102 protein-coding genes, 2 rRNA genes and 6 pseudogenes (2 of these 110 cut by a window edge) are annotated in these 112497 nt (G+C 68.6%); 42 read left to right on the top strand and 68 right to left on the bottom strand.

Annotated elements, in window-relative coordinates:
* The 3 genes from AB8P05_RS24645 to AB8P05_RS24655 all read left to right on the top strand — a co-directional run.
* Nucleotides 1-60: the end of a sodium:proton antiporter gene (locus AB8P05_RS24645; protein ID WP_455174953.1), read on the top strand. It extends 1419 nt beyond the left edge of the window; the window shows 60 of its 1479 coding nt (coding positions 1420-1479); its start codon lies off the left edge, out of view; the stop codon is at nucleotides 58-60.
* 242 nt (nucleotides 61-302) lie between these two features.
* On the top strand, nucleotides 303-1457 hold the full coding sequence (locus AB8P05_RS24650) for an acyltransferase family protein (RefSeq protein ID WP_472760803.1): 1155 nt from the start codon (nucleotides 303-305) through the stop codon (nucleotides 1455-1457).
* Between the two features lie 230 nt (nucleotides 1458-1687).
* The gene (locus tag AB8P05_RS24655; RefSeq protein WP_472760804.1) at nucleotides 1688-2074 is read left to right on the top strand and encodes a helix-turn-helix domain-containing protein; all 387 of its coding nucleotides are present in this window, start codon (nucleotides 1688-1690) and stop codon (nucleotides 2072-2074) included.
* Nucleotides 2075-2108: 34 nt separating this feature from the next.
* Here the strand turns inward: AB8P05_RS24655 and AB8P05_RS24660 are convergent.
* Nucleotides 2109-5230, bottom strand: a pseudogene (locus AB8P05_RS24660) (efflux RND transporter permease subunit).
* Nucleotides 5227-6309 carry an efflux RND transporter periplasmic adaptor subunit gene (locus AB8P05_RS24665; RefSeq protein ID WP_472760805.1) on the bottom strand — a complete coding sequence of 361 codons (1083 nt, stop codon included), beginning with the start codon at nucleotides 6307-6309 and terminating at the stop codon, nucleotides 5227-5229. The pseudogene AB8P05_RS24660 and the gene AB8P05_RS24665 overlap by 4 nt, the downstream one beginning before the upstream one ends.
* 126 nt (nucleotides 6310-6435) lie before the next feature.
* Here AB8P05_RS24665 and AB8P05_RS24670 point away from each other — a divergent pair, with 126 nt between their 5' ends.
* Nucleotides 6436-7077, top strand: coding sequence for a TetR/AcrR family transcriptional regulator (locus tag AB8P05_RS24670; RefSeq protein ID WP_472760806.1), 642 nt, complete (start codon nucleotides 6436-6438; stop codon nucleotides 7075-7077).
* A 34-nt stretch (nucleotides 7078-7111) separates the two neighbouring features.
* The gene (locus tag AB8P05_RS24675) at nucleotides 7112-7585 is read left to right on the top strand and encodes a YchJ family protein (RefSeq protein ID WP_472760807.1); all 474 of its coding nucleotides are present in this window, start codon (nucleotides 7112-7114) and stop codon (nucleotides 7583-7585) included.
* 22 nt (nucleotides 7586-7607) lie between these two features.
* On the opposite strand, the gene AB8P05_RS24680 is transcribed toward AB8P05_RS24675, so the two are convergent.
* From AB8P05_RS24680 to AB8P05_RS24700, 5 genes are all read right to left on the bottom strand, one after another.
* Nucleotides 7608-8237: a YitT family protein gene (locus AB8P05_RS24680; protein ID WP_455174959.1), complete on the bottom strand. Its 630-nt coding sequence runs from the start codon at nucleotides 8235-8237 to the stop codon at nucleotides 7608-7610.
* Between the two features lie 17 nt (nucleotides 8238-8254).
* Complete coding sequence (locus AB8P05_RS24685) at nucleotides 8255-9427, bottom strand: amino acid aminotransferase (RefSeq protein ID WP_472760808.1); 1173 nt, start codon at nucleotides 9425-9427, stop codon at nucleotides 8255-8257.
* A 164-nt stretch (nucleotides 9428-9591) separates the two neighbouring features.
* On the bottom strand, nucleotides 9592-9747 hold the full coding sequence (locus AB8P05_RS24690) for a hypothetical protein (RefSeq protein ID WP_455174961.1): 156 nt from the start codon (nucleotides 9745-9747) through the stop codon (nucleotides 9592-9594).
* Nucleotides 9748-9769: 22 nt separating this feature from the next.
* The gene (locus AB8P05_RS24695) at nucleotides 9770-10072 is read right to left on the bottom strand and encodes a cytochrome C oxidase subunit IV family protein (protein ID WP_455174962.1); all 303 of its coding nucleotides are present in this window, start codon (nucleotides 10070-10072) and stop codon (nucleotides 9770-9772) included.
* A gap of 11 nt (nucleotides 10073-10083) precedes the next feature.
* Nucleotides 10084-10698: a cytochrome c oxidase subunit 3 gene (locus AB8P05_RS24700; RefSeq protein ID WP_472760809.1), complete on the bottom strand. Its 615-nt coding sequence runs from the start codon at nucleotides 10696-10698 to the stop codon at nucleotides 10084-10086.
* A 220-nt stretch (nucleotides 10699-10918) separates the two neighbouring features.
* On the opposite strand from AB8P05_RS24700, the gene AB8P05_RS24705 reads away from it, so the two are divergent.
* The 6 genes from AB8P05_RS24705 to nirK all read left to right on the top strand — a co-directional run bounded on the left by AB8P05_RS24705 (nucleotide 10919) and on the right by nirK (nucleotide 17555).
* Entirely contained in the window at nucleotides 10919-11371 is a 453-nt protein-coding gene (locus AB8P05_RS24705) for a c-type cytochrome (RefSeq protein WP_455174964.1), read from the top strand.
* 13 nt (nucleotides 11372-11384) lie between these two features.
* Entirely contained in the window at nucleotides 11385-12734 is a 1350-nt protein-coding gene (locus tag AB8P05_RS24710) for a cbb3-type cytochrome c oxidase subunit I (protein ID WP_455174965.1), read from the top strand.
* Nucleotides 12735-12807: 73 nt separating this feature from the next.
* Complete coding sequence (locus AB8P05_RS24715; protein WP_472760810.1) at nucleotides 12808-13617, top strand: AAA family ATPase; 810 nt, start codon at nucleotides 12808-12810, stop codon at nucleotides 13615-13617.
* Between the two features lie 218 nt (nucleotides 13618-13835).
* Entirely contained in the window at nucleotides 13836-15752 is a 1917-nt protein-coding gene (locus AB8P05_RS24720; protein WP_472760811.1) for a nitric oxide reductase activation protein NorD, read from the top strand.
* A gap of 20 nt (nucleotides 15753-15772) precedes the next feature.
* Nucleotides 15773-16342, top strand: a complete 570-nt coding sequence (gene mog / locus AB8P05_RS24725; RefSeq protein WP_472760812.1) for a molybdopterin adenylyltransferase — start codon at nucleotides 15773-15775, stop codon at nucleotides 16340-16342.
* A 145-nt stretch (nucleotides 16343-16487) separates the two neighbouring features.
* Nucleotides 16488-17555, top strand: a complete 1068-nt coding sequence (nirK, locus tag AB8P05_RS24730) for a copper-containing nitrite reductase (protein ID WP_472760813.1) — start codon at nucleotides 16488-16490, stop codon at nucleotides 17553-17555.
* A gap of 51 nt (nucleotides 17556-17606) precedes the next feature.
* On the opposite strand, the gene AB8P05_RS24735 is transcribed toward nirK, so the two are convergent.
* From AB8P05_RS24735 to AB8P05_RS24770, 8 genes are all read right to left on the bottom strand, one after another.
* The gene (locus tag AB8P05_RS24735; protein ID WP_472760814.1) at nucleotides 17607-17906 is read right to left on the bottom strand and encodes an endonuclease domain-containing protein; all 300 of its coding nucleotides are present in this window, start codon (nucleotides 17904-17906) and stop codon (nucleotides 17607-17609) included.
* A gap of 479 nt (nucleotides 17907-18385) precedes the next feature.
* Complete coding sequence (locus tag AB8P05_RS24740) at nucleotides 18386-19663, bottom strand: TRAP transporter large permease (protein ID WP_472760815.1); 1278 nt, start codon at nucleotides 19661-19663, stop codon at nucleotides 18386-18388.
* Nucleotides 19660-20178, bottom strand: coding sequence for a TRAP transporter small permease (locus tag AB8P05_RS24745; protein ID WP_455174970.1), 519 nt, complete (start codon nucleotides 20176-20178; stop codon nucleotides 19660-19662). The genes AB8P05_RS24740 and AB8P05_RS24745 overlap by 4 nt, the downstream gene beginning before the upstream one ends.
* A gap of 138 nt (nucleotides 20179-20316) precedes the next feature.
* Nucleotides 20317-21291 carry a C4-dicarboxylate TRAP transporter substrate-binding protein gene (locus AB8P05_RS24750; RefSeq protein WP_472760816.1) on the bottom strand — a complete coding sequence of 325 codons (975 nt, stop codon included), beginning with the start codon at nucleotides 21289-21291 and terminating at the stop codon, nucleotides 20317-20319.
* 321 nt (nucleotides 21292-21612) lie between these two features.
* Nucleotides 21613-22626, bottom strand: coding sequence for an SDR family oxidoreductase (locus AB8P05_RS24755; RefSeq protein ID WP_472760817.1), 1014 nt, complete (start codon nucleotides 22624-22626; stop codon nucleotides 21613-21615).
* Between the two features lie 25 nt (nucleotides 22627-22651).
* Complete coding sequence (locus tag AB8P05_RS24760) at nucleotides 22652-23215, bottom strand: isoprenylcysteine carboxyl methyltransferase family protein (RefSeq protein WP_472760818.1); 564 nt, start codon at nucleotides 23213-23215, stop codon at nucleotides 22652-22654.
* 2 nt (nucleotides 23216-23217) lie between these two features.
* On the bottom strand, nucleotides 23218-24276 hold the full coding sequence (locus AB8P05_RS24765) for a type III polyketide synthase (RefSeq protein WP_472760819.1): 1059 nt from the start codon (nucleotides 24274-24276) through the stop codon (nucleotides 23218-23220).
* Between the two features lie 197 nt (nucleotides 24277-24473).
* A complete protein-coding gene (locus tag AB8P05_RS24770; protein WP_472760820.1) occupies nucleotides 24474-24707 on the bottom strand; it encodes a hypothetical protein in 234 nt (77 codons plus the stop codon).
* Nucleotides 24708-24880: 173 nt separating this feature from the next.
* Between AB8P05_RS24770 and hypF the strand changes: the two are divergent.
* A pseudogene (gene hypF, locus AB8P05_RS24775) lies at nucleotides 24881-27119 on the top strand (carbamoyltransferase HypF).
* Here the strand turns inward: hypF and AB8P05_RS24780 are convergent.
* The 21 genes and pseudogenes from AB8P05_RS24780 to AB8P05_RS24880 all read right to left on the bottom strand — a co-directional run bounded on the left by AB8P05_RS24780 (nucleotide 27089) and on the right by AB8P05_RS24880 (nucleotide 47407).
* Nucleotides 27089-27451: a hypothetical protein gene (locus AB8P05_RS24780; protein ID WP_472760821.1), complete on the bottom strand. Its 363-nt coding sequence runs from the start codon at nucleotides 27449-27451 to the stop codon at nucleotides 27089-27091. The pseudogene hypF and the gene AB8P05_RS24780 overlap by 31 nt on opposite strands.
* 268 nt (nucleotides 27452-27719) lie before the next feature.
* Complete coding sequence (gene cybH, locus AB8P05_RS24785; protein ID WP_472760822.1) at nucleotides 27720-28514, bottom strand: Ni/Fe-hydrogenase, b-type cytochrome subunit; 795 nt, start codon at nucleotides 28512-28514, stop codon at nucleotides 27720-27722.
* Between the two features lie 24 nt (nucleotides 28515-28538).
* Nucleotides 28539-30353 carry a nickel-dependent hydrogenase large subunit gene (locus tag AB8P05_RS24790; RefSeq protein ID WP_472760823.1) on the bottom strand — a complete coding sequence of 605 codons (1815 nt, stop codon included), beginning with the start codon at nucleotides 30351-30353 and terminating at the stop codon, nucleotides 28539-28541.
* Between the two features lie 2 nt (nucleotides 30354-30355).
* On the bottom strand, nucleotides 30356-31429 hold the full coding sequence (locus AB8P05_RS24795) for a hydrogenase small subunit (protein WP_472760824.1): 1074 nt from the start codon (nucleotides 31427-31429) through the stop codon (nucleotides 30356-30358).
* A gap of 193 nt (nucleotides 31430-31622) precedes the next feature.
* Entirely contained in the window at nucleotides 31623-32171 is a 549-nt protein-coding gene (locus AB8P05_RS24800) for a HupE/UreJ family protein (protein ID WP_472760825.1), read from the bottom strand.
* A gap of 76 nt (nucleotides 32172-32247) precedes the next feature.
* Entirely contained in the window at nucleotides 32248-33735 is a 1488-nt protein-coding gene (locus AB8P05_RS24805) for a sigma-54-dependent transcriptional regulator (protein ID WP_472760826.1), read from the bottom strand.
* Between the two features lie 30 nt (nucleotides 33736-33765).
* Nucleotides 33766-34107, bottom strand: coding sequence for a hydrogenase maturation nickel metallochaperone HypA (gene hypA / locus AB8P05_RS24810; protein WP_014249361.1), 342 nt, complete (start codon nucleotides 34105-34107; stop codon nucleotides 33766-33768).
* Nucleotides 34100-34945, bottom strand: coding sequence for a [NiFe]-hydrogenase assembly chaperone HybE (locus tag AB8P05_RS24815; RefSeq protein ID WP_472760827.1), 846 nt, complete (start codon nucleotides 34943-34945; stop codon nucleotides 34100-34102). The genes hypA and AB8P05_RS24815 overlap by 8 nt, the downstream gene beginning before the upstream one ends.
* Complete coding sequence (locus AB8P05_RS24820; RefSeq protein ID WP_472760828.1) at nucleotides 34942-35811, bottom strand: hydrogenase expression/formation protein; 870 nt, start codon at nucleotides 35809-35811, stop codon at nucleotides 34942-34944. Before AB8P05_RS24820 ends, AB8P05_RS24815 begins: the two co-directional genes overlap by 4 nt.
* On the bottom strand, nucleotides 35808-36242 hold the full coding sequence (locus AB8P05_RS24825; RefSeq protein ID WP_472760829.1) for a thioredoxin domain-containing protein: 435 nt from the start codon (nucleotides 36240-36242) through the stop codon (nucleotides 35808-35810). The genes AB8P05_RS24820 and AB8P05_RS24825 overlap by 4 nt, the downstream gene beginning before the upstream one ends.
* Before the next feature lie 15 nt (nucleotides 36243-36257).
* Entirely contained in the window at nucleotides 36258-36557 is a 300-nt protein-coding gene (locus tag AB8P05_RS24830) for a HypC/HybG/HupF family hydrogenase formation chaperone (protein WP_472760830.1), read from the bottom strand.
* A gap of 14 nt (nucleotides 36558-36571) precedes the next feature.
* Nucleotides 36572-37186 (bottom strand): HyaD/HybD family hydrogenase maturation endopeptidase, encoded by a 615-nt coding sequence (locus AB8P05_RS24835; protein ID WP_472760831.1) that lies wholly within the window; start codon nucleotides 37184-37186, stop codon nucleotides 36572-36574.
* Between the two features lie 261 nt (nucleotides 37187-37447).
* Entirely contained in the window at nucleotides 37448-38740 is a 1293-nt protein-coding gene (locus AB8P05_RS24840) for a hypothetical protein (RefSeq protein ID WP_472760832.1), read from the bottom strand.
* 636 nt (nucleotides 38741-39376) lie between these two features.
* Entirely contained in the window at nucleotides 39377-39535 is a 159-nt protein-coding gene (locus tag AB8P05_RS24845; RefSeq protein WP_472760833.1) for a hypothetical protein, read from the bottom strand.
* Between the two features lie 174 nt (nucleotides 39536-39709).
* Nucleotides 39710-41172, bottom strand: a pseudogene (locus AB8P05_RS24850) (nickel-dependent hydrogenase large subunit).
* Between the two features lie 4 nt (nucleotides 41173-41176).
* Complete coding sequence (locus AB8P05_RS24855) at nucleotides 41177-42202, bottom strand: NADH-quinone oxidoreductase subunit B family protein (protein ID WP_472760834.1); 1026 nt, start codon at nucleotides 42200-42202, stop codon at nucleotides 41177-41179.
* The gene (locus AB8P05_RS24860; RefSeq protein ID WP_472760835.1) at nucleotides 42199-43554 is read right to left on the bottom strand and encodes a sensor histidine kinase; all 1356 of its coding nucleotides are present in this window, start codon (nucleotides 43552-43554) and stop codon (nucleotides 42199-42201) included. Before AB8P05_RS24860 ends, AB8P05_RS24855 begins: the two co-directional genes overlap by 4 nt.
* A gap of 54 nt (nucleotides 43555-43608) precedes the next feature.
* Nucleotides 43609-43818: a DUF1656 domain-containing protein gene (locus AB8P05_RS24865; RefSeq protein ID WP_455174991.1), complete on the bottom strand. Its 210-nt coding sequence runs from the start codon at nucleotides 43816-43818 to the stop codon at nucleotides 43609-43611.
* Nucleotides 43815-45926, bottom strand: a complete 2112-nt coding sequence (locus AB8P05_RS24870; RefSeq protein WP_472760836.1) for an FUSC family protein — start codon at nucleotides 45924-45926, stop codon at nucleotides 43815-43817. The genes AB8P05_RS24865 and AB8P05_RS24870 overlap by 4 nt, the downstream gene beginning before the upstream one ends.
* 10 nt (nucleotides 45927-45936) lie before the next feature.
* Nucleotides 45937-46866: an efflux RND transporter periplasmic adaptor subunit gene (locus AB8P05_RS24875; RefSeq protein WP_472760837.1), complete on the bottom strand. Its 930-nt coding sequence runs from the start codon at nucleotides 46864-46866 to the stop codon at nucleotides 45937-45939.
* Between the two features lie 88 nt (nucleotides 46867-46954).
* Nucleotides 46955-47407: a MarR family winged helix-turn-helix transcriptional regulator gene (locus AB8P05_RS24880; RefSeq protein ID WP_455174994.1), complete on the bottom strand. Its 453-nt coding sequence runs from the start codon at nucleotides 47405-47407 to the stop codon at nucleotides 46955-46957.
* A 240-nt stretch (nucleotides 47408-47647) separates the two neighbouring features.
* Here AB8P05_RS24880 and mazG point away from each other — a divergent pair, with 240 nt between their 5' ends.
* Nucleotides 47648-48457 carry a nucleoside triphosphate pyrophosphohydrolase gene (mazG, locus tag AB8P05_RS24885; RefSeq protein WP_452005815.1) on the top strand — a complete coding sequence of 270 codons (810 nt, stop codon included), beginning with the start codon at nucleotides 47648-47650 and terminating at the stop codon, nucleotides 48455-48457.
* A gap of 4 nt (nucleotides 48458-48461) precedes the next feature.
* Here mazG and AB8P05_RS24890 read toward each other — a convergent pair whose 3' ends face one another.
* The 5 genes and pseudogenes from AB8P05_RS24890 to crtI all read right to left on the bottom strand — a co-directional run.
* Entirely contained in the window at nucleotides 48462-49595 is a 1134-nt protein-coding gene (locus tag AB8P05_RS24890) for a sulfotransferase family protein (RefSeq protein ID WP_472760838.1), read from the bottom strand.
* Entirely contained in the window at nucleotides 49592-50734 is a 1143-nt protein-coding gene (locus tag AB8P05_RS24895; RefSeq protein WP_472760839.1) for a glycosyltransferase family 2 protein, read from the bottom strand. Before AB8P05_RS24895 ends, AB8P05_RS24890 begins: the two co-directional genes overlap by 4 nt.
* Entirely contained in the window at nucleotides 50731-51552 is an 822-nt protein-coding gene (locus tag AB8P05_RS24900; protein WP_472760840.1) for a lysophospholipid acyltransferase family protein, read from the bottom strand. Before AB8P05_RS24900 ends, AB8P05_RS24895 begins: the two co-directional genes overlap by 4 nt.
* A gap of 16 nt (nucleotides 51553-51568) precedes the next feature.
* Nucleotides 51569-53120: pseudogene (locus AB8P05_RS24905) on the bottom strand (phytoene desaturase family protein).
* A 133-nt stretch (nucleotides 53121-53253) separates the two neighbouring features.
* Nucleotides 53254-54669 (bottom strand): annotated as a pseudogene (gene crtI, locus AB8P05_RS24910) (phytoene desaturase family protein); the annotation flags it as partial.
* Between the two features lie 63 nt (nucleotides 54670-54732).
* Here crtI and AB8P05_RS24915 point away from each other — a divergent pair.
* Nucleotides 54733-56205, top strand: coding sequence for an aldehyde dehydrogenase family protein (locus AB8P05_RS24915; protein WP_472760841.1), 1473 nt, complete (start codon nucleotides 54733-54735; stop codon nucleotides 56203-56205).
* Between the two features lie 26 nt (nucleotides 56206-56231).
* Nucleotides 56232-56693 carry a DUF4126 domain-containing protein gene (locus tag AB8P05_RS24920; protein ID WP_472760842.1) on the top strand — a complete coding sequence of 154 codons (462 nt, stop codon included), beginning with the start codon at nucleotides 56232-56234 and terminating at the stop codon, nucleotides 56691-56693.
* Between the two features lie 224 nt (nucleotides 56694-56917).
* Here AB8P05_RS24920 and AB8P05_RS24925 read toward each other — a convergent pair whose 3' ends face one another.
* Together AB8P05_RS24925 and AB8P05_RS24930 are read right to left on the bottom strand one after the other, a co-directional pair.
* Nucleotides 56918-58099 (bottom strand): acetyl-CoA C-acyltransferase family protein, encoded by a 1182-nt coding sequence (locus tag AB8P05_RS24925; RefSeq protein ID WP_472760843.1) that lies wholly within the window; start codon nucleotides 58097-58099, stop codon nucleotides 56918-56920.
* A 32-nt stretch (nucleotides 58100-58131) separates the two neighbouring features.
* The gene (locus AB8P05_RS24930) at nucleotides 58132-58935 is read right to left on the bottom strand and encodes an enoyl-CoA hydratase/isomerase family protein (RefSeq protein ID WP_472760844.1); all 804 of its coding nucleotides are present in this window, start codon (nucleotides 58933-58935) and stop codon (nucleotides 58132-58134) included.
* A gap of 265 nt (nucleotides 58936-59200) precedes the next feature.
* Here AB8P05_RS24930 and AB8P05_RS24935 point away from each other — a divergent pair, with 265 nt between their 5' ends.
* From AB8P05_RS24935 to AB8P05_RS24945, 3 genes are all read left to right on the top strand, one after another.
* A complete protein-coding gene (locus AB8P05_RS24935; RefSeq protein ID WP_472760845.1) occupies nucleotides 59201-60448 on the top strand; it encodes an MFS transporter in 1248 nt (415 codons plus the stop codon).
* A gap of 148 nt (nucleotides 60449-60596) precedes the next feature.
* Nucleotides 60597-61157 carry a sigma-70 family RNA polymerase sigma factor gene (locus AB8P05_RS24940; protein ID WP_472760846.1) on the top strand — a complete coding sequence of 187 codons (561 nt, stop codon included), beginning with the start codon at nucleotides 60597-60599 and terminating at the stop codon, nucleotides 61155-61157.
* A 24-nt stretch (nucleotides 61158-61181) separates the two neighbouring features.
* Nucleotides 61182-61862 (top strand): ChrR family anti-sigma-E factor, encoded by a 681-nt coding sequence (locus AB8P05_RS24945; protein ID WP_472760847.1) that lies wholly within the window; start codon nucleotides 61182-61184, stop codon nucleotides 61860-61862.
* A 24-nt stretch (nucleotides 61863-61886) separates the two neighbouring features.
* On the opposite strand, the gene AB8P05_RS24950 is transcribed toward AB8P05_RS24945, so the two are convergent.
* The 3 genes from AB8P05_RS24950 to AB8P05_RS24960 all read right to left on the bottom strand — a co-directional run bounded on the left by AB8P05_RS24950 (nucleotide 61887) and on the right by AB8P05_RS24960 (nucleotide 64038).
* Complete coding sequence (locus AB8P05_RS24950; RefSeq protein ID WP_455175008.1) at nucleotides 61887-62168, bottom strand: GNAT family N-acetyltransferase; 282 nt, start codon at nucleotides 62166-62168, stop codon at nucleotides 61887-61889.
* Between the two features lie 54 nt (nucleotides 62169-62222).
* Nucleotides 62223-63008 carry an SDR family oxidoreductase gene (locus AB8P05_RS24955; RefSeq protein WP_472760848.1) on the bottom strand — a complete coding sequence of 262 codons (786 nt, stop codon included), beginning with the start codon at nucleotides 63006-63008 and terminating at the stop codon, nucleotides 62223-62225.
* A 109-nt stretch (nucleotides 63009-63117) separates the two neighbouring features.
* Complete coding sequence (locus tag AB8P05_RS24960; RefSeq protein ID WP_472760849.1) at nucleotides 63118-64038, bottom strand: LysR family transcriptional regulator; 921 nt, start codon at nucleotides 64036-64038, stop codon at nucleotides 63118-63120.
* Nucleotides 64039-64266: 228 nt separating this feature from the next.
* Between AB8P05_RS24960 and aptA the strand changes: the two genes are divergently transcribed.
* The 4 genes from aptA (at nucleotide 64267) to AB8P05_RS24980 (ending at nucleotide 68163) form a co-directional block, all read left to right on the top strand.
* Nucleotides 64267-65547: an omega-aminotransferase AptA gene (gene aptA / locus AB8P05_RS24965; protein ID WP_472761185.1), complete on the top strand. Its 1281-nt coding sequence runs from the start codon at nucleotides 64267-64269 to the stop codon at nucleotides 65545-65547.
* Between the two features lie 156 nt (nucleotides 65548-65703).
* Entirely contained in the window at nucleotides 65704-67203 is a 1500-nt protein-coding gene (locus AB8P05_RS24970) for a CoA-acylating methylmalonate-semialdehyde dehydrogenase (protein ID WP_472760850.1), read from the top strand.
* 231 nt (nucleotides 67204-67434) lie between these two features.
* Nucleotides 67435-67629, top strand: a complete 195-nt coding sequence (locus AB8P05_RS24975; protein ID WP_455175012.1) for a hypothetical protein — start codon at nucleotides 67435-67437, stop codon at nucleotides 67627-67629.
* Between the two features lie 189 nt (nucleotides 67630-67818).
* Entirely contained in the window at nucleotides 67819-68163 is a 345-nt protein-coding gene (locus AB8P05_RS24980; protein WP_472760851.1) for a hypothetical protein, read from the top strand.
* A 24-nt stretch (nucleotides 68164-68187) separates the two neighbouring features.
* On the opposite strand, the gene AB8P05_RS24985 is transcribed toward AB8P05_RS24980, so the two are convergent.
* The 6 genes and pseudogenes from AB8P05_RS24985 to AB8P05_RS25010 all read right to left on the bottom strand — a co-directional run bounded on the left by AB8P05_RS24985 (nucleotide 68188) and on the right by AB8P05_RS25010 (nucleotide 73760).
* Complete coding sequence (locus AB8P05_RS24985) at nucleotides 68188-68997, bottom strand: quinoprotein dehydrogenase-associated SoxYZ-like carrier (protein ID WP_472760852.1); 810 nt, start codon at nucleotides 68995-68997, stop codon at nucleotides 68188-68190.
* A gap of 26 nt (nucleotides 68998-69023) precedes the next feature.
* Nucleotides 69024-69989, bottom strand: coding sequence for a quinoprotein relay system zinc metallohydrolase 2 (locus tag AB8P05_RS24990; RefSeq protein WP_472760853.1), 966 nt, complete (start codon nucleotides 69987-69989; stop codon nucleotides 69024-69026).
* Complete coding sequence (locus AB8P05_RS24995) at nucleotides 69967-70839, bottom strand: triphosphoribosyl-dephospho-CoA synthase (RefSeq protein ID WP_472760854.1); 873 nt, start codon at nucleotides 70837-70839, stop codon at nucleotides 69967-69969. Before AB8P05_RS24995 ends, AB8P05_RS24990 begins: the two co-directional genes overlap by 23 nt.
* A gap of 5 nt (nucleotides 70840-70844) precedes the next feature.
* A complete protein-coding gene (mch, locus tag AB8P05_RS25000) occupies nucleotides 70845-71810 on the bottom strand; it encodes a methenyltetrahydromethanopterin cyclohydrolase (protein ID WP_472761186.1) in 966 nt (321 codons plus the stop codon).
* Entirely contained in the window at nucleotides 71810-72715 is a 906-nt protein-coding gene (locus tag AB8P05_RS25005) for an NAD(P)-dependent methylenetetrahydromethanopterin dehydrogenase (RefSeq protein WP_472760855.1), read from the bottom strand. The genes mch and AB8P05_RS25005 overlap by 1 nt, the downstream gene beginning before the upstream one ends.
* 29 nt (nucleotides 72716-72744) lie before the next feature.
* Nucleotides 72745-73760: pseudogene (locus AB8P05_RS25010) on the bottom strand (beta-ribofuranosylaminobenzene 5'-phosphate synthase family protein).
* 327 nt (nucleotides 73761-74087) lie between these two features.
* On the opposite strand from AB8P05_RS25010, the gene AB8P05_RS25015 reads away from it, so the two are divergent.
* The 9 genes from AB8P05_RS25015 (at nucleotide 74088) to pqqA (ending at nucleotide 82784) form a co-directional block, all read left to right on the top strand.
* Nucleotides 74088-75356: a formylmethanofuran dehydrogenase gene (locus tag AB8P05_RS25015; RefSeq protein WP_472760856.1), complete on the top strand. Its 1269-nt coding sequence runs from the start codon at nucleotides 74088-74090 to the stop codon at nucleotides 75354-75356.
* Nucleotides 75350-77017 (top strand): formylmethanofuran dehydrogenase subunit A, encoded by a 1668-nt coding sequence (locus AB8P05_RS25020; protein WP_472760857.1) that lies wholly within the window; start codon nucleotides 75350-75352, stop codon nucleotides 77015-77017. Before AB8P05_RS25015 ends, AB8P05_RS25020 begins: the two co-directional genes overlap by 7 nt.
* Entirely contained in the window at nucleotides 77017-77928 is a 912-nt protein-coding gene (fhcD, locus tag AB8P05_RS25025; protein ID WP_472760858.1) for a formylmethanofuran--tetrahydromethanopterin N-formyltransferase, read from the top strand. Before AB8P05_RS25020 ends, fhcD begins: the two co-directional genes overlap by 1 nt.
* The gene (locus AB8P05_RS25030; protein WP_472760859.1) at nucleotides 77925-78680 is read left to right on the top strand and encodes a formylmethanofuran dehydrogenase subunit C; all 756 of its coding nucleotides are present in this window, start codon (nucleotides 77925-77927) and stop codon (nucleotides 78678-78680) included. Before fhcD ends, AB8P05_RS25030 begins: the two co-directional genes overlap by 4 nt.
* A 91-nt stretch (nucleotides 78681-78771) precedes the next feature.
* Nucleotides 78772-79917 (top strand): ABC transporter substrate-binding protein, encoded by a 1146-nt coding sequence (locus tag AB8P05_RS25035; RefSeq protein WP_472760860.1) that lies wholly within the window; start codon nucleotides 78772-78774, stop codon nucleotides 79915-79917.
* A 16-nt stretch (nucleotides 79918-79933) separates the two neighbouring features.
* Entirely contained in the window at nucleotides 79934-80911 is a 978-nt protein-coding gene (locus AB8P05_RS25040) for a PQQ-dependent catabolism-associated beta-propeller protein (RefSeq protein WP_472760861.1), read from the top strand.
* Between the two features lie 99 nt (nucleotides 80912-81010).
* Nucleotides 81011-81433 (top strand): hypothetical protein, encoded by a 423-nt coding sequence (locus tag AB8P05_RS25045; protein WP_472760862.1) that lies wholly within the window; start codon nucleotides 81011-81013, stop codon nucleotides 81431-81433.
* 307 nt (nucleotides 81434-81740) lie between these two features.
* Nucleotides 81741-82268: a formaldehyde-activating enzyme gene (gene fae, locus AB8P05_RS25050; protein WP_472760863.1), complete on the top strand. Its 528-nt coding sequence runs from the start codon at nucleotides 81741-81743 to the stop codon at nucleotides 82266-82268.
* A 435-nt stretch (nucleotides 82269-82703) separates the two neighbouring features.
* Entirely contained in the window at nucleotides 82704-82784 is an 81-nt protein-coding gene (gene pqqA, locus AB8P05_RS25055) for a pyrroloquinoline quinone precursor peptide PqqA (RefSeq protein ID WP_014188379.1), read from the top strand.
* A gap of 46 nt (nucleotides 82785-82830) precedes the next feature.
* Here pqqA and AB8P05_RS25060 read toward each other — a convergent pair whose 3' ends face one another.
* Genes AB8P05_RS25060 through AB8P05_RS25070 form a run of 3 tightly spaced genes read right to left on the bottom strand, consistent with a single transcriptional unit; the run spans nucleotide 82831 to nucleotide 85702 of the window.
* Entirely contained in the window at nucleotides 82831-83667 is an 837-nt protein-coding gene (locus AB8P05_RS25060) for a RibD family protein (RefSeq protein WP_472760864.1), read from the bottom strand.
* On the bottom strand, nucleotides 83664-84572 hold the full coding sequence (locus AB8P05_RS25065) for a RimK family alpha-L-glutamate ligase (RefSeq protein ID WP_472760865.1): 909 nt from the start codon (nucleotides 84570-84572) through the stop codon (nucleotides 83664-83666). The genes AB8P05_RS25060 and AB8P05_RS25065 overlap by 4 nt, the downstream gene beginning before the upstream one ends.
* Nucleotides 84569-85702 (bottom strand): ATP-grasp domain-containing protein, encoded by a 1134-nt coding sequence (locus AB8P05_RS25070; protein ID WP_472760866.1) that lies wholly within the window; start codon nucleotides 85700-85702, stop codon nucleotides 84569-84571. Before AB8P05_RS25070 ends, AB8P05_RS25065 begins: the two co-directional genes overlap by 4 nt.
* A gap of 158 nt (nucleotides 85703-85860) precedes the next feature.
* Here AB8P05_RS25070 and AB8P05_RS25075 point away from each other — a divergent pair, with 158 nt between their 5' ends.
* From AB8P05_RS25075 to AB8P05_RS25095, 5 genes are all read left to right on the top strand, one after another.
* Entirely contained in the window at nucleotides 85861-86664 is an 804-nt protein-coding gene (locus tag AB8P05_RS25075; RefSeq protein WP_472760867.1) for an ABC transporter ATP-binding protein, read from the top strand.
* Nucleotides 86661-87476, top strand: a complete 816-nt coding sequence (locus AB8P05_RS25080; RefSeq protein ID WP_472760868.1) for an ABC transporter permease — start codon at nucleotides 86661-86663, stop codon at nucleotides 87474-87476. The genes AB8P05_RS25075 and AB8P05_RS25080 overlap by 4 nt, the downstream gene beginning before the upstream one ends.
* Nucleotides 87477-87899: 423 nt before the next feature.
* Nucleotides 87900-89726 (top strand): methanol/ethanol family PQQ-dependent dehydrogenase, encoded by a 1827-nt coding sequence (locus tag AB8P05_RS25085; protein ID WP_472760869.1) that lies wholly within the window; start codon nucleotides 87900-87902, stop codon nucleotides 89724-89726.
* A gap of 100 nt (nucleotides 89727-89826) precedes the next feature.
* The gene (locus AB8P05_RS25090; RefSeq protein ID WP_472760870.1) at nucleotides 89827-90378 is read left to right on the top strand and encodes a c-type cytochrome; all 552 of its coding nucleotides are present in this window, start codon (nucleotides 89827-89829) and stop codon (nucleotides 90376-90378) included.
* 7 nt (nucleotides 90379-90385) lie between these two features.
* Nucleotides 90386-91705, top strand: a complete 1320-nt coding sequence (locus AB8P05_RS25095) for a quinoprotein dehydrogenase-associated putative ABC transporter substrate-binding protein (protein ID WP_472760871.1) — start codon at nucleotides 90386-90388, stop codon at nucleotides 91703-91705.
* A 9-nt stretch (nucleotides 91706-91714) separates the two neighbouring features.
* Here AB8P05_RS25095 and AB8P05_RS25100 read toward each other — a convergent pair whose 3' ends face one another.
* Entirely contained in the window at nucleotides 91715-92341 is a 627-nt protein-coding gene (locus AB8P05_RS25100) for a hypothetical protein (RefSeq protein ID WP_472760872.1), read from the bottom strand.
* A 99-nt stretch (nucleotides 92342-92440) separates the two neighbouring features.
* Between AB8P05_RS25100 and AB8P05_RS25105 the strand changes: the two genes are divergently transcribed.
* The 5 genes from AB8P05_RS25105 to AB8P05_RS25125 are packed head-to-tail and all read left to right on the top strand — an operon-like array spanning nucleotide 92441 to nucleotide 96129.
* Nucleotides 92441-92923: a DUF3280 domain-containing protein gene (locus tag AB8P05_RS25105; protein ID WP_472760873.1), complete on the top strand. Its 483-nt coding sequence runs from the start codon at nucleotides 92441-92443 to the stop codon at nucleotides 92921-92923.
* Nucleotides 92924-92968: 45 nt separating this feature from the next.
* The gene (locus tag AB8P05_RS25110; RefSeq protein WP_472760874.1) at nucleotides 92969-93406 is read left to right on the top strand and encodes a dihydroneopterin aldolase; all 438 of its coding nucleotides are present in this window, start codon (nucleotides 92969-92971) and stop codon (nucleotides 93404-93406) included.
* 15 nt (nucleotides 93407-93421) lie between these two features.
* On the top strand, nucleotides 93422-94807 hold the full coding sequence (locus tag AB8P05_RS25115) for a DUF6513 domain-containing protein (RefSeq protein WP_472760875.1): 1386 nt from the start codon (nucleotides 93422-93424) through the stop codon (nucleotides 94805-94807).
* A 3-nt stretch (nucleotides 94808-94810) separates the two neighbouring features.
* On the top strand, nucleotides 94811-95395 hold the full coding sequence (locus tag AB8P05_RS25120) for a DUF447 domain-containing protein (RefSeq protein WP_472760876.1): 585 nt from the start codon (nucleotides 94811-94813) through the stop codon (nucleotides 95393-95395).
* Nucleotides 95392-96129: a (5-formylfuran-3-yl)methyl phosphate synthase gene (locus AB8P05_RS25125; protein ID WP_472760877.1), complete on the top strand. Its 738-nt coding sequence runs from the start codon at nucleotides 95392-95394 to the stop codon at nucleotides 96127-96129. The genes AB8P05_RS25120 and AB8P05_RS25125 overlap by 4 nt, the downstream gene beginning before the upstream one ends.
* Here AB8P05_RS25125 and fdhF read toward each other — a convergent pair.
* The 10 genes from fdhF to AB8P05_RS25175 all read right to left on the bottom strand — a co-directional run bounded on the left by fdhF (nucleotide 96089) and on the right by AB8P05_RS25175 (nucleotide 109646).
* Nucleotides 96089-98860 carry a formate dehydrogenase subunit alpha gene (gene fdhF / locus AB8P05_RS25130; RefSeq protein WP_472760878.1) on the bottom strand — a complete coding sequence of 924 codons (2772 nt, stop codon included), beginning with the start codon at nucleotides 98858-98860 and terminating at the stop codon, nucleotides 96089-96091. The two genes, AB8P05_RS25125 and fdhF, sit on opposite strands and share 41 nt — an antisense overlap.
* A gap of 10 nt (nucleotides 98861-98870) precedes the next feature.
* On the bottom strand, nucleotides 98871-100625 hold the full coding sequence (locus AB8P05_RS25135) for an NAD(P)H-dependent oxidoreductase subunit E (protein WP_472761187.1): 1755 nt from the start codon (nucleotides 100623-100625) through the stop codon (nucleotides 98871-98873).
* A 196-nt stretch (nucleotides 100626-100821) separates the two neighbouring features.
* On the bottom strand, nucleotides 100822-101859 hold the full coding sequence (gene fba, locus AB8P05_RS25140; protein WP_472760879.1) for a class II fructose-bisphosphate aldolase: 1038 nt from the start codon (nucleotides 101857-101859) through the stop codon (nucleotides 100822-100824).
* A gap of 17 nt (nucleotides 101860-101876) precedes the next feature.
* Complete coding sequence (gene tkt / locus AB8P05_RS25145) at nucleotides 101877-103919, bottom strand: transketolase (RefSeq protein WP_472761188.1); 2043 nt, start codon at nucleotides 103917-103919, stop codon at nucleotides 101877-101879.
* Nucleotides 103920-104018: 99 nt separating this feature from the next.
* The gene (locus AB8P05_RS25150; protein ID WP_472760880.1) at nucleotides 104019-104894 is read right to left on the bottom strand and encodes a phosphoribulokinase; all 876 of its coding nucleotides are present in this window, start codon (nucleotides 104892-104894) and stop codon (nucleotides 104019-104021) included.
* A 14-nt stretch (nucleotides 104895-104908) separates the two neighbouring features.
* Entirely contained in the window at nucleotides 104909-106021 is a 1113-nt protein-coding gene (locus AB8P05_RS25155; RefSeq protein WP_472760881.1) for a class 1 fructose-bisphosphatase, read from the bottom strand.
* A 45-nt stretch (nucleotides 106022-106066) separates the two neighbouring features.
* Nucleotides 106067-106987 (bottom strand): CbbX protein, encoded by a 921-nt coding sequence (cbbX, locus tag AB8P05_RS25160; RefSeq protein ID WP_472760882.1) that lies wholly within the window; start codon nucleotides 106985-106987, stop codon nucleotides 106067-106069.
* Nucleotides 106984-107706, bottom strand: coding sequence for a ribulose-phosphate 3-epimerase (gene rpe / locus AB8P05_RS25165; protein WP_472760883.1), 723 nt, complete (start codon nucleotides 107704-107706; stop codon nucleotides 106984-106986). Before rpe ends, cbbX begins: the two co-directional genes overlap by 4 nt.
* Nucleotides 107696-108136 (bottom strand): ribulose bisphosphate carboxylase small subunit, encoded by a 441-nt coding sequence (locus AB8P05_RS25170; RefSeq protein ID WP_472760884.1) that lies wholly within the window; start codon nucleotides 108134-108136, stop codon nucleotides 107696-107698. Before AB8P05_RS25170 ends, rpe begins: the two co-directional genes overlap by 11 nt.
* A gap of 13 nt (nucleotides 108137-108149) precedes the next feature.
* Nucleotides 108150-109646 (bottom strand): form I ribulose bisphosphate carboxylase large subunit, encoded by a 1497-nt coding sequence (locus AB8P05_RS25175; RefSeq protein ID WP_472760885.1) that lies wholly within the window; start codon nucleotides 109644-109646, stop codon nucleotides 108150-108152.
* Nucleotides 109647-109757: 111 nt separating this feature from the next.
* Here AB8P05_RS25175 and AB8P05_RS25180 point away from each other — a divergent pair, with 111 nt between their 5' ends.
* Entirely contained in the window at nucleotides 109758-110717 is a 960-nt protein-coding gene (locus AB8P05_RS25180; RefSeq protein WP_472760886.1) for a LysR family transcriptional regulator, read from the top strand.
* Nucleotides 110718-110843: 126 nt separating this feature from the next.
* On the opposite strand, the gene rrf is transcribed toward AB8P05_RS25180, so the two are convergent.
* A 5S ribosomal RNA gene (rrf, locus tag AB8P05_RS25185) occupies nucleotides 110844-110959 on the bottom strand.
* Between the two features lie 131 nt (nucleotides 110960-111090).
* Nucleotides 111091-112497 (bottom strand): 23S ribosomal RNA (locus AB8P05_RS25190); it runs 1338 nt beyond the window's last position.

Here is a 112497-nt window from a genome sequence, read left to right on the forward strand (position 1 = left end):
TGGTCCGTCGGCATCCTGGTGCCCCTGCTGGGCCTGACCACGCTGGTGTTCTTCCTGTGACCGTCCCATGCCCGTAACAGCCGCGCGCGAAACCAATCGTCACCTCAGCCGTTAAGACGCGATGGGGCCGCTGACGCCGTCCGGATCCTCTCGGATCCCGGCGGCGTCGGCGGCGCAACGGCTGGAGGACGATGTGGTTTCGACGGGTTACGGCTGGAACGCGGGTGAGGGCTTCAAGGCGGGGCGGCCGATGGCCGCGCGCGGGCAGGTCCCATCGGTCTGATCCGGCCGGAGACTGCGCCATGACCCCGCAGCCCCCCGTCGCCCGCCATCTCCACTCCCTGACCCCGCTGCGCGGCATCGCGGCGCTGTGGGTGGTGCTGTACCATTACAGCTTCCAGTATTTCCCCAACCTGCATCCGGACCGCTACACGCATCTGGTGCAGAAGGGCTATCTGGCCGTGGACCTGTTCTTCATGCTGAGCGGGTTCGTGCTGACCCATGTCTATCACGACAGCTTCAGCCGGTCGGTGGCCGACAAATACTGGAGCTTCCTGAAGGCGCGCATCGCCCGGCTCTATCCGCTGCATCTGGCGGTCCTGCTGCTGTTCGTGGCGACGGCCTTGACCTTCCGCGCGGTGGAATATGCCGCCACCGGCAGTTTCCCGGCGATTCCGCTGAAGGGAGCGGAGTCCGTCGGTGCGCTGGTCGCCAACCTGTTCATGCTCCAGGGCCTCCACGCCAGCATGTTGAGCTGGAACTACCCGGCCTGGTCGATCAGCCTGGAGTTCATGGCCTATCTGGTCTTCCCCTTCGCCTTGCCCTGGGTCTGGCGGTCGGCCGCCCGGACGCAGGTGCTGCTGGCCGCCGGCGCCTTCGCGACGCTGGCCGTCCTGGCCTGGACGAGCCGGGACCTCAACCAGTGGGACGGGCCGCAGACGCTGCTGCGCTGCCTTCCGGAGTTCCTGCTTGGGACCCTGCTGTACAGCGCCTACCGCGGCGGGCTCGCCTCCCGCCTCCTGTCCGGCGACCTAGCCCTGGCGGGGCTCGCTCTGGCGATCCTGCTGCTTCTGCATCTGGGCGGGCCGGACCTGATGGCGGTGCCGCTGTTCGCCCTGCTGATCCTGGCGGCGGTCGCCAACCGGGGCCGGGCGGCCGCGGCGCTGAATGTCCGGCCGCTGGTGTGGCTGGGCGACGTGTCCTATTCCCTCTACCTGATCCACGGCTTCGTCGAATACGCCACCACGCAACTGCTGGGGCAGGGGCTGGGCATCCACGACCGCAAGGCGCTGCCGGGCGACTGGTCGATGGCGCTTCTGGTGGCGATGGTCACGGTCTGCCTGCTGCTGGCCGGCCCGGCCTATCGCCGGATCGAGGTGGGCGGCCGGCGCTATCTGCGCGAAGGCCCCGTCTTCTCCTGGCTGACCCCGGCGACGGCAGGGCGGCGGAGCGACTGACGGGAAGACGGAAAAACACCCGGCGGCCAATGCCGCCGGGCGCAAGGTTACAGTACGAAAGAGGATCATCAGCAGTGATGATGCAATCGGGAGATCGATTGTGGCCGCAACCTCGCATGGGACGCAGGCGCGTCCCTTGACCACGGTCAAGCTTGAGCGCCGCCATGGAAATCATGCCGAATATGACCGCATCGATGCCCTGACGGTGGATCGATATTGAGGAGACGGGGATGACGGAGCTGAAACCCATCCATTCGGATGCCGATCACGCCGCGGCGGTCGAAGAGATCGAACGGCTTTGGGATGCGGAGCCGGGGACGCCCGACCATGACCGGCTGGAGGTTCTCGGCACGCTGGTCGATGCCTATGAGGCGACGCGCTGGCCCATCGATGCTCCCGATCCTGTCGAGGCGATCAAGGCGCGGATGGATGCCGCCGGCTACACGCAGTCCGATCTGGGGCGCCTGCTCGGGTCCCGTCCGCGAGCCAGCGAGGTGCTGAACCGGCAGCGTCGACTTACCGTCGAGATGGCGTGGAAGCTCCACACGGCCTGGGCAATCCCGGCGGAAAGCCTGATAAAGCCCTATGCTCTCCGCACGGGAGAGATGCCGAAGTGAACCGGCATCCTCCCCCGCATCGATCCCCCCGACATCAATCCCCCAGCGCCGGATTCGGCAGCGCGCCGTTCACCCCGCGGTCCTCCGCCTCTTCCGTCTCCGGCCGGGGCACGCGGAACCACGCCGCATAGAGCGCCGGCAGGAAGAAGATCGTCAGCACGGTGGCGCCGGCCAGACCGCCCATGATGGCGACCGCCATCGGACCCCAGAAGACGCTGTGCGTCAGCGGGATCATGGCGAGGATCGCCGCGGCGGCGGTGAGCGCGATGGGACGGGCGCGGCGCACCGTCGCCTCGACGATGCTTTCCCAGCGCGACCGGCCGCTGCGGATGTCCTGCTCGATCTGGTCGACCAGGATGACCGAGTTGCGCATGATGATGCCGGCCAGCGCGATGACGCCCAGCATGGCGACGAAGCCGAAGGGCAGGTTGAACAGCAGAAGCGACGCGGTGACGCCGATCAGCCCCAGCGGCGCCGTCAGCAGGACCATGAACACGCGCGAGAAGCTCTGCAGCTGCAGCATCAGCGTGGTGACCATGATCAGCAGCATCAGCGGCATCATGGCGTTGATCGAGGATTGGCCCTTGGCGCTTTCCTCGATGGCGCCGCCCATGGTGATGGCATAGCCGTCGGGCAGAGTGGCACGGAGCGCGTTCAGCTGGCCGTTCAGCTGGGTGCTGACGACCGGAGCCTGCAGGCCGCCGGTGACGTCGCCCTTGATGGTCATCGTCGTCTCGCGGCCCCGGCGCCACAGAACAGGCTCCTCCAGCTCGTAACGGACGCTGGCGACCTGGCTCAGCGGCACGGTGGTGCCGCGGCTGGTGCGGATGTTCAGTTCGCCCAGGCGCGACAGGTCGGCCCGTTCCTCCGGCGTGGTGCGCAGCAGGACGCCGATCAGTTCCGTCCCCTCGCGGTACTGGGTGACCGACATGCCGTTCAGCAGCAGTTGCAGGGCGTTGGACAGGTCCTGCTTCGACACGCCGAGCGCACGGGCCTTGGCGGTGTCCACCTCCAGCCGGACGCGCTTGGACAGCTCGTCCCAGTCCAGATGGACGTTGGCGGTGTTGGGGTGGCCGCGCATGGTGTCGCGCACCTGATAGGCGATCTTGCGGATGGTCGCCGGATCGTCGCCGGTGACGCGGAACTGCACCGGATAGCCGACCGGCGGGCCGTTCTCCAGCCGGCTGATGCGGACGCGGGCGGCGGGGAAGTCGGATTCCAGCGTCGGCTCCAGCCGCTGCATGAAATTCTCGCGCTCCTCCAGCCCCTTGGTCATCACCATGAATTGGGCGAAGTTGGCAGTCTCCAACTGCTGGTCGAGCGGCAGGTAGAAGCGGGGGAGCCGCCGCCGGTGTAGGCGACCCAGTAATCAACGTCCGGGTCCTTGGCCAGCACCGCCTCCATCCGCTTCACCTCGGCGGCGGTGGCCTCGAAGGACGAACCTTCGGCAAGGCGGATGTCGATCAGCAGTTCCGGGCGGCTGGCGGAGGGGAAGAATTGCTGCTGCACATGGCCGAAGCCGACCAGCGCCGTGACGAAGGCCGCCACCGTCACGCCGATGGTGACCCAGCGCGCCCGCACGCAGGCTTCGATCATGCGGCGCAGGATGCGGTAGCCACGGGTGTCGTAGATGTCCAGCTCGTGCCCGTCCGGCACCACATGCTTGGGCTTGGGCAGCAGGAGCCAGCCGAGATAGGGGGTGAAGATCACCGCCACCACCCAGGACAGCATCAGCGACAGCGCCACCACCCAGAAGATGGAGTTGGTGTATTCGCCGGCCGCGGACGCCGCGAATCCGACGGGGACGAAGCCCGCCGCCGTGACGATTGTGCCGCTCAGCATCGGGAAGGCGGTGGAGGTGTAGGCGAAGGCTCCGGCCTTCAACCGGTCCCAACCCTGCTCCATCTTCACCACCATCATCTCGACCGCGATGATGGCGTCGTCCACCAGCAGGCCGAGCGCGATGATGAGGGCGCCCAGCGAGATGCGCTGCAGGTCGATGTGGAGGATCTGCATCGCCACCAGCGTCATCGCCAGCACCAGCGGCACGGCCAGCGCCACGACGATGCCGGTGCGCCAGCCCAGGCTGACGAGGCTGACCAGGATGACGATGCCCAGCGCTTCCGCCAGCGACTTCATGAACTCGCCGACCGAGTTTTCCACCACCGTCGGCTGGTCGGCGATCTGCGCCACCTCCAGCCCGACCGGAAGCTCCGCCCTGACCCTCTCCATGGCGGCGTCGAGCTGCTCGCCCAGCTTCAGCACGTTGCCGCCCTTCGCCATGACGACGCCCAGCCCGATGGCGTCGCGCCCCTTGTAGCGCAGGGTGTAGCGGCGCGGCTCGACATAGCCGCGCTTGACCTCCGCCACGTCGCCGATGGTCAGCAGCCGGCCGCCGCTCTCCACCGGGATGGCGCGCACAGCCGCGGCGGTGTCGAGCCCGAGGTCGAGGCGGACATAGACCCGCTGCGATCCGGTATCGACATCGCCCGAGGCGGCGATGGCGTTCTCGCGCTGCAGCGCCTGGATCACCGATTCCACCGGCAGGCCGAAGCTGGCCAGCCGCTGGCTGGAGATCTCGACATAGACGCGCTCCTCCTGCGGGGCGATCAGGTCGATCTTCTCGACGCCCGGCAGCTTCAGCAGGCGGGCGCGCGCCTGTTCCGCCACCTTCTTCAGCTGGGCCGGCGTGAAATCCTCGCCCATGAAGCCGTAGATGGCGGAATAGACGTCGCCGAATTCATCGTTGAAGAAGGGACCAATCACGCCGTCGGGCAGCGTATAGGTGATGTCGCCGATCTTCTTGCGGACCTGATACCACAGGTCGGCCACCATCTTCGGCGGGGTGTAGTCCTTCAGCTGGACGAAGACCACCGACTCGCCGGGCTTGGAATAGCTGCGGGAGACGTCGTAGTAGGGCACCTCCTCCAGCTTCTTCTCGATGCGGTCGGTGACGAACTGTTCCACCTCGCGCGCGGTGGCGCCCGGCCATTGGGTGCGGACCACCATCACCTTGAAGGTGAAGGACGGATCCTCCGCCCGGCCCAGATTCATGTAGGCGAGCGCGCCGGCCAGCACGCTGGCGAGCATCATGAACAGCACCAGCGTGCGGTGCGCCAGCGCCCAGGCCGACAGATTCATGCGGGAGTGGTTCATCGCGCCGGCTCCGTCCAGACGCGGACCTTCTGCCCGGAATCGAGCTTGTGCACGCCGGCGGTGACGACGCGCTCGCCGTCCTTCAGCCCGCCGCCGATCAGCGCGAGGTCGCCGGCATAGGCGGCAACGGTGACCGGACGCAGTTCCAGTCGGTCGTCGGGCGCGGACAGCACCCAGACCGCCGGCTTCTGCTCGCGCTGGGTCAGCGCGCTGAGCGGCAGGCGGGCGACGGGCGCCCCGTGATCGGCCGCGGCGGTCACGGTCGCTGTCATGCCAAGCTGGACCGTCGGCGGCGGATCGGCCAGCGCGATCTTCGCCTGGAAGGTGCGGGTGCTGGCGTCGGCGCTGGGCGAGACCTCACGCAAGCTGCCGGCGATGCTTTGGCCTGGGTGGGACCACAACTCGACCGACAGAGTCTGGCGGGGCAGGGCGGCCACCTGCTGTTCGGGGATGTTGGCGACCGCCTCCAGCGATCCCAGCCGGGCGACGCGCAGGGCGGTCTGGCCGGCCGCGACGACCTGTCCCGGCTCGATCAAGGTCGCGGTGACGATGCCGGCCTCGTCCGCCACCAGCGTGGCATATTGGGCGGAGTTGTTGAGGACGCGCAGCTGCGCCTCCACCTCCTGCACCTTGGATTCGGCCTTGTCGAGGGTGGTCTTGCGGCGGTCATATTCCTGGCGGGTCGTCCATTCGCCCTGGCGCAGGCTGGCGTAACGCTGGAAGTCGCTGCGCGCATTGGCCGCGTCGGCCTGGGCCGAGGCGAGTTGCGCCTGTGCTGCGCGAATCTGCAGCTGAAGATCGGTGGGGTCGAGGCGGGCGAGCGGCATGCCGGGTTCGATGCGGGTGCCGACCTCCACCAGCCGGGCGGTGACCTTGCCGGCGACGCGGAAACCGACATCGGCCTCCACCCGCGGGCGGATCACCGCCGGGTAGCGCACGCTGTCGACCAGCGGCTCCAGCGCCACCGTGGCGACGCGGACCGGCCTGACCGCCGCTTCGGCAGGGGTGGAGGCGGAATGCGTCTCGTTGCAGCCGGTCAGCAGGCCCGCCACCGTCAGCATGGCGGCGGTCGCCGTCACGGTGGATGCAAACCGTCTTTCGCGGAATCGGGCCATACCACGTCTCCCCACTGGACTGGACTGTATCGTACTGCTACCGTCCTACTCTGGCATCCGAGCAACGTCAAGAGTGAACGGTACAGTTCAGTGCAGTCATTGGAACAGAAAGCGTCCCACCCGCCCGCGTCCCACGATGCGAAGGCGGAGCAGATCCTTGCCGCCGCGCGGGAGGTGTTTCTGGAGCTTGGATACGCCGCGACCTCGATGGATCAGGTGGCCCAGCAGGCGCGGGTGTCGAAGACCACGCTCTACACCCGCTTCCCGTCCAAGGAGGAGCTGTATACGGCGGTGATCTCCGCCGAATGCGAACGCCGCGGCCTGCGCTTCGCGCCGGAGATGTTCGACGGCATGCCATTGCGCGAGGTCCTGGTCCAGGTCGGCCGCCGCTTCGTCGATCTGATCTGGTCGGAGGCGGCGATCCGCGTCCACCAGTCGGTGGCGGGGGAGGCGACGCGGATGCCGCTGGCGGCGCAGCTCTATTTCCGGGCGGGGCCGGAGCAGGGCATCGCCAATTTCGTCGCATTGTTCACCCGGCTGGCCGACCGCGGCGTGATTGCGACCGACGATCCGGCCTTCGTCGCCCGTCAGTTCCTGGCAGTCCTGCAGGGCGGCTCATACTGCCAGCTGGTGCTCGGCCTCTGCCCCCAGCCGACGGAGGAGGAACGCTACGCCTTCGTCGACAAGGCGATCGACCTGTTCCTGCGGGGCGTGGCACCTGCTACACGATAGCCGGTTCCGATCTTTCGCAATGGAATGCCTGTCCATGTCCGCCTGCCCCTGCGGTTCCGGCCGCGCCTTCGACCTCTGCTGCGGCCCGATCCTGGCGGGGGAGCCCGCGGCCGGTCCGGAAGCGCTGATGCGGTCCCGCTACACCGCCTTCGTCCGACACGACATCGACCACATCGAGCACAGCTGCGCACCGGAGACCCGCGCCGGCTTCAGCCGTGACGATGCCGTCCGCGTGGCGCAGGAATGCGAATGGGGTCCGCTGACCGTCATGAAGGCGGAAGAGAACGGCGACGACGGCATGGTCGAGTTCTTCCTGACCTTCCGCCGCGACGGGGAGGAGTGGCCGGTGCATGAGCGGTCGCGCTTCCGCCGGGTCGATGGCCGCTGGCTCTATGTCGACAGCGTGCTGAACCCCAAGGATCCGCCGCGCCGCGTGGTGAAGGTCGGCCGCAACGATCCATGCCCCTGCGGTTCGGGGCGCAAGCACAAGGCCTGCTGCGGGCGGTGACCTCAACGCCCGCAGCCCAACCTCAGCTCATCCCCAGATACCGCCCCGGCTTGTGGTTGATCGCCAGCGTCAGGTTGACGATGGCCGCCCCCACGACCGACAGCAGCAGCCGGTCCGGCGCCAGCACGAAGAAGGCGCCGGCCAGGATCGCCAGATCGACGCCCAGCTGGAAATAGCCGGCGCGGATGCCGTGGCGTTCCTGCAGGTAGATCGCCAGGATGTTGACGCCGCCCAGCCCGGTGCGATGGCGGAACAGCATCAGGAGGCCGGTGCCGCAAAGGCCGCTGCCCACCACCGTCGCATAGACCGGGTCAAGATGGGCGAAGCCCACCCACTGGTCGGTCAGGCGCGAGAAGATCGTCACCAGCCCCACCGCGATGAAGGTGCGCGCGGTGAATTTCCAGCCCAGCCGCTTCCACGCCAGCCAGTAGAAGGGCAGGTTGATGACGAAGAAGATGATGCCGAACTGAACCTTGGTGACATAGCTCAGCAGCAGAGCCAGCCCGGCGGTGCTTCCGGTCAGCAGCATCGTCTTGGAATAGATCAGCATGCCCAGCGCGATGAACAGCGTGCCCATCAGCATGGCGAGCGCATCTTCATACAGCTGGTGACGCTCCACCGCCGCGGGCGGGGCCTGGAGGGTCGCGGCCATCCTGCTCGTCTCCCCGATCAGCGAAGGGCGGCGAACTTCGCGACCACATCGTCCACCTCGGCCGTCTTCAGGCCGGCGATGTTGATGCGGCCGGAGGTCGGCATGTAGATGGCATGGTCGGCGCGCAGGCGCAGCACCTCCGCCTCGGTCAGCGGCAGAAGGGAGAACATGCCCTCCTGCTCCGCCACCGCCGTCAGGGCGGGGAAGGTGCCGGCAAGGCCGGCGGCCAGCTTGCGGCGGATGCCGGTGATGCGGGCGCGCATGCCGTCCAGCTCCGCCGTCCAGTCGGCGGTGAGCGCGGCGTCGCTCAGGATGGTGCGGACCACGGCGGCGCCATGGTCGGGCGGCATGGAATAGCTGGTGCGGGCCAGCGCCATCAGGTTCGACTTGGCGAGATCGGCCGGGGCCTGGGTCGCCGACACGGCGAAGATGGCGCCGGTGCGCTCGCGGTAGAGGCCGAAGGACTTGGAGGACGACACGGCGACCAGCGCCTCCGGAACCGCGCCGATCAGGTGGCGCAGCCCCTCCGCATCCTCGTCCAGCCCGCGGCCGAAGCCCTGGTAGGCGAGGTCGACCAGCGGCAGCACGCCGCGCGTCTCCAGCACCGCCGCCAGGGTCTTCCACTGGTCGAGCGACAGCGGAGCGCCGGTCGGGTTGTGGCAGCTGCCGTGCAGCAGGGCGACGTCGCCGGGCTGCGCCGCCTCGAAGGCCGCAACCATATTGTCGAACAGAACGGTCTGGCCGGCGGTGTCGAAGAAGGGATGGCCGACCACCTCCAGCCCGGCGGCGGCGAAGATGCCGATATGGTTCGGCCAGGTCGGCTGGCCGACCAGCACGCGCTTCGACCCGCCGCGCAAGGCCAGGTCGGCGGCCAGACGCAGCGCGCCGGAGCCGCCGGGGGTCTGCACGCCGGCCGCCGTCACCTTCGTGCCGGCCTCGCCGCCCACCAGCGACCACAGACGCTCCAGATACAGCGCGTCGCCTTCCAGCCCCAGGTAGGACTTGCTGTCCTGCCCGTCGAGCAGCAGGCGTTCGGCCGCCTTGACCGCGCGGAAGACCGGGGTGCGCCCCTCCTCGTCACGGTAGACCCCGACGCCGAGATCGACCTTGCCCGGCCGCGGATCCTGCTTGTACAGCCCGATCAGGGCGAGCAGGGCGTCGTCGGGCTGGCGGGAAAGCGCATTGAACATGGCGGTTCGTCCGGTCCTTGCAGATGGAAGAGGCGATGACGGCGGGCAGTCCCCGATGACGGGAAACCGGCCCGGCCGCGGCGATCCTCCACTTTTGCGGCCCCGCGGACAATGTCGAAGATCTCAACAGCGCATTGCCGCGGCGCATTGCCGCCGTGCGGCGGTCACTGTGTGAAGAACATCGCGGCGAACACCGCGACGGTGGCGGCGATGGCAGTCACCAGCCCGTTGCGCCCAAGCGCCCGCTGGCGGTAGAGCGCCGCCGCGAACACGATCACTGCAATGCTGGCCAGAAGCAGCCCCAGCTTGAATTCTGTCATTGTCCGTCGTCCTTGAGGTTCGTCAGTTCGGGCCGATCCAGCCCAGCGCCCCGGCGGCGGTGACCAGCAGGATGGCGCCGCACAGCAGCACCAGCCACCCCGTCATCAGCAGGCGCCACCCAGAGCCGGCATGGTCCAGTTCCAGGTAATGCAGCAGGATTTCCCGCCCCTTCGCCACGGCGAGCGCCAGCAGCGCCGCCGCACCGGCGATACCCACCCCGCCGCCGGCGTCGCCATGGCGGGCGAACAGCAGGGTGACGGCGGTCAGCGCCATCAGCACCAGCCAGGACAGCGTCAGCCGGTCGATCGTCTTGGGCAGTCTCATGACCGGTCTCCTCAGCGGATCAGGTAGACGAGCGGATAGAGGATCACCCAGACCAGATCGACCATGTGCCAGAAGGCGGCCCCGGTCTCCAGATTCTCCACCAGCGTTTCCGGACCGGAGCGGGCGACCAGAAGAAGGATGACGATGCCCAGCACGACATGCAGGGCGTGGAAGCCGGTCAGCAGGAAATAGAGGGTGAAGAAGCCGTCGCTGTCGATGGTCAGCCCGGCGCCCAGCGTCGCCGAATACTCGACGGCCTTGACTGCCAGGAACACCGACCCGACCGCGGCGGCACCCGTCATTGCCCACCTCGCCCGCTTCGACGCACCCCGCCGTCCGGCGGCGACGGCACGGGCGGCCAGATAGCCGCTGGTGACCAGCACCATGGTGTTCACCGCCCCCAGCGTGCCGTTCAGATGCACTTGCCCGGCGGCGAAGGTGGCGGGATCCAGCACGCGGGCGACCGCGAAGCCCAGGAAGGCCGCGCCGAACACCGCAAGCTCGCTGAAGATGAGAATCCACATCATCAGGTTGCCGGGGAGGGCTGCAAGCCCGCCGGGCCGGTCCTGCGGAGCCGTCATCTCCCGGCCCGTCATGCCCCGGCCCGTCATCTCAACGTCGGCCATGTCCGATCCTTGTCATCATGTATGCGAATGATAGGACCGCTCCTCCCGGGCCGGCTTGACCGCGGTCAAGGAATGCCCTCCTGCCACGGTCAATTATTCGCCCGACCCGTGGCGGTAAGACGCTGCGACGCCCGGCTTCCGGCCCCCGGCCTCGCGCACCCAACGCCCTCCGAACCGACCCCACTCGACGAAAATTCGAGATTGCCAGGGATCCCGAGCGATGACCGAACGCTTCACCAAGGCGGCCGCGCGCAACATCTTCTATGGCGGATCGCTGTTCTTCTTCGCGACATTCGTCGCGTTGACGGCGCTCAGCCACAATTACATCGTCAAGACCGGCACGGACGAAAAGACGCTGTCCGATGCCGTCACCCGCGGCAAGCATGTGTGGGAAAAGAACTCCTGCATCAACTGCCACACGCTGCTGGGTGAAGGCGCCTATTTCGCCCCCGAGCTGGGCAATGTCTGGCTGCGCTACGGCGGCGACAAGGACCCCGAAAGCGCCGTGCTGGCCCTGAAGGGCTGGATGGCGGCGCAGCCGACCGGCATCGAGGGGCGGCGCCAGATGCCCCAGTTCAACCTGACCGACGGCGAGGTCGAGGATCTGGCCGCCTTCCTGGAATGGACCAGCCGGATCAACACCCAGAACTGGCCGCCCAAGCTCTCGGGCTGAGGAGATTTCCGTCATGAAGTACGAATCGCAAAAAGTCGCCCTCTATTACTTCGCGGCGGCCATGGGACTGTTCGGTGTGCAGATCCTGGTGGGTCTCCTGGCCGGGGTCGTCTATGTCCTGCCCAACACGCTGTCGGAGCTGTTGCCCTTCAACGTTCTCCGGATGATCCACACCAACGCGCTGATCGTCTGGCTGCTGATCGGCTTCTTCGGCGCCGCCTATTACCTGATCCCGGAGGAGTCGGAGACAGAGCTGCACAGTCCGAAGCTGGCGCTGATCCAGCTCGGCCTGTTCGTCTTCGGCGCGCTGGCGGCCGTGGTCGGCTATGTCTTCCGCATCCATGAGGGGCGGGAGTTCCTGGAACAGCCGACCTGGATCAAGGGCGCCATCGTCGTCGTCGCGCTGATGTTCCTCTACAACATGACGATGACGGTCATCAAAGGCCGCCGCACGGTCATCACCAACATCCTGCTGGTGGGCATGTGGGGCATTGCCATCTTCTTCCTGTTCTCCTTCTACAACCCGTCCAACCTGTCGCTGGACAAGATGTACTGGTGGTACGTCGTCCATCTGTGGGTCGAGGGCGTGTGGGAACTGGTGCTGGCCTCCATCCTCGCCTTCCTGATGATCAAGATGACCGGCGTCGACCGCGAGGTGGTCGAGAAGTGGCTGTACGCCATCGTCGGGCTGGCCCTGTTCAGCGGCATCCTCGGCACCGGCCACCACTATTACTGGATCGGCACGCCCGGCTACTGGCAGTGGATCGGCTCGCTGTTCTCCACGCTGGAAGTCGCCCCCTTCTTCACCATGGTCGTCTTCGCTTTCATGATGGTGTGGAAGAGCGGCCGGCGTCACCCGAACAAGGCGGCAATGCTGTGGTCGCTGGGCTGCGCGGTGTTCGCCTTCTTCGGCGCCGGGCTGTGGGGCTTCCTGCACACGCTGGCCCCGATCAACTATTACACCCACGGCACCCAGGTGACGGCGGCGCACGGGCACCTCGCCTTCTACGGCGCCTATGCGATGATCAACCTCGCCATCATCACCTATGCCATGCCCTATCTGCGCGGCCGGCAGCCCTACAACCAGATCCTGAACATGTGGAGCTTCTGGCTGATGAGCGGCGGCATGGCCTTCATGACCTTCGCCCTGACCGTGGCCGGCGTGGTGCAGACCCATCTCCAGCGCGTGCTGGGCATGGACTACATGGAGGTGCAGGCCCAGATCGCGCTGTTCTACTGGATGCGGCTCGGCGCCGGCGTCGCGGTGGCGGTGGGCGTGCTGGTCTACCTCTACGCCATCTTCGGTCCGGCCCGCGAGGAGCGGCCCGCCTCGATCCCAGCCAGCTACCAGCCGGCCGAGTGACGTCCCCTCCGGCCCCTGCGCTCCGTCGGCCGTCCGATGCACGCAGGGGCCGTCTTTTTGGAGTTCCGCCGCGATGCCCGACGCCGCCGTTGCCATCCACCCGTCCGTCTCCTTGCCCTTCTATCAGCCGACCGGCGACGAGTGCGCGCTGTTCGAGCACGCCTACCATCACCGGCTGCCGCTGCTGCTGAAGGGGCCGACCGGCTGCGGCAAGACCCGCTTCGTCGCCCACATGGCGGCGAAGCTCGGCCGGCCGCTCTACACTGTGTCCTGCCATGACGACCTGACCGCCGCCGACCTGACCGGGCGTTACCTGCTGAAGGGCGGCGACACCGTCTGGGCGGACGGGCCGCTGACCCGCGCGGTGCGCGAGGGCGCCATCTGCTACCTCGACGAGGTGGTGGAGGCGCGCAAGGATGTCACCGTCGTGCTGCACCCGCTGACCGACGACCGCCGCATCCTGCCGCTGGACCGCACCGGCGAGACTCTGGAGGCGCCGGCTGGCTTCATGCTGGTGGTGTCCTACAATCCCGGTTACCAGAATGTCCTGAAGGCGCTGAAGCCCAGCACCCGCCAGCGGTTCCTGGCTGTCGAGTTCGATTTCCCGGCGCCCGAGCGCGAGATCCCCATCGTTGCGACCGAGAGCGGCCTGCCGGAAAACCGCGTCGCTCCGCTGGTCCGCCTCGCCAACGCTTTGCGGGCGCTGAAGGGCCAGGATCTGGAGGAGGGCGTCTCGACCCGCCTGCTGATCTACTGCGCCACGCTGATCCGCTCCGGCATGAAGCCCGAACGCGCCATCCGCGCCGCCCTGATCGAGCCGCTGACCGACGACCCGGACATCCGAGCCGGCCTGCTGCGCGTGGCCGAGGTCACGCTGGGGTAGGGTGGCTTAAGGGGAAAGCGAGATCCCCTCTCCCGCCCCGGGAGAGGGAAGGGGCCCATGCGGAGCATGGGAAGGGTGAGGGGTGAGGCACGGAACCATGCGGTTCGGAATTCTTGGACGCCCCCTCACCCTCCCCACCGCATTGCGGCGGGTCCCCTCCCTCTCCCGGGGCGGGAGAGGGCGATCCGTAGCGTCCGGCATCTGGGAGTGTGCGCATCATGCTGGAAATCTTCGAGCCGGAAGAGACCGTCGGCCGATTGTGGCACCGCCTGATCGGCGGGCGGTCGAGCCATCCGCACCATCCGGACGCGGCGGTGACGCTGGAGACGATGCGCCCGCGGCTGGCCGTGTTCTTCCGCGCGCTCGGCGGCGATCGCGGGGTGCGGCTGGCCGCCGGCACCGCGGCGGTTTCCGGGCACCGGTTGCCGCTGCTCGACCGCATCGGGCTGGGGGCGGAGCGGGTGGAGCGGGCGGCGCTCGACGGGGATGTCCTGCAATTGCCGGCCGCCATCGACCTGTTCCCCGACCCGGTGCTGAACGAGCGGCTGTATGAATGGCTGGCCGCCTTCTTCGCCCATGCCGAAGCGGCGGCACTGCCCGCCGATCCGCTGCGGGCCGACCTGCAGCTACTGCGCACCGCCGCGGCGACCACCGCGGCGGTGCTGACCCGCTGGCCGGGATTGCGCCGCCCCCATGAGGAGCTTGCCCGCGCCGTCGCCGCGATCCGTCCGGCCCGGCGCCTGCCGCCGGTGGAGGCCGACGTGGAGCGCGCCGTCCTGGCGCTGCTCGGTGCCGGCGCCGCGACGCCCGATGCGGCGCGGATGCTCGCCCCGTCGATCCCGCTGTCGGACTTCACCGCCCCCTACGGCTACGCCCACCTGCTGCCGGTACCGTTGTGGGGGCTGGTGGCGCCGCCGAACGAGCGCTCGCTCGCCGCCGCGGCCGAGAGCCCGGGCGAGGGCGGGCAGGCGGCGGAGGGCGACCAGCGCCGACGTGCCGCGACCCGGCGGCAGACCGACCAGATCCAGCGCAACGACCCACTGATCCTGAACCGCTTCGAGAAGATGCTGAGCCTTGCAGAGGCGCTGAACATCCCGCGCGCGGTCGACGACGATGATGCGGAGAACGCCCGCAAGGCCGCCGACGATTTGGACGAGATCGCCGTCGGCACGCACCAGCGCAAGGCCGCGACCACGCTGAAGCTCGACCTCGACTTGGGTGCGCAAGCGGTCGACGACACGCCGCTGGCGGCGACCCTGACCTATCCCGAATGGGACCACCGCCGCCGGACCCTTCTGCGCGACCATTGCCGGGTGGTGGCGGAAACGGCGCCGGCCGAAGGCGAGTCCTGGCAGCCCGACGATGCGGCGCTCCGTCGCATCCGGCAGGTCCGCCGCCAGTTCGAGGCGCTGCGCCCGAAACGTATGCTGTTCACCGGGCAGGCCGACGGCGACGAGCTGGACCTGACCGCCCTGGTGCGCAGCCGGGCCGATTTCCGGGCCGGCGGATGCGGCAGCGACCGCGTGCATCAGCAGGCCCGCAACGCCGCCCGCGACCTCGCCGTCGCGGTGCTGGTCGACGGGTCGCTGTCCACCGACGGCTGGATCGACGGCCGCCGCGTGCTGGACGTGGAGAAGGAGGCGCTGCTGGCCCTGACCCATGGCCTGACCGCCTGCGGCGACGACCATGCGCTCTACGCCTTCACCTCGCGTCGGCGCGACTGGGTGCGGGTGCAGACGTTGAAAGGCTTCGATGAGCCGCTGGGGGCGACCGTCACGCGCCGGATCGGCGCGCTGAAGCCCGGCTACTACACCCGCATGGGGGCCGCGATCCGTCACGCGTCGGCCCAGCTGGCAGAGCGGCCGAACCGTCACCGGCTGCTGGTCCTGCTGACCGACGGAAAGCCGAACGACGTGGACCATTACGAAGGCCGCTACGGGATCGAGGACACCCGCGAGGCCATCCGTGAGGCGCGGCGCGACGGTCTGGCCGTCTTCGCCATAACCGTCGATGCGCAGGCCCGCGATTACGTGCCCTATCTGTTCGGACGCGGCGCCTATGCCATATTCCCGCAGGTCTCCCACCTGACCAAGGCGCTGCCGGCGCTGTACCGGCAGGTCGCCTGCGCCGCCTGACTCTGTAAGGACCAAGAATTATGACCGACGCGAATGCCGCGACGCCCTCACCGGTGAAGCCCGCACCGGTGAAAATCGGGATCGTCACCATCTCAGACCGTGCCAGCCGCGGCGTCTACGAGGACAAGGGCGGCCCGGCGATCCGCGAGGAGTTGACGCGCATCGTCGCCTCGCCCTGGATCGCGGAAGCGCGGGTCATCCCGGACGAGCTGGACCTGATCGCCGCCACCCTGGTCGAGCTGTGCGACGTCGCCGGCTGCGATCTGGTCGTCACCACCGGCGGAACCGGACCCGCCCCGCGCGACGTGACGCCGGAGGCGACGGAGCGGGTGTGCGACAAGATGATGCCGGGATTCGGCGAACTGATGCGGTCGGTCAGCCTGCGGGTGGTGCCGACCGCCATCCTGTCGCGCCAGACCGCCGGCATCCGTGGCCGCAGCCTGATCGTCAATCTGCCGGGCAAGCCGTCCGCCATCCATGATTGCCTGGAGGCGGTGTTCCCGGCGATCCCCTATTGCCTGGATCTGATCGGCGCCGGCCGCATCGAAACCGACCCTGCCGTTTGCGTCGCTTTCCGGCCTAAATCCTGAACAGTGAAGTCCTCATAGTTTGCATGGAAATAAATAGGAGCTGCGACAAAGTTTCACCCAACCCTTTCACTTGACGACGGTCAAGAAACGACCTCGGGGTTTGGATGATTATTACCTCACAAGAAACAAACCCCGAGACGACGCCATGAAGACCTCGCGCTCCCTCCTCACCGTCAGTGCCGCCGCCCTGATGGTCCTGTCCGGTATCGGTGCCGCTTCCGCGGCGGACACGCTCTACGCCGACCCGAAGGTCAAGCAGCCCACCCTCAGCGTTGTCATGGATCCGGCAGCGGTGCCCGCCCCGGAAAAGGCCGGCAAGCGGGCGCCGAAGACCCACAAGGTCTCGCTGGTGACGACCGAAGTCGAATCCAAGCTGGATGACGGCACCACCTACACCTACTGGACCTTCAACAACACGGTCCCCGGCCCGATGGTTCGGGTGCGGGTCGGCGATACGGTGGACGTCTCCATCGCCAACGCGCCGGAATCGACGATGAACCACTCCGTCGATTTCCACGCCGCGACCGGCTTCCTCGGCGGCGGCCAGATCACCCAGGTGGAGCCGGGCCAGACCAAGGCCTTCACCTTCAAGGCGCTGACCCCCGGTGTGTATGTGTATCACTGCGCCACGCCGATGGTTGCCCACCACATCTCCAAGGGCATGTACGGCTTGATCGTGGTGGAACCGGAAGGCGGCCTGCCGCCGGTGGATCACGAGTTCTACGTGATGCAGCAGGAAATCTACGCCACCAAGGCAAAGAACCTGGCGAATGCCGAGGACGACTATGATGGTCTCGTCAACGAGCGTCCGAGCTATCTGGTGTTCAACGGCACGGTCGGCGCGCTGACCAAGGACAAGCCGCTGAAGGCCAAGGTCGGCGAGACGGTGCGCCTGTATTTCGGCGTCGGCGGTCCCAACCTGACCTCCTCCTTCCATGTCATCGGTGAGATTTTCGACCGCGTCTACAACATGGGTGGCCTGGAAAGCGAGCCGGCCAAGGGCATCCAGACCGTGACCGTCGCCCCTGGCGGCGCCACGATGGTGGAGTTCAAGGTCGACTATCCCGGCAAATACGCCCTGGTCGACCATGCGCTGAGCCGCGCCACCAAGGGCCTGATCGGCATCCTGGAAGTCGAAGGCAAGGCCGACGACAGCATCATCCTCGACAAGACCGGCGACTCCCGCAAGCAGTTGGGCGAGATGCAGCACTGAGGGTGACGTTGGGCGGAAAGAACCCCTCTCCCGCAAGGGGAGAGGGGCTTTCTACTTATCCTGTTGCTCGATAGCTGCCAGTATGGTTGCCAACACATCGTCGGTGCAGGTCAGGATATCGGTGTTCCAAAAGCGCAGTACCTGCCAGCCATGCTCCGCCAGCCATGCGGTGCGGCGCGTGTCGGCAATGCTGTCGGCGTGTTGTCCGCCATCGGCTTCGACGATCAATCGACATTCAGGACAGGCAAAGTCGGCGACGAAAGGACCAATCGGGAACTGTCGCCGGAACTTCGCGCCTGCAAGTTGGCGGTTGCGCAACCGCGCCCAGAGCCGACGCTCCGCATCGGTCATAGTAGTTCGCAATCTACGCGCGGTGGTAATGCCGTTCATATAGATACAGTGGGGAAACTACCCCTTGAATGCAAGAAAAGCCCTTCTCCCCTCGCGGGAGAAGGGTTGGGATGAGGGGGCGGCCGGCCGAAGGTCGGTGAAAGCATAAACTTGCCACCCCTCACCCCAACCCCTCTCCCGCAAGGGGAGAGGGGGATTCAAGGGCCAACCCCGGAAAAACAAAGAAGGGCCGCCGTTGCCGGCAGCCCTTCCATTGTCTATCCGTGTGTCGTCGACACCACGGCGCAGTCCTCAGCGGACCGAAATCCCCTTCGCGAAGAAAGAGACCTCGGCCATGGCGCTCGACGACGAGTGAGACGGACAATGAGACACGAGATCACCTCCTTTCTGTTGTTGGCGTACGACACCCTATATAGGCCGGTTCGCGCAGACCGCAAGGCGATTTGTTGACCGGCCCACTGTGACATTTACCGGTCTGCTCACATCAGCGCGTTGGGCACGAACAGCACCAGACCGGGCCACAGGAGCAGCACCGCGACCAGAGCCACCACCGCCAGGACGAAGGGGATGGATTCGACGATGTATTCCTCGATGGGGCAGTCCAGCAGGCTGCACACCGTGTACATCGCCACCCCCACCGGCGGGGTCATGGATCCCAGCGTGACGATGGTCATCATCAGGATGCCGAAATGCACGGGATCGACGCCCAGCGGTTGGACGATGGGCAGGAAGATCGGTGTCAGCAGAAGCACCAGCACCGTGCTTTCGATGAACAGGCCGGCGATGAACAGGAAGAACAGGATCAGGGCAACGACCAGCACCGGTTCCCGCGTCAGGTCGGTCATGGCCGCGGCGATGCTCTGCGGCGCCTGTTCGAAGACGATGGCGTAGCCGACCATGCCGGAGAACAGGATGATCAGCATGATCAGGCCGGTATCGGTCACCGCTTCCACCAGCGCGTCGACCAGCCCCTGCATGGTCAGTTCCCGGTGGGCGAAGAAGCCGACGACGACTGCATAGATGACGGCGAAGGCGCCGACCTCCGACGGGGTGAACAGGCCACCACGAATGGCGACCAGCAGGGCCACCGGGAACAGCAGGGCCCATTTGGCATCGACCACCGCCGTCCAGACCGCCTTGGCGGTCGGCCGCTGGGTGGTGGCGGCACGATAGCCGCGGCGCCGGGCGATCCACCAGACGGTGACCATCAGCACGGCCATCATCAGGAAACCGGGGACAATGCCGGCCAGGAACAGCCGGCCGATCGACACGTTGCCGACGAAACCGTACAGGATCAGGCCAAGGCTGGGCGGGATGGTCGCGGTGATCAGCGAGCCCACCGCGATGACGGCGGAGGTGAAGCCCTTGGAATAGCCGCTGCGGATCAGATCCGGACCCAGGATGCGCGCCTCCATCGCCGCGTCGGCGACGGCGGAGCCGGACACGCCGCCCATCAGCGTGGACAGCACGATGCAGACCTGGGCAAGCCCGCCCGACATCCAGGACACCAGCACGTTCGAACAGGCGATCAGCCGGTGCGTGATGCCGGTCCGGTTCATCATGTGGCCAGCCAGCACGAAGAAGGGGACCGCCAGCAGCGGGAAGCTCTGCGACGCGGTGGCGACCTGCTGCACCCCGATCGACATCGGGATGATGCCGTTGGTCAGGAAGAAGGTGAAGCCGGCGATGCCGATGGCGAAGGCGATGGGAACGCCCAGCCCCATCAGGGTGAAGAAGGTGACGGCAAGCAGGATCACGGCATCACCTCCTCGGCGAGCGGAACTTCCGACGGCGTGTTGAAGATCGGGCGCGGGGTCCGGCGCAGCCGGCCGATGGCGGCCACGGTCTGGCCCAGCAGGGTGAAGGACAGCAGCAGGCAGCCGACCGGCACCGCCGCCGTGACGAAGGCATAGCTGATTCCGCTGTCGCCGAACTGCCGCTCCAGGTTCAGCATGGTCAGCTGATAACCCTTGACCGCCATGGTCAGCAGGAAGGCCAGCACCACCAGCGCCAGCAGGATGTCCAGGATCGCGCGCGGCCGCGCCGGCAGGCGCTTCACCAGATAATCGATGCCGATATGGGCATGCTTGCGCAATGCGAGGTCGGCACCGAGGAAGCTGGCCCAGGCGAACAGCAGCTGGGCGACGTCCACCGACCAGACCAGGGGATAGCCGAACCAGCGGCTGATGCCGGCCAGGAAGACCAGCAGGACGATGACGGCGAGCAGCGTCGTCGCCAACGCCACCTCCGCCTTGACGTACAGGGATTTCATCGCAAGGGGGTGCTCCGGTCCGGCCCGCCGGGATCGTCGCCGAGGACGAAGTCTGCGAGCGTCGGTTGCAGGAATGGAGAGCGGGGGCGGCCCGGATAGGGTGCCCCCACCCCGGTCATGAGGCCGGTGTTCGGCCGGTCACTGCTTGACGAGCGCTTCGACCTGCTTGTGCAGCTCGCCGTAACCCAGCTTTTCATAGACCGGGGCCGTGGCGGTGCGGAAGGGCGCCACGTCGATTTCGACGATCTGCATGCCCTTGTCCTTCATCTGCTTTTCGAAGTCGGCAAGCGAGTTCTCGGTCGCCTTCGACGCACTGTCACCGGCCTTCAGCGCTTCCTCGCGCAGCAGAGTCTGCATGTCCTTCGGCAGACCGTCGAACCAGGCGGCGCTGGTGACGATGCCGGTGATCAGGTTGATGTGGCCGGTCTTGGTCAGGTATTTCGCCACCTCGTACAGGCGGGAGCCGTAGATGGCCGGGTCCTGCGCCTCGGCGCCGTCGATCACCTGCTGCTGCATGGCGGTGTAGACCTCGGACCAGGGCAGCGGCGTCGGCGTGGCGCCCATGGCGCGGATCGTCTCCATCCACACGGGTGCGCCGGGGGTGCGGACGCGCACGCCATTGAGGTCGGCCGGCACCTTCACCGGCTTGTTGGTCAGCATGTGGCGTTCGCCCTGCCACCAGTTGAAGGACAGCACCTGATGGCCGGATGCCTTGCGCAGCTTCTGCACCCACTCCTCGAACATCGGGGAGGTCACGACCTTGCGGATGCCGCCATAGCCCTGGGCGACGTAGGGCGCGCCCAGAACGCCGAACTCCTTGACGAACACGGCCAGCCGGCCACCGTCCACCACCACCGCGACGGGGGCACCGGCCCGCGCCTGTTCCAGCAGATCCTCGTCCTTGCCCAGCTGCGAGGCGGGGAACAGCCGGACGCTCATCTTGCCGGCCGACCGCTTCTCCACATTGGCCTTGAACTCCTCCAGGCCCTTGTAGAGCGGATCCTGCTGCGACAGCGCCGTATTGACGCTGAGCGTATAGTCGGCAGCCGACGCGCCGAACGAGACCAGGGACATCACCGAACCGAACAGCACCGCACGCACGGTCTTCGTCATCACAGACATCTCGTTTCCTCCCAGAAAATTGGACAGCCGGCGGCATGGATGCCGCCGTTCGACTGGTGCGTGTTCGGCCCGACGCCGGGTTGCCGGCAGCCGCTGGGATCTCGGGATCTCGGGGGCTCCAGCAGGGAAGGGAATGGCCGATGACCAGATTGTTTAGGTACTGGTATGGTAGTATGTCTGAATCGTCTTGGCAATAGCGTTTGCTGCGGATTGTCCGTTTTGTCCGCAGGACCGCAGCCTGATGGTTCGGGTATGAAAATGGCCGGCACCCAAGTCGGATGCCGGCCCCTTTCCATTCCGCTTATGTCACGTCTAACGCAGGCGCGGCGTCATGCGGCTCATGGCGAGACCCAACCCGCCCGCCAGGATCAACCCGGCGGCTACCGCCAATCCGCGGGCGGTTCCGCTGGGGGCGGCGAGCCGCAGGTCGTGGTGGGGCAGGCCGAAGCGCCCACGGGTCCGGTGCAGCCCGTCGACGGGGTGATAGAGGTTGTCCGGCCGGCCGGGGATCTCGCGCTCCTCCGTCAGCTGGCCGTCCACCGCGTTGGCGGCGAGATAGCGGTCGGCGAGGCCAGGGGCCAGGAAATTGCCGAGGATGGCCTGCATCGCCGATCCGCCCAGCCAGTATTCGCGGCGGGGATGCTCGGCGGCATGCAGGATGGCGCGGGCGATGTCCTCCGGCTGGAAGATCGTTCCCATCGGCCGGGCGCGGCGCGGCATGTGGCTGCGCGCCCAATCGAACTGCGGCGTGTTGACCGCCGGCAGATGCACCGCCGTCAGGGTGATCCGGCTGTCCTCGTGGATCAGTTCCGACCGCAGGCTGTCGATGAAGCCCTGCACCGCATGCTTGGCCGCGCAATAGGCCGACTGCAGCGGGATCGACCGGTAGGCAAGGGCCGAGCCGACCTGCAGGATCGTGCCGTGCCCGCGCACCCGCATCCGCCGCAACGCGGTCTGGATGCCGTAGGCGGAGCCGAGATAGGTCACCTCGGTCACCCGCTTCAGTTCCTCCGCCGTCACCGCATGGACCGGGCCGAAGACGGTCACCATCGCCGCGTTGATCCAGACGTCGATGGGACCGAAGGTCTCCTCCACCCGGTCGGCGGCGCTCTCCAGCGCATCGGGGTCGGCGACGTCCAGCGGCAGGACCAGCGCCCGGCCGCCCAGCCGCTCCACCTCCGCCTTCACCTCCTCCAGCGCCTCCTCGGAGCGGGCGATCAGGCCGATGGAGGCCTGCCGGTAGGCGGCGAAGGCCAAAGCCGTGGCGCGGCCGACCCCGGCCGAAGCGCCGGTGATGCAGACGACGGGGGCGAAGGGGAGGGGCATGGCGATGGTCCTGATGATGGTGCCGTCAGGCGGCCGGCGGGGCGCGGCCGCTCAATCCAGTCCAACGACCGGCACCGCCCGCGGTTCCCTGCCGTTCGCGCAGCGCCTCCTCCTCCACCTGGATGCGGCGGAGCGTGAGGGGAATGTTCAGCAGCGTGGCGGCGACGGCGATCCAGACATTGCCGAACACCAGCGGCAGAACCGCCAGTTCGCCCGCCACCACCAGATAGTTGGGATGGCGGACCCAGCGGAACGGGCCGCGGCGGACCAGCGGCGCTCCGTCCAGCGTGATGATCCGCGTCGTCCAGAACCGACCGAGCGTCGCGATCACCCACACCCGCCCGGCCTGGAGCAGCAGGAAGACCGCCAGAAGCCAGCCATTGACGGGAGCGTCCGCCGGAACCGCCAGAAAAAGCGCCAGCAGCCATCCGGCATGCAGCAGGACGAACAGCGGGTAATGGGCGGCCCCGGCCTCCCGCGCGCCCTCCGCCAGCAGGCGGGTAGTGTTGCGGCGGGCGACCGCCAGTTCCAGCAGCCGCTGCGCCGCGACAGCCAGCAGGATCGCCTGCGGCCAACCGAATGCATCCATGGTCACAGATCCAGCAGGGTGAGGCCGGCGGTGAAGCCGGGGCCGAGCGCCATCATCAGGTGCGGCCCGGCGGCGCCCGCGCGCATCCGGCGGTCGAGCACGAACATCACGCTGGCCGCCGACATATTGCCGCAATCGCCCAGCACCGCCCAGGAATCGTCCATTCCGGCGGTGGCGGGCGCCATCACCTCGGTCAGAGCCTGCAGCACCTTGGCGCCGCCGGGGTGGCAGATCACCCCGGACAGGTCCGCGCGGCTCATGCCGCGGCCGGTCAGGAAACCGTCGACCACCGGCGCCAGCCGCTCGCGGATCAGGCGCGGGATGTCCTGGCTGAAGACGACGCCGAATCCCTCGTCCTCGATCCGCCAGCCCATGATCCGCCGGGTGCCCGGCCAGGTGTGCTCGGCGCTGTCGATCACGCGCGGGCCGGATGCGTCCTCCCCGGCCATTGGTGTCCGCAGCAGGGCGGCGGCGGCGCCGTCGGCGAACAGGGCGCTCGCCACCACGTTGGTGGGGGACGCCTCTTCCGGCCGGTGCGACAGGGTGCAAAGCTCGACCACCAGGAACAGCACGGTGCGTCCCGGCATGGCGCGCGCCATCATGCCCGCCCGCGCCAGCCCCAGCGCCCCGCCGGCACAGCCCAGCCCGAAGACCGGCAGCCGCACCGTGTCGGGCCGGAAGCCCATGCGGTCGAGCAGCAGCGCCTCCAGGCTGGGCGTCGCGATGCCGGTGGTGGTGGCGCAGACGATGGCGTCGACATCGGCGGGGCGCAGGCCGGCGGCGCCCAGCGCCTTGCCCGCCGCCTCTTCCAGCAGGTCCAGCGACACCCGCTCGAACACGGCGGCGCGCTCGCCCCAGCCATGGGGCTCCAGATACCAGGACAGCGGGCAGGCGGCATGGCGGCTGCGGATGCCGGTGTTGGCGAAGACGGGAGCCAGCCGGTCGAAGTCGCGCAGGCGGTGGGCGAACACCGTCCGGGCCACGGCCAGCGTCTCCTCCTGCTCGAAGCGGTGGGGCGGCAACGCCGTGGCGACCGCCAACAGCCGCGGATCGAATGACATCCTGCCTCCTGCCTGCCGCCGTCGGTTGGGGGTGGGGGCGGGGCGGCATTCCCGCTCCCATTGCCAACAGGTAGAACGCGGCCAAATTGCGCCAAGCGGCCCCGCTTCAAAAGGCTATCGCCTTCGGAAGGCCCTCCGGCGCGAATGAAAAGGGCGGCGCCCGTGGTGCGCCGCCCTCTGTCCTGACGCCACGCCCCTCAGGCCTGACGCGGCTTCAACGGGGCGGTGTCGCGGAAGGGCTTGTCGATCCCGCCCTTGTCGTTGGTCTGGTTTTCGATATCGCCCTCGAAGGTGCTTTCGCCCTGGGCCAGATCCAGGTCGTCCGGCGTCATGCCGGCGGCGCGTGCGCCCTTGGTCCCGCCGATCTGCGGGTTGTTCTTCAGGTCGGCGTCGGTCGGCTTGTCGGTCTTCTCGTGCTTGCTTGCGCTCATGACGGCGTCTCCGTTCCGGTTCCGCAGGTCTCCCTGTCAACCGGCGCGAGGCCGGATCGTTGCGGTCCTGCCCCTCCTTACAGCACGCCTGCCGGTGCAGATATCCCTTCTCCCCCTGGGGAGAAGGTTAGGATGAGGGGGTCGGCACAGCCGAAATCATCCAAAGGGCCTCCATGTCCCATGACGACGAACGGCTGCGGATCCGCGTGCGCGGACGGGTGCAGGGGGTTGGATTCCGCCCGCATGTCCATACGCTCGCCCGGCGCTTCGGCCTGACGGGCTGGGTGCTGAACGACCCGCAGGGCGTGCTGATCGAGGTGCAGGGCGCCGACACCGCCGCCTTCCGTACCGCCCTGTCCAATGAGGCGCCGCCGCTGGCCCGCATTGACTCAGTCGACAGCGAAGCCGTCCCCCGCTTCCCGGAGAGGGTTCCTTCGCCATCCGCCACAGCGAGTCAGCCGGCGCCATCGCCACCGGCATCGGCCCCGACGCCGCGGTCTGCCCGGCCTGTTTGGCCGAACTGTTCGACCCGGCCGACCGCCGCTATCGCTATGCTTTCCTGAACTGCACCCATTGCGGCCCGCGCTACACCATCACGCGGCGGCTCCCCTATGACCGTCCGCAGACGGCGATGGCCGGCTTCCCGCTCTGTCCCGACTGCATGGCGGAGTACGAGGACCCGGCCGACCGCCGTTTCCACGCCCAGCCGACCGCCTGCCCGACCTGCGGTCCCCGCCTGTCGCATCCGCCCGAAGACATCCTGGCCGCCCTGCACGATGGCAGGATCGTGGCCATCAAGGGGCTGGGCGGTTTCCACCTCGCCTGCGACGCCACGCGCGCGGATGCGGTGGAGCGGCTGCGGCGGGTCAAGCAGCGCAACGGCAAACCCTTCGCCCTGATGGCCGCCAACGCAGAGTCCGCCACCCGCCATGTCCACATGGACGCCGACGAGCGCCGGCTGCTGGAGGGGGTGGCCCGTCCCATCGTCCTGCTGCGGCGGCGGGCGGATGCGCCGGAACTGGCGCTCGACATCGCTCCCGGTCTGGCATGGCTCGGCGTCATGCTGCCCTACACGCCGCTGCATTACCTGCTGTTCCACGAGGCGGCGGGACGGCCGGACGGCACCGGCTGGCTGCGCGAGCCGCAGGACCTGACCCTGGTCATGACCTCCGCCAATCCCGGCGGGGAGCCGCTCGCCATCGGCAATGGGGAGGCGCGGGAGAGGCTGGCCGGCATCGCCGACCTGATCGTCGACCATGACCGCGACATCGTGATCCGCGCCGACGACAGCGTGGTGCGCAAGCTGGCCGGTGCGCCCGCCCTCCTGCGCCGCGGCCGCGGCCATGTGCCGGAGCCGATCCGGCTGGCCCGCGCCGTGCCGCCGATCCTGGCGGTCGGCGGCTATCTGAAGGCGACGATCTGCGTCACCCGCGGCGACGAAGCCTTCCTGTCCCAGCACATCGGCGACCTCGACAACGCCGCGACGCTGGGCTTCCTGGAGGAGACCGTCGCCCATCTGCTGCATATCCTGGGCGTGGAGCCGGTGGCGGTCGCCCATGACAAGCACCCGGATTTCCAGTCCACCCGCTTCGCCGAACGAACCGGCCTACCGGTCGTCGCGGTCCAGCACCACCACGCCCATGTCGCCGCCGTGATAGCCGAACACCGGATCGAGGGGCCGGCGCTGGGCCTTGCGCTCGACGGCTTCGGGCTGGGGGAGGGGGAGGCTCCTGGGGTGGGGAGATGCTGCTGGTCGACGGAATGCGGTCGGAGCGCCTCGGCAGTCTCGCCCCGCTCGCCCAGCCCGGCGGCGATGTCGCCGCCCGCCAGCCCTGGCGGATGGCCGCCGCAGCGTTGGTCCGCATGGGCCGCGCCGACGAGATCGTTCCCCGCTTCGCCGGCCATGGCCCGGCCGAGGGTGTGCGGCGGATGGTCGAGCGCGGAATCAACGCTCCGCTGACCAGTTCCTGCGGACGCTGGTTCGACGCCGCCTGCGGGCTGCTGGGCGTCCGCGCAGTGGCGGGCTTCGAGGGCGAGGCGCCGATGGCGCTGGAATCGCTGGTCCGCCGGCCACGGGTGGCGGCGGGGGCCTGGCGGATCGAGGGCGGTGACCTCGACCTGACGCCCCTGCTGGAGCGCCTGCTGTCCGTGACCGACGCGGTGGAAGGGGCGGAACTGTTCCACGGCACGCTGGCGGCTGCACTGGTGGACTGGACGCTGCCGGTTCTGAACGCGCATGGCCTGGACCGGGTGGTACTGTCCGGCGGCTGCCTGATGAACGCGGTGCTGGCGGAGGAACTGACCGCCGGCTTGCGCGCGGCCGGAGTGGAGCCGCTGCTACCGCGGCTGGCACCCGCCAACGACGGCGGGCTCAGCCTCGGTCAGGCGTGGGCCGCGTCCTTCGCCCTGTAGGGGAAGAGCGGCATCTGGACCGGCGCCCGGACCTTCTCGCGCCGGGGCGGGATCTCGGCAACGCGGCTGGCCTTGTCGAACTCGTAGAGCCCACGGTACTTGCCGATGTAGCCCTTGCGGCAGGCGCGGTGGAACCGTTGCGACGCGGTTTCCCAATCGTCGCCCGGCCGCAGCCAGCTGACATAGGTGGTGCCGGTACGCGGATCGGTGCGCAGGAACCGCCCGCGCCCCTTCTCGCCCCGCACCCATTGGCCGGGATTCAGCGTCAGCGCCCCGCGCGCCAGCAGCATCCTCACCTGCGGGGTCAATTCGATGGTCGGAAAATAAGGCATGACGTCCTCCGGCCGCACCCGCAAGGGGCGGCGCTGATCTGGGATTCCCGGCTGTTTCGGAACCTCCCGGATATGGGAACGCATGCGGAACAATTCAAGGTTTTCAAGGGGTGTGGAAAGTCGTCGGCTGACGAATGCCCCCACCCTAACCCTCCCCGCTGGGCGGGGAGGGGATCAGTGCTGATGTGGGAGAGTGGCGGCAGTCCCTCCCCCGCCCAGCGGGGGAGGATAGGTGGGGGCATAGAACCTCCCCCATCACGCACTCACCTCACCCCACCCGCGCCGCCTTCTTCACCGGGCGCTCGTGCTCCTCGTCGGCCGGGGCCTCGGCGTCCTTGAAGGTACGGACGCCGCTGATCATGGTGGAGATGATCGACTGGCGGGACATGATGTCCTCGCGCACCGCGGCATAGATGTGGACGATCACGAACAGAATGATCGCCCACATGCCCAGGTGGTGCCAGGTGTGGACGTCCATGCTCTGGCCGAACAGCGGAATGACCCAGCCGAACAGCCGGTCCTGCCAGCTGCCCAGCCCTGCGCCCTCGCTGTAGAGCGCGAAGCCGGTGACGATCATGAAGACGCTGCCGACCGCAATGGCCCAGAACATGGCGAACTGCGCCAGCGGGTTGTGGCCGACATACAACTTCGGCTTGCGCTCCAGGAACAGGTACCAGCGCGCTTCCAGGAACAGCTCCCCCCACCAGTGGCGGTCCCAGAAGGGGAAGCGGAACAGTTGGCGGGCATGGTGGTTGCCGGCGAACGCCCAATAGAGCCGGCCGATGAAGCCGATGGTGAAGATGTAGGCCGCCGCGAAATGCACGAAGCGGATGTAGCCCATCAGAAAATTGGCGCTGGCTTCGCCGGGCATGCTCGGCAGCGGGTTGGCGATCAGATAGCCGGTGACCGACAGCAGCGTGATCGCCAGCGCGTTGACCCAGTGCCAGACCCGGACCGGCACCTCGTACACATAGATCGCCTTCAGGAAGCGGCCGCCGCCCGACGCGGCAGCCCCTTCCTCCTCCGGTGTCGCGACCGGCTTCGCATCGTCGAGAGGAGCCATGACGTAATCCTCCTCGGTTGCCGGTCAGCGCACGGTGACGCGGGCCAGTTCGGCGCCGTCCGGCGCCATGACGTGGGTGGAGCAGGCAAGGCAGGGGTCGAAGCTGTGCAGGGTGCGCAGGATCTCCACCGGCTCGTCCGGGCGGGCCATCGGCGTGTTCAGCAGCGACGCCTCGAACGCCCCGATGTTGCCCTTGGGATCGCGCGGGCTGCCGTTCCAGGTCGTCGGCACGACGCACTGGTAGTTGTCGATCTTGCCGTCCTTGATCTTGATCCAGTGGCCGAGCCCGCCGCGCGGCGCCGCGACGGTGCCCACGCCCTTGGCCTCCTTCGGCCAGGTCTTCGGGTCCCACTTCTCGACATTGGCGGTGGCGGTGTCGCCGGCCTTGATGTTGGCGATCAGGGCGTTCCAGTCGTCCATCATCATGGTGCAGCAATACTGGCATTCCAGCGCGCGGGCCAGGGTGCGGCCGATGGTGGTCGGCAGCGCCTGCTGCGGTGTGAAATTGGTGCCGGCCAGCTTGTTGAAGGCGCCCAGCGATTCGGTGATCTGGTCCTTCACATAGCCGACGCCCTGGGCATAGGCCAGGATGTAGCGGGGCAGGGGACCGACCTCAACCGCATGGCCGCGCCAGCGCGGGGCCTTGATCCAGGAATACTTGGCGGCCTCGTCCAGCTCCTTGATGTCGGTGCGGGTGCCCTTGGTGTTGGCGCCCAGCTCGAACTTGGCCTGGGTCACGCCGTCCCACGGGTGCAGGCCCTTGCTCTCGTCCTCGTAGTGATACCAGCTGTGGGCGACGAACTCCTGCACCTGCGCGGGATCGCGCGGGTCGATGAGATGCACCTCGTTCCAGTTGCCGTTCAGGATGACGCCGCCCGGCAGCTGGCAGGTCGAATGGTCGTACGGCACCTTCTCGTAATCGCCGTAGTCCATGACGTTGGTCGCCGCCAGCCCGCCGCCATAGAGCCAGTCCTTGTAGAAGCTGGCGATGGCGAGCACGTCCGGCAGATAGACGTTCTCGACGAAGGCCGTCGCTTCCTGGATGCGGGCGCGGATGAAGTTCAGCCGCTCCATGTTCAGCGGCGCGCCCGACGACCCGTTGCCGTCCATGTTGATGGCGCAGGGAACGCCGCCGACCATATAGTTCGGGTGCGGGTTCTTGCCGCCCAGGATGGTGTGGATCTTGACGATGTCCTTCTGGAGATCCAGCGCCTCCAGGTAATGGGTCACCGCCATCAGGTCGGCTTCCGGCGACAGCTTGTAGGCCGGGTTGTCCCAATAGCCGTTCTTGAAGATGCCGAGCTGGCCGCTCTCCACGAACTTCTTCAGGCGGGTCTGGACGTCGCGGAAATAGCCGGGGCTGGACTTGGCATGGCGCGGCGCCACCGCCTGCTGCAGCGCCGAGGTCGCCTGCGGATCGGCCTTCAGTGCGTTGACCGGGTTGACCCAGTCCAGCGCGTGCAGGTGATAGAAATGGACGATGTGGTCATGGACCTGCAGCGTCTTCGCCATGATCTCGCGGATCAGGTGGGCGTTCTTCGGGATGCGGATCTGCAGCGCATCCTCCACCGCGCGGACCGAGGTCAGCGCGTGGCAGCCGGTGCACACACCGCAGATGCGCTCCACGAAGGCCCAGGCGTCGCGCGGGTCGCGGCCCTTCAGGATGACTTCCAACCCGCGCCACATGGTGCCGGTGGACACCGCGTTGCGGATGACGTTGTTGCTGTCGACATTCACCTCGCAGCGCATGTGGCCTTCGATGCGGGTGACCGGATCGACGACGATGCGCTTGCCGCCATTGTCCAGCGAAAAGCCGTTCGGGGTCTGGACGATGCCCATGGTCAGACGTCTCCCTTGTGCTGCGCGCGCTTCAGGGCGCTGACGGCCGCGTGGGCGGCGATGATGCTGCCGACGCCGATGGCGGCGGTGGTGCCGATCTCGTCGGCGTTGGCCTCGATCCCGAACTGGAGGATGTCGGACTGGCGCGCATACCAGGACCCCTTGTCCCAGAATCCGTCCTCCGAGCAGCCGATGCAGCCGTGGCCGGACTGGATGGGGAAGCTGGTGCCTTCGTTCCAGCGGACGGTGGAGCAGGCGTTGTAGGTGGTCGGACCCTTGCAGCCGACCTTGTAGAGGCAATAGCCCTTGCGCGCGCCCTCGTCGTCGAAGGACTCGACGAACTGGCCGGCGTCGAAATGCGGCCGGCGATAGCATTTGTCGTGGATGCGCTGGCTGTAGAACATCTTCGGCCGGCCCTGGCGGTCCAGCTCCGGGATGCGCTCGAAGGTCAGCATGTAGGTGATGACGCCGGTCATCACCTCGGCGATCGGCGGGCAGCCGGGGACCTTGATGATCGGCTTGTCGGTGATGACCTCATGCACCGGCGTGGCGCGGGTCGGGTTCGGGCGCGCCGCCTGGACGCAGCCGAAGGAGGCGCAGGAGCCCCAGGAGATGATCGCCTTCGCGTCCTTGGCGACCTTGCGCAGCTGGTCGGTGAAGGGCTTGCCGCCGACGATGCAGGACATGCCATCCTGGTTCAGCGGCGGATTGCCTTCCACCGCCAGGATGTAGTTGCCCTTGTACTTCTCCATCACCTCGTCGAGGATCGCTTCGGCCTGGTGGCCGGCCGACGCCATCAGCGTGTCGTCGTAATCCAGCGAGATCATCGACAGCACCACGTCCTTCACCAGCGGGTGCGCGGAGCGGATGAAGGATTCCGAACAGCAGGTGCATTCCAGGCCATGCAGCCACAGCACGGGCGTGCGCGGCTTGGTTTCCATGGCATGGACGATCTGCGGCACCAGTTCCGGCCCCAGCCCGAGGGCCGCGGCGGTCAGCGAGCAGTATTTCAGGAACGAACGGCGTGTGATCCCCTGCCGCCGCATCACCTCGTAGAAGGTTTCCAGCGTTGCCATCGGTTTGTTTTCTCCCGTCGGGCGGCACCGGCGTGCGAGGGGCCGGTGCGCTTCTCCGTCGGGCATAGGCAACAACCGTGCCGTAATACGAACATTTGGCAAAGCAACGGTTTGACGTCCGGATCGCCCTTTACCCCTGGCAAGTCCCCGGCCGATCCGGCGGCCGGGGTGGCAGGGGAGTTGCCGGCGGCGGTCAGGCCGCCTGGCTGTCCTCTTCCCGCCGGCCGATCAGCCGGTGAAGCCCCAGACCCAGCGCGATGCCGGCCGCATGCAGCCCGGCGGTGCTGGTCAGGAAGCCGGCGGCATAGCCCAGCGCCGCGGCGTCGGCCGGCATCTCCGCCCCATGGGCGAAGCCGTGGAACAGGCCGAAGGCGGCGGCGAACAGGGCGCCGACCACGCCGTTGCGCGACATCGGCATGACGCACAGCAGGGCCAGCACGACGGTGGAGGCGTAGATCGTCGGCTCGACCAGCGGCAGTTCACCGCCGGTCAGCGCGAACAGTCCGCCCGCCAGCATGGCGGCCAGGAAGGCCCCCGGCACCGCCAGCACGGCGCGGCCGCCGATGGTGGCGCCATAGACGCCGACCGTGACCATGGCGATCAGGTGGTCGAGCCCGCCCAGCGGATGCGCCGCTCCGTCGAGGAATCCGGCGCCGGCGAGATGGCCGGGATGGGCCAGCGCCGGGGTGGCGGCGAGCGCGGCGGCAGCCGCGATGACGGCAAGGCGAGTGGTTTTCGACATATCGAACGGCTCCTCGGGGTTCTTGTGGTTTGGTGATCGGAACATGCCCTCTCCCGCCCCGGGAGAGGGGGATACACTAATGCCTCTGCGCGGACCCGCGCTCGATGCCGTAGCGCTCCAGCTTGGCGCGCAGGCCCATGCGGGACAGGCCCAGCTCGTCGGCGGCCTTGCTCTTGTTCCAGCGGCAGCGCACCAGCGTTTCCATCAGGATGCCGGCCTCAACCCGCTCGATCCGCGACTTCAGCGGGCCGCCCTGGCCGATCAGGTCGAGCGGCGGCAACGGACCGTCCTCCGGCGAGGCGGGGCGGGCGTTCAGCGCGGCACCGCGCAGCACCTGATCCGACAGCAGTTCCGCCCCCAGCGTGTCGCCCTCGCACAGCACCAGCATGCGCATGATCTCGTTCTGCAGCTCGCGCACGTTGCCGGGCCAGCCGTAGGATTCCAGGCAGGCCAGCGTGTCGGGGGCGAAGCCGGCAACGGGCTTGCCATGGGCGGCCGACAGCCGGTCGAGGATGTGGCGGGCCAGAACCGGGATGTCGTCGGGCCGGTCGCGCAGGGGCGGCATGGTCAGCGTCATGGTGCTGAGCCGGTAATACAGATCCTCGCGGAAGCGGCCGGCCTTCACCTCCGCGGTCAGGTCGCGGTGTGTGGCGGCGACGACGCGTACATCGACCCGCCGCGTCTCGTTGGAGCCCACCGGCCGGATCTCGCCCTCCTGCAGGAAGCGCAGAAGCCGGACCTGGAAGGCCGGGCTGATGTCGCCGATCTCGTCCAGGAAGATGGTGCCGCCGTCCGCCTGCTCCAGCAATCCAACACGGTTGCTGTGCGCACCGGTAAAGGCGCCCTTCTTGTGGCCGAACAGCTCGCTTTCCAGCAGCTCGTCCGGGATGGCGCCGCAATTCTCGCAGTAGAAGGGCTGGTCGGCGCGCGGGCTGCCGTAATGGATGGCGCGTGCCAGCAGCTCCTTGCCGGTGCCCGTCTCCCCCAGCACCAGGACCGGCACGTTGAAGCCGGCCACCCGCTCCGCCTGCCGGCAGACCTCCTCCACTGGGCTGCCTTCGGCACGGACCAGACCGTCGAAGCGGTAGGACTGCCGCACCCGCTCGCGCCTGGACGCCACGCGGGTCTCGGCGACCGGCGGCAGCAGCTTCAGCTCGTTGGTCAGCCGGTCATGCTCGCGCTGCAGCTGGTACATCTTCGCCGCGTTGCGGGCGGTCAGCAGCAGGTGGTCGGGGTGCCAGGGCTTGGTGATGAACTGGTGGATGCCGGCTGTGTTGATGGCGCCGATGATGTCCTCCGGGTCGATGTAGCCGGTGATGACGATGCGCACCACCTCCGGCCAGCGCTCGCGCACCTGGGTCAGGAACTCCACGCCGCTGACCTCCGGCATCCGCTGGTCGGAGAAGACCACCTGGATCCATTCGGTCTCCAGCAGGCGCAGGGCCTCCTCCGCCGACAGGGCGGTGAAGACCTCGAACTCCTCGTCCAGCAGGCGGGCGATGACCTCGACGGAGCGCGGCTCGTCATCCACCACCAGGATGCCGGGGCGGGCGGGGTCGGTCATCGCGCGGGGTCCTTCTTCATCCAACCGGCCTCATTCGACCTCGAGATCCTTGATCGTCATTTCGGTGCCGCCGTTGGGGTGCAGCCGGCTGCCGCCACAGTGTGGGCAGGGCGACAGCCGGTCGTCCAGATCCACCGTGTCGCTGCAGTCGAAGCACCAGCCGCGGCCCGGCACATCCAGCACCACCAGTTCCGCCCCATCGGCCAGCGAGCCGCGCGTCACCACGTCGAAGCCGAAGCGCAGCGCCTCCACCTCCACCCCGGCGAAGCGGCCGATCTCCAGCCGGACCCTGGTAACGCGGCTGAAGCCGTTGGCGCGCCCGGCCTCCTCCATCGCCTGGAGCAGGCTTTCGCAGAGCGCCATCTCATGCATCGGCAGGCTCTCCGGACCCCATCCCCAGCAGCGACCGGCGCGACGGGCGCACCGGTTCGGCCGCGCTCGATACCACCTCCGCCGTCACCTCCGGCGGCGGAGCGAGTTCGGCCTCGCGCCGGCGGCGGATCTCGGCGGTCTGGGCGCCGTCCTCGCGGATGGAGGGGTCGAACAGGGCGACCAAAGCGGCCGAGGCCGTCTCCGTAGCCTGCAGCATGGAGGCGAACTCGAACATCGGCGAGAAGAGCGAGCAGGCCTTGTAGGCACCGACGCCCTTGCGGTTGGCATGGACGAACTCGTAGCGGCCGGAAGGAAACTCGACCAACTCCTTCGCCCCCGGGACCAGGTCCGACCAGTCGTCGCCCTCGCCCGGCAGCAGGACCAGATTCAGGAACCAGGGCGTGACCAGCGCGCCCAGCCAGCGCTCGTCGTGCCGGCGGAAGCCGACCGCCTTCACCGCCAGCGCATCGTTGACGATGGGCATGCCGCGCATCTGCGCGGTGTGGATCTCGCGGAAGGCCGCCTCCAGCCGGGCGATGGTCTCCGCCGGCTGGGTGGGCCGGGCAGGGACGGCGGGCAGCGGGGCGGCGGGCGTCTCCGTCACGGCGGCTTCGCCGTCCAGCGCCATGAACTGGTCGCGGGCGCCGTCGCATACCGGGCAGCGCCAATGGTCGGGCAGGGCGGCGAAGGGGGTGCCGGGCGGAACCTGCCACTGCTCGCACCCCTCGGCCGGGTCGTAGACATGCCAGCAGATCTTGCATTCCATCCGCGTCGCCGCGCCGATGCGCGATGCATCACCCAGATAGGAGCCTTCGAAGCGCGAGGCGGCGGCGCTCATCGCACCCGCTCCAGGTCGGTCGTCAGCGCGTCGAGGATCTCGGCCAGCCGTTCGGCGCTGTCGGCGATGTCCTCCGCCGCGGCGCAGACCACCGCCGGCACGTCGACGATCTCTACCGTGTCGAGGATCAGCGTGTCGACGGAGTTGTAATAGCGCACCCACCAGAGGTTCGGCGTCGCGGTGGCGGTGACGCGGCAATTGCCGTAGCCGCGCGACAGGATGGTGGTGGCCCCCACGCCCAGCCGCTGTTCGATGAAGTCCAGATCCTCGGGCGTGTGGGGCAGCAGGCTGAAGTTGACCGCATGGGGCGCGTCGCCGCGGCGCCAGGCGGCGCTGCGGTCCAGCAGTTCGGTCAGGATCGGCAAGCCGTTCATCAGCCCGCCCGGCACCGGACCGGCGGCGGCCGGCGACACCGCCGTGAAGGCACGGTTCACCGCCACCCGCGGGAAGGCGCCGACCAGCAGGCTTTCGCGCGCGGCCCCGTCGGCGAGCGCACGGACGCGCCAGACGCCGGCCAGCGACGCTTCCTGAATCTCCAGCCGGTCGCCGGCGCGGTCCACCTTCACCGCCACCTCGCCTTCGCCCAGCGCCTCGTCCACCAGGGCCAGCACCGGGGCTTCGAGATCGTCGAGCGGGATGCGGATTTCCTCCCCCGCCGACCAGCCGGCCAGCGCCTGATGAACGCGGGACAGCACCGCACGAGCCGCCGCGGCGCGGACGGGATCGGCGACCTCCGGCAGGTGCGGTTCATAGACGCGCATGCCCGACGGCATCGGCAGATATTCCAGCCCTTCCTCGGTCGCGTCGGGCTGACTGCCGGGACCGAAGCCGACCGGCGGGTGGGTCATGCCGAACAGGGAACTCATGCCGCCCCTCCTTCCAGAATCTCGCCGATCCGCTGCAGGTAATCGTCCCAGTCGCGCACGCGCGGAATGCTGCCCAGCAGCCGGTCGCCGCGCAGGAAGACCAGGGCGGGCAGGCTCATCATGCCGGTCAGCGCCAGGATCGCGCGCTCCGCCGCCTCGCCCGCCACCGCCGGGGTCAGGCGCGGGTGCAGCGCGCGGACCAGTTCCGGCAGGATGACGGCCACGTCGGCGGTCTCCGCATTGCCCTTGCCGTGGCCGGGCAGGAAGACCACCCAGCATTTCGCCGGCAAGCTTTTCTCCGGCTCTTCCAGCCATGGACGGTCGTCGGCATGGTCGAGCCGGGGATAGCCATGGACATCGGTCAGCAGATCGACCAGCGGCGGCAAGGGCAGGCGCGGCTTGGTGGCGAGCGGGGGTGCAAGGTCGGACACGGCGTCAGGCCTCCGTCAGGCCGGCCGCGCGGGCCGCCTCCAGGTGGGGGGAAGGGTGGGCTCGCGCCCGGTCAGGTCGGCGAAGGCGCTGTCCAGCCGCTCCCCGTCTAGCGCCGCGGCCATCGCCGCCAGCGCGTCGAGGATCTGCGCCGCCTCCTCCGGTTCAAGCAGACGGCGGGCGGCGCCCAGGAAACCGAGCACCCAGTCGCCGGGACCGGCCTCCGGGACCAGCGACAGGTCGATGGCCGACCCGTCCTCCGCCCGGCCGACCACGCCGTCGGCCGATATGAGGCGCAGTGGAATGCCGATGCACATGCGGTTGCCGCCCCTCAGGATGCCGTGGCGGACAGAGCCGCCAGGATGCGGGGATCGCCGATGCGGCAGGCATCCTCGGCGCTGGGACGGCCGCCCTCATAGGCGTCGCGGGCGATCGCCGGAGCGGCGGTGTCGGCAGCGGTGTCGGCGGCACCGTCGCGCCGCGTCCCTTCGACGCCGAACTGGCCGCTCAGCAATTCCAGGATGATGTCGATGGTGGGGGCGACCTGGGCGGCGACCGTGTCGGTCAGGCCGCCGCCGTAATCCTCCAGGCATTCCGGCTGCACGCCGACCAGGATCAGCGTCTCCGGGCAGCGGCCGAGGAACTTGGCGCTGGCCAGCACCTCCTGAAAGCCGGTCTGGTGCAGGCTCATCTTCTTGGCGCCGAGGAAGGCCGGCACGTCGTCGCCGTGGAAGACCCGGCGGGTGCCCGGCGGCAGGCCGTAGTCGATGGCGTCGACCACGATCAGCACGTCGGCGGTCTCCAGATGCGGCAGCAGATACAGCCCCTGGGTTCCGCCGTCCATCAGCGTTACGCTGTCGGGAAAGCGCCATTCGGCGGCCAGACGCTCCACGGTGCGAACGCCAAATCCCTCGTCGGCCCACAGGATGTTGCCGATGCCCAACACCAGGATCGCGCCTCTTCGCGCCCGCCGCCGCACCCCGTTCCGTCCATTCCCTTGCCCCGGCATAGCCACATGCAGCGGCACCCCTGCCGCCGAGGCTTGTTATTACAAGTTTCATGCCAGGATCGACTACAAAGCCAGCCCGTTGATCAGCCTACATATTTCCCCACGCATCGCTCGGCAGGTCAGCGATTGTGGACATCAACATTACAGCACATCTAGAAAGTGGCAACTAACTTGCCAGTCTGGCTGGATGCTTGCCGATCAATGCCTGCGCGTCGGTTTTGCCGATCGCTGTATCAACTCGCGCTCGGTCACATGCTTCATATGCTCAGGCACGTCGATTTCCCCACCAATCAACGGACCGGCGACATAGGAAGCGCCTGCATCCTCGGCCACCCGCAGCATTGCCGCCGTTCGGATGCCGTCGACGAAGAACAGCATCCCGTGTCGGCGCACATGGGTCCCGAGACTGTTGATGCGGTTGGCCGCCCGCGTCTCCGGTTCACCGGGCTGGATGGTCACCCCCAGCCCCCGGACGCCCGCCTGCGCGAAGGCCGAGAGGTTCGGTGCGCCATCGTCGATCAGCACGAGGATCGCGCGGCAATAAGACTTCAGGATGGTCGTGATCTCGGCCACGCGACCGTATGGAACCCCAGGCGGAACCCCGCGCAAGACAAAAACCATGAAAGGACGGAGGTGAACAGGAATTTCATGACAGACCGAAAGATATTCCCGCCGGTAGCGACCGACGGAAAGCGTTGAGAATCCAACGGTCACATTCTGCATATAGCGGAAGCTATTCTGGTACAGCTCTCCGTATATCTCGACAGACCGGCGCAGAACCTCGACATCCGCTTCGAACATGCGTTCTTCATAACGCAACTCGTCGTTGGCCACTGCGCCGAGGAGTCTCTTCGTGGCGCCATCGGGGTGGCAGACATAGGTGGACAGAACCTTGTGCGATACGTCGAAGACCGCGCGGAAACAGATGTCGGGCCGAAAAGCCTCCAACTCGGAAGGCGCCGTTGCGCCAACCGGACGACCCTCGCCCGCCTCCGTGACGGATGGTGGCGAGGCGGCGCTCTGCTGCAGCAGGCTCGCCATCAGCTGATCGAGCGACTTCTCTTCGACGACCAGATGTCCATCGATCTCGGTCACGATGCTGCGCACGGCAATCCGGCTGGTATCCGCGCTTCCCAACATGAGCCGATGGAGTTCGGCAACGATCCGGCCGGAGACGAGTTCACCGGCCTGCCGGTCCAATGTGGCGAAAACAACCAGATAGTTCGCTTCATCGGCGCGCAGCCAGACATCGGACGGCGCCAAATGTCGGTCGAGCAACCGTTCGGTCTGGTCATGAACGCGCGCCTTCACGCTGTTCCAACGGTCGCCAAGCTCTGTCCGCAGCACACTCAGGCCGATCAGTTGGATGGAGCCGGCGGCATGACGACTCCCGCCGGCCAGCAGTTGCCGCAGCCGCACTATCGTCTGCGAAGGAATCGCAACGGAGACTTCAGCGTTGTTTTCCGGTCTGACGAGTGTCTGATCTGTCATGGCAGCAACCTCCTCTTCCGGAGCCGAAGACTTCGGTCATCGGCTTGGCCTTCTGAAGAAATCCGGATGCGTGTTATCTTAGATGATATGCTTCGCGATCGAAAATTCCACGGATCTGGAAGGCATTTTTCAAGACATACCGAAGACCAGCCGATTGCGAATAGGTTCGGCGATACAGGATCATTCCTAGGTTTCAGCGTTCATGGACATTCTCGCGGAAACCCCCTAAAGAATCCCACTGGGATGACATAAGTGAAAACCTGTATCGCGGCGCATCGATCATTGGTCCAATTTGCTTTTGCATAGGGCCACGAGCAGGCGCGGACACTGCTCGGACTCCGGCGCGTTCCGTCGCTGTGCCCCGTTGGCGGGCGGCGGCCATTGTTCGCAGGATCGGAACGGTGAAACCGGAAACCCGGCATTTTTCCAGGACCGGCAATGGCTTAAATCCTCTCCCATCAGAACGCATCTTCCAATCCGATGGAGGTCGGCATGGCCCGGCTGGTTTCACTCCTGATGTTTGTCGGCATCATGTCCTATGCGACATTCATCATCTCCTGACGCAATCTCCCAGGGCAGAGTCCAGCCCCCAACAAAGCGAAGGCCGCTCCACCGAGCAGCCTTCGCCTTTCATTCTTATGCCTCGTCGTATCCGGCTTCCCGAGTTTGCCCCTCGCGGTCGCTCGCCTTTTCTGAGCCGGTCCGCTTTCCATCGTTCGCAGTCGATGGCGTCTCCGCCACCTGCTTGTTGGCCTCACCCTGGACGGGCTGGTCTTCGGTTGGCTTGTCGCTCATGACGCTCTCCAAGATCGTTTGTCCGACTCCAACAGACCCTACCCAAGTTCATCCCCAACCTGTGCGTATCCGGCTGGCGGCACGCGATTGGCCATGGTCCGCAGAGCGCTGTTGCATGAACTTTGACAAATTCTGAGAGTCGCGCAGTATGTATTTGATTTTGCTTCTAAATTTCTAATGCACCGTGCAGACCATGCATGGATCGAAGGATCGGACGATGTGCTGCACCGACAGCGGCGTGCGCTCTCCCTCCTGCACCGGCGCGCCGACCAGAGCCTGCTCCAGAGGACCCGGAACGCCGTCGAGGTCGCGGGGAGAGAAGTTCCAGGTCGTGGGCGCGATGATCTGATAGCCGGCAATGCGCCCGCGTTCCACCCGCAGCCAGTGGCCGAGCGCGCCACGGGCGGCCTCTGTCAGGCCAACCGCCTGGGCGCTGTCCGGCATCTCCGCCGTCGCACACCAGGGGTCGTTGGGCTCGATGGAGCGCAGCCAGCCTTCCATGGCGCGGGTGGTGCGGGCCAGTTCCAGCAGGCGGGCGACCACCCGGCTGCGCACCGATCCGCCATCCTGCGCCACCAGCGCCCGGACCAGCGGATGGCCGTCCACCAGCTGCCGCGCAATCGCCCCGGTCTCATAGGGCAGGCCGTCCAGCCGCGGCGCCTTGCACCAGCTGTATCCCTCCTCGTCCGCGCCGTCCGGAACGGTCGAGCCGGCGAAGGGCGGGTGGGGGCGGTCCTGCCCGGCCATGCGGCTGAAACGGTGATGCTCTGCCACCAGCGCCGGGTCGAAGGCGGCGTCCCGGCCGTCGGCGAAGGTGCCGCGGCGGTAGAGATGCCCGCCGTCGGCCTCCGGATAGGCGCCATGGCTGAGAAACCGGCCATAGGCACGGCCAAGATGGGCCAGATCCAGATCCTCGGCGATCTCCAGGAACAGGCGGAAATCGCCGGCCGGACCGGACAGGCGCCAGCGTTCCAGATCCTCCGGCGCCGCAAGCTCCAGAACGCGGTCCAGCGGGGCGCCGAACAGGCTGTCCTCCAGGAAGCGGCGGAAGGCGCCGACGGTGGCGAGCAGCCGCACCCGGTCACGGGCATCCGCCGCGCGAGTGACCCCGCCGGGCTGGAGCGTCAGCGTGTGCGGCCACTTGCCACCCAGGATGCCCAGCACATGGAACAGCTCCGCCCGCGCCGCGGTGGCGCCACGCACGGCACTGCCCTGCGCCGCCTTGAAGCGCGCCTCCGCCCGTTCGAACCAGGGGCGGCCTTCATAGGCGGGCCGGGCGAAGTCGGGCATGAAGAACAGGTGGAAATGGGTCAGGTGATCGGCGGCATTCTCCGTCGCCGTCATCAGGTTGGTCGCCAGCACGCCGTTGCGCGGCACCTCCACCCCCATAACGCCTGCAAGCGCCAGCGCCGCGGCATGGCTCTGCGAGACGGAGCAGATGCCGCAGATGCGCGGCGCCACCACCAGCGCGTCCATCGGGTCGCGCCCCTCCAGGATGCGTTCGAACCCGCGGAACAGGGGGAGTTCACGTAGGCGGCGGAAACACGCCCGCCGTCGATCTCAAGTTTTACCTCAAGATCGCCCTCTACACGATTGAAAGGACCCACGATCAGGCGGCGCTTCGGCTCTTCGCTCACCGTTTCAGCCTTTCCGGGTGGGGCGGACGGTGGGCGGCACGACGATGCGGTCGGCGGCGGCGTTGCGGCGCACCCGTTCCGGCGTCGCCGCCTTGGCGAGGGAGGCGAGCGCCACGAACCACGCCTTCGGCATGTCGGTCGGCAGGCCGATGGGAATGCCGGCGAATTTCGGTGTCTGCTGGAACGGATGGCCCGGCTCCTCGAAGCCCGGTGCCGTGCAGTTGATGCAGGCGGAGCCGCCGCGGGTACAGGACCCCTCGCCGTTCCACAGGCGGGTGTTGCAGTCGGCATGCGCCTGGGTGCCCAGGCAGCCGAGATGCTCCATCAGGCAGCCGAGGTCCGACGGCTTTTCCGCGCTGGCCTTGTACTCGTAATACTCGTTGCGCGGGCAGCCATGGTGGACCAGATGGTCGGCGTAGAAGCGCGGGCGCTGGTAGACGTCCAGATCCCCGGCCGCCAGGGCATCCTCGGCCAGCAGCATCAGCGTCTCGGTCACCCAGTTGGGATGGGTCGGGCAGCCGGCGACATTCACCACCGGCAGTCCGCCGCGCGCGCGGAACTCCCCGGCCAACGCCCCGCCGCGCTGCGTGCCCTCATATTGCAGACCGCAGGCGTCGGCGATGTTCTCGCCGCCGGCGGTGATGCCACCATAGGCGGCACAGGTGCCGACGGCCAGCACGGTGCCGGCGACGGCGGCCAGATCGCGCGCCCAGTCGATGGTCGGCCGGCCGGTTCCCGCCAGCACATGGAAGCGCCCGGTGCCGTTGGGTCCGCGCAGCAGCGATCCCTCCACACACAGCACGTCCAACGGCTCCGCCCCCGACAGGATGCGTTCGAATAGGTCCACCGCCTCCGCCCCGGTTTCCTCCGACAGGCTGGGATGCCAGAGCAGGCGGATGCCGGCCGTCTCGAACAGCGTCATCAGATCCGGGGATTCGGCGCAGAGCAGCGACATGGTGCAGCCGCCGCAGCCGCCCGATTGCAGCCACAGAACCGACAGCGGACGCCCTCTTCCCACCCCACTGGTCATCGCGTGCCCCCTTCCTTCCGCCCGGCCGCCGGCAGGGTCAGGGTGAACAGCGCCCCACCGTCGGGATGGTTGGCCGCGGCCAGCGCGCCGCCATGGTCGCGCACCAGCTGGTAGCTGATCGACAGGCCGAGCCCGGTGCCCTTGCCGACCGGCTTGGTGGTGAAGAAGGGATCGAAGACCCGGCCCAGGATGGCGTCGGGGATGCCGTGGCCGGTGTCGCGGATGGTGACGACGACCTCCCCGGCCTCCTCCCGGCCATGCAGTTCCAGCCGCTTCACCTTGGTGCCGGCCATGGCGTCGATGGCGTTCTGGACGAGGTTCATGGCGACCTGATGCAGGTGGCCGGGGTGGCCGGCGATGTCCAGCGTCTCCGGCAGGTCGAAGACGACGGTCAGGTCCGGCATCTGCGCCTTCGCCACCCAGGTCACGGCGGACCTAAGAAGTGCCGTCAGATCAAAGCGTTCCGAGGCGTGCTTCTGTTCCGAGGAGAAGCGGCGCAGCTCCGCCACGATGTCGCGCACCCGCTCCGTCCCCTCCAGCATGCCGTCCAGCGTCGCCGCCGCGTCGGCGCGGGCGCGGTCGATGCGCAGTTCCTTGCGCAGGGCCGCCAGTTCGGCATCGCCGGCGCCGTCATGGACGCGGTCGAGATAGGCGGTCAGCCGGTCGACATAGCGGCGCATGGCATGGGCGTTGCCGTAGACGAACGAGATCGGGTTGTTCAGCTCATGCGCCACCCCGGCGACCAGCCGGCCGAGCGAGGCCATCTTTTCCGAATGGACCAGCTGCTGCTGGGTCTGCTTCAGCCCCTCATGGGCGGCGGCAAGGTCGCGGTAGGCACGGCGCAATTCTCCGACCGGCCGGCCGACCAGCACCAGCCCGATGGCATGGCCGCGCTGGTCGTAGCGCACCGTGCTGTTGACCGCGACGGGGAAGGGGCCGGCGGGGCCGAGCAGGGAAAGCTCCACATCGCTGCCGCCTTCGCGCTGAAGGGCGGCGCTGCACAGCCGGGCGAAGGCGGGGTGGGAGGCGGGGTCGAGGAAATCGCGCAGCAGCCGGCCGGTCAGCTCCCGCCCGGTGCAGCCGAGCGCCCGCTCGGCGGCCGGGTTGGTCTGCTCGATCCGGCCGTCACGGTCGCAGGCGATCAGCACGTCGGTCATGGAGCCGAGGACGCTGGCGATGAAGGCCTGCGCCTCCTCCAGCTCGGCATTCTTACGCTCAAGCTCCACCTGCTGCGCCACCAGATTGGCGTAAGTCTCGTCCATCTTCCGGATCACCTCGATCCAGGCGCTCTCGGCGTCGGCATCGGGCAGCATGCCGGGGATGGAAAAGGGCTGCGACAGGGGGGCGGTCATGGGGCGCAGCCTAGCATGCTCCGCCCGCTTCGGGTGTGGAGGATTTTCCCGGTCTCACACCGTCCAGACCGACCACAGCCAGGCGAGGCCGCTCAGCACCAGAACATAAAGCGCGAAGTCGAACAGCGGCGGATGCCAGACCCAGCCATAGGCACCGACCGCGCGCAGCCCCCGGCGCAGCAGCGCCGACGCCGCCCAGGCGACGACGGCCAGCAGCAGCAGCGGGGGAAGGAACAGGCCATAGACGTCGATCTCGCCGATCATGCGCGTGCCCTTTCAGAAAACTGCATCTCGTCCGCCGGTGGCGGGGCTCGGAAGGCGGCGTCGGGGAACAGGCTGCGCCGCAGGGACGCCAGCGCCGTGACCGCGCGGTCGCGCTCGGGGCCGGACGGTGCGGCGGCGATTGCCGACAGCAGATCGTCCATGCTGCCCAGCAGCGCCGCCGGGGCCGGGTCGGGACGCTTGGCCGACAGGGCGCGAAAATGGGCGGCGACGCCGCGCAGAAGCCGCTCCAGCACCGGCCCGGCCGCGACCCCCAGCACCGGCCTGACCCGCTGAAGCTCCACCACGTTCAGCCCGACCCGCAGGTCGCGCACCGCGTCGATGGCGTCCACGTCCACCGATCCGCCGGCCTGCGCCAGCCGGGCCGACAGCAGCCCGACGCGGTCCAGCATGCGGCTTTCGAAGCCGTCCGCCGACGGCGCGGTCCGCCGCCCGGCCAGATCGGCGATCTCGCGCCAGCCGACATGCAGCAGGCGCCGGGCGCTCCAGGCCGCCCCAACCGACCGGCACAGGCGGGTGACCAGCATGGCGGTGACGATCCCGACGATCTGCCCGGCGCTGCTGTTCAGGAAGGAGGCGAAGTCGCCGGTCCCGGTGTCGAGCAGGCTGAGCGAGCCGCCGACGCCGAAGATCAGCGCCATCGCCTTGCCCATCGTCGCCGGCCGGGCGACGAACACGCCCAGGCCCACCAGCGTCGGCGCCAGACAGAGCGCCAGGATGGGGAAGCTGTCGAAGGACGGCAGCACCACCAGCAGATAGAAGGCCGACAGCGGCATGGAGGCCAGCGTATAGACCAGGAACAGGCGGATGCCCGGCACCGGATCGTCGAAGGACGCGAAGAAGCAGGTAAAGACCGCCACCATCATCGCCGCCGCCGAACCCGTCGACCAGCCCGTCAGGATCCAGAAGGCGCAGATGACGGTGATCCCCAGGAATGCCGCCGCCGCCGACCACAGCGCCATGCCGTGGTCGAGGTGGAAGACGCCGCGCGACCGCTTGCGCGCCAGCGGATCCAGATGGTCGGGCAGAGCATGGTCGCCGGAGGCGATGTGTGCCCGCAGGTCCCGGCAGTCGCGGTGGATTTCCACCAGCGACCGCAGGCGCCGGATGAAGCTGAAGCGGGTCGCCGCTTCCCAATCGCCGGCAGAACCGGCGGATTCCTCCGCCTCCAGCCGGTCGAGCCAGCCGGTCAGCCGGCCGGCCTCCGCCGGATCGGCGGCGGCCCCGGCGGCGATCCAGTCGCGCACCGCGATCAGCACAGGGGCCACGTCCGGCGGCAGCGTTCCATCCGGCCGGCGCAGCGCGATCAGGCGGTCCTGCACCGCGGTCAGCACCGGCAGCAGATACACCATCCGGTCCTGCAGGGCCCGCATCGGCCGGGTCATCCAACGCAGATCGGAGGTGTCGTAGGGCAGGTGGGTGGTCATCACCCGCAATTCGGTCAGGTCGCTCGCCATCTTGTGGCGGTCGCGCAGGCGGGCGTCCATTTCCGCCCCGTCCAGCGCGTCGAGCGTCCAGCGTTCCGCATCGCGCAGCGCCGCGTCGAGCTTGCCGAGCAGAACCGGCCCCATGCCGCGCGGCAGCACCACGCTGTGGATGACGGTGGCGCAGACGATGCCCAGGATGATCTCCTCCACCCGGGCGATGCCGGTGTCGAAGATCGCTTCGGGATTGGCGACGCCGGGGAAGACGATCAGGCCGGCGGTGTAGCCGGCCAGCATGAAGACGTAGCTGCGCGGTGTGCGGTCCAGCAGCGAGACGAACAGGCAGCCGCCGACCCACAGTCCGACCGCCAGCGACAGCAGTTCCGGCGCATTGATCAGCTCCACCGTCAGGATGATGGACGCGATGCTGCCGATCACCGTGCCGGCGACGCGGTACACCGCCTTGGACCGAACGGTTCCCGACAGCGGGCTCGACACCACATAGGCGGTCAGCATCGCCCAGAAGGGACGCGGCAGCCCCATGCCGAAGGCGATGTAGAGCGCCAGCATGGAGGCCGCGAAGGACTTCAGCGAGAAGACCGGCTCGTTGAAGGTCGGTGCGGCCGGCAGGGAGAGGGCAGGGGCGGAGTTGGGGGATTTCGGCATCGCGATGCGCTCACCGCCCCGCCGGCAGCACGGCGACCTTCGGAGCGCCGCCGGGAGTAGCGTCAGGAGCGCCGATGACCGACACCGTCGCGGTGCGTCCGGCCACCAGTTGCAGCGACTCCGGCACCTCGTCCAGCGCGATGCGGACGGGGATGCGCTGGGCCAGCCGCACCCAGTTGAAGGTCGGGTTGACGTTGGCCACCAGCCCGGTGCCCTCCGCCCGGTCGCGGTCGACGATGGCGCGGGTGATGCTGTCGACCCGGCCGCGCAGATCGGCGTCCGTCCCCATGATGCGCACGGACACAGGCGCGCCGGCATGGATGCGCGGCAGCTTCGTCTCTTCGAAATAGCCCATGACGTAGAAGGAATGCCGGTCGATCAGCGCGACCACCGCCTGTCCGGCGGCGACATAGTTGCCGGTCTTCAGCTGCAGGTTGGTGACGTAGCCGTCGACCGTCGCCTTCACCTCCGTCCGTTCCAGGTTGAAGCGGGCGAGGTCGAGCGCCGCTTCGGCCTGCTTGGTGGCGGCGGCGGCCTTGGCCATCGCCGACATCACCTCCTGCCGCTGGGCGGTGGAGACGACGTTGTTGCCCAGCTGCTCGTAACGGTGCGCCTCGGCGCTGCGGTAGGACTGCTCCGCCCTGGCGCTGTCCAGGTTCGCCCGGGCCTGCTCCACCGCCAGCCGGTATCGGCCGGGATCGACGACGAACAGCACGTCGCCCTTATGGACCGGCTGGTTGTCGGTCACCCGGACATCGGTGACCAGCCCGGCGACGTCGGGCGACACCTGCACGATGTCGGCGCGGACACGGCCGTCGCGGGTCCAGGGTTCGTTCATGTAATAGTCCCACAGCCACAGGCCGCCGCCGACCGCCGCCAGGGTCACCAGCAGGGTCACGGCAATCCGGGCCACGGTCCGGAAGGAAGGCAGGAAAGTCACGGTCTTGGTTCCTCGATCACCGCACCGATCGGACCGGCGGCAGGGCACGGGGCAAGGGCTCCGCAACACCGCCGGGATCGCGCCGCGGTCAGGTGTTTTCGCGCTTGGCGTTGGCTTCGATGGTGGCGAGCACGCGGTAGCAGGCCTCCACGTCGGCCTCCGTCGCGCCCGCCATCAGGCGCTGGCGGACGTCGTTCAACGCCTCGTTCACCTGCGCCAACAGCTGACGGCCGGCGTCGGTCATGTGCAGGGTTTTCGCGCGCCGGTCGCCGGCATCCTCGCGCCGCTCCACCAGCCCCGCGGCCTCCAGCCCGTCGAGCAGCCGGACGAGCGACGGACCTTCGACCGCCATTTCCTCCGCCAGTTCGCGCTGACGCAGCCCGTCGCCGAGTTCGGCCAGCAGCATCAGCGGCGTGATGGCCGAACTGGAGAATCCGCTGTCCGCCAGCACCCTGTTCGCCGCCCGCCGCCACAGATGGGAGGCGCGGAACAGATGCAGGCCGAAATTGGGGGGAAGGCGCAGAGGCTTATCTTGTAGCATGGCTATTTAATAGGTTTGCTACCTAAATTCGGCAAGTGGCTCCGGCACTGCGAAAGCCGCGGCTGCCGCATGGCTGGTTTGAGGAGCCATGTGAGGACCAAATTTCCATAACCGCGCTTATGTGTTTTTAGTCCGACCGCAAAGCAGGAATGTCAGCGTCCGGTCCGCGCAACTTCCCCCGGCTGCTCCGGTCGGTTATCGTCGCGGACTTTCCTCCCCGTATCCCGGAGACCGTAGGACATGACCCGCAACATCGACCGGCTGCTCGACGTGATGGCGCGGCTGCGGAATCCCGACGGCGGTTGCCCCTGGGATCTGGAGCAGACCTACCGCAGCATCGCGCCGCACACCATCGAAGAAGCCTATGAGGTCGCCGACGCTATCGAGAAGGACGACAAGGTCGCCCTGCGCGAGGAATTGGGCGATCTGCTGTTCCAGGTCGTCTATTACAGCCAGATGGCGCGCGAGGAAGGGCTGTTCGACTTCGACGAGGTGGCCGGCGTCATCACCGACAAGATGATCCGCCGCCACCCCCATGTCTTCGGACCGGAAGAGGTGAAGTCCTCCGACCAGCAGACCTCGCGCTGGGAAGATCACAAGGCGGCCGAGCGCGCGGCCAAGGCGGCGGAGGAAGGCCGGGCGCCGTCGGCGCTGGAGGGCGTGATCGCCGGCCTGCCCGCCCTGACCCGCGCGCTGAAGCTGCAGAATCGCGCGGCCCGCGTCGGCTTCGACTGGACCGACGCCCGCGACATCCTCGACAAGATCGAGGAGGAGGTGCGCGAGCTGCGGGCGGAGATGGACGCCGGGTCGGCGCAGGAGCGTGTGGCGGACGAGTTGGGCGACCTGCTGTTCGCGCTGGTCAACCTCGCCCGCCGGCTGAAGGTGGAGCCGGAAACGGCGCTGCGCGGCACCAACGCCAAGTTCGAACGCCGCTTCCACCGGATCGAGGCGCTGCTGTCCGCCGAGGGCCGCAAGCCGCAGGACGCCACGCTGGACGAGATGGAAGCGCTATGGCAGCAGGCCAAACGCGAGGAACGCGGCGAGTCCTGAGCCCTCAATAGTCCCAGCGGTCGAAGGCGAAGGCCCATTGCCGGCGCACGGCGCGGCGGGCCTGGTCCTCCAACTCGTGGCGGGCCCGCCGGTAATCGCGCACGCCGGCCAGATAGCGGTCCATCCGCGGCCGCACCGGCTCGAAGGACCCGAGGCCGAGGCCGTCATAGACCGCGTGCAGCGTCTCCAGCGGATCGGCGATGAAGCGGTCGTAACGGATTTCCACCAGCCGGCCGGGCGGCAGCAGCGCCCGGTCGCGGTCGAACCGCGCCATCATCGCCGGATAGAGGTCCAGCACCAGCCCATCCACCGCCCGCGGGTCGTAGGATTGCAGAGAGAACTCCCGCAGCAGCGTCAGCAGCATGCGGCGGGTGGAACTGAAGACCTCATAAGGGTCGCGGTGGATGTGGAGGAAGACCGCATCGGGGCGCAGGGCCAGCAACTCCCCCACCCTGGCGGTGTGGGCCGGATTCTTGATGAGCAGGCGCCGGCTGCCGGAATAGAGCTGCAGCTTGGTCAGGTAAAGGTCCATCCGGCGGCGCCACAGAGCGACCGCCTCCGGACGGCAGCCCTCGAACAGCACGCCCTGGCGGAAGGCGCGGTAGAGGTGCTTGGGGAAGAAGATGCCGTGGTAGTAGGACAGCGGCTGCATCAGCGCCAATGCCAGCTCGTCCTCCTGCGGGGCGGTCGGGTCGATCGGCATCGGGTCGATGATCCGATCAGGCGGCAGCCACGCCTCCAGCCGCGAGCGCCAGAAGGAGGTCAGACCGAGAAAGCCCCAGGGCAGGCCGACCGCCAGCGGGTCGGGCGCGGCGAAGCGTTCGTCCTGCGCCAGCAGGTTCAGCAGATGGGTGGTGCCGCTGCGCCAATGGCCGAGGATGAACAGCGGCGGCGGTGCCGCCCTGCCCTGTTCCCTGCCCTGCCCCCTGTTCTGGCCAACCAGCCGCTCCACCCGCCGACGCTCCAGCAGGTCCAGCGGCGCGCGGATGGCGGCGGCGCCGGCCGCGGTCACCACCCGGTGCAGGTGCAGCGGCCCAACCCCGCCGCCCTTGGCCAGCACCGTCGCCAGCGTCGCGGCGTCGGCACCGGCCAGCGGGTGGAAGATGCGGTGGGCGCGCCGGCGCAGCCAGGGGGTCATGACGCCGGCCCGGTCGGATAGGCCCGCCCCCGCCATTCCGACGGCCGGCCATGGCGGGCGCGCAGCAGCGCCGCCCACTGGATCGCCAGCATGATGAGGATGCCGATGGGATGCAGAAGCGCACCGACGACGCTCTGGCGAAAGCGGACCATCAGCAGCAGCCGGAACAGCAGTCCCGCCGCCGCCGCCATTCCGGCCATGACGACCGCTTCGTCCGGCAGCGGATCCAGCGCCGCCCAGCCCAGCAGAATCCAGGGCAGGACATGGCCGCCGAACAGCAGAACCGTCCAGACCGGCAGGGCGGCCGGGGTCGCCATCCCCTCGGTCGCGTTCTTGGTGAAGCCGGACCACACCTCCCGCCAGCCGCGATACATCCGGCAGCTGGCAAGGCCGGTGGCGTCGAACAGGTCGGTCCCCTGCCCGGCCCGGCGGAAGGCGCGCGGCAGCGTCACCCCGTCATGCAGCGACGCCGATATCGCCGCATGGCCACCGGCCTTCTGGTACGCCTCCCGCCGCACCGCGATCAGCTGGCCGCAGGCGGCGCCGAACCGCGGATCGCCCGACCGCCGCATCCCGAGCATCGGCAGATAGCCCAGCAGCAGCACATGGATCAGCGGGATCACCAGCGCTTCCGCCAGCGTCCCGGTCTCCTGCCGCGGGAATCCGCTGACCAGACCATGGCGGCCGGAGAGCAGGGCGCCGCAGGTCAGGCGGGCGGCGTCCGGAGCAAGCCGCACGTCGGCATCCTGGAACAGCAGCACCGGATGCCGCGCCAGCTTGGCGAGCGCCTGACAGGCATGCTGCTTGCCCGACCAGCCCGGCGGCAGCGGCGGCGCGGACTCCAGCCGCACCCGCGGATCGCGCGCGGCGATGGCACGGACGATCTCCGCCGTGCGGTCGGTGGAATGGTCGTCCAGCACCACCACCTCCACCTCGACGCCGCGGCTGGCAAGTGCGGCCTCGACCGAAGCGGCGATGGTCGCCTCCTCGTTGCGGGCGGGGATCAGGATGCTGACGGCGCTGCCGGGTGGCGGAACGGCCTTGGGGCGGTGGTAGAGCAGCAGGTTGAGGGTCCCCAGCCCCAGCGGCAGCAGGGCCAGGAACAGGCTGGCGACGGCGATCCACTCGACGATGCTCATGGCCGGCGCGCCTCCCCTTCCCCATGCCGTTTCCCGTGCGATCCGGCGCCATGGGCCGGGGAGAAGGCCCGCCCGCCGGCCCAGGCCCGCGCCCTTCGCCACAGGTCATAGACGCCGCCGATCCCGGCGGTGCCGTCGAGCAGCGTCAGGAAGCGGGCCGGGTCGCGGCTCTGGGCGTCGAGCGCCAGCGCGTCCATCACATCCTCCAGCCGCCGTTCCAGCACATGGGCGATGTCCGCCACCGGCCGGTCGCCGAAGGCCGCCGCCTCCATCGGCTCGCCGAAGCGGGCGAGCGCCTCCGGCGTGCTTTCGTCCCAGAACGGGTATTCCACCGCCAGCGGCACCAGCAGGGCGGACGGCACGCGGCGGACCAGATGGGCGATGCCGGGCCGCAGGCTGACTGGGCGGCGGCGCGGGTCGGTGAAGGCGCCCTCCGCCGTGATCCACAGCATGGAGCGCGGATCGGCCAGGATGCGCTCGCCGCTGCGCAGGAAGGCGACGGCGCCGACCCGGCCGGGCTCGATCCCGAACAGGCCGATGCGGGCCATGAAGCGGTAGCGGCGCAGCATGGCCGCGTCGATGGGGCCATAGCCCGGCCGATCGCGGAAACGGCTGGTCCCCATCACGATCAGCAGGGCGGGATCCCACCAGGACGGATGGTTCAGATAGACGATGACCGGCCGGCCGGGCGGCAGCGCGGGCCAGCCCGGCCGGGCCAGCCGCACCGCATGGAAGTCGCGCCGCATCCGCCGCGCCATGATGCCGCCGAAGAAGCGGCAGAGCGCCGGCGACCGTAACGCGACCGGATCGTCCGTCATCACCCGCCCGCCCTTCTCAGGCGACGGCGCGGGCGGGGCCGGCCTGGGCGCCGTCCTGCACGCCGCCGCGCAGGTCACGGTCCAGACTGTCGGCGGCGATCCAGCCGGACATCAGCACCATCGGCATGCCCGGCCCCGGATGGGCGGCGCCGCCGGCCAGATACAGCCCCTCCACGTCGCGGGACCGGTTGCCCGGCTTGAAGGCGCCCATGAAGCGGCCATGGCTCGCCAGGCCATAGATGGCGCCGTTCAGCACATTGTAGCGGTCGTGGATGTCCTGCGGGGTCAGCACATGCTCCACCCGGATGCGGTCCTCCAGGTCGGCCATGCCGGCGGTGCGCTTCAGCTTGTCGAACACCACGCGCCGGTACTCCGGCAGCATGCGCGTCCAGTCGTGATGCGGGCGCAGGTAGGGGGTGTGGACCAGCACATACAGCGCCTCGCCCCCGGAGGGGCGACGCCCGGCTCGGTGCGGGCCGGGGCGGCGATGTAGCAGGTCGGGTCGGGCGCCGGCTCGCCGCGGCGGTAGATCCAGTCGAACTCCTCCGCCGGGTCGCGGGAGAAGACGAAGTCATGGTGCAGCAGATGGTCGTATCCACGGTCGAGCCCCAGGTAGAACACCACGCCCGAACAGGCCGGCTCGTAGCTGCGGCGCTTGGCGAAGCGCTTGGCCGGCGCGCCCCCCACCAGCTCCTGGTAGGTGCGGACGGAGTCCATGTTGGACACCACGGCCGACACCGGAATGCGCTCGCCCGTGTCGGTCTCCACCGCCACGGCGCGGCCGCCCTCCACCTGCAGGCGGCGGACGCCGGTGCCGGTGCGGATCTCCACCCCCAACCGCCGCGCCACCCGCTCCAGCGCCACCGGCACGGCGCGGGTGCCGCCCATCGGATACCAGACGCCGTCGTTGGTCTGCATATGGGCGATGGCGCACAGCACCGCCGGGGAACCGTAGGGCGAGGAGCCGACATATTGGGTGAAATGGTCCAGCATCTGCGCCGCCCGCGCGTCCGGCACATGGCCGCGGATGGTGCCGGCCACCGTACTGCCCATGCGCAGGGCCAGCACGTCCGACAGGGTGCTGGCGTTCAGGCTGTTGCGGAAGTTCAGCGTGTCGCCGAGATCCTCCACCGACTTCCAGAAGAAGAAGCGTTCGGAGATGCCGTGCAGCCGTTCAGACAGCGCCTGGAAGCGGCGATAACCCTCCCCGCCCCACGGCCGGGCGCCAGCCGGTCGAGTTCGGCCGCCATCTTGCCGATTTCCTCCGACAGGTCCAGCACGGTGCCGTCGTCGAAGAAGCAGCGCCATTGCGGCTCCAGCCGGACCATCTCCAGCTCGCGGTCCAGGTCGCAGCCGGCCTCCTCCAGGATGCGGCGCAGGACGCGCGGCACCGTCAGGATGGTCGGCCCCATGTCGAAGCGGAAACCGCCCTCCTCCAGCACGGCGGCCTTGCCGCCGACCCAATCGTTCTTCTCCAGCAGGGTCACCTTGTGCCCGCGCGCCGCCAGCACCACCGCCGACGCCAGCCCGCCGAGCCCGCCGCCGATCACCGCGATCCGATCCGTCATGCCATCCCCCTGCAACGGCCTGCCGCAGCATGCCGGACAAACCCATGGTCTTTGTGCGCCAAGGCGTCGGCAGGCCCAATTCCTGGGCCAGCAGCCTCGACGTGATGCGTGCGCCCTCGAAGATGACCGGCAGGCCGCTGCCGGGATGGGTGCCGCCGCCCACCAGATAGACGCCGTCCAGATCCTCGAACCGGTTGCGCGGCCGGCGGTGAAGCATCTGGTCCAGGCTGTGCGCCAGATTGAAGGTGGCGCCGCGATGCACCGCGAACTGGCTTTCCCAGTCGGCCGGGGTCACCACCCGCTCCACCCGGATGCGGCGCTCGATGTCGGTCAGCCCGAAGCCGGCCAGCCGGTCGAGCACGACCCGGCGGTAGCGCGGCGCCTCCGCCTGCCAGTCGATGTGGCCGCGCTGGTGGCCGACAGGCACCAGGATGTAGAGCGTGCTGCCGCCGGGCGGCGCCAGGGCCGGGTCGGTCACGCAGGCGTTCTGCATATAGATCGACGGCTCGCGCGGCAGTTCCCGGCACTCCTCGATCTCCGCGAGGTTGCGGGCGTAGTCCTTCGCCAGATAGACGGTGTGGTGGTCCAGCCCGTCCACCATCCCCTCGATGCCGAGATAGAGCATGAAGGTGGAGCAGGAGAATTTCTTGGTGGCGAGCCGCGCGTCGCTCCAGCGCCGGCGCAGATCGTCGGGCACCAGCGTCGTCATCGCCCGCGCGAAATCGGCGTTGATGACCAGCGCGTCGGCCGGATAGTCGCCGGCCTCGGTCCGCACGCCGACCGCACGGCGGCCCTGGAACTTGATGTGGCGCACCGTCTCGTTCAGCCGCACGGTGACGCCCAGGCTTTCGGCGACGCGGCGCATCGCCGCCATCACCGCATCCGTCCCGCCGCGCGGATGGAAGATGCCGTGCTCGTGCTCCAGGAAGGACAGGATCGTGAACAGGCTGGGGCAGCGGAAGGGCGACATGCCCAGATACTTGCTCTGAAACGAGAAGGCGAGGCGGATGCGCGGGTCCTGGAAATAGCGGGACAGGTCGCTGTCGACAGACCGGTGCGGCGACAGCTTGCCAAGCGCCTTCAGCATCGGCAGCGACGCGAGCGCCCAGGGGCTGGAGAAGTCGGATTCCAGCACCGGGCGGAAGCGTTCCATCTTCGCGCGGTTGTCGGCCAGGAAGCGCGGCAGCCCTTCGGCATCGCGCGGGCTGAGCTTGGCGATCTCCGCCATCAGCGCCTTCATCTGGGCGTGGACCCGCAGTTCCCCGCCGCCCTCGAACACCAGCCGGTAGAGCGGATCGAGACGCATCAGGTCGACCTCGTCCGACAGCCGGCTGCCGCAGGCCTCGAAGATCTCCTCCAGGATGCGGGGGTAGAGGAAGAAGGTCGGGCCGCTGTCGAACCGGTATCCGTCCATCGAGAAGCCGGCCGAGCGGCCGCCGATGCGGTCCTGCCGTTCCAGCACCGTCACTTTGGCACCGGTGAGCGCCAGGAGCATCGCGGATGCCAATCCGCCCGGTCCTGCACCGATGATCACGACTTGTCGTTCCATCCGCTTGCCAAACGCTCCTGCGCTGCCGACTTCTATCGTGACGGTTACGAAGCTAAGTCGGAAATGGATCACAACAATATCCCCACCCCACCAGTCGTAACCCCTTGGTCCTATGAGGTGTTTACGCCATCGCCGGCAGTCCGCGCGGCATGGTCGGCCGTCGATATTTCATCGCGACTTGCGGTCATATGCGGACTTCGCCGCCGGATCGCGGCGAATGCCGAAGACCTCGTGCAGGCATTGGCGACGCGCCCCGGCCGGAAGCCGGCGGAAAGCGTGAGCGCCGAACTGTTGCCGCTGGCCGAATCCTGCCGCTTCCTTGAACGCGAGGCCGCCCGGCTGCTGGCGCCGCGCCGCCTGGGACGGCGCGGCCGGCCGGTCTGGCTGTTCGGGGTGGAGGCGGAGGTGCGGCGGGAGCCCTTCGGCACCGTCCTGATCGTCGGGCCGTCCAACTACCCGCTGCTGCTTCCGGGGGTGCAGGCGGTGCAGGCGCTGGCCGCCGGCAATGCCGTGCTGGTCAAGCCGGCGCCGGGATGCCGCGCGCCGATGGACCTGCTGGCGCGCTGGCTGGCGGAGTGCGGCCTGCCCGACGGCCTGTTCCGGGTACTGGACGACTCCGCCGAGGCGGTGGGCGGCGCCATCGCGGCCGGAATCGACAAGCTGGTCCTGACCGGATCGGCCGGCACCGGCCGGGCGGTGGCGGAGCGGCTCTCCCGCCATCTGGTGCCCTCGACCATGGAGCTGTCGGGCAACGACGCCGTCTTCGTGCTGCCGGGGGCGGATGAGGAGGAGGTCGCGCGCGCCCTGGCCTTCGGCCTGCGGCTCAACGGCTCCGCCACCTGCATCGCGCCGCGGCGGGTCTTCGTGCCGCACGGCATGGCGGCGGGGCTGGAAGCGGCGCTCGGCCGCCATGCCGCGTCCATCCCGCCGGCTCCGGTTCCGGCACCGACCATGCGCCGGCTCGCCGCCCTGGCGCGGGATGCGGTGGCGAACGGCGCCCGCGCGCTTTCCGGCCTGCCGGACGAGCATGTGCCGGAGATGGCGCCGCTGGTCCTGGCCGATGCGCGGCCCGGCATGTCGCTGCTGCGCGAGGAGCTGTTCGCCCCCGTCCTGTCGCTGGTCCCCGTGCGCGACATGGAGGAGGCGCTGGCCGGCGCGGCGCTCAGCCCCTATGCGCTGGGTGCGTCGGTCTTCGGGCCGGTGGCGGAGGCGCGGGCGCTGGCCCTGCGGCTGGATGCCGGGACGGTGACGGTCAACGACCTGATCGTGCCCACCGCCGACCCGCGCCTGCCCTTCGGCGGACGCCATGCCAGCGGCTGGGGCGTCACCCGCGGGGCGGAAGGGCTGCTGGAGATGACGCAGGTGAAGGCCGTCTGCGTCCGCACCGGACGGCAGCGCCCGCATTTCGACCCGCCGCGCGAGGATGACGACGCGCTGATGCTGGCAGCACTTCGCCTGCTCCATGGCGGCCCCGGCACCCGCGCCGATGCCGTGCGGCGGCTGGTCCGGGCCGTGCGCCGCCGCCTTCAATCATAACGATAACGTGATGGACCGCCCTGCCGATGCTTGCCCTGATCCTCGCCTTTCTGATCGGCGCCGTCGCCGGTTCGCGCACCCTGATCGCCCCGGCTGCGGTCAGCTGGGCCGCCTATGCCGGCTGGCTTGACGTTTCCGGCAGCTGGCTGTTCTTCCTGGGGCATCCGGTGTCGCCCTGGGTCTTCACCGCGATGGCGGTTGTCGAACTGATCGTCGACAAGCTGCCGACCACCCCCAGCCGCAAGCTGCCCTTCCCCTTCGCCAGCCGCATCGCCGGCGGGGCCATAGCGGGTGCCGCCATCGGGGCGAATGCCGGCTTCTGGATCGGCGGGCTGGTTGCCGGCGGCATCGGTGCGGTAGCGGGGACGCTGCTCGGCTACGCGGCCCGGATGCGCATGGCCGCCGCCTTCGGCCGCGACCGCCCGGCAGCCCTGCTGGAGGATGCCGCAGCCCTGGCCGCCGCCGTCCTGATCGTGGCGGCGGCCTGAGCTGCGGTAGGTCGTCTTGGAGCGGAAGGCGACGACGCAACCGCTTCAGAAGCCCTTCTCCCCTTGCGGGAGAAGGGTTGGGATGAGGGTGCGGCGGCCACAGGCCGTTGGAAGTATTTAGGTTTGCGCCCCTCACCCCAACCCCTCTCCCACAAGGGGAGAGGGGCTACTTCAGCGAGCCGCGTCCATATGCAATTGCCCGAACCAGACGCATAGGCGACCCCTTACACCCGCTCGAACACCGCGGCGATGCCCTGGCCGCCGCCGATGCACATGGTGACCAGCGCATAGCGGCCGCCGATGCGGTGCAGTTCGTGGATGGCCTTGACCGTGATGATGGCGCCGGTCGCGCCGACCGGGTGGCCGAGCGAGATGCCGGAGCCGTTCGGGTTGACCTTGGCCGGGTCGAAATCCAGCTCGCGGATCACGGCGCAGGCCTGGGCGGCGAAGGCTTCGTTGGATTCGATCACGTCCATGTCGGCGACCGACAGGCCGGTGCGCTCAAGCACCTTGCGGGTCGCCGGGACCGGGCCGATGCCCATGTAGGCCGGCTCGACGCCGGCATGGGCGTAGCCGACCAGACGGGCCAGCGGCTTCAGACCCAGCGCCTGGGCGCGGCGGGCGTCGGCAAGCACCACCGCGGCGGCACCGTCATTGAGGCCAGAAGCATTGCCGGCGGTGACCGACCCGTCCTTCTTGAAGACCGGCTTCATCTTCGCCAAGCCCTCGGCGGTCACGTCGCCGCGGACATGCTCGTCGGTGTCGAAGACGACGGTGCCCTTGCGCGACGGGATCTCGATGGGGACGATCTGCTCCTTGAAGCGGCCCTCGGCGATGGCGCGGGCGGCGCGGCGCTGGCTTTCCGCCGCCAGGGCGTCCTGCGCCTCGCGGTCGATGCCGTAGCGGGCGGCAACATTCTCCGCAGTGACGCCCATGTGAATCTTCTGCCACGGGTCGTGCAGGATGCCGTTCATGTAGTCCACCAGCGCCCCGTCGCCGAGACGGGTGCCCCAGCGGGCGCTGGGAACGAGATACGGACCGCGGCTCATCGATTCCGCACCGCCGCCGACGGCGATCTCGCAGTCGCCGAGCGCGATGGCCTGCGCGGCCGAGACGATGGCCTGCAGACCCGAGCCGCAGAGGCGGTTGACGTTGAAGGCCGGCACCTCGATCGGAATGCCGGCGTCGATGGCGGCGACGCGGCTGAGATAGGCGTCGTTGGTGTCGGTCGGGATGACGTTGCCCATCACCACATGGCCGATGGCGTCCGCCTCGGCGCCGGAGCGCTCCAGTGCCGCCTTGACGGCCACGGTGGCGAGCTGGGTCAGCGGCACATCCTTCAGCGTGCCGCCGAAGCCGCCGATGGCGGTGCGGGCGGCGCCGACGATGACGATGTCGTTCTGCATGGTTGGGTCCACTTCTCGGGCGGAGGGGAGGGTCAGCGGCCGGTGAAGTCCGGCCGGCGCTTGGCGGTGAAGGCGGCGATGCCCTCGCGGAAATCGTCGGTGACGGCGGTGGAAAGGAAGCGGTCGCGCTCGGCGTCCAGCTGCCCGTCCAGCGTTTGGGTGAAGGACTGCCGCATCAGGTGGCGGATGCCGGCATAGGCGACGGTCGGCCCGGCGGCGAGCCGTTCGGCCAGCTTGGCCGTCTCCGCCGCCAGATCGGCGGCCGGCACCACCCGGTTGACCAGCCCGATCCGCAGGGCCTCCGCGGCGTCGATCACGTCCGACAGCATCGCCAGCTCCATGGCCCGGCGCAGCCCGACCAGACGCGGCAGATGGAAGCTGCCCGACCCGTCCGGCGTGGCGCCGATGCGGGCATAGGCCATGGTGAATTTGGCGTCGTCGGCGGCGATGCAGAGGTCCGCGGCGGTGGCGAGGCTCATGCCCGCACCGGCCACCGGCCCATGGACCGAGGCCAGCACCGGCACGTCCAGCCGGTCGAGGATGCGAACCGCCTCGTGCAGGTGGGCGATGATGGCGCCGGCCACCGCGGGGGCGGCGGCGGGATCGTCGTTGAAACGGCCGACATCGCCGCCGGCCATGAAGCCGCGGCCGTTGCCGGCGATGACCAGCACGCGGGTCGGCCCCTGCCCGCCTTCATCCGCAACCCTGCGGCAGGCGTCCAGCAGGGCGGCGGCGGTGGCCTCGTCCAGCGCGTTCAGCACGGCGGGGCGGTTCAGCCGGATCCAGGACACGGCCCCCTCGCGGGTGAGAAGGACCGGCGGGGCGGTGTCGGACATGGTGGCGTCTCCCCGAACATCATCCAATGCGAAATCTACCTTCTGGAAGGTATGTTACCGGACGGTATTCAATGTCAACGGTCAGGTTGCCCCAATGGTAAACCGGGTCTCGCCGCGGCGGACCTAATCCGGGACTTGGCTGTTGGACATGGGGCCAGGGCTGCGGCCCCAACCCGAAAACGCAGATTTGGAGTCCCATCATGCACCATCGCCTCCCCACCGGCTTGCCGGCCACCATGCGCTGACGGCGGGCGGGATGTACGGCATGCCAACGGTTGCGCGTTCGGTCGCCTCGCTTCTGCTCGGCGTGGCTTTCCTGATGCTGGGCAACGGCGCCCTGTCCACCCTGATCGGGCTGCGGCTGACGGCGACGGATGCCGGCCCGACCGCCGTCGGGCTCATCACGGCGGCCTTCTATGCCGGGCTGACGCTGGGCTCGCTCTATGCCCACCGCGTCATCACCCGCGTCGGCCATATCCGGTCCTTCGCCGCCTTCGCCTCCATCGTCTCGGTGGCGGCGCTGTCCCATGCGCTGTTCGTCGACGTGCCGCTGTGGGCCGTGCTGCGGCTGGCCCAGGGCTTCTGCATGGCCGGCCTCTACATGTGCATCGAAAGCTGGCTGAACGGCACCGCCACCAACGAGAGCCGCGGGCAGATGCTGTCGGCCTACATGGTGACGCTGTACGGCGCGTCGGGCATCGGGCAGCAGTTGCTGCGGCTGGACGACGAGGCCGGGGTGCGGATCTTCATGGTCGTGTCGATCCTGCTGTCGCTGGCCCTGGTGCCGGTGGCGCTGACGCGGACGACGCCGCCGCAGCTGCCGAACGTCTCGTCCTTCGGCGTGCGGCGGCTCTACCGGAGTTCGCCGCTGGGGGTCGCCGGGGTCTTCATCAGCGGGGCGATCACCGGGTCGATCTATGGGCTGGCCCCGGTGTTCGGCGCCTCCTCCAGCTTCGGGGTGTCGGGAACGGCGCTGTTCATGTCGGTGCTGATCCTGGGCGGCATGGCCCTGCAATGGCCGCTCGGCCGGCTGTCGGACCGGTTCGATCGCCGCACCGTCATCATCGGCCTGTCGGCCGCCCTGTCGCTGACCAGCGTCGGCATGATCGCCGCCGCCGGGCTGGACCAGCCGCTGGCCCTGCTGCTGGTGGCGCCGCTGTTCGGCGGCCTGTCCTTCACGCTCTATCCGATCTGCCTCGCCCACACCAACGACTATGTGCGGCGGGAGGATCTGGTGTCGGCCAGCGGCGGCCTGATCCTCGCCAACTCCATCGGCGCCATCATCGGGCCGCCGCTGGCATCGGCGATGATGACCGCCGGCGGGCCGGAGGGGCTGTTCGCCTTCATCGCCGGGGGCGCGCTCTGCGCCACGCTCTACGGCCTGTGGCGCACCCGCGTCCGCCCGCCCCTGCCGGCAGAGGCGCAGGCCGCCTTCCGCGCCCTGCCCCAGACCACCCCGACGGTCGGCCCGCTGGACCCGCTCGGCCCGCTGAAGCCGCCGCTGCCGCAATAGGCCGTGACGGATCGTTGCCGGGCAAAAGCAATCCTGTTCCATCCTATGCGATAGAAGCCGTTAAGGAGTTCGGGATAAGCTGCCGCGCGTTGGAATGCTGGCTGGTGGTTGCATGCCGTTTTCGCAGAGGCCGTTTTCGCAGGACGCGGTGCCGCAGGGCCCGGCCGACGACCGCTTCGGGGAGCTGGTCCGGTCGGTCGCCCAGCAGCGCGACCGCGCGGCCTTCGCCGCCCTGTTCCGCCAGTTCGCCCCCCGCATCCTGCAATATTGCCTGAAGCTGGGCGCCGACCGCGGTGCTGCGGAGGAGCTGGTCCAGGACGTCATGCTGACGGTGTGGCTGAAGGCCGACAGCTACGATCCGGCGCAGGCGTCGGTCGGCACCTGGATCTTCACCATCGCCCGCAACCGCCGCATCGACCGCCTGCGCAAGGAGATGCGCCCGGCTCCCGACATGGACGACCCGGCGATGACGCCCCTGTCGCAGGCAACGCCGGAGGAGCAGGCACAGCTGGTGCAGAACAGCCGGCAGCTGCACGGCGCCATCGAAACGCTGGCGCCCAACCAATCCGAGGTGCTGCGGCGTTCGTATTTCCTCGAACAGACCCACGAGGAGATCGCCGAGGAGACCGACGTTCCCCTGGGGACGGTGAAGACACGGCTGCGGCTGGCGCTCGGCCATCTGAAGCGCAGCATGAAGGACGCACAATGAAGGACACAGAATGAAGGGCCGGGCGTGACGCTTCCCCACCATCATCCGGACGATCAGCTTCTGATCGGCTATGCCAGCGGACAGGAACGGGCCGGCAAGTCGCTGCTGGTGGCGACCCACCTCGCCTATTGCCCCGACTGCCGCAGGCGGGTCGCGGCCTATGAGGCGCTGTGCGGAAGCTGGTTCGAGGAATTGCCCGGTGAGGCGCCGGGCGATCTGGACGGGCTGCTCGGCCGGATGGACGCGCTGCTGGCCGCTCCGCCGGCACCGGCGGGGGAACCGCCGCGGCGCGCCTCCGACATCGCCGCACGACCGGCCGTCCCCCTGGTGCCGGAGCCGTTGCGCAGCTGGCTGCCGGAGGCCATCGACAGCCCGGTGGATTGCGGATCCTGGACGGAACTGTCGCCCGGCGTCTGGCTGTCGGCATGGCAGCGGACGCTGTCGGGCACGAACATCTGCCTGCTGCGGATGGCGCATGACGCGCCGGTTCCGGCGCACCGGCACACGGCCGACGAACTCCTGCTGGTGCTGCGCGGCGCCTTCAGCGACGAATACGGCCATTATGCGCTGGGCGACGTCGCCCAGTATGTCGCGGACACCGACCACCATGCCCGCGGCGCCAGCGAGGAGGACTGCATCTGCCTGTTCCTGCTGGACGGCGACCTGATCTTCCTCGACGGCGAGGAGGAAAGGCGGGCGGTCTGACCGCCGCCCGCCCTGCTTCCCGCCTTACTCCACGAGGTCGGCGTAGTCGGGGTGGCGCTTGATGTAGCCGTCGATGAAGGAGCAGAGCGGCAGCGCCTTCATCCCCTTCGCACGGACATCCTCCAGGGCGCCCTTGGCCAGGGCCGAGCCGACGCCCTTGCCGGACATGCTTTCCGGCACATGGGTGTGGGTGAAGACGATTTTGCCGTCCCGCAGCTCATACTCAGCCACCGCGGTGGCGCCGTCGACGGTCAGCTCGTACCGGTTGAGCTGCTCGTTGTTCCGCACGGTTTCGGTCACGCTCATGGAAGTTCCGCCCTTTCCTGCCCGGTCGTTTGAAGACAAACGAATGCACGATCCTCAGCCGACCATCAAGGATTCCGCCCCGTCGATCCACACCGGCGTGCCGCTGATGTGCTTGGCCCGGTCCGACGCCAGGAACAGGGCGAGTTCGGCCACGTCGAAGCTGTCGCCGGACTTGCCGTCGGTCAGGGGAACCTTGCCCTTGGGATACTCGATCGGCACCCGCAGGGACTCGAGGTCGCGGGACTGGGTGTTGTCGGGAATCTCGGTATCGATGATGCCGGGGCAGATGGCGTTGACGCGGATGCGGTCCTTCGCCAGTTCCAAAGCCAACATCTTCACCATCGCGACCTGGGCGGCCTTGGTGCAGGAATAGGCGGTGGCGCCGGTGTTGCTGAACACCCGCGTGCCGTTGATCGAGGCCGTGACGATCACCGACCCGCCGCCCGCCTTCTTCAGATGCGGGACGGTGTGGTGCAGCGTCAGGTAGGTGCCGCGCAGGTTGGTGTTGATGGTGCGGTCCCATTCCTCCGGCATAAGTTCGTCGATGGCCGCCCAGACGCCGTTGATGCCGGCATTGGCGAAGACGATGTCGATCCGGCCATATTCCGCCGCCAGCCGCTCCACCGCCTGCCGCATCGCCGCGTCGTCGCCGACGTCGGCGGTCAAGGGCAACGCCTTGCCGCCGGCGGCAACGATCTCCTCGGCGGTCTTGCGGATCTCGTCCTCGGTGCGGCTCAGCACGCCGACGCTGGCGCCGGCCCTGGCGAACAGCACCGCCGCCGCCTTGCCGATCCCGGATCCGGCGCCGGTGACCAGCGCGACCTTCCCCGACAACTCCATGACCTTCGACTCCAAACCAAGACTAGAGGGACGGGAAAGCCAACCGCGCGCCCGGCGGTTCGGTTCCCGTCTTCCGTCCGTGTCATAGGGTCCTGCCGATGTGGCGCTGTTACGGGGCCTCCTCCCCGCCATCCTCCTGGCTGCGCAGGATGTCCATGAAGCGCTCCTGGACAAGGTTCGGCTGGGCTCCCTTCTTGGTCACCGCGTGGAAATCCAGGGAGTGGCGGTAGTCGTCCGGCAGCAGGCAGCGCATCGCGCCGCGCTCCACCCATTGGCGGGCGTAATGCACGGGAAGAAAGCCGACATAGCAGCCGGTCAGGATCAGGAAGGCCACCCCTTCGCGGTCGGTCGCAGTGGCGGTATTGTTCAGCTCCTGCGGAAGCTGCGCCTGGGTCGGGGCGACGGCGTCCGCCGCCTCCACCTGCGCCCGCGTCACTCTGTCCGGCGGCAGGTCGAACAGCGGGTGTCCGGCGCCGCAATAGAGCAGCGACTCCTCCCGGTAGAGCGGGATGCCGGCCAGTCCCGGCAGGGCACGGCGGGCCGGCACCACGCCGATGTGCAGGCGCCCGTCCAACACGCCGCGCTCGATCTCGTTCGGCGGAATCATGCGGATGTTGACGCGCACCTCCGGCCCCATCTGCTTCAGCCCTCGCAGGGCGTGGGTGACGCGCATCCGCGGCAGGGTGACGAGGTTGTCGGTGATGCCGATGTTGAGTTCGCCGCGCAACCTGCCATGCACCGTGTTGATCTCGCTGCGGAAACTCTCAAGCCCGGCCAGCAGGCGCAACGCCGCCTCATAGGCCAGCCGTCCTTCGTCGCTCAGGCGGAAGCCCGCCCGCCCGCGCCGGCACAGGGTGAGGCCGAGCCGCCGTTCCAGGTCGGCCATATGCTGGCTGATCGCAGCGCGGCTGATGTTCAGCTCCACCTCCGCGGCGGAGAAGCCGCCGCACTCCACCACCGTCTTGAAGACGCGCAGAAGCCGGATGTCGATGTCGGTGACGGAGGAGATCGGGCGGGCCAGTTTGCTCATGGCATGTCCGGGAAAGTTAAGCGCCCACTTACGTGAACTTCGCATAGTTTGGATTTAAGCATAGCCGGCGCCCCGGCACACTCCCCTTCACCACCCCAGATATGCGAGGAGAGCGGCGGCATGGCACCTTTGGACAACGAGCTTGGCGGCGCCCCGGGACTCAACGCGGCTGACCGGGCGGCCGACCGGGCCGCCGGCCTGACCCGCGAGGAACTCGACGCCCATTGGATGCCCTTCACCGCCAACCGCGAGTTCAAGAAGAACCCCCGCGTCATGGTGAAGGCGGAAGGCGCCTGGTACTGGGACGCCCAGGGCCGCAAGATCTACGACAGCCTGTCCGGCCTGTGGTGCAGCGGCGCCGGCCATTGCCGCCGCGAGATCGCCGACGCGGTGGCGCAGCAGATCGCCACGCTCGACTACAGCCCCGCCTTCCAGTACGGCCACCCCGCCGCCTTCAAGCTGGCGCACAAGCTGGCCTCGATGACCCCGGCCGGGCTCGACCATGTCTTCTTCGTCAATTCCGGGTCGGAGGCCGCCGACACCTCGCTGAAGATGGCGCGGGCCTATTGGCGGATGAAGGGCCAGCCGGCCAAGACCAAGCTGATCGGCCGGGTAAAGGGCTATCACGGCGTCAATTTCGGCGGCACCAGCCTGGGCGGCATCGTCGGCAACCGCAAGCTGTTCGGCACCGGCGTCGACGCCGACCACCTGCCGCACACGCTGCTGCCGCAGAATCTCTTCACCAAGGGCATGCCGGACGAGGGCGCCCATCTGGCCGACGCGCTGGAGGATCTGGTGGCGCTGCACGACGCCTCCAACATCGCCGCGGTGGTGGTGGAGCCGATGGCCGGATCGGCCGGCGTGCTGCCGCCGCCCAAGGGCTATCTGCAGCGCCTGCGCGAGATCTGCACCAAGCACGGCATCCTGCTGATCTTCGACGAGGTCATCACCGGCTTCGGCCGCATGGGCACCGCCTTCGGCGCCGATTACTTCGGCGTGGTCCCCGACATCATGAACGTCGCCAAGGGCCTGACCAACGGCGCCGTGCCGATGGGTGCGGTGGTGGCCAGCCGCGAGATCTACCAAACCTTCATGGACAATGGCGGGCCGGAGTATCTGGTGGAGTTCCCGCACGGCTACACCTATTCCGCCCACCCGGTCGCCTGCGCCGCCGGCCTCGCCGCGCTGGAGCTGTTCGAGCGGGAGAAGCTGGCCGACAAGGCCGCGGCACTGATGCCGCATTTCGAGGAGCTGATCCACGGGCTGAAGGGGCTGAAGAACGTCGCCGACATCCGCAACTGCGGCCTTGCCGGCGCCGTCACCATCGCGTCGCTTCCGGGCGAGCCGGCGCGGCGGCCCTACGAGATCGCCATGAAGTGCTGGGACGCCGGCTATTACGTCCGCTACGGCGGCGACACCCTGCAGTTCGGCCCGCACTTCATCAGCGAGCGCGAGGACCTCGACCGGCTGTTCAACGTCGTCGCCGACGCGATCCAGGCCACGGCGTAAGCGCGCCGGCCCGCGCATTGCCCCCACCCTGACCCTCCCCCGCTTCGCAGGGGAGGGAGCTTTCCGCTTCGGCAGAGTTCCCTCCCCTGCGAAGCGGGGAGGGTCAGGGTGGGGGTCTCACTTCGCAAAGACAAACACCCCCCAGGAACCGCCCCCATGCCCATCGTCCCGCACCTGATCGGCGGCAAGACCGACGCCCCGGCCGACAGCCGCACCGCCGACATCGTCAATCCCGCCACCGGCGAGATCGCAGGCCAGGTGGCGCTCGCCAGCCGCAAGACGGTCGAGGAGGCCATCGCCGCCGCCGAGGCCGCCTTCCCCGGCTGGCGTGCGACGCCGCCGGCCAAGCGCGCCCGCGTCATGTTCCGCTTCAAGCAGTTGCTGGAGGAGAATGCGGAGCGCGTCTGCGCCCTCATCACCCAGGAGCACGGCAAGGTCCTGGACGATGCCTTCGGCGAGCTGACCCGCGGCATCGAGAATGTCGAATATGCCTGCGGCGTGCCGGAACTGCTGAAGGGCGAGTTCTCCAAGAATGTCGGCCCCAGCATCGACAGCTGGTCGGAGTTCCAGCCGCTGGGCGTCGTCGCCGGCATCACGCCGTTCAATTTCCCGGCGATGGTCCCGCTGTGGATGTACCCGATCGCCATCGCCTGCGGGAACACCTTCGTCCTGAAGCCGTCGGAGCGCGACCCGAGCGCCGCCCTCTACGTCGCCCAACTGGCCGAACAGGCCGGGCTGCCGCCGGGCGTGCTGAACGTCGTCAACGGCGACAAGGAGGCGGTGGACACGCTGCTGACCGACCCGCGGGTGCAGGGCGTCAGCTTCGTCGGCTCCACCCCCATCGCCGAGTATGTCTATGCGACGGCCAGCGCCCACGGCAAGCGGGTGCAGGCGCTGGGCGGGGCCAAGAACCACGCCATCGTCATGCCGGACGCCGACCTGGACAACGCGGTCAGCGCGCTGATGGGGGCGGCCTACGGCTCCTGCGGCGAGCGCTGCATGGCGATCTCCGTCGTCGTCGCGGTGGGCGACGAGGTTGCCGACCGGCTGAAGGACAAGCTGTCCGTCGCGCTCCGCGACCTGAAGGTCGGGGCCGGCACCTCGGCCGGCTGCGAGATGGGACCGCTGGTCACCCGCGCCCATTATGAAAAGGTGAAGTCCTATGTCGACCAGGGCGTCGCCGAGGGTGCCGAGCTGGTGGTGGACGGCCGGAGCCTCGTGGTGCCGGGGCACGAGAACGGCAACTTCCTGGGCGGCTGCTTGTTCGACCGCGTCACCCCGGACATGACGATCTACCGGGAGGAGATTTTCGGCCCGGTCCTCTGCCTCGTCCGGGTCAAGTCGATGCAGGAGGGCATGGACCTGATCGACAGCCACGAATACGGCAACGGCACCTGCCTGTTCACCCGCGACGGCGAGGCAGCACGCTATTTCAGCGACATGATCAAGGTCGGCATGGTCGGCATCAACGTTCCGCTGCCGGTCCCGGTCGCCTACCACAGCTTCGGCGGCTGGAAGCGGTCGCTGTTCGGCGACCTGTCGGCCTATGGTCCGGACGGCGTCCGCTTCTATACCCGCCGCAAGACCATCACACAGCGCTGGCCGGCCGGCGGCGTGCGCGAAGGTGCCCAGTTCGCCTTTCCGTCAATGAAGTGACCAAGGAAAACTCCCGATCAGGATAGGGGAGCGGTGCACAGCAAGCACGAACGGGCGCTGAATCGCGACATCAGGGGCGGCTCCAGTGTTCATGCACACGGGAGATGTCATACATCAGATGTCTTGACTCGGACGCTCTGCTTGTTGTGCACTGCAACATAACCATGAAATGAACCCGAACGGCGGAGGTCAAACGGGGTCGCCCGCAGCATTCCTGACTCTGGAGATGTCATGATCGAGTTGCTCTTCGTGGTCTGCCTCGTGTCCAGCCCCGACCGCTGCACCGTCGAACGCCCGTCGTTCCAGGAGCCCTTCGCCAACGTGATGGCCTGTTCGCGCACCGGCATGTTCCGGGCCGCCGAATGGGCGGAACAGCACCCGAAATACACCGTCCGCCGCTGGAAGTGCGAACCGCGTCAGGTCTGACCCCGCGGGCACATCCCTTCCCGTAGGACGCCCTCTCTCTCCCGCCCATCCACTCCGAAGGAGGCCCCACTCCTTTGGAGTGGACGGCATCAATCCGCATCGGTGATTGTTGAACAGGTAAACCACTGCGGATGGACGGTCGCGGCTTTCCGGCTGCGGCCCATGGGCAAGAGGGGGAGAATTCCGGGCATGCCAGTTCGCATCGCGCCTGTCTTCGCGGCAATCGTCCTTGCGGCGCTTCCCGCCGCCGCCGGTCCGGCCAACGACTATCCCACGGCGGCGCGGGCCGATTACGTGATCGCCTGCATGGCGGCCAACGGCCAGTCGCACGTCGTCATGGAAAAATGCGCCTGCAGCATCGACGCCATCGCCGACCGCATCACCTATGACGACTACACCGCCATCGAGACGGTGAAGGTGATGGCCGACATGCCGGGCGAGCGGGCGGGAATCTTCCGCAGCTCGGGCTGGGCCAAGGACCTGATGGACCGCTTCCGCCAGGCCCAGGTCGCCGCCGACCGCAAGTGCTTCTGAGGCTGGCCGCCTTGCGGTCCGCCCTCACCCGCCACCGGCCGTCAGCGGGACCGTCTGGCTGAAGGTGGCACCCTTGGTGTCCTGGGCGGTCACCTCCAGGCTGCCGCCCTCGACGGGAACGAAGCCGAAGCGCAGGTTGGGGTCCTCGCTGATCGAGATGTCGGTGTCCGCCTCCAGCACCGTCCGGCCGCCGACGCGGATGGCGATGGACTGGATGTAGTGGGCGGGGATGTAGGTGCGGCTGACCTGATCGAACTGCAGGCCGCTGGCGTTGGGATGGCTGATGAGCAGCTGCGCCTCGGCCGGGCCGCCTCCACCGGCCGTCTCCGGCAGCTTCACCTTGATGCGGCCGAGCCGCGCCATCGCCTCCTGCGGGTCCTTGAGGGCGGGCGCGGAACAGCCGCCGGCCGCCTTGACGAAGGCCCGCGTCATCAGCAGGCGCCCGTCCTCCGTCTCCCCCACCGCGCGGAGGTTGGTGTATTCGTTGACGCGCACGCGGGTCTCGATGCCGCTGCCGGCGCTGGCCGGTCCATAGCGGAAGGTGGCCGCCAGCGGCACCGGGTTCTTGTCGACCAGAAGCGACAGCGACTTCAGGCGAAGCGAGGGGGCGACCTCCACCCGCACCGGCACCAGCGCCGCGTCATGGGCGCGCGCCGGGGCGTCGATCCGCATACGGTCGCCGGCCTCCTCGACCGGACGGCCCTTGAAATACATGTCGCGCAGCAGGTCCCAGCGCGCGGCATCCTCCGCCGTATCGCCGGCGGCGAGCGCCGGCATGGACAGCACCATCAGGAACCCGGCAAGGCTCAGCTTCGGCATCGGACGTCCGGTCATCGTCTCCTCCCTCCCGTATCGCGCTCCTATTCCCATTCCAATTCGGCGAAGGTCGCCGTCACGTTGCGCGGATTGTACACATCGAACAACAGCCAGCGGTCCCGTTCATCCTCCGCCACATGCGCGACGGCGTCCTGGATGCTGCCGTTGGCCTTCAGCACCCGCCGCACCCCTTCCACCAGCGTGGTCAGGTAGCGCCGCTGAGGATCCAGCGCGCCCGGCCAGCCGACGGACGGGGGACCATGGCCGGGAACGGCCCGCACCGCCGGAATACGCTCCAGCGCGTCGAGCACGCGCAGCCACCCGACCGCGCTGCCGTCCACCGCCGGCAGATGATCGACGAACAGCAGGTCGCCGGCGAACAGCGTCCCGGACTGCCGGTCGAAAACGGTCAGGTCGTTGTTGGTGTGCGCCGTCGGATGGGCGGTCAGGACGATGATGCGGTCGCCGAGGTCGATCCGCACCTCCTCCCCCACCGGCCGGTCCACCCGCACCGGCGCGATCCCGTCCGCCGCCTCTGCCCCCAACTCGTCGGCCAGCCGGCGTTGGTAGACCTCGATGCGGGCGGCCAGCGCGTCCCGCAGATTGGCGTGGCCGACGATAGGGACTCCGTCGAACGCGGCATTCCCGAACACATGGTCGGGGTGCATGTGGGTGTTGACGACGATGACCGGCGGCTTGTCGGTCCGGGCGGCGATGGTCTCGCGCAGGCGGCGGCCCAGCTCCGGGGTGCCGCCGGTGTCGATGACCGCCACGCCGCTGCCTCCGACGATGAAGCCCATGTTGGCGGTGTCGCCCCGGTTGTCCGGCGCCGGTTCGGCGATGATGCCCTGGTGGACGAAGACGCCGGGTGCGACCTCCGTCACCGGCAGCGGCTCCGACCATGCGGGGCCGGCCGCGGCGCACAGCAGTGCCGCCAGGATCAGGCGAACACTGGGGCCGCACTTCCTCTCCGGGCTGCCGCCGAGATCAAGGCCGAGGACGAACGCCATTCCCGTCTTCCCTTGCTTCCGGTTCCCGCTCCTCCAGCCAATGGGCGAAGAGGCTGGCGACGGTGAGGTCGGCGGAGGTGCCGGGGTTGATGCCCTGCCATTTCAGCCTTGCGTCGAAGGCGAACAGATGGTCGTGCCGGACGGCCTCCGACGGTTCCGCCGCCAGTTGCCGGCGCACCTCCCGCGCTTCGGCCATCAGGGCGGCCGCCACCGCCTCCCCCTGCTTGCGCAGGACATGGCTGTCGGGGAAGGCGGTCAGGAACTCCAGATAGACCGCTTCGGCCATCGGAATGGCATCGGCACCGGTCATCGCTCGCGCGCAGGCAACGCCGATCCCGAACACGTCGCGGTAGCCATCGGCATACTGGGCGGCGATGCGGTCGCGCGAGCGCGCCGCGGCCATGGCGTTGCGCAGATCGACCGTCGCGGGGCCGGCCACGTCATGCTCGGCGGCACTGCCCAGCCCGCCGGGTGCGGCGAGACGGATCGCCTCATAGGCGGCTTCGGCGTCCTCCACGCCCAGGTCCTCCAGCACGGCGCGCAGCCTGTCACGGAGGGAATGGGTCGGCGGCATCTCCGCAGCACGGGCCAGCGGGGCGGTCAGAAGCAGGATTCCCAGGTTGGTGTTGCAGTTCACCGCCGCCCGCGTCGCCCGCACCGCCCGCAGGATGCGCTCCCCCACCGGCGCGCCGGGCCGGGCGATCTCCGGCGCCGCGACCTCCGCCGACAGCAGGAAGTCCGCCACCGTCATGCCGTGCCCGGCGGCATGCACATGGACGTTCCCCGGCTTCAACGCCATCACCTCCGCCCGGCAGACGGCCATGAACAGCTCCGCGATGCCGGAGGCCATCCCCGTCATCCCCCGAAGGACTGGTCGAGCATGCCCGACGCAAGCCGCCCGCCATGGAAGCTGCGGCCGGAGTCCAGCGCCGTTACCACCGCGCGGGCCGGCGCGAACAGCAGCGGGTCGATGGCGTAGAAGTCCTTGTTCACCGCCGCGAACACCTCGGCGAAGGGGCGCCCGTAGTCGCGCGACTCCGTGCTGGGCAGGCGCTGGGCCAGATCGGCGGCGGCATCGTCGGGGCCGGTGACGAACAGCTGCACGGTGCCGCCGAACAGGATGGCGTCGTTGGTCCGCCCCATCGCCTCCACGAAGCCCTTTCCCGGCGGCGGCAGCGGCGCCACGCCGATGCCGTCGACGACATCGTGCAGCGGAAAGCCCAGCGCATGCACCTTGTGCAGGGCAACCTCCAGCACGCGGGCGACGATCTGGACGGTGCCGGCGAGGCTCGCCGTCGGGGTCAGCACCAGGGTCAGCCGCTCCGCCGCCACCCCGCAATCGGCCGCGATCCGCTCCACCAGCGGAGCCGGCGGGACGGTGCCGCTTTCCAGGACCAGGACGGCATGGTCGCCGCTGTCCCGGTAACCGAGTTCGTCGAACAGCGTCTCCTTGCGGGCCAGGGCGCGGCCGGGGCCGGAGCCGAGCGCGAAGAAGGACCCGCCCTCGTCCTTGTGCGAAAGGCTCCACCCCGCATATTGGCTGCCCAGGCAGGCGAGCACCGGGTCGGTGCTGTGCACCGCCACCTGGAAGGGCCAGCGGTCGGACTGGGTGTCGGCCTGCAGCGTCACCCGGCCGAGACCGCCCATGCACAGCTCGGCGATGCGGCGTCCGGCCTCCAGCCCGCCGGGCCGGGCGATGCCGCCATCGACGACCGTGGCACCCGCCACCCGGCCGATGCCGATCCGCAATTGCGCCGCATCGGCGGCCAGGGCGGCGGCGAGCGGGGCGGAGAGGGCCGACAGGCTGGGGCGATCCTGCATCACGATGCCTTTCCGGCGATGGTCCGCGCCGCGTCCATGGCGTCCTGGAAGTCGAAGGCGACGGCGGCGCCGCCGGTCTGCATCCGCTCCAGCAGATGGTGCTGGACCTTGAACTTGACGTTGCCGATGGCGAGCGCGCCGATGCCGACGGCACCGGATGCAGTCGGCAAGGCAACGCCGTCATCCTGCACGCCCACGCCCTCCACCCCGGCCGGCGGCACGGCGTTGATGTCGGCCGCCACGCGCAGTCGCCCGGCCGCGCGCAGATCCTCGGCGGACAGCACGGTGATCCCGGCCTTGCCGCAGGCCAGCACGACCTCCGCCCGGTCCAGGAGGTCCGCCTTGCCGGCGCTCGCCGTATCGGCGCAGGAGAGCGTCACGCCGTAACGGCGCCCGAACTCCTCCGCCTTGCCCTGCACGGCCGACACGCCGCGGTGGCTGACCAGGGTGACGGTGCCGCCGGCCTGGGCGGCGATCAGGCCGGCGATGCCGCCGACCACGCCGGTCGCGCCATAGACCTGGACGTCCAGCCCGGTCAGGCCATTCAGCCCGGCCCGCCGCAGGGCGCGCTCCACCACCGCGACCATGGCGGCGGCGGTGGTGAAGGCGCCCGACGGGTCGGCGAAGACCGAGATCTGGAAGGGCGGGAACATCGCCTTGCGGGCCACGTCCAGCATGTCCAGCGCCATCGCCGCGTCGCGCCCGCCGATGAACAGGCCGGTGCGCGCCGCGTTCTTCGGATCGCGGGAGAACATGGCGTCCTGGGTCAGCGCTTCGACCTGCGCGGTCTCGATGCCGGTGTAGGGGACCACCGTGTCGATGCCGGCATCCACCGCCATGTTGACGTCGAACGGGCTGACATTGGCCAGCGGCGTAATCATGTGCAGCACGTAAGGGGCGACCATGCCTGCCTCCCTTCTGTCATTCACCTGTGTCATTCGCCGGCCGCCCGCCGGGCCGGGGCGGTGAACGCGTCTTCCACCGAGATGTTCTCCACCCGCGCGCCGACATTCCGGCCGCGGCAGACCATGACCTCCAGCGGCGATCCGGCCCAACGGCCGCGCATCTCGCCGGCCAGCCGCTCCGCCGAGGCCGCATCCCCGACGATGGCGAAGCAGGTCGGTCCCCAGGAACTCTGGCCGACGCCGGCGATGCCCTGCGCCTCCAGCCACGCCAGCGCCTCCGCCACCAGCGGGCTGGTGAAGCGCCCGCCCTGGGCCGGGGCGAAATGGTCGCCGACCGTGCGCTGAAGCTCGCCGACGGCCCGGCCGAACGCCTCCACGTCACGCTCCGCCAGGGCCGGAAGCGCCACCATCAGCATCAGCCGGCAGAGATGCGCCGCGGCATCCGGCGGAAAGGGCGGCAGCCGCCGGAACGCCTCCACCTCCGGCGCGCCGTGCAGCCCGTGCCCGCCGCGGTGGAGCAGCAGCAGGATGCGCCAGTCCTCCGGAAACTCGGCCCGCGCGATCAGCGGGGTGCGGCGTCCAGTCCGCCCCGGCCGCCGTCCAGCAGCACCCCGCCCTGCTCGAAGGCCGCCAGCCCGATGCCGGACCTTGCACCGCGCTCCAGCGCGCGGGCCAGATCGCGGGCGGCGGTGCGGCGCCCCTCCAGGCAGACCAGCGCCGCCGCGACGGCAAGGTCGGTCTGGGTGCCGGAGCCGAGCCCGACATGGGCCGGGATCGCCTCCTCCACCGTCACGGCGACGGCATCGGACAGCCCGGCCTCCCGCCCCAACCGTTCGATGCTGCGGCGGACGCGTTCGGCGGACGGGCCGCCGACGCTCAGCCTGTCGGCCGGGCGGACGCGCAGAGTGATTGCCGGCCGGTCGATGGCGATGCCGAGGCTGCCGAAGCGGCGCCCGAGCCCGCCATTGAGGTCGACGAAGCCGGCATGCAGCCGCGCGGGCGCATGGACCCGCACCTCCCCTATCCGATTGCGCTGGTGGCTCATCTGCATTCCCTTTGCGCGGGTCCCGGCACAATGTTAGCGTTACGAACAAAATTGTCCGTAGCGCGAACGAGTATCTGCGCGCAGTAACCCGAATGGGGTGCGGATTTCCGGGGAGGAAACTGGTCATGAACGGACCGAACGGCATGTCCGCGGCCGATCATGTCCAAGCATCGGGTGCGCCGTTTCAGGCACGATGCTTGGACGATTGCCGGCGAAGACGATTGCTCATCTGAAAACGACCGCATAGGCCGTCGGCAATAGTGCCGGCGGTCTATGCCGGCGACTGCTCGCACAGGTGATTTTTCCGCTCAGGCGATTTGGGGGGCCATGACCTTCCACCCCGAAACCCTCTGTCCGTTCTGCGGCCTGGGATGCGGCGACATCGGGATCGATCTGGACGATTCCGGCATCGCCCCCCGGCCCAGCGGCTGCCCGCAGGCCGACCGGCTGTTCCGCCGGTCCCTGGCGGTGGCGACCGATGCCCGCATGGCCGGCAGCCCGGTCCCCATCGACCAAGCCATCGCCGAGGCGGCGCGGATGCTGGGTGCTGCCCGCGCGCCGCTGGTCGCCGGGCTGGCCGCCGATGTGAAAGGCGTGCTGGCGGCATTGACGCTGGCCGCGCGCATCGGGGCGACGGTGGACCATGAACGCTCCGACGCCCTGTTCCGCAATCTGGCGGTCCTGCGGCGCTTCGGCTGGTCGGTCACCACGCTGGCGGAGCTGCGCAACCGCTGCGACCTCGTCCTGGTCGTCGGGCCGGATCCGGCCGCCGCCTTCCCGCGCCTGTGGGAGCGCTGGGTGGCGCCGGCACCGGCCTTCGTCCCCGGCGGCGGCCGGAGTGTCGTCTTCCTGGGTGGGGAGCCGCTGCCCGAGACCGTGCAGTGCCTTGCCGGCCAGATCGAGACGCGGGGGATGGAATGCGAGATGCAGCCCGACCTCGCCACCCTGGTCACCCGGCTGAGGACGGCATTGGCCGGCCGGGGAGCGGCGGAGGACCCCCGGATGGCGGAGCTGGCGGCCCGGCTGCGGGCGGCGCGCTATGCGGTGGTGGTGTGGGCGGCGGGCCTGTTCGACGGGCCGCAGCCGGACCTGATCGTCGAGGCGCTGGTCCGTCTGGTCCGCACCGTGGACGGCACGATGCGTTGCGCCGGCCTGCCGCTGTCCGGCGCCGACAACCTGATCGGCGCCAACCAGGCCTGTACATGGCGCACCGGCTTTCCCCTGCGCACCGGCTTCCAGGCGGGCGCGCCCTTCCACGATCCCGACAGGTTCGACTGGCGGGAACGGCTGCGCGATGCCGACGTGACGCTGTGGATTTCCGCCTTTCGGCCGGAAGGGCCGGAGATCGGGAGCGGCGGCGCCGTCATCATGCTGGCGCCGCCGGAAACGGCCGTGACGCCCGAACCGGCGCTGTTCATCCCGGTGGGAACGCCGGGCATCGACCATGCCGGCGACGTGTTCCGCGCCGACAGCGTGGTGGCGCTGCATGCCGGCGCGCTGGTCGACCGCGGCCTGCCCAGCGTCGCCGCGGTAATCGGCCGGATGCTGGCGGCGCTGGAGCAACCCGCCGAAACCCAGGAGGCTGCCGGATGCTGACGAAGCTTGCCGGCGGGCGCCTGTTCGACCCGGCCAACGGCCGGCAGGGCGAGGTCGCCGACCTCTGGCTGCGCGACGACCGCATCGTCGCCGATCCGGGACCGGGGGCCACGCCCGACGCCACCTATGACCTGACCGGCAAGCTTGTGATGGCCGGCGCCATCGACATCCACAGCCACATCGCCGGCGGCAAGGTCAACCTCGCCCGCCTGCTGATGGGGGAGGAGCACGAGCACCACCGCTTCGCCGGCAGCGCTTGCGGCTGCGGCGGCGGAAGCGGGCTCGCCACCCCCTCCACCCACACCACCGGCGCACGCTACATTGAGATGGGCTTCACCGCCGCCTTCGAGCCGGCGATGCTGGGCTCCAACGCCCGGCATGCGCATATGGAAATGGGCGACATCCCCTATATCGACACCGGCGGCTATCTGGTGCTGGGCAGCGACGATTTCCTGCTGGACCTGATCGCCACCAACGCCGGGCAGGCCGCGATCAACGACTATGTCGCCTGGATGCTGACGGCGACCCAGAGCCTCGCCGTCAAGGTGGTCAATCCCGGCGGCATCAACGCCTTCAAGTTCAACGCCCGCAGCCTCGACCTGGACGAGCCCGGACCCTATTACGGCGTCACCCCGCGCAGCGTCCTGACCGTGCTGGCCCGCGCGGTGTACGAGCTGGGGCTGCCCCACCCGCTGCATGTCCATGGCTGCAACCTGGGCGTTCCCGGCAATGTCGCGACGACGCTGGACACCATCCAGGCGGCGTCGGGCCTGCCGATGCACATGACGCACATCCAGTTCCACAGCTATGACACGGAGGGCGACCGCAAATTCTCCTCCGGCGCCGCGGCGCTGGCGGAGGCGGTGAACCGGACGCCGACCCTGTCGGTGGACATCGGACAGGTGATGTTCGGGCAGACGGTGACCGCGTCGGCCGACACCATGGCGCAGCGCCACACCGCCCCGCTGGCCCACCCGCGCAAATGGCTGGCGATGGACATCGAATGCGACGCCGGCTGCGGCGTGGTGCCGTTCCGCTATCGCGACAATTCCTATGTCAACGCGCTGCAATGGGCCATCGGGCTGGAGCTTTTCCTGCTGCTGGACGATCCCTGGCGGGTGTTCCTGACCACCGACCATCCCAACGGCGCGCCCTTCACCTTCTATCCGGAGTTGATCCGGCTGCTGATGGACCGCGACTACCGGCTGGCAAAGCTGGCGGAAATCCATCCCGACGCGCCGGCCCACACCACGCTGGGCTCGATCACCCGCGAATACACGCTGGCCGAGATCGCCGTCATGACCCGCGCGGCGCCGGCCCGCATCCTGGGCCTTGCCGACCGCGGCCATCTGGCGCCCGGCGCCTCGGCCGATGTCACCATCTACACCGACCGGCCCGACCGCCGCGCCATGTTCGAGCGGCCCGACCTGGTCTTCAAGAGCGGCCGGCTGGTGGTGCGCGACGGCGCGCTGGTGGCGATGGCGCAGGGCTGCACACATGTCGTCCGCCCCGGTTTCGACGACCTGATCGAGCGCCGCATCGCCCGCCATTTCGACGAGCGCCTCGGCTTGCCCATCAAGCATTTCCGCATCCGCGACGAGGAGATCCGCCACGGCGCCGGCCCCGTCCTCCATCCCTGTCGGCGGCGGGAGGTGCCGTGATGGCGGAGCTGCGGATCAACGGCGTGCGCATCGAGGATACCTTCGCCGAGGCCTTCCCGATGACCTACACGCGGCTGGTCGTCACCGCCGACACCCCCGCCTGGGTCGATGCGGCGACCGCCAGCCTGACCGGCTTCGCCACCTCCGTCATCGGCTGCGGCTGCGAGGCGGCGGTGGAGCGGTTGCTGACGCCGGAGGAGACGCCGGACAGCCGCCCGGGGGCGGCGGTGATGATCTTCGGCATGTCCAGCGGCGACCTCGCCAAGCATGTGGTCAACCGGGTCGGGCAATGCGTCATGACCTCGCCGGGGTCGGCCTGCTATGCCGGGCTCCTCGACGGCGCCAAGCGCATCCCGCTCGGCGGCGGGCTGCGCTATTTCGGCGACGGGCACCAGATCGCCAAGAAGTTCGGCGACCGCCGCTTCTGGCGCCTGCCGGTGATGGACGGGGAGTTCGTCTGCGAGGACAGCGTCGCGGTGGGCAAGGGCATCGGCGGCGGCAATTTCCTGATCCTGGCCGCCAGTCACCGCCAGTGCCTTGCCGCGGCGGAGGCGGCGGTGGCGGCGATCCGGCCGCTGCCCGGCATCATCCTGCCCTTCCCCGGCGGGGTGGTCCGGTCGGGCTCCAAGGTCGGGTCGAAATACAAGGCGCTGATCGCCTCCACCAACACCCGCTTCTGCCCGACCCTGCGGGCGGTGGAGCCCGAGACGCTGCTGTCGCCCGATGTCGAGGCGGTGCTGGAACTGGTGCTGGACGGCACCGACGAGGCCGCCATCCGCACCGGCATGCGGGCCGGCATCACCGCTGCAACAGGCGGCGGTACAGCGGCCGGGGTGATTGCGATCACCGCCGGCAATTACGGCGGCAAGCTCGGCCCGCATCACTTCCATTTGCACGAGGTGATGGCATGAGCGGCCTGTCCCTGACCTTTTGCGGCGACGCCGGCATGACAGTGGACATGTCGGCACTGCTGCCGGAGCGGCTGGCCGGGCTGACGGCGGATGCCGTCGCGCGGATGACGCTGCCCTGCGGCGGCGGGTCGGCGCGGCTGGGCGACCTTTTCGAGCTGTCGGCCGGCGACGCGGCGGAGGGACTGCTGATCCGGCCGGGCGGCGCAATCCTGCACCGGGTCGGCGCCGGCATGGCCTCTGGCCGCATCCTGGTTGCGGGCGACGCCGGCAACCATGCCGGTGCAGGCATGGCCGGCGGCCTGCTGCGCATCGACGGCAGTGCCGGCGACAGCCTGGGCGGGGTGCTGCCCGGCCTTCCCCTGGGAATGCGCGGCGGGCTGATCGGCGTCGGCGGCGATGCCGGGGACCGGGCGGGCGAGCGGATGCGGCGCGGGATCGTCGTCGTCGATGGCCGAGCCGGCGCCTATGCCGCCGCCTTCATGGTCGCCGGCACGCTGGCCGTCGGCGGCGGCTGTGGTCCGCATCCGGGCTTCGGCATGCGGCGCGGCACGCTGCTGGTCGGCCGGCCACAGGATGCGGCGCCGGAGGGCTTCGCCGACGGCGGCACGCGGGACTGGCTGTTCCTGCACCTGCTGCGCCGCGCGCTGGAGGGCACCGGAAGCTGGTTCGAGCGCGCGGGCGCCACTCGCGCCCATCGCTTCATCGGCGATCTTGCGGAAGGAGGGCGAGGTGAGATTCTGGCCGTTGTCTAGGCGACGCACCGACTTATCGAAAGCCGGAAGGCGAAGGCGCTCCATTGCCGCCCTGCCGCTCGCGGCACTTCTGTTTACGGCGCCGGCAGGGGTGGCCTCGGCCCAGGATGCCGGCGGGCAGGCGATCCTGATCGGCTATCTCGGCCTGCAGGAGGACCCGCGCACGCCGGCCAGCTTCCTGGAACCGGTGGCGACCGACGAGGGACTGCAGGGCGCCCGGCTGGCGCTGGCCGACAACAACTCCACCGGCATGTTCATGAACCAGAGCTTCCGGCTGGTGGAGCAGGTGCTGCCCCAGGACGGCGACCTCGCCGCCGGGTTGAAGGCGCTGGCGGACGAGGGCGTGCGCTTCGTCGTCGCCGATCTGCCCGGCGATGCGCTGATCCAGGTCGCCGAAAGGCCGGAGGCGCGGTCGATGCTGCTGTTCAATGCCCGAGCACCCGACGACGCGCTGCGCAACGAGCAGTGCCGGGCCAACATCCTGCACACCGCCCCCAGCCGGCGCATGCTGGCCGACGCGCTGGCGCAATATCTCGCCTGGAAAAAATGGACGGGCTGGAGCCTGCTGGTCGGCCGCGATCCCGGCGACGCGCTCTATGCCGACGCGGTGCGCCGCGCCGCCAAGCGTTTCGGCGGCCGGATCGTCGCCGAGAAGGGCTGGACCTTCGACACCGGCAACCGCCGCACCGACACCGGCGTCACCACCATCCAGTCCGACATCCCGCTCGCAACCCAGGGACCGGATTACGACGTGCTGGTCGTCGCCGACGAGGCGGGGAATTTCGGCGATTACCTCGATGGCCGCACCTGGCATCCCCGCCCGGTGGCCGGCACCCAGGGGCTGACCGCCACCGGCTGGTCGCGGGTGAACGAGCAGTGGGGCGGCACCCAGTTGCAAAGCCGGTTCGAGAAGCTGGCCGACCGCTGGATGCTGCCGCGCGACTATGCCGCCTGGCTGGCGGTGCGCAGCGTGGGAGAGGCGGCGACCCGCACCGGCGCCACCGGCTTCGACGACCTCGCCGCCTATCTGCGCAGCCCCGACTTCGAACTGGCCGGCTTCAAGGGCGAAGCCCTGTCCTTCCGCAAATGGGACGGCCAGATGCGCCAGCCCATCCTGATCGCCGGGCCGCGCATGCTGGTCTCGGTGTCGCCCCAGGAGGGTTTCCTGCACCCCGTGACGCCTCTCGACACGCTCGGCGACGACGCGCCGGAAAGCAAATGCCGCTTCAACCGATGAAAAGGCGGACCATCCCATGCGCTCCTTACTGTGCACCATGCTGTTCCTCGCCGTCCCGGCCATGATCGCCGAGCCGGTGCTGGCCGAAACCATCTTCGTGTCCAACGAGAAGGACAACCAGATCGCCGTCGTGGACGGTGACAGCCTGCAGATCACCAACAAGATCAAGGTCGGCCGCCGCCCACGCGGCATCACGCTGAGCGGCGACGGAACGCAGCTCTATGTCTGCGCCGGCGACGACAACCGTGTCGACGTGGTGGACATCGCCAGCGGCAAGGTGGTCCATTCCCTGCCCTCCGGTCCCGATCCGGAGCTGTTCGTCCTCTCTCCCGACGGCAACCGGCTGTATGTCGCCAACGAGGACGACAACATGGTGACCATCATCGACATCCCCAGCCGCAAGGCGATCGGCAACATCCAGGTCGGGGTGGAGCCGGAAGGGATGGGCATCAGCCCCGATGGCAAGATCCTGGTCAACACGTCCGAAACCACCAATATGGCGCATTTCATCGACACCGAGAAACGGGCCGTCGTCGGCAATGTGCTGGTCGACAGCCGGCCACGGGTCGCCCGCTTCAGCGATGACGGCAAGCATGTCTGGGTGTCCAGCGAGATCGGCGGCACCGTCAGCGTCATCGACGCAAACACCCGCAAGATGGTGAAGAAGATCCGATTCGAGGTCACCGGCGTCCGGCGCGAGGCCATCCAGGCGGTCGGCATCCAGATGACCCGCGACGGCAAGCGCGCCTTCGTAGCGCTCGGCCCCGCCAACCGGATCGCCGAGATCGACACCGAGAGCTTCGAGGTGAAGCGCTATTTCCTGGTCGGACAGCGGGTCTGGAACCTCGCCTTCTCGCCCGACGAGAAGCGGCTCTACACCACCAACGGCATCAGCAACGACCTGTCGGTGATCGATTTGGAGCGCAACAAGGTCATCAAGAGCATTCCCGTCGGCGGTGCGCCCTGGGAGTCGTGGTCAAGCCGTGACGGGTGACGGCATCGCGGAACCCGTGACCGCAGCGCCCGGTTGAGGGGAAAGGCCGGGTGCGGCGGCGGCTGTCGGCGACGGCCCGGCTCCTAGGGAGGTGTAATCATGACAATGAAGCTCTCCAACGATCCGCTCCGTGCCCTGGCCTGTGCTGCGGTCGTCGGTGCCGGAATCCTCGGCATGGCGGCCATGGCCCCGCCGGCTTCCGCCCAATCCACCACCGGCACTAGCAGCCAGAACGCCCCGGCGGCCACCGAGGGGCAATTGCCGTCGGATTCCCTGCCCGGTCAGCGCCAGGGCGCCATCGGCGGCGCTCCGGTGCCTCAGGGCAGTTCCGGCACGTCAAGCGGTTCTACCAGCGGCACTGCCACCGGCTCGACCACCGGGGGCGGCAGCGCGGCGCCGACAGGTCAGTTGCCCGACACGTCGCTGCAGCAGCAGCGGCAGGGCACCATCGGCGGTGACCCGGTGACGCAGGGCGGCTCGGGCGGGGCGACCGGTTCGACGAACAAGCAAGGACAGCAGTGACGCCATCCCGCAGTTCGATCGCAGCCGCCGCAAAGATGGGGTAAAAACCGCCGAACGGTCATGCCATCACAGTCGATGCTGGTATGATGCGAAGACGGCGGCTGCGATTTCAAGGTACTCCGGACCCCTTTTGTGAGTTTGTTGTACTAACAAACAAACTGGCATAATGCCCACCGTGACCGACGCCGTGCCCTCCGGCAATCCAGACGCCGCGTTACCGGTGACCATACTGGATCGGGCTGGCCGGCGTGACCGCATGACTGCGGCGGTCCTCCAATGATTTTCAAAAACATGGGAGAAAACGGCGATGGGCATGTGGCAGGGGTCATCCCCGAAAATCAATCGCGTGCTGGTGGGCGAGTCGCTGGTCGGCGACGGGAACGAGGTCGCCCACATCGACCTGATCATGGGGCCGCGGGGCAGTGCCGCGGAAACCGCCTTCTGCAACGCGCTGACCAACAACAAGGACGGCTTCACCAGCCTGCTGGCGGTCATCGCCCCCAACCTGCAGTGCAAGCCCTCGACCATCCTGTTCAACAAGGTCACGATCAAGGGTGCCGAACAGGCGGTCCAGATGTTCGGCCCGGCCCAGCACGGCGTCGCCAAGGCGGTCGCCGACTGCGTGGCCGAGGGCACCATCCCGCAGGACGAGATCGACAACATCTTCATCTGCGTCGGCGTGTTCATCCATTGGGAGGCCAAGGACAACGCCAAGATTCAGGACTACAATTACCGCGCCACCAAGGAAGCCATCGAGCGCGCGGTATCCGGCTATCCGACCGCCAAGGATCTGCTGAACCAGAAGGACATCGCGAAGCATCCGTTCGCCGCCTGAGTTCTCACCAGGACTCCTTCGGCGTGAAAGCCCCCTCCCCCGTGGGAGGGGGCTTTTGCGATGGGGACTCGTGGCGGCCGCCTTGCTTGGGCTGAGCAGCGACAAAGGACCGAATACCTTCTGCCGTCGAACCATTCCGCTTCCTTCCATGCGCGGAAGATTTCGACCGGGCGCCGATGGCGGACTTGCGGGAATTTCTCCTCAAATAAAAAGCCAATGCGATGTTGCGCCAGATCAGCGCCTAACAGGTTGATTTATTCCAATTCCAATGAAGTTCCGCCGCGCGGTTCATTTCGCATCGCACAAAGAACTAGCCTAAATTCTCACTTCGCTATCCGTTCGGGTGATGGTCGTCCTGGGACATCACCGGTACCATTTCCTAATGGGCCTCATGGCAATCATGCCGATCTGCCCATTCCAGCGGAGGAAACGGACATGAAGACCTGGCGCAAGCCGACGACCGCCGAAATCCGGGTCGGCACGGAGATCAACGCCTACGCCTGCGCCGGCCTGTAACCGGCGCAGCACCTTCCCACCCAAAACAAGCGTTTGCTTCGGCCACTCAGGCCGGCTGCGGCTCGAAATGGGCGAAGAATTGCCCGGTGCCGTCCGGCGCGCTGGCGTCGTAATGCAGCGCGCAGAGCCGCAGCCGACCGGCATCGCCCAGTTCCGGCCCGGCCAGCATGCTGTGGAAGCTCTCGCCGCCGAGCAGCCGATGGGCGGTGGTCAGGTACAGGCGGGAAAGCCTGCGGTCGCGCATCATGGTGTCGAGCATGCGCGGCCCCGTCAGCAGATAGACGCTGCGCAATCCCCGCCGCCCCAACTCTTCGACCAGCGGCCCGCCCTCCACCGACGCTCCCGAACCGGCGACCAGCACCTCATGGCCGGCGGCGCGCCAGTGCGCGACACGTTCGGCCGGCGCCGCAGCACCCGTGGCGATGAGCACGCGCTGACTATGGCGGGCCGGCGAGTCCGGCATCGGGAAGTCCAGGCTGGCGCTGGCGACGACCAGGGCCGGCTGCGGGGGCAAGCCGTTGTCTATCCGCCATCGGGCGAGGTCGCGCGCCGCCTCCTGCGTCCCCACCTGCAGAACATCGTCCAGCCGTCCGGCCGCCAGATCGCGCAGGTAGCCCCCATGGGTAACGAAGCAGTCCGCCTGCGCCTGGAGTTCCTGGAACAGGCGGAAATCGTTGCCGCTGACCAGCCCGGCGGGCAGGCGGCTCTCCCCGGTGGCGGGATCGCGCAGGGCGATGCGCCCGTCCAGGCTGGCGACGAAGCTGGCATAGACGAAGGGCGCTCCGGCACTCCCGCGCTCATGCAGACGATGGGCGAGATAGGCGCCGCCGATTGCGACTTCTTCGGGCGGACCGGGGAACAGCCGGAGCATGCGGGCGGTCATTGCGGCCCCCGCGATGCGGCGGCCTCGACGCGGCCGAGGAAATCCGCCGCCAGCGCGTCGGCGATGTCGGCGTCGCTGACCGACTGCAGCCCCTGCCATGCCGGCATCGAGTTCACCTCCAGAACCAGCCACTGCCCATCGTCACCGGGGGCGGAAATCAGGTCGACCCCGGAATAGCCGGCACCGACCGCCGCGGCGGCGCGCACCGCCAGATCGGCCACCGCACCCTCCGGCGCCAGGGCTTCGCAGCGCCCACCCTGACGGACGTTGGTGATCCAGCTGCGGCCGTGGCGGATCATCGCCGCCACCGCGCGCCCTCCCACAACGAAGACCCGGCAGTCGCGCCACTCGCCCTCTCGGCGCGGCGGCACGAAGGGCTGCAGGTAATAGACGCCGGCTACCGCTTCCGGCTCCGGCACGTCGTCCGGACGTGGCAGGCGGCGCAGGCCGCGGCCCTGGGCGCCGAACAGCGGCTTCAGCACGCAGTCGGGCCATGCCCCCGCCACCGCGCGTGCCGTCGCGGCATCCTGCACGGCGACGGAAGGCGGCGTCGGCAACCCGGCCTGGGCCAGCAGGAAGCTGGTCATGCTCTTGTCCACGCACGCCTCGATGGCGCGGGCGGAGTTGTAGACCGGCACCCCCAGCCGGTCGAGCGCATGCAGCACCCCCAGCCGCAGCGTCACCTGTTCGAAGCTGCCCTGCCCGACCACCCGCACGAAGGCCCCCGCCGGCAGCACATCGCCGAATCCCGGCAGCAGCAGACCCGTCGCCGTCCGCCCGACGGCGAAGCCGCAGGCGCTCAGCGGCACGCGGCGGCATTCGACGCCGCGGCGCATCATCGCCTGCTCCAGCCTTGCAGCGTGCCAGTCGGCGCCATCGGTGAACAGGGCGACCGCACCGCTCATGCAGCCTCCGCCAGGGCATGAGTCCGGAGGAGTTCCCGCGCGCGGCGCGCGGCGAGGCGGCGGGCCTCCACCACATCGGCCGCATCGGCCAGAACGGTGCAGAGCGGCGATCCCGCCGGCATGTGGACCGGCTTGCGGGGGCGGTCGGCGGTCCAGTCCGGCCAGCGCACCTGACCGCCCAGCCGGACCGGTGTCCTCGCATAGACGACCAGGGCGGCGCGGCAGCCGGGCAGCGCCGGCAGAGCCTGCGGCAACTCCCCGGCGCAGGCGGCCATGTGCAAGCCCAGCAGGCCGGGCATCGGCGGACGATCGAACAGGTCGAGCGTCGCCCCCGGGCGGGGGTTGATTTCCAGCAGCCGCCAGCCCTCCCGTCCGGCCAGGAAATCGGCGCTGTTGAGCCCGACCAGCCCGACCTGCGCGGTGATCCGCGAGGCGGCGTCGATCATAGCCGCGGCAACCCCCTCGTGCGCCAGCGGCACAGGCAGCGGACCGACCGCACCGCCATAGCGATAGGGCCGGCGGGGTGCCGGATCCACCCATTGCCGGCTGAACCCCAGCGGCACCACACGTCGGCCATCTGCCAGGAACAGCAGGGATACCGGCCGTCCCGCTACATGGCGTTGCAAGTAACATCGGGCTGGCACGCGCCGACCGGCCTGCCGGATGTGGCCGCCGCCGCTGGCACCGGCGCGCTTCATCAGCCATCGACCGCCATCGTCCGGCGGCGAGGTGACGATCTCCGGATGCGGAATGCCGAGGCGGGCGAGCAGAGCGGCGAAGGCGAACGGGTCCTTCAGCCTCGCCACCGTCGCCGCGGCGTTGCCGGCGACCGGCCGGTCGCGCTCCAGCGCCGCCAGCAGCTCCGGCCTGTCCTCGAACCCGGCGCCATAGACCAGCGGCACCCCGCGCAGATCGGGCGCCGCCAGGGCGTGCCGCAGCGCCGGTCCGGGAAGCCGCAGCCGCCGGGACGCCAGGGCAAGGCAGCGGTCCGCCATCGCCGCGGTGTCGGCATCGGCAAACAGATCGAGGGTCATGGCGGCCAGCCCGCTGCGGCGCGCACTGGCCGCCAGGGCGCGCGCCGACAGGGCCACCAGCAGGACGTCACTCTTCGGGAGTATGGTCGGGGTCAAGCTCGCGTCCCGGCGCGAAAGCGCCTTGAACATTCATCCGCAATCCCAACAATTATGCGGCGAAGCCATCTTTGCAATCACCCTTCCGAACAACGGCGCGTGCCGCGCATCCCGCCCCATCCGGGTGAGGACGGGGCTGCGGCCTGGGGGAAGACAGGATGTTCGAGGCCGTGGTTCTTCCGGAATCTCCGTCCGCTCCCGCAACCCACGGATCCGCGGCCCCGGCCGTGGCCGCCCTTGCCGTGGAGGACCTCAGCCACAGCTTCGGCCGGCGCGTGGCGCTGGACCATGTGTCCTTCACCGTGCCGCCGGCCGGCTTCACCATGCTGCTGGGGCTGAACGGTGCGGGAAAGACCACGCTGTTCTCGCTCATCACCCGGCTCTATTCCAGCCGCAGCGGCGACATCCGCATCTTCGGCTTCGACCTGCGGCGCCAGCCGACCCGCGCGCTGGCGCGCATCGGCGTGGTGTTCCAGCAGCCGACGCTCGACCTCGATCTCACCGTCCGGCAGAACCTGCGCTACCATGGCGGCCTGCACGGCATGCCGCCGTCCGACTGCGAAGCCCGCGCACGGGAGGAGCTGGCGCGCATCGGGCTTGCCGACCGTGCCGACGACAAGGTCCGCGCCCTGTCCGGCGGGCAGCGCCGCCGGGTGGAGATCGCCCGCGCCCTGCTGCACCGCCCGAGCCTGCTGCTTCTCGACGAGCCGACGGTCGGGCTCGACGTGGACTCCCGCCGCCACATCCTCGCCCATGTCCGCGCGCTCTGCCGCGACCAGGGGCTGGCGGTGCTGTGGGCCACCCACCTGATGGACGAGGCGGCGGACGAGGACTCCGTCGTCCTGCTGCACCAGGGCCGCCTGCGCGCCTCCGGCAGCGTCCGCGCGGTCTGCACCGACACCGGCACCAGCGCCCTGACCGCCGCCTTCGCCGCCCTGACCGCCGGGGAGCGCGGGCCATGAACACCGCCACCTACTGGTACTGCCTGCGCAGCATCATCGTGCGCGAGGGGCTGCGCTTCCTGCACCAGCGCGAGCGCTTCTTCGCGGCACTGGTCCGGCCGCTGGTGTGGCTGGCGATCTTCGCCGTCGGCTTCCGCGCCGTGCTGGGTGTGTCGATCATCCCGCCCTACGAGACCTACATCCTCTATGACGAGTATGTCGTGCCCGGCCTGGTCGCAATGATCCAGCTGTTCAACGGCATGCAGAACTCCCTGTCGATGGTCTATGACCGCGAGATGGGCAGCATGCGGACGCTGCTGGTCAGCCCGCTGCCGCGCTGGTACCTGCTGGTCGCCAAGCTGCTGGCCGGGGTCGCGGTGTCGATCGTGCAGGTCTATGTCTTCCTCGGCATCGCATGGCTGTGGGGGGTGGAGCCGCCGCCGCTGGGCTATCTCACCGTCCTTCCGGCGCTGGTGCTGAGCGGTCTGATGCTGGGGGCGCTGGGCCTGCTCCTGTCGTCCTTCGTCAAGCAGCTGGAGAATTTCGCCGGGGTGATGAACTTCGTCATCTTCCCGATGTTCTTCGCCTCCTCCGCCCTCTACCCGCTCTGGCGCATCCGGGAGGGCAGCCCGACCCTGTACCTGATCGCCGCCTACAACCCCTTCACCCAGGCCGTGGAGCTGATCCGCTTCAGTTTGTATCTCCGAGTCGACGTCACCGCCCTGCTGTGGGTCGCCGGCTGCCTTGCGCTGTTCCTCGGCGCCGCGGTGCTGGCCTATGACCCCGGCCGCGGATTCTGGGCCAGACGGGGCGGACCCGCGGAACAGGCCTGATCGCGCGAGCGCAAGCTTGGCGATTTGATCTATTCGGATTACCACCTTTTAGTCGATCTACCCACTATTTCGCTTCGTTCAAAAACTTTCGAACGGCAGCGGAAAATAATCTTCACAGCCTATCTTTATTTGAGCAGACTGACTGTCAGCATCACCAACATAATGCGGGGCAGTTTAGAACCCCGCCAAGAGCCGTGCTCCGGCACCCGCTTCCGGCACGCCTGCCGATGCCGGACGCAATGGGATTCGGGAATTCTTGGGATTCGGGATTTCGGGTGCCGATGCACCCCCGACGCCGCCTGATCGACATCACGCGCCACCGACGGAGGGAGACCGCCCTCTTCAGAAGACCGCTTCACCGACACCGCCGCCTGTCGCCGCACAGTCCCCGGGACCACCCCTTAAAAAAACGGGAGGAAACAGATGAACCCCTTTGTGCGCTGTCTGCTCGTCACCGCCGCGATCCAGGCGGCCACCGCCACGGTCGCCTATGCCAACGAAGACACGCTGAAGAACCAGAAGGATCCGGCAAACTGGGCGATGCAGCTCGGCAACTATGCCGGCCAGCGCTACAGCACGCTCGACCAGATCACCCGCGACAACGTGAAGAACCTGCGCCCCGTCTGGCAGTTCTCGACCGGCGTCCTGCGCGGGCACGAGGGCGGCCCCGTGGTGATCGGCGACACGATGTACATATCGACGCCCTTCCCCAACATCGTCTATGCGCTGGACCTGAACGACAACGGCCGCGTCAAGTGGAAGTATGAACCCAAGCAGGACTCGGCCGTCATCCCGGTGATGTGCTGCGACACCGTCACCCGCGGCGTCGCGGTGGCCGGCAACAAGGTCTTCCTGGGTCAGGCCGACAACACGCTGGTGGCGCTGGACGCGCAGACCGGCAAGATGCTGTGGTCGGCCAAGAACGGCGACGCCAGCAAGGGCGAGACGCTGACCGCCTCCCCGCTGGTGGTCAAGGACAAGGTCTATGTCGGCATCAGCGGCGGCGAGTTCGGCGTGCGCGGCCATCTGACCGCCTACGACATCAACAGCGGCAAGATGGTCTGGCGGGCCTTTTCGACCGGGTCCGACAAGGACGTGATGATCGACCCGCAGAAGACGCTGATGATGGGCAAGCCGATCGGCGAGCCCGACCTCGGCATCAAGACCTGGCCGGCGGACCAGTGGAAGATCGGCGGCGGCACCACCTGGGGCTGGTACACCTACGACCCCGACCTGAACCTGATCTATTACGGCACCGGCAACCCCGGCACCTGGAACCCGGCGCAGCGCGCCGTCAACAACGACCGGGCCAAGAGCGACAACAAATGGTCGATGACCATCTTCGCCCGCGATGCCGACACCGGGCAGGCGAAATGGGTGTTCCAGAAGACGCCGTTCGACGAGTGGGACTATGACGGCGTGAACGAGAACATCCTGGCCGACATCAACATCGGCGGCCAGCAGCGCAAGGTCCTGGTCAACATGGACCGCAACGGCTTCGGCTACACGCTCGACCGCAACACCGGCGAGCTGCTTGTCGCGAAGAAGTTCGACCCGACCGTCAACTGGGCGACCGAGATCGACATGGCGACCGGCCGGCCCAAGGTCGTCGACAAGTACAGCACCTTCGCCCAGGGCGAGGACCACAACTCCACCGGCATCTGCCCGGCGGCGCTGGGATCGAAGGACCAGCAGCCGGCCTCCTACTCCCCGGACAGCGGCCTGCTCTATGTGCCGACCAACCACATCTGCATGGATTACGAGCCGTTCAAGGTGGAGTATTCGGCCGGACAGCCCTATGTCGGCGCGACGCTCAGCATGTATCCGGCGCCGAATTCACACGGCGGCATGGGCAACTTCATCGCCTGGGATCCGGCGGCCGGCAAGATCGTCTGGTCGAAGCCGGAACGCTTCGCGGTGTGGAGCGGCGCCCTGACGACCAAGGGCGGCGTCGGCTTCTACGGGACGCTGGAAGGCTATCTGAAGGCCTTCGACCTGCGTGACGGCAAGGATCTTTACAACTTCAAGACGTCGTCCGGCATCATCGGCAACGTCAACACCTACACGCACAAGGGCAAGCAGTACATCGCCGTGCTGTCGGGCGTCGGCGGCTGGGCCGGCATCGGGCTGGCCGCCGGGCTGACCGGCGAACAGGAAGGCCTGGGTGCGGTGGGCGCACACAAGTCGCTGGGCGAATACACCCAGCTGGGCGGGACGCTGACAGTCTTCGCCCTTCCGGACAACCAGTAACCCGGCAAGGCTTGTCGCCGTCCAGAGTTCGGGGCGGCGACGAGCCCCTTTTCACGCTGATGGCAAGACACGAACAAAGGCAGTGGGGAGAGACAGTGACATGCCCAAATACCTGATCGGGCTGTGCGCCGCTCTTGGGTTCACCGTGACGGTGGCCCTCGGCAGCGCGTTCGGCCAGCAGGATGCCGCACAGAAGCCCGCGCAAGTCCAGCCGACACAAAGCCAGACGGCGCAAACCCCATCGGGAGGGGGCGCACCGCAGGAAGCGAAGGTCGCCGAACCGGAAGAGCTGGTGAACGACGAAGGGGTGCCGCTCTATGCGGTGCGGGACGGCAAGGTCGACCAGGGAACTTACAACGGCTACCGGCGCTACGCCTCGTCCTGCCATGTCTGCCATGGGCCGGACGGGCTGGGATCGACCTTCGCGCCGGCCCTGACCGATTCGCTGAAGCGGATGGATTATTGGCAGTTCACCGATGTGGTGACCAACGGCCGGACCAACATGGGCGCCACCGGCGACCGGGTGATGCCGACCTTCGGCACCGACCCCAACGTGATGACGAATCTCGCCGACATCTACCGGTATCTGAAGGCCCGCTCCGACGAGAAGATCGGCCGCGGCCGGCCCGAGCGCTTCAAGTCGGCATCGTGAGTACGGCATGATCTGCCGGCCCGTCCTTTCCCTGGCGGTGGCCGTCGCGCTCTGTGCGGCGGCCACCGCCGGCCGGTCCGCCCATGCGGCGGAAGGCATCCCGACGGAGGTGCTGCGCGTCTGCGCGGACGCCAGCCTGCTTCCCTTCTCCAACGACCGGCAGGAAGGCTTCGAGAACCGCATCGCCAAGCTGATCGCCGACGAGCTGAAGGTTCCGCTGACCTTCACCTGGTGGCCACAGACCATCGGCTTCGTCCGCAACACGCTGCGCACCCGGCAATGCGACCTGGTGATGGGGACGGCGGTCGGCGAAGAGCTGATGCAGAACACCAACCCCTATTACCGGTCCACCTATGCGCTGGTCTACCGCAAGGATTCCGGGATCACCGCGAAGACGCTTGCCGATCCGTCGCTGCAGGGGGCCCGCATCGGCGTGGTCGCCCGCACGCCGCCGTCGGCGGTGATGCTCCGCCACGGGCTGACCAACCTGGAGCCCTACCAGCTCGACACCGACACGCGCGCCCACCATCCGGCCCAGCAGGCGGTGAAGGATGTCGCCGCGGCCCGCACCGACGCCGCCATCGTCTGGGGTCCCATCGCCGGCTATTTCGCCGCCCGGCAGTCCGTGCCGCTGGAGGTCGTGCCGCTGAGGGACGAACCGGGCGCCTCGCCCTTCCAATACATGATCTCCATGGGCATCCGCCCGGACGAGCCGGACTGGCGCCACTGGCTGAACGATTTCATCGTCCGCCGCCAGGACGACATCGACCGCATTCTGGCCGAATACCATGTCCCGCTCGCCAACGCCGACGGGTCGATCCGGGCGGCGGCGAATGGGGCAACTGTGCCGGAACCGGACGGCTACCGCATGGGCGACTACCGCTCTCCCACCCCGCCCACCCTGCGCGGTGCGGAGACGGTCGGGCCGGAGGAGGTCGGACGGCTGGCCAAGGCCGGGGCGGTCCTGATCGACGTGCTGCCAACCCCGCCGAAGCCGGACGGGCTGGCGCCCGGCAGCCGCTGGGTCCCGCCGCCCCATCGCAGCCTTCCCGGCGCCCACTGGCTGCCGAATGTCGGCTATGGCGCGCCGTCCGCCGATCAGGAGGCCTATTTCCGCAACAGCCTGGAGGCGCTGACCGCCGGCGACCGCAAGCGTCCGCTGGTGGTGTTCTGCCAGCCGGACTGCTGGATGAGCTGGAATGCCGCCAAACGGGCGGTGGCGCTCGGCTATCAGACGGTCAAATGGTACCCGGCCGGCACCGACGGCTGGGCGGCCGCCGGCCGCGAGCTTGTCGTCGTCGAGCCCGAACCCGGGATGGCCAACTGAGTGACGCCTTCAGGACAGAAGCGCCGACAGCATGCGCGCGATCTGGCCCAGCCGCTGTTCGATGCGGGCCGGCTGCTTGCACACCGCGGTCTGCGCCCGGCGGCGGTCGTCGAGGATGCGGCGGTCCCAGGCGATGGCGGCCTTGATCTCCTGCGCGCGGGCTGCATCCCCCGACGCGGCGTCGAGGTCGCGCAGGGCGGCGGCGATGCGCTCGCGCAGGGCGCGCTGATGCTGGGCATAGCGTTCGATGGAAGCGATGGCGGCGGTGCGCTGGCGGTCGAGCGTCTGGAAGGACCCGGCGAAGAGCAGCGCGAGCCTGCGGTCATGCTCCTGCTCCTCCCCCTTCCGCACCGGGCCGGCCAGCGCTTCGGCTTCCCGCTCCAGGGTGGCGGGATCGACGCTGTCGTCGGCTGCGCGCCGCACCAGGGCGGCGACGGCGGAATCCCGCTGCCACTCCTCCTCCAGCCCGTCGATCGGCGGGCCGTCCCAGACCGATGCCGGCGACAGGGCCGGAACAAGGACCTGCGGGCAGGGCCAGTCGGGATTCTTCGGATCCTGGGCCGCGGCAATCGCGGGCGACCCGGCGACCAGAACCGCGGCCAACGCCGCGGCGGCGATGGGAGATGATCGATGCATGTCAGGAATGATGGCAACACCAACGATCCGGTGCAATCGGAACCGCTGCACAAAAGGGGAAGCCCGATGGATCATGCGGGGAGGCGGATCGGAGCCGCTATGATCGCAGTGCTGGCCCTCGGCCTTGCCGCCGCCGTCCCGGGCTCGGCGTCGGCGCGGACCCTGGTGCTCGACCTGGAGCTGGAGGACAGCAGCGGCGAACCTCCGGCGGCCGACCATGCGGAGCGTCTGAAGCGGGTCAGTGCGGAGCTGCGCCGCGCGCTGGACGACCGGGGCTATGACGTGATCGACGGCGACGCCACGGCGCGGCTGGTTCCGCCGGGAACGCAAATCCGCACCTGCAACGGCTGCGAGGCCGACATCGCGCGGGCCGCCGGCGCCGATCTGGTCGTGTTCGGCGTCGTCCGCAAGGTCAGCAGCCTGATCCTGTGGATCGCCGTGGTGGTGGAGGATGTCGGCACCGGCCGCGTGGTGACGACGGCGCGCGGCGACATCCGCGGCGACAATGCCACCGCCTGGTCGCGCGGCGTCGCCTGGCTGGCCGAACACCGGCTGGCGGACCATGCACCGGCCAGACGGTGAACCGGACAGCGCTGAAAAGAACAGGCGGCGGGGAGGACCCAGACGATGCCGGACGATTCTCAAAGCGGTTACAGCAGCATCATGAACGTCCTGCGGCCACCGCCCGCCAGCGCCGTGATGCGCCGGTACGACCTTGTGCTGCACGATTATGTCGGCGACTTCCACATCGGCGTCTGGGACCATGAGAAGACGCGGACCCAGCGCGTGCGCGTCAGCCTGACCGTCACGGTGGAGGTGCCGAACCGCCCCTTCGTCGACGACCTCGACGCCGTCGTCTCCTACGAATACCTGATCCGGGGTGTCGAAGCCTTCCAGCGCAGCCCCCACATCCAACTGCTGGAAGTTCTGGCGGAAAAGCTGCTGGCGCTGTGCCTGTCGCCGCCGCAGGCGGTTTTCGCCCGCGTCCAGGTGGAAAAGCTGGAGATCGTCCCGCAGGCGGCCGGCGTCGGCGTGGTGCTGACGGGTGCAAGGGATCAACCGTGAGGAACGGGAGGCGGCATGCCACGGCACATCCTTTTCCTGACCGGCTCCCTGGCGGAGGACCGGCTGCGTCAGGTGCTGGACTCGCTCGCCCCCCTGCCCTTCGCCGCGACCATCGTCAATCTCGGCGTCAAGGTCGCGGCACTCGCCACCACCGAGATCGTCCTGCGGCGGCTGGACTCCGCGCGCGGCGCCGACCTGATCCTGCTGCCGGGCCGCTTCCGGGGAGACCTCGGCGCCCTCGCCGCCCATTTCGGCACGGCGGTGGAGCGCGGCCCCGACGAGTTGGAGGATCTGCCGCAATTCTTCCAGCGTCAGGCCCGCCCGCTCGACCTCAGCCGGCATGGCACCCGCATCTTCGCCGAGATCGTGGACGCGCCGTCGCGCGACACCGCCGCCATCCTCGCCAAGGCGGCGGAGCTTCGCGCCGACGGCGCCGACGTCATCGACCTCGGCTGCCTGCCCGACACGCCCTTTCCGCATCTGGAGGAGGCCATCGGCGCGCTGCATGAAGCCGGCTTCGCCGTCAGCGTCGATTCCCTGAACCCGGAGGAACTGCGCCGCGCCACCCGGGCCGGCGCCGACTATCTGCTCAGCCTCACGGAGGAAACGGTCCACCTCGCCGAGGAAGGCGACGCGGTGCCGGTGCTGATCCCGACCACGCCGACGGACCTGGACAGCCTGGGCCGCGCCGTCGAGGCCATGGCCCGCCGCGGGCGGCGCTTCCTGGTCGATCCGATCCTGGAGCCGATCCACCACGGCTTCACCGACTCGCTGCTGCGCTACCGCACGGTGCGGGAGCGCTGGCCCGACGCCGAGATCCTGATGGGCATCGGCAATGTGACCGAACTGACCGACGCCGACACCTCCGGCATCACAGCGGTGCTGATGGGGGTGGTGTCCGAACTGCGCATCGGCAACGTGCTGGCGGTGCAGGTCAGCCCGCATTGCCGCCGCGCCATCCGCGAGTTCGACGCGGCGCGGCGCCAGTTCTTCGCCGCCCGCGCCGCGCACAGCATGCCGCGCGGCTTCGGCACCGGCCTGCTCTGCCTGCGCGACCGCCGGCCCTTCGTCCGCGACGCCGCCCTGATCGCCGAGACCGCGGCGCAGATCCGCGACCCCAATTACCGGGTGGAGGTCAGCGCGGAGGGCATCCACCTCTACAACCGCGACGGCCACCACCGCGCCACCGACCCGTTCGACCTGTTCCCGACGCTTGATCTCGGAACAGACACCGGCCACGCCTTTTATCTGGGGGTGGAACTGGCGCGGGCGCAGATCGCGTGGCAGCTCGGCAAACGCTACGCCCAGGACAGCGAATTGCGCTGGGGGGTGGCGACCGACGAGCCACGGGACGACCCGACCGGCTTTCACGCCATCGGCCCGACCAAGCGAGGCGGCTGAGCCATGCCCCTGATCCGCGAGACCATCATCACCACCACCGGCGCCGACGGGCGGCCCCATGTGGCGCCGATGGGGGTGACGGTGGAGCCGGACGGCGACGGGGAACGCTTCATCCTTGCTCCGTTCCGGCCGTCGCGGACGCTGGACAACCTGTTCGCCCGCCGGTGCGCCGTCGTCAACCACACCGACGACGTCCGGGTTTTCGCCGGCTGCATCAGCGGACGCCGGCGCGACTGGCCGACCGTCCCGGCCGAGCGGATCGACGCCCCTCGCCTTGCCGACTGCCTGTCGCATGAGGAGATCGTCGTGGCGGAGGTGGAGGACGACCCGGTCCGCCCGCGCTTCCACTGCCGCATCGTCCATGCCGCGACCCACGCCCCTTTTCGCGGCCACAACCGGGCGCAGGCGGCGGTGATCGAGGCGGCGATTCTGGTCAGCCGGCTGCACATGCTGCCCGCCGACAAGATCGACCGGGAAGTCGATTACCTGTCCATCGCCATCGGCAAGACCGCCGGCCCGCCCGAACTGGAGGCCTGGGGCTGGCTGATGGACCGCATCGCCGCTCACCGCGCGGAGAACCGCTCATGACCGGATGGCTGGCCAGCGTCGCGACAGCGGCGGAAATTCCCCTGATCCTGCCGGCAGGCCCCGACATCCTGGACCTGAAGAATCCCGCGGCCGGGGCGCTGGGAGCATGGGCGGTGGAGGACATCGCCGCCACGGTGCGCGATCTGGCGGCCCGGCCTGACCGTCCGCGGCTGAGCGCCACCATCGGCGACCATCCGATGCGGCCGGACGCGGTGGAGCCCGCGGCACGGCGGATCGCCGCGACCGGGGTGGATTTCGTCAAGATCGGCTTCGCGCCCGATGGAGCGCCCGACCGCTGCATCGACGCGCTGGCACCGCTGGCGGCGGAGGGGGTGCAACTGGTCGCCGTGCTCTTCGCCGACCGCTGGCCGCCGGACCCCGGCTGCCTGCCCATCGACCGGCTGGCATCCGCCGGTTTCCGCGGAGCGATGCTGGACACCGCCGGCAAGCGCCACGGGCTGCGCCACCACTGGCACGATGCGCAGCTGTCCAGCTTCGTCTGCTGCGCACGGGCGCACGGGCTGCTGACCGGGCTGGCCGGGTCGCTGCGCGTTGCAGACATCCCGGCCCTCTCGGCCCTGTCGCCCGATTACCTCGGCTTCCGCGGCGCGCTCTGCGGCGGGGAGCGCACCGCGGGCATCGACCCGCAGGCGGTGGCGCGGGTCGCCGCCGCCATGGCCGGATCGTCCGGGGCTACTCCGCCGCCTCGGCCATCTGCGCCTTCTCGATCCTGATCGCGCAGTATTTGAACTCCGGGATCTTGCCGAAGGGATCGAGCTGCGGGTTGGTCAGCACGTTCGCCGCCGCTTCCGCGTAGGCGAAGGGGATGAAGACCAGCCCGACCGGCATGCGGTCGTCGATGCGCGCCTTCAGCCGGATGGTGCCGCGGCGGCTCGACACCAGCATGTAGTCGCCGGTCCTCATGCCCGCGCGGGTGAGGTCGTGCGGGGAGACATAGGCCACCGCCTCCGGCTCCACCGCGTCCAGCACGCTGGACCGCCGGGTCATCGACCCGGTGTGCCAATGCTCCAGCTGGCGGCCGGTGGTGAGCACCAGCGGGTATTCGAGATCGGGCGTCTCCGCCGGGTTGATCGGACGCGCCGGCACGAAGCGCCCGCGGCCGGACCTGGTGGGGAAGCCGTTGCCGAAGACGATGTCGTGACCGGGCTGGTCGGGGCCGTCCACCGGATAGGTGACGGAGCCCTCGCGCTCCACCCGCTCCCAGGTGATGTTGGCGAGCGACGGCATGGCGCCGACCATCTCCGCGAACACCTGCGACACGTGGGTGTAGTTCCAGTTCAGCCCCAGCCCGCGCGCCATGTCCTGGATGATCCACAGATCCTGCCGCGCCTCGCCCGGCAGCGGCACCGCCGCGCGGCCCATCTGGACCTGCCGGTTGGTGTTGATGACCGTGCCGTCCTTCTCCGGCCAGGCCGAGGCCGGCAGCACCACGTCGGCGTATTTTGCCGTCTCGGTCAGGAAGATGTCCTGCACCACCAGATGGTCGAGCATGGCCAGCGCCTCGCGGGCGTGGGTCACGTCGGGGTCGGACATCGCCGGGTTCTCGCCCTCGATGTAGAGGCCCTTGATCCGGTTGTCATGGATGGCGTCCATGATCTCGACCACCGTCAGGCCGCGCTTGCCGTCCAGCTTGGTGCCCCAGTAATTCTCGTAGAAGGACTGGACTTCCGGATCCTCGACCGACTTGTAGTCGGGGTAGAACATCGGGATCAGGCCGGCGTCGGACGCGCCCTGGACGTTGTTCTGGCCGCGCAGCGGATGCAGGCCGGTGCCGGGGCGGCCGATCTGGCCGGTGACCAGCGACAGCGCGATCAGGCAGCGGCTGTTGTCGGTGCCGTGGATGTGCTGCGACACGCCCATGCCCCAGAAGATGATCGACGCCTTGGACCGGGCGAACAGCCGCGCCACCTCGCGCAGCTTGGCGGCCGGGATGCCGCAGACCTTCTCCATCTCCTCCGGCGGATAGTCCTTCACCGTCTCGGCCAGCGCCTCGAAATCCTCGGTGTTGGCCTGGACATATTGCCGGTCGTACAGCCCCTCCGCGATGATGGTGTGGAGGATGGCGTTCAGCATCGACACGTCGCGGCCGGGCGTGAACTGCAGCATGTGCGTGGCATGGCGCGCCATGGCGAGCCCGCGCGGATCCATGACGATCAGCTTGGCGCCGCGCTCCGCCGCGTTCTTGAAGAAGGTCGCGGCGACGGGATGGTTCTCGGTCGGGTTGGCGCCGATGATGACGATGACCTCGGCATCCTCAGCCGCCATGAAGGGCGCCGACACCGCCCCCGACCCGACGCCCTCGATCAGCGCCGCCACCGAGGACGCGTGGCAGAGCCGCGTGCAGTGGTCGACATTGTTGGTGCCGAAGCCGGTGCGCACCAGCTTCTGGAACAGGTAGGCCTCCTCGTTCGACCCCTTGGCCGACCCGAAGCCGGCCAGCGCGTTGCCGCCGCGCTCGTCCCGGATCTTGCGCAGGCCGCCGGCGGCGACGGCCAGAGCCTCGTCCCAGCTCGCTTCGCGGAAATGGGTGAAGGGGTTCATCGGGTCGATGTCGACGTCGTGCTTCGACACGCCCTCCTTGCGGATCAGCGGGACGGTCAGGCGGTCGCCGTGATGGGCGTAATCGAAGCCGAAGCGGCCCTTCACGCACAGGCGGTTCTGGTTCGACGGACCGTCGCGGCCATCGACGGCGACGATCTTGTTGTCCTTGATCTTGTAGGTCAGCTGGCAGCCGACACCGCAATAGGGGCAGACGGAGTCCACCTCGCGGTCGGGCGCGTTGGTGTAGACGCCCTTCTCGTCCACCAGGGTCGCCGGCATCAGGGCGCCGGTCGGGCAGGCCTGCACGCACTCGCCGCAGGCGACGCAGGTGGACTGGCCCATCGGGTCGTCGAAGTCGAAGACGATCTTTTCCAGATGCCCGCGCGCCGCCATGCCGATGACGTCGTTGACCTGGACCTCGCGGCAGGCGCGGACGCACAGGTTGCAATGGATGCAGGCGTCGAGCTGGACCGCCATCGCCGGGTGCGACATGTCGTCGGTCTTGTTCGGCCGGTCCACCGTGGGAAAGCGGCTGCCGGCGATCTCGACCTTGTCGGCCCAGTTCCAGAAGCTGGAGTTGGGGTCGTGCGCGGTCTCCCGCTCCGGCTGGTCGGCCAGCAGCAGTTCGAAGACCAGCTTGCGCGACGCCTTGGCCCGCTCCGACGCGGTGCGCACGGTCATGCCGGGCTTGGGCTTGCGGATGCAGGAGGCGGCGAGCACGCGCTCCCCCTCGATCTCCACCATGCAGGCGCGGCAGTTGCCGTCGGGGCGGTAGCCCGGCTCCGGCCGGTGGCAGAGATGCGGGATCTCGGTGCCCAGACGCGTGGCGACCTGCCAGATCGTTTCGCCGTGGCGTGCCTCGACCTCGGTGCCGTCCAGGGTGAAAGTGATGCCGTTGGACATGTCGGTCTCCTTACCCCTGCGATCCGGTTGCGCCCTGGGCCGTGCCCTGGCGCGACACGAAGTCGTCGCGGAAATGCTTCATCACCAGCTTGATCGGATTCATCGCCGCCTGACCCAGGCCGCAGATCGACGCGTCGCCCATGACGGTGGCGAGCGCTTTCAGCAGTTCCTCGTCCCACTCCGGCTCGCTGATCAGGCGCACGGCCTTCTCGGTGCCGACCCGGCAGGGGGTGCACTGGCCGCAGCTCTCATCCTCGAAGAATTTCAGCAGGTTCAGCGCAACGTCGCGCATGTTGTCCTTGTCGGACAGCACGACGACGGCGGCCGAGCCGATGAAGGAGCCATGCGGTTCCAGCGTGCCGAAATCGAGCGGGATGTTCGCCATCGACGCCGGCAGGATGCCGCCGGACGGGCCGCCGGGCAGATAGCCCTTCAGCGTGTGGCCTTCGGCCATGCCGCCGCAATACTGGTCGACCAGCTCCTGCAGGGTGATGCCGGCCGGGGCCAGCTTGACCCCCGGCTCCTTCACCCGGCCGGAGACGGAGAAGGTGCGCAGACCCTTGCGTCCGTTCGCCCCGTGGCTGGCAAACCATGCCCCGCCCTTCTCAAGGATCTCGCGAACCCAGAACACCGTCTCGATGTTGTTGATCAGGGTCGGGCGGCCGAACAGGCCGACCACCGACGGGAAGGGCGGCTTGTGCCGGGGCAGCCCGCGCTTGCCCTCGATGCTCTCCAGCATCGCCGATTCCTCGCCGCAGATGTAGGCGCCGGCGCCGCGCCGCAGATGGATGCGGGTGTGGCGGGCAAGGCCGGCGGCCTCGACCTTCGGGATCTCGCGCAGCAGGATTTCCCGGCATTGCGGGTATTCGTCGCGCAGGTAGATGTAGACGTCGGTCGCCTCCACCGTCCAGGCGCCGATCAGCATCCCTTCCAGGAAGCGGTGCGGGTCGCGTTCCAGATGGAAGCGGTCCTTGAAGGTGCCGGGCTCGCCCTCGTCGCCGTTGATCGCCATCATGCGCGGTCCCGGCTCCGCCCGGACATAGCGCCATTTCAGGCCGGTGGGGAAGCCGGCGCCGCCCAGGCCGCGGATGCTGGAATCCTCCAGCATCTTCAGCACGGCATCGACGTCGCGCGCACCGTCCAGGCATTCGGCCAGCATCTTGTAGCCGCCGTTGCGGATATACTCGTCGAAGCCTAGGTAGTTGGGAATTTCGGGGTGGGTATGGCCGTGGGCCACGGCGTCGAGCACGCTCTCGACGGTCGCGTTCTCGTGCGGGGCATGGCCGATCGCCACCACGGGGGCGTTGTTGCAGCCGCCCATGCAGGGGGCGCGCACGACGCGGACCTCGCGCTCGTCGACGCCGGCCTTCAGCGCCTCGTGCAGCTGTTCGGCCCCGGCCAGCGCGCAGCTCAGCGAATCGCAGACACGGATGGTCAGCTTCGGCGGCGCCGGCTCGCCATCCATCACGATGTCGAAATGGGCGTAGAAGGACGCCACCTCGAACACCTCGACCAGCGCCAGCTTCATCTCCTTCGCCAGTGCCGCGAGGTGACGGGCATGCAGGCAGCCGTAATGGTCCTGAAGGAGGTGGAGATGCTCGATCAGCAGATCGGCCTGACGGGAGCGGTCGCCGAGAAGCTCCCGCACCTCATCGAGGCTGAGGGGATCGACCTGACGGCCCTTCTGCTGGTCGCGCGTCTTGCGGCGGCCGGAGCCGGGGTGGATACTGCGGGCAGGAACGCCGCCCGGCGGCTTTGCGCTGATGATCGGAGGAAATGCGGTCACGGCGTTTCTGGCCTCTGCTGGATGGTCCGCGCTTCTGGTTGTCGCGATCCGAGTTCCTGGTGTCTCGTATACCAGATGCCACGGTAACGCATCCTTTGCTGAAAGTCAGCATACTAAATCATCGTCGCTTTCCGCTGGATGGGAATGTCGGGTGGGGTGACGGGATGATGGTGTATCAGGCGGCGCGGGCGGCCATGCGGTCCAGCGGAAGCGGGACGATCCGTGCCGCCTGCCCGGCCGACCCGAAGGCCTCGAACCGCTCGCGGCAGAGGGCGCGGGCGGCCCCGGTCGCCTCGGCCAGGAACTTGCGCGGGTCGAACTCCTCCGGCCGCGTCATCATCGCGCGGCGCAGGCTGCCGCTCATGGCGAGGCGGATGTCGGTGTCGATGTTGACCTTGCGCACGCCGTTGCGGATGCCTTCGCGAATCTCCTCCACCGGGACGCCGTAGGTCTCGCGGATGCGGCCGCCATGGGCGCGGATGACCTCCAGCCACTCCTGCGGCACGCTGGAGGAGCCGTGCATCACCAGATGGGTGTCGGGGATGCGGTCGTGAATGGCGCGGATGCGGCCGATGGCCAGCACCTCGCCATCCGGGCGGCGGCTGAACTTATAGGCGCCGTGGCTGGTGCCGATGGCGATGGCGAGCGCATCCACCCCCGTCCGCGCCACGAAATCAGCCGCCTGATCCGGGTCGGTCAGCAGCTGGTCGCGCGACAGCGTGCCGGCGGCGCCGGACCCGTCCTCCTCCCCCGCCCGCCCGGTCTCCAGCGAGCCGAGGCAGCCCAGCTCGCCCTCCACCGAGACACCGACGGCGTGCGCCTGCTCCACCACCTGCCGCGTGACGCGGATGTTGTAGTCGTAGCCGGCCGGCGTCTTCATGTCGTCCAGCAGCGAGCCGTCCATCATCACGCTGGTGAAGCCGGAGCGGATCGCCTGCTGGCAGACGGCCGGGCTGGCGCCATGGTCCTGGTGCAGGCAGACGGGGATGTGCGGCCACATCTCCACCGCCGCCTGCACCATGTGGCGCAGGAACGGCTCGCCGGCATATTTGCGCGCGCCGGCGGAAGCCTGGAGGATCACCGGGCTGGCGCAGTCGTCGGCCGCCTGCATGATCGCCTGGATCTGTTCCAGATTGTTGATGTTGAAGGCCGGCACGCCATAGCCATGGTCGGCCGCATGGTCGAGGAGCTGTCGGAGGGAGATCAGGGCCATCGCGGGAGGTCTCCGGTTCAAGACTGGGAAGAGCAGAGGCGTTGGGCACGGTCCGCCACCGCCTCCGCCGTGATGCCGAAATGGCGGTAGAGATCGGCGGCGGGGGCGGATTCGCCGTAGCGGTCGAGGCCGACCACATCGCCGTCCAGCCCGACATGGGCGCGCCACAGCCCGGTCGCCCCGGCCTCCACCGCCAGCCGGGGAACCCCATCCGGCAGCACGCCGCGTCGCCATGCCGGGTCTTGCCGGTCGAAGACCTCGCAGCAGGGCATCGAGACGACGCGGGCGGCAACGCCCCGCCCGGCGAGCAGCCGCCGCACCTCCATGGCGATGGCAACCTCCGACCCGGTGGCGATCAGCACCACGTCCGGGCGCTCGTCATCGGCCAGCACATAGCCGCCGCGGGCGGCATCGCGGGAACGCTCCACACCACTCTGTGCCGGCAGGGTCTGGCGCGACAGCAGCAGCGCAGTCGGCCCGTCCGCCCGCTCCACCGCGGCGCGCCACGCGACGACGGTTTCCAGGGCATCGCAGGGGCGCCAGACGTCGAGGTTCGGCATCAGCCGCAGGCTGGCGGCATGCTCGACCGGCTGGTGAGTGGGACCGTCCTCGCCCAGGCCGATGCCGTCATGGGTGAAGACATGGACAACGCGCAACCCCATCAGCGCCGACAGGCGCAGGCCGTTGCGGGCATAGTCGGAGAAAGCCAGGAAGGTGCCGCCGAAGGGCAGGAAGCCGCCATGCAGCGCCACGCCGTTCATCACCGCGGCCATGGCGAATTCCCGCACACCGTAATGCAGGTGGCGCCCGCCACTCCCCCGCCAGTCGGTGAGATTGGAGCCGGTCAGGTCGGCCGATCCGCCCAGCAGGTCCGGCAGCAGGCCCGCCAGCGCCTGGATGGCCTGCTGGGACGCCTTGCGCGTCGCCATCGGTTCCGCCTTCTCGGCAACGGCGGCGATCCAGGCGTCGGCCGCCTCGGCGAAGCCCTCCGGCAGCTCGCCGCGCATCCGCCGCAGGAACTCGGCTGCGGCCTGCGGGTGGGCGTCGGCATAGGCATCGAACGTTGCCTGCCAGTCGGCCTGTGCCGCCGCACCGCGCCGCCGGGCGTCCCAACCGGCACGCACCTCGTCCGGCAGCTCGAAGGGCGGGGAGCTCCAGCCGAGCGCGGCCCTGGTCGCGGCGGCCTCGGCCGATCCCAGCGGCGCGCCATGCACCTCGGCCGAGCCGGCCCGGTTGGGGGAACCATGGCCGATCACCGTCTTGCAGCAGATCAGAGTCGGCTTGCCGCAGGGTGTCAGCGCCTCGTCGATGGCTGTGTCCAGCGCGTAGGCATCATGACCGTCCACCGCGCGGATCACCCGCCAGCCATAGGCTTCGAACCGCTGCGCCGTATCATCGGTGAACCAGCCGGTGACGGGTCCGTCGATGGAGATGCCGTTGTCGTCGTAGAAGACCACCAGCTTTTCCAGCCCCAGCGTGCCGGCCAGCGAGCAGGCCTCGTGGCTGATCCCCTCCATCAGGCAGCCGTCGCCGACGAAGCAGAAGGTCCGGTGATCGACGATCCGGTGGCCCGGCCGGTTGAACTCCGCCCCCAGCAGCCGTTCGGCCAGCGCCATGCCGACCGCGTTGGCAAGCCCCTGCCCCAGCGGCCCGGTGGTCGTCTCCACCCCCGGCGTGACGCCATATTCCGGATGCCCCGGCGTGCGCGAGCCGAGCTGGCGGAACCGCCGCAGTTCCTCCATCGGCAGGTCGTAGCCGGTCAGGTGCAGCAGCGCATAGAGCAGCATGGAGCCGTGCCCGTTCGACAGCACGAAGCGGTCGCGGTCGGGCCAGCGCGGGTCCGCCGGATTGTGGCGCAGATGGCGCCGCCACAGCGCCTCGGCGATGTCGGCCATCCCCATCGGCATGCCGGGATGGCCGGAGTTCGCGGCCTCCACCGCGTCGATGGCGAGCACGCGCAAGGCGTTGGCAAGCAGGCGGCGCCCTGGCGCGCGGCTGGAGAGATCGGCCGGCGGCAAGGCAAGCCGGTCCTGTTCGCGGACCTCGACGGCCGCGGTCATCGACGCGTTCATGGTTGGTGTCCTCCCGGTTTTGAATTCTCAGGCGGCAAGGAGAAACCCCCTCTCCCCGGGGGAGAGGGGATTGTGAAGAGTTCCCCCTCAGAACGCCTTCTTCTTGCGGTCGACCAGCTGCCAGATCATCGGCGTGAAGATCAGCTGCATCGCCAGCGCCATCTTGTCGCCCGGACAGACGATGGTGTTGGGCCGGGTCATGAAGCTGTCCTTCAGCATCGACAGCAGATAGGGGAAGTCGATGCCCTTGGGCCGGGTGAAGCGGATGACCAGCATGCTTTCGTCCGAGGTCGGGATGTCGCGGGCGATGAAGGGGTTGCTGGTGTCCACCGTCGGCACGCGCTGGAAATTCACGTCGGTGCTGCTGAACTGCGGGCAGATGTATTTCACATAGTCGGGCATGCGCCGCAGGATGGTGTCGACGATGGCCTCCTCCGAATAGCCGCGCAGGTTGCGGTCGCGGTGGATCTTCTGGATCCATTCCAGGTTCACGATGGGAACCACACCGATCTTCAGGTCGGCATGGCGGGCGAGATCGACGCGCTCGGTGCGCACGCAGCCGTGCAGCCCCTCGTAGAACAGCAGGTCGGTGCCGGGCTCGATCTGTTCCCACGGCGTGAAGGTGCCGGGGTCCTGGCCGTAGGGTTCGGCCTCCTTCTCGTCATGCAGGTATTTGCGGGTCCGGCCGCCGCCGGTCTCGCCATAGCTGCGGAACAAATCGTCCAGCTCGTCGAACAGGTTGGCGTCGGGGCCGAAATGGCTGAAGGTCGAATGGGGCTGCTCCTGCGCCTCGGCGACCTTGGCGCGCATCTCGCGGCGGTCGTAGCGGTGGAAGCTGTCGCCTTCGACGATGGCGGCGGCGATGCCCTCGCGGCGGAAGACCTGCTGGAAGGTGCGGGTCACGGTGGTGGTCCCGGCGCCGGAGGAACCGGTGACGACGATGATCGGATGACGGGCCGACATGGCATCCCCCTCCCTCAGCCGAGCGCCGCGGATTCAGGCGCCAGGAACAGCGACCGGCTGCCAAACAGCGGGGCGCTGAAGGCCAGCTCCTCCCCCCGGTCGTAGGCGGCGTGATAGGCGACCAGCCGCTCCACCTCCGCTTTCGATCCCAGGATCACCGGCACGCGCTGGTGCAGCGCCGTCGGCTGGATATCGAGGATGCGCTGCCGCCCGGTGCTGGCCGCGCCGCCCGCCTGCTCAACCAGCATGGCGATGGGATTGGCCTCGTAGAGAAGGCGCAGCCGGCCCGGCTTGTGGGTGGGACGGGCGTCGCGCGGATAAAGGAAGACGCCGCCGCGGATCAGGATCCGGTAGACCTCCGCCACCAGCGAGGCGATCCAACGCATGTTGAAATCCGCCTCGCGCGGGCCGGAACTGCCCTTGATGCACTCCTCGACATACTGGCGCACCGGCGGCTCCCAGAAGCGGGCGTTGGAGCTGTTGATGGCAAACTCGCAGACATGGTCGGGGATGCGCATGTCGGGATGGGTCAGGGTATAGGCGCCGATCTCGCGGTCGAGCGTGAAGCCGTGCACGCCCTCGCCGAAGGTGGCGATGATCATGTCGGCCGGACCGTAGAGCGCGAAGCCCGCCGCCACCTGCCGGGTGCCGGGCTGCAGGAAATGCTCCACCTCCGGCTCGTCCACCCCGTCGGGCGCCTTGAGGATGGAGAAGATGGTGCCGACCGTCAGGTTGACGTCCACGTTCGAGGAGCCGTCCAGCGGATCGAAGGCCAGCAGATAGCGGCCGCGCGGGTATTCGCGGGGGATGCGGTAGGGCTCCTCCATCTCCTCCGACGCCATGCCGCAGAGCTTGCCGCCATACTCGCAGGTGCGCAGCATGATCTCGTTGGCGATCAGGTCCAGCGGCTTCTGCGTCTCGCCATGGACATTCACGCCGGGTTCGGGGGCCGGTGCGGCGGGCTGGCCGGCCGACGGCGTCAGCGACCCGCGGGCGGCGGCGCTGGCGATGAACTTGCACGCGGTCTGCACGTCGTTGAGCAGCGCGGTCAGGTCGGTGTCGGCCCCGCCGCGGCGGCGCTGGTCCTCGATGATGAATTTGCTGAAGGTCGTGTGACGGTGCGGCATCGGTTCCCCCTCTCTCGTGTTTTGACCGGCCGGCTTGTTGCCGGCCTATTGTGTGAAGACACGGCTTTGGCGGATGTCCTCCTCGGCGATGGTCAGCAGGTCGGCGGCGGCGATGGCGTTGCCGCGCGCCTCGAACAGGCGGTTGGCCTGACGCAGGCGGGCACGGTCCAGCGCATTGCGGATGGAGCGGGCATTGGCGAAGCGCGGCTGCACCATGCGGCAGCGGATGTAGTCGCCCATCGCCCGCTCGGCCTCCGGCGCGAAGCGGTACTGCATGCCCTCCGTCATCAGCCGGGCGATCTCCAGCAGTTCGCCGGCCTCGTAGTCGGGGAAATCGACATGGTGGGCAATGCGCGACGCCATGCCGGGGTTGGAGCGGAAGAAGACCTCCATGCGGTCGCGGTAGCCAGCGAGGATCACGACCAGATCGTCCCGGTTGTCCTCCATCACCTGCAGCAGGATCTCGATGGCCTCCTGCCCGTAATCGCGCTCGTTCTCCGGCCGGTAGAGGTAATAGGCCTCGTCGATGAACAGCACGCCGCCCATGGCGCGCTTCAGCACCTCCTTCGTCTTCGGCGCGGTGTGGCCGATATACTGGCCGACCAGATCGTCGCGGGTGACGCTGACCACATGGTCGCGCCGGATATAGCCCAGCCCGTGGAGAAGCCCGGCCATGCGGCGCGCCACCGTCGTCTTGCCGGTGCCGGGATTGCCGGTGAAGCACATATGAAGCGATGGCGGCTCCGCCCTGAGGCCGATGCTGCGGCGGGCCCGTTCCACCAGAAGCAGGGCAGCGATCTCACGGATGCGGGTCTTCACCGGCGTCAGCCCGACCAGTTCACGGTCCATCCCCGCCAGCATTTCCCCGATGCCGGACTCGCGATAGAGCGCGTCGAGATCGACGGACGGTGCGTCGGGCGGATGGCTGCGGGCTTCGGGGTCGAGAAGGTCGGCCGCGTCGCTCATGCCGCCCTCCATTCCGGTTCGGCCATCAATGCGGCGCGCATCCGCCCAACCACGCCGCGATAGCCGCCGTCGGAATCCGCCGCGCCGAAGATGGCGGAACCGGCGACGAAGATGTCGGCCCCGGCATCGGCGACGGTGCGGATGTTGTCAGGCTTGATGCCGCCATCCACCTCCAGCCGGATGTCGCGCCCGGTGCGCTCGCGGTGGCGGTCGATGCGGCGGCGGACCTCGGCGATCTTCTCGAACGCGGACGGGATGAAGGACTGCCCGCCAAAGCCGGGATTGACCGACATGACGAGGATCAGGTCCAGCCGGTCCATCACATGGTCCAGATGCGCCAGAGGCGTTGCCGGGTTCAGCGCCAGCCCGGCGCGGCAGCCCTGCTCGCGGATCAGGGACAGGGTGCGGTCGGGATGCTCCGACGCCTCGGGATGGAAGCTGACGATGTCGGCGCCGGCCTTGGCGAACAGCGGCACCAGCGCATCGACCGGTCGCACCATCAGATGAACGTCGATGACGGCGCGGGTGCGCGGACGGATGGCGGCACAGACCAGCGGACCGATGGTCAGGTTCGGGACATAATGGTTGTCCATCACGTCGACATGGACGACCTCGCAACCGGCCTCCACCACCCGCTCCACCTCCTCGCCCAGCCGGGCGAAGTCGGCGGACAGAATGGAGGGGGCGAGGAGATGGCCGTCTCCCAAACTACGTTCCATGACGGACCTCCCCGCCATAGCGCTCGCCGGAAGGCCGGCCGGTGGCATAGCTGCGCACCGTATAGCCGATGCGCCGCCCCGGTCCCTCCGACCGCAGCAGTTCGAAACCGGGCTCTTCAGCCGGGCGGTAGATCAGGTAGGACATGCGCACCGTCTCGAACCCGTAGGAGCTGTCGAAGGCGAGGACCTTGACGTACTGGTCGGGGTGGGCGGTGCGGCAGGCGTCGATCTCCATCATCACGCCCTTGGCGTCGCGCAGGTCGAACATGGGGTTGCCCCACATCGTCCAATAGCTGTTGCGGGGGTGCGGATCGTCGGTGAACTCCACCGCCACGGCCCAGCCCTGGTCGAGGGCATATTGCACCTGTTTGGTGATCTCCTCGTCCGTCAGGTCCGGCAGGAAGGAGAACTGGCCCTGGGTCAAACGCATGGGATTCGCTCCTTCACATCGCCGCGGTGGGGGTGGGGACGTAATCGACGCTGTCGGTGGAGGCGTAATCGAAGGTCACGTCCTTCCAGGTGTCGAGCGCGGCGCGCAGCGGAGCGCACCAGCGGGCGGCGTCGCGCAGGATCTCCGGCCCCTCGTTCCAGATGTCGCGGCCCTCGTTGCGGGCCTTGACCATGGTTTCCAGCGCCACGCGGTTTGCGGTGGCGCCAGCCTGGATGCCGTCGGGGTGGCCGATGGTGCCGCCGCCGAACTGCAGGATCACGTCCTCACCCAGATAGGTCAGCAGCTGGTGCATCTGCCCGGCATGGATGCCGCCGGACGCCACTGGCATCACCCGCTTCAGGCCGGCCCAGGGCTGGTCGAAGAAGATGCCGTGCTGCAGGTTCTGCGGGACATGGGTCTCGCGGCAGGTGTCGTAGATGCCGCGGATGACGTTGGGGTCGCCCTCCAGCTTGCCGACGACGGTGCCGGCATGGATGTGGTCGACGCCGGCCATGCGCATCCATTTGGCGATGACGCGGAAGGACACGCCGTGGCTCTTCTGCCGGGTGTAGGTGGAATGGCCGGCGCGGTGCAGGTGCAGAATCATGTCGTTGCGCCGCGCCCATTTCGCCATCGACTGGATGGCGGTGTAGCCAATCACGAGGTCGATCATGATGATGACGCTGCCCAGTTCCTTGGCGAACTCGGCGCGCTCGTACATGTCCTCCATGGTGGCGGCGGTGACGTTCAGGTAGGTGCCCTTGACCTCCCCGGTCTCGGCGGTGGCGCGGTTCACCCCCTCCATGCAGTAGAGGAAGCGGTCGCGCCAATGCATGAAGGGCTGCGAGTTGATGTTCTCGTCATCCTTGGTGAAGTCCAGCCCGCCCTTCAGCGCCTCATACACCACGCGGCCATAGTTGCGGCCGGACAGGCCCAGCTTGGGCTTCATGGTGGCGCCCAGCAGCGGCCGGCCGAAGTTGTTCAGCCGCTCGCGCTCCACCACGATTCCGGTGGCCGGTCCCTGGAAGGTCTTCAAATAGGCGACGGGGATCCGCATGTCCTCCAGCCGCAATCCCTTCAGCGGCTTGAAGCCGAAGACGTTGCCGATGATCGACGCCGTGAGGTTGGCGATCGACCCTTCCTCGAACAGGTCGAGTTCATAGGCGATGTAGGCGAAATACTGGCCCGGCGTGCCGGGCACCGGATCGACGCGGAAGGCCTTGGCGCGGTAGCGCTCGCAGTCGGTCAGGCGGTCGGTCCACACCACGGTCCAGGTGGCGGTGGAGCTTTCGCCGGCGACCGCCGCCGCCGCTTCCTCCGGGTCCACGCCGTCCTGCGGCGTGATGCGGAAGACGGCGAGCACGTCGGTGTCCTTCGGCTGATAGTCCGGCTCCCAATAGCCCATCTGCCGGTATTTCAGTACCCCTGGCCGATAGCGGGCCTTCGGGTCGCTGACCACCCCGTCGGCGGCCGTCCGATCCGTAGGAAGAGTCGTCGATACGTAGTTCATCGTCTTCACCTCGCCGGTGGCGTTCGGTTCGTTCCGATGAAAACGTTAGCCCCACGTACTATTGAGGAAAATTCAAATACACAGCACAATATGGATAGGATTTCCTGATGAATGGGACGGCCGATGACCATCCGGCACGCCACGTTGCGCCAGCTCCAGATCTTCACCGCCGCCGCCCGCAGCCTGTCCTTCGCCCGCGTGGCGGAGCAGTTCGGCCTGACGCCCGGCGCGGTCTCGTTCCAGATCAAGCAGGTGGAGGGCCATTGCGGCTTCCCGCTGTTCGAGCGGGTGGGACGCGGCGTCGTCCTGACGGAGGCCGGGCGCGACCTGCTGGACCATGCGACGCTGATCCTCCAAGCGCTGGAGAACGCCGACAGGCGGATGCAGGCGCTGAAGGGGGTGACTGGCGGCAACGTCACCATCGGGCTGGTCAGCACCGCCAAATACATTGCCCCGCACATGGTCTCCCGTTTTCAGGCGGAGCGGCCGGGCGTGTCGATCCATCTCCAGGACGGCAACCGGCGGGAGGTGAATGCGATGGTCGCCAAGGGCGAGGTGGACCTCGCCATCATGGGCCGCCCGCTCGACGCTGAGGAACTGCTGGCCGAACCCTTCGCCCGCCATCCCAGCATCATCATCTGCGCGCCGACCCATCCGCTGGCCGACGCCCCGTCCCTGCGCCTGTCCGATCTGGCCGACAGCGGCTTCATCGCGCGGGAGGAGGGGGCGGGCACGCGGGCGCTGACCGACGCCTATTTCCACGGCCAGGGCTTTTCGCCGAACATCGTCATGACCTCCAGCAGCAACGAGACGATCAAGCAGGCGGTCATGGCCGGCATCGGCGTCGCCCTGCTGTCCCGCCACACCGTGGACCTGGAACTGGCGCTGGGCATGCTTCGCGAGTTGAAGGTGGAGGGGCTGCCGCTGATGCGGTCCTGGTACATCGCCCACCGCCGCAGCCTGCCGCTGCTGCCGGTGCATGCGCAGCTGCGCGGCTACCTTCTGGAGCGCGGACAGGCGATCATCGACAGCATCCAGGCCGGCCACCGGGCGCTTGCCCGCGATGGCTGAAGACCGGCGGGAAAAGCACAGACAACGCCGAAACGCCCCGGCTCATGTGAACCGGGGCGTTTCTGGTGTGTGTAGGAAGATGCCAGCGTTTATGCCTCGTTTTTGAGCGTCTCTTGAGCCTGAGTGACCTGGCGGCGACCTACTCTCCCACGTCTTAAGACGCAGTACCATTGGCGCGGAGGCTTTTCACGGCCGAGTTCGGGATGGGATCGGGTGTTTGACACCTCGCCATGACCACCAGGTCACCGAGGCTCAAGACCGACGCTATCCGAAGCGTATAGCTGTTCAGTGCAAGTGAGGTCGAGGATGTATCGAACTGCGGTGTGTGCGTCAAGCAGGCTTGCTGCTGCGCATGGCGCGGTAATGTGGGGTCGAGATCAAGCCGATCGAGCGATTAGTAAGGCTTAGCTTCAGACATTGCTGCCCGTCCACATGCCTCCTATCGACGTGATGGTCTGTCACGGCTCTCAAGGGAGCTCTGGTTTAGAGGTGGGTTTCCCGCTTAGATGCTTTCAGCGGTTATCCCGTCCATACTTAGCTACCCGGCCATGCCACTGGCGTGACAACCGGTGCACCAGAGGTATGTCCATCCCGGTCCTCTCGTACTAGGGACAGATCCTCGCAAAACTCCGACACCCACGGCAGATAGGGACCGAACTGTCTCACGACGTTCTAAACCCAGCTCACGTACCACTTTAATCGGCGAACAGCCGAACCCTTGGGACCTGCTCCAGCCCCAGGATGTGATGAGCCGACATCGAGGTGCCAAACGACTCCGTCGATATGGACTCTTGGGAGTCATCAGCCTGTTATCCCCGGCGTACCTTTTATCCGTTGAGCGATGGCCCGTCCACGTGGAGCCACCGGATCACTATGGCCGACTTTCGTCTCTGCTCGACTTGTCAGTCTTGCAGTCAGGCGGGCTTATGCCATTGCACTCGACGAGCGATTTCCGACCGCTCTGAGCCCACCATCGCGCGCCTCCGTTACACTTTGGGAGGCGACCGCCCCAGTCAAACTACCCGCCATGCAGGGTCCCGGACCCGGATCACGGGCCACGGTTAGATGCCAGAGACTTCAAGGGTGGTATTTCAAGGATGGCTCCACACGAGCTGGCGCCCATGCTTCCAAGCCTCCCACCTATCCTACACATGAAGTCCCTAGCACCACTGCAAAGCTGTAGTAAAGGTGCACGGGGTCTTTCCGTCTGACCGCGGGAACTCCGCATCTTCACGGAGAGTTCAATTTCGCTGAGTTGGTGTTGGAGACAGCGGGGAAGTCGTTACGCCATTCGTGCAGGTCGGAACTTACCCGACAAGGAATTTCGCTACCTTAGGACCGTTATAGTTACGGCCGCCGTTTACCGGGGCTTCAATTCAAGGCTTGCACCTCTCCTCTTAACCTTCCGGCACCGGGCAGGCGTCAGACCCTATACGTCGCCTTGTGTGGCTTCGCAGAGCCCTGTGTTTTTAGTAAACAGTCGCTACCCCCTGGTCTGTGCCCCCCGCCATGGCTTGCGCCACAACGGGGCCCTCTTCTTCCGAAGTTACGAGGGCAATTTGCCGAGTTCCTTCAACACCATTCTCTCAAGCGCCTGGGTATACTCTACCAGTCCACCTGTGTCGGTTTGGGGTACGGTCTATACGGCGGGGCTATTTCCTGGAACCGGTCCACAGCACGATCAATCCGATAAGATCGTACACGCTTTCCAATCCGTCACCTCCGCCAGGCCCACGACTATTAACGTGGTTCCCATCGACTACGCCTTTCGGCCTCGCCT

This window comes from Azospirillum sp. VT-I1, from assembly GCF_055698305.1.

What these genes read in the sequence shown, in the direction of transcription:
- AB8P05_RS24650 (WP_472760803.1), top strand. Translation starts at nt 303, where the DNA reads ATGACCCCGCAGCCCCCCGTCGCCCGCCATCTCCACTCCCTGACCCCG.
- AB8P05_RS24655 (WP_472760804.1), top strand. Translation starts at nt 1,688, where the DNA reads ATGACGGAGCTGAAACCCATCCATTCGGATGCCGATCACGCCGCGGCG.
- AB8P05_RS24675 (WP_472760807.1), top strand. Translation starts at nt 7,112, where the DNA reads ATGTCCGCCTGCCCCTGCGGTTCCGGCCGCGCCTTCGACCTCTGCTGC.
- AB8P05_RS24680 (WP_455174959.1), bottom strand. Translation starts at nt 8,237, where the DNA reads ATGGCCGCGACCCTCCAGGCCCCGCCCGCGGCGGTGGAGCGTCACCAG.
- AB8P05_RS24685 (WP_472760808.1), bottom strand. Translation starts at nt 9,427, where the DNA reads ATGTTCAATGCGCTTTCCCGCCAGCCCGACGACGCCCTGCTCGCCCTG.
- AB8P05_RS24690 (WP_455174961.1), bottom strand. Translation starts at nt 9,747, where the DNA reads ATGACAGAATTCAAGCTGGGGCTGCTTCTGGCCAGCATTGCAGTGATC.
- AB8P05_RS24695 (WP_455174962.1), bottom strand. Translation starts at nt 10,072, where the DNA reads ATGAGACTGCCCAAGACGATCGACCGGCTGACGCTGTCCTGGCTGGTG.
- AB8P05_RS24700 (WP_472760809.1), bottom strand. Translation starts at nt 10,698, where the DNA reads ATGGCCGACGTTGAGATGACGGGCCGGGGCATGACGGGCCGGGAGATG.
- AB8P05_RS24705 (WP_455174964.1), top strand. Translation starts at nt 10,919, where the DNA reads ATGACCGAACGCTTCACCAAGGCGGCCGCGCGCAACATCTTCTATGGC.
- AB8P05_RS24710 (WP_455174965.1), top strand. Translation starts at nt 11,385, where the DNA reads ATGAAGTACGAATCGCAAAAAGTCGCCCTCTATTACTTCGCGGCGGCC.
- AB8P05_RS24715 (WP_472760810.1), top strand. Translation starts at nt 12,808, where the DNA reads ATGCCCGACGCCGCCGTTGCCATCCACCCGTCCGTCTCCTTGCCCTTC.
- AB8P05_RS24720 (WP_472760811.1), top strand. Translation starts at nt 13,836, where the DNA reads ATGCTGGAAATCTTCGAGCCGGAAGAGACCGTCGGCCGATTGTGGCAC.
- mog (WP_472760812.1), top strand. Translation starts at nt 15,773, where the DNA reads ATGACCGACGCGAATGCCGCGACGCCCTCACCGGTGAAGCCCGCACCG.
- nirK (WP_472760813.1), top strand. Translation starts at nt 16,488, where the DNA reads ATGAAGACCTCGCGCTCCCTCCTCACCGTCAGTGCCGCCGCCCTGATG.
- AB8P05_RS24735 (WP_472760814.1), bottom strand. Translation starts at nt 17,906, where the DNA reads ATGACCGATGCGGAGCGTCGGCTCTGGGCGCGGTTGCGCAACCGCCAA.
- AB8P05_RS24745 (WP_455174970.1), bottom strand. Translation starts at nt 20,178, where the DNA reads ATGAAATCCCTGTACGTCAAGGCGGAGGTGGCGTTGGCGACGACGCTG.
- AB8P05_RS24750 (WP_472760816.1), bottom strand. Translation starts at nt 21,291, where the DNA reads ATGACGAAGACCGTGCGTGCGGTGCTGTTCGGTTCGGTGATGTCCCTG.
- AB8P05_RS24755 (WP_472760817.1), bottom strand. Translation starts at nt 22,626, where the DNA reads ATGCCCCTCCCCTTCGCCCCCGTCGTCTGCATCACCGGCGCTTCGGCC.
- AB8P05_RS24760 (WP_472760818.1), bottom strand. Translation starts at nt 23,215, where the DNA reads ATGGATGCATTCGGTTGGCCGCAGGCGATCCTGCTGGCTGTCGCGGCG.
- AB8P05_RS24765 (WP_472760819.1), bottom strand. Translation starts at nt 24,276, where the DNA reads ATGTCATTCGATCCGCGGCTGTTGGCGGTCGCCACGGCGTTGCCGCCC.
- AB8P05_RS24770 (WP_472760820.1), bottom strand. Translation starts at nt 24,707, where the DNA reads ATGAGCGCAAGCAAGCACGAGAAGACCGACAAGCCGACCGACGCCGAC.
- AB8P05_RS24780 (WP_472760821.1), bottom strand. Translation starts at nt 27,451, where the DNA reads ATGCCTTATTTTCCGACCATCGAATTGACCCCGCAGGTGAGGATGCTG.
- cybH (WP_472760822.1), bottom strand. Translation starts at nt 28,514, where the DNA reads ATGGCTCCTCTCGACGATGCGAAGCCGGTCGCGACACCGGAGGAGGAA.
- AB8P05_RS24790 (WP_472760823.1), bottom strand. Translation starts at nt 30,353, where the DNA reads ATGGGCATCGTCCAGACCCCGAACGGCTTTTCGCTGGACAATGGCGGC.
- AB8P05_RS24795 (WP_472760824.1), bottom strand. Translation starts at nt 31,429, where the DNA reads ATGGCAACGCTGGAAACCTTCTACGAGGTGATGCGGCGGCAGGGGATC.
- AB8P05_RS24800 (WP_472760825.1), bottom strand. Translation starts at nt 32,171, where the DNA reads ATGTCGAAAACCACTCGCCTTGCCGTCATCGCGGCTGCCGCCGCGCTC.
- AB8P05_RS24805 (WP_472760826.1), bottom strand. Translation starts at nt 33,735, where the DNA reads ATGACCGACCCCGCCCGCCCCGGCATCCTGGTGGTGGATGACGAGCCG.
- hypA (WP_014249361.1), bottom strand. Translation starts at nt 34,107, where the DNA reads ATGCATGAGATGGCGCTCTGCGAAAGCCTGCTCCAGGCGATGGAGGAG.
- AB8P05_RS24815 (WP_472760827.1), bottom strand. Translation starts at nt 34,945, where the DNA reads ATGAGCGCCGCCGCCTCGCGCTTCGAAGGCTCCTATCTGGGTGATGCA.
- AB8P05_RS24820 (WP_472760828.1), bottom strand. Translation starts at nt 35,811, where the DNA reads ATGAGTTCCCTGTTCGGCATGACCCACCCGCCGGTCGGCTTCGGTCCC.
- AB8P05_RS24830 (WP_472760830.1), bottom strand. Translation starts at nt 36,557, where the DNA reads ATGTGCATCGGCATTCCACTGCGCCTCATATCGGCCGACGGCGTGGTC.
- AB8P05_RS24840 (WP_472760832.1), bottom strand. Translation starts at nt 38,740, where the DNA reads ATGACAGATCAGACACTCGTCAGACCGGAAAACAACGCTGAAGTCTCC.
- AB8P05_RS24845 (WP_472760833.1), bottom strand. Translation starts at nt 39,535, where the DNA reads ATGAGCGACAAGCCAACCGAAGACCAGCCCGTCCAGGGTGAGGCCAAC.
- AB8P05_RS24855 (WP_472760834.1), bottom strand. Translation starts at nt 42,202, where the DNA reads ATGACCAGTGGGGTGGGAAGAGGGCGTCCGCTGTCGGTTCTGTGGCTG.
- AB8P05_RS24860 (WP_472760835.1), bottom strand. Translation starts at nt 43,554, where the DNA reads ATGACCGCCCCCCTGTCGCAGCCCTTTTCCATCCCCGGCATGCTGCCC.
- AB8P05_RS24865 (WP_455174991.1), bottom strand. Translation starts at nt 43,818, where the DNA reads ATGATCGGCGAGATCGACGTCTATGGCCTGTTCCTTCCCCCGCTGCTG.
- AB8P05_RS24870 (WP_472760836.1), bottom strand. Translation starts at nt 45,926, where the DNA reads ATGCCGAAATCCCCCAACTCCGCCCCTGCCCTCTCCCTGCCGGCCGCA.
- AB8P05_RS24880 (WP_455174994.1), bottom strand. Translation starts at nt 47,407, where the DNA reads ATGCTACAAGATAAGCCTCTGCGCCTTCCCCCCAATTTCGGCCTGCAT.
- mazG (WP_452005815.1), top strand. Translation starts at nt 47,648, where the DNA reads ATGACCCGCAACATCGACCGGCTGCTCGACGTGATGGCGCGGCTGCGG.
- AB8P05_RS24890 (WP_472760838.1), bottom strand. Translation starts at nt 49,595, where the DNA reads ATGACCCCCTGGCTGCGCCGGCGCGCCCACCGCATCTTCCACCCGCTG.
- AB8P05_RS24895 (WP_472760839.1), bottom strand. Translation starts at nt 50,734, where the DNA reads ATGAGCATCGTCGAGTGGATCGCCGTCGCCAGCCTGTTCCTGGCCCTG.
- AB8P05_RS24900 (WP_472760840.1), bottom strand. Translation starts at nt 51,552, where the DNA reads ATGACGGACGATCCGGTCGCGTTACGGTCGCCGGCGCTCTGCCGCTTC.
- AB8P05_RS24915 (WP_472760841.1), top strand. Translation starts at nt 54,733, where the DNA reads ATGGATCACAACAATATCCCCACCCCACCAGTCGTAACCCCTTGGTCC.
- AB8P05_RS24920 (WP_472760842.1), top strand. Translation starts at nt 56,232, where the DNA reads ATGCTTGCCCTGATCCTCGCCTTTCTGATCGGCGCCGTCGCCGGTTCG.
- AB8P05_RS24925 (WP_472760843.1), bottom strand. Translation starts at nt 58,099, where the DNA reads ATGCAGAACGACATCGTCATCGTCGGCGCCGCCCGCACCGCCATCGGC.
- AB8P05_RS24930 (WP_472760844.1), bottom strand. Translation starts at nt 58,935, where the DNA reads ATGTCCGACACCGCCCCGCCGGTCCTTCTCACCCGCGAGGGGGCCGTG.
- AB8P05_RS24935 (WP_472760845.1), top strand. Translation starts at nt 59,201, where the DNA reads ATGCCAACGGTTGCGCGTTCGGTCGCCTCGCTTCTGCTCGGCGTGGCT.
- AB8P05_RS24950 (WP_455175008.1), bottom strand. Translation starts at nt 62,168, where the DNA reads ATGAGCGTGACCGAAACCGTGCGGAACAACGAGCAGCTCAACCGGTAC.
- AB8P05_RS24955 (WP_472760848.1), bottom strand. Translation starts at nt 63,008, where the DNA reads ATGGAGTTGTCGGGGAAGGTCGCGCTGGTCACCGGCGCCGGATCCGGG.
- AB8P05_RS24960 (WP_472760849.1), bottom strand. Translation starts at nt 64,038, where the DNA reads ATGAGCAAACTGGCCCGCCCGATCTCCTCCGTCACCGACATCGACATC.
- aptA (WP_472761185.1), top strand. Translation starts at nt 64,267, where the DNA reads ATGCCCTTCACCGCCAACCGCGAGTTCAAGAAGAACCCCCGCGTCATG.
- AB8P05_RS24970 (WP_472760850.1), top strand. Translation starts at nt 65,704, where the DNA reads ATGCCCATCGTCCCGCACCTGATCGGCGGCAAGACCGACGCCCCGGCC.
- AB8P05_RS24975 (WP_455175012.1), top strand. Translation starts at nt 67,435, where the DNA reads ATGATCGAGTTGCTCTTCGTGGTCTGCCTCGTGTCCAGCCCCGACCGC.
- AB8P05_RS24980 (WP_472760851.1), top strand. Translation starts at nt 67,819, where the DNA reads ATGCCAGTTCGCATCGCGCCTGTCTTCGCGGCAATCGTCCTTGCGGCG.
- AB8P05_RS24985 (WP_472760852.1), bottom strand. Translation starts at nt 68,997, where the DNA reads ATGACCGGACGTCCGATGCCGAAGCTGAGCCTTGCCGGGTTCCTGATG.
- AB8P05_RS24990 (WP_472760853.1), bottom strand. Translation starts at nt 69,989, where the DNA reads ATGGCGTTCGTCCTCGGCCTTGATCTCGGCGGCAGCCCGGAGAGGAAG.
- AB8P05_RS24995 (WP_472760854.1), bottom strand. Translation starts at nt 70,839, where the DNA reads ATGGCCTCCGGCATCGCGGAGCTGTTCATGGCCGTCTGCCGGGCGGAG.
- mch (WP_472761186.1), bottom strand. Translation starts at nt 71,810, where the DNA reads ATGCAGGATCGCCCCAGCCTGTCGGCCCTCTCCGCCCCGCTCGCCGCC.
- AB8P05_RS25005 (WP_472760855.1), bottom strand. Translation starts at nt 72,715, where the DNA reads ATGGTCGCCCCTTACGTGCTGCACATGATTACGCCGCTGGCCAATGTC.
- AB8P05_RS25015 (WP_472760856.1), top strand. Translation starts at nt 74,088, where the DNA reads ATGACCTTCCACCCCGAAACCCTCTGTCCGTTCTGCGGCCTGGGATGC.
- AB8P05_RS25020 (WP_472760857.1), top strand. Translation starts at nt 75,350, where the DNA reads ATGCTGACGAAGCTTGCCGGCGGGCGCCTGTTCGACCCGGCCAACGGC.
- fhcD (WP_472760858.1), top strand. Translation starts at nt 77,017, where the DNA reads ATGGCGGAGCTGCGGATCAACGGCGTGCGCATCGAGGATACCTTCGCC.
- AB8P05_RS25030 (WP_472760859.1), top strand. Translation starts at nt 77,925, where the DNA reads ATGAGCGGCCTGTCCCTGACCTTTTGCGGCGACGCCGGCATGACAGTG.
- AB8P05_RS25040 (WP_472760861.1), top strand. Translation starts at nt 79,934, where the DNA reads ATGCGCTCCTTACTGTGCACCATGCTGTTCCTCGCCGTCCCGGCCATG.
- AB8P05_RS25045 (WP_472760862.1), top strand. Translation starts at nt 81,011, where the DNA reads ATGACAATGAAGCTCTCCAACGATCCGCTCCGTGCCCTGGCCTGTGCT.
- fae (WP_472760863.1), top strand. Translation starts at nt 81,741, where the DNA reads ATGGGCATGTGGCAGGGGTCATCCCCGAAAATCAATCGCGTGCTGGTG.
- pqqA (WP_014188379.1), top strand. Translation starts at nt 82,704, where the DNA reads ATGAAGACCTGGCGCAAGCCGACGACCGCCGAAATCCGGGTCGGCACG.
- AB8P05_RS25060 (WP_472760864.1), bottom strand. Translation starts at nt 83,667, where the DNA reads ATGACCGCCCGCATGCTCCGGCTGTTCCCCGGTCCGCCCGAAGAAGTC.
- AB8P05_RS25065 (WP_472760865.1), bottom strand. Translation starts at nt 84,572, where the DNA reads ATGAGCGGTGCGGTCGCCCTGTTCACCGATGGCGCCGACTGGCACGCT.
- AB8P05_RS25075 (WP_472760867.1), top strand. Translation starts at nt 85,861, where the DNA reads ATGTTCGAGGCCGTGGTTCTTCCGGAATCTCCGTCCGCTCCCGCAACC.
- AB8P05_RS25080 (WP_472760868.1), top strand. Translation starts at nt 86,661, where the DNA reads ATGAACACCGCCACCTACTGGTACTGCCTGCGCAGCATCATCGTGCGC.
- AB8P05_RS25085 (WP_472760869.1), top strand. Translation starts at nt 87,900, where the DNA reads ATGAACCCCTTTGTGCGCTGTCTGCTCGTCACCGCCGCGATCCAGGCG.
- AB8P05_RS25090 (WP_472760870.1), top strand. Translation starts at nt 89,827, where the DNA reads ATGCCCAAATACCTGATCGGGCTGTGCGCCGCTCTTGGGTTCACCGTG.
- AB8P05_RS25095 (WP_472760871.1), top strand. Translation starts at nt 90,386, where the DNA reads ATGATCTGCCGGCCCGTCCTTTCCCTGGCGGTGGCCGTCGCGCTCTGT.
- AB8P05_RS25100 (WP_472760872.1), bottom strand. Translation starts at nt 92,341, where the DNA reads ATGCATCGATCATCTCCCATCGCCGCCGCGGCGTTGGCCGCGGTTCTG.
- AB8P05_RS25105 (WP_472760873.1), top strand. Translation starts at nt 92,441, where the DNA reads ATGATCGCAGTGCTGGCCCTCGGCCTTGCCGCCGCCGTCCCGGGCTCG.
- AB8P05_RS25110 (WP_472760874.1), top strand. Translation starts at nt 92,969, where the DNA reads ATGCCGGACGATTCTCAAAGCGGTTACAGCAGCATCATGAACGTCCTG.
- AB8P05_RS25115 (WP_472760875.1), top strand. Translation starts at nt 93,422, where the DNA reads ATGCCACGGCACATCCTTTTCCTGACCGGCTCCCTGGCGGAGGACCGG.
- AB8P05_RS25120 (WP_472760876.1), top strand. Translation starts at nt 94,811, where the DNA reads ATGCCCCTGATCCGCGAGACCATCATCACCACCACCGGCGCCGACGGG.
- AB8P05_RS25125 (WP_472760877.1), top strand. Translation starts at nt 95,392, where the DNA reads ATGACCGGATGGCTGGCCAGCGTCGCGACAGCGGCGGAAATTCCCCTG.
- fdhF (WP_472760878.1), bottom strand. Translation starts at nt 98,860, where the DNA reads ATGTCCAACGGCATCACTTTCACCCTGGACGGCACCGAGGTCGAGGCA.
- fba (WP_472760879.1), bottom strand. Translation starts at nt 101,859, where the DNA reads ATGGCCCTGATCTCCCTCCGACAGCTCCTCGACCATGCGGCCGACCAT.
- tkt (WP_472761188.1), bottom strand. Translation starts at nt 103,919, where the DNA reads ATGACCGCGGCCGTCGAGGTCCGCGAACAGGACCGGCTTGCCTTGCCG.
- AB8P05_RS25150 (WP_472760880.1), bottom strand. Translation starts at nt 104,894, where the DNA reads ATGTCGGCCCGTCATCCGATCATCGTCGTCACCGGTTCCTCCGGCGCC.
- AB8P05_RS25155 (WP_472760881.1), bottom strand. Translation starts at nt 106,021, where the DNA reads ATGCCGCACCGTCACACGACCTTCAGCAAATTCATCATCGAGGACCAG.
- cbbX (WP_472760882.1), bottom strand. Translation starts at nt 106,987, where the DNA reads ATGAGCGACGCGGCCGACCTTCTCGACCCCGAAGCCCGCAGCCATCCG.
- rpe (WP_472760883.1), bottom strand. Translation starts at nt 107,706, where the DNA reads ATGGAACGTAGTTTGGGAGACGGCCATCTCCTCGCCCCCTCCATTCTG.
- AB8P05_RS25170 (WP_472760884.1), bottom strand. Translation starts at nt 108,136, where the DNA reads ATGCGTTTGACCCAGGGCCAGTTCTCCTTCCTGCCGGACCTGACGGAC.
- AB8P05_RS25175 (WP_472760885.1), bottom strand. Translation starts at nt 109,646, where the DNA reads ATGAACTACGTATCGACGACTCTTCCTACGGATCGGACGGCCGCCGAC.
- AB8P05_RS25180 (WP_472760886.1), top strand. Translation starts at nt 109,758, where the DNA reads ATGGGACGGCCGATGACCATCCGGCACGCCACGTTGCGCCAGCTCCAG.